Annotated in this window: 93 protein-coding genes and 3 pseudogenes (1 of these 96 running past the window's edge); 49 read left to right on the top strand and 47 right to left on the bottom strand. The window is 51.2% G+C overall.

What is annotated here, in order from left to right; all coding sequences use genetic code 11:
- On the top strand, nt 1–170 hold the end of the coding sequence (locus tag ACIOVB_RS01790; RefSeq protein ID WP_401264287.1) for a hypothetical protein. The gene continues 1339 nt to the left of window position 1, outside the view; only the last 170 of its 1509 coding nucleotides appear in the window; its start codon lies off the left edge, out of view; the stop codon is at nt 168–170.
- Nucleotides 171–595: 425 nt separating this feature from the next.
- Here ACIOVB_RS01790 and ACIOVB_RS01785 read toward each other — a convergent pair whose 3' ends face one another.
- Both ACIOVB_RS01785 and ACIOVB_RS01780 read right to left on the bottom strand, forming a co-directional pair.
- Nucleotides 596–919, bottom strand: coding sequence for an ImmA/IrrE family metallo-endopeptidase (locus tag ACIOVB_RS01785; protein WP_401264389.1), 324 nt, complete (start codon nt 917–919; stop codon nt 596–598).
- Nucleotides 920–1145: 226 nt separating this feature from the next.
- Nucleotides 1146–1601, bottom strand: coding sequence for a helix-turn-helix domain-containing protein (locus ACIOVB_RS01780; protein WP_401264285.1), 456 nt, complete (start codon nt 1599–1601; stop codon nt 1146–1148).
- Between the two features lie 172 nt (nt 1602–1773).
- Between ACIOVB_RS01780 and ACIOVB_RS01775 the strand changes: the two genes are divergently transcribed.
- From ACIOVB_RS01775 to ACIOVB_RS01755, 5 genes and pseudogenes are all read left to right on the top strand, one after another.
- Nucleotides 1774–2508, top strand: coding sequence for a metallophosphoesterase (locus ACIOVB_RS01775; RefSeq protein WP_401264283.1), 735 nt, complete (start codon nt 1774–1776; stop codon nt 2506–2508).
- A gap of 126 nt (nt 2509–2634) precedes the next feature.
- Nucleotides 2635–2943 (top strand): hypothetical protein, encoded by a 309-nt coding sequence (locus tag ACIOVB_RS01770; RefSeq protein ID WP_401264282.1) that lies wholly within the window; start codon nt 2635–2637, stop codon nt 2941–2943.
- A 110-nt stretch (nt 2944–3053) separates the two neighbouring features.
- A complete protein-coding gene (locus ACIOVB_RS01765; protein WP_401264281.1) occupies nt 3054–3497 on the top strand; it encodes a DUF6957 family protein in 444 nt (147 codons plus the stop codon).
- 124 nt (nt 3498–3621) lie between these two features.
- A pseudogene (locus ACIOVB_RS01760) lies at nt 3622–3853 on the top strand (glutathione binding-like protein); the annotation flags it as partial.
- Nucleotides 3780–3941: a hypothetical protein gene (locus tag ACIOVB_RS01755; protein ID WP_401264279.1), complete on the top strand. Its 162-nt coding sequence runs from the start codon at nt 3780–3782 to the stop codon at nt 3939–3941. The pseudogene ACIOVB_RS01760 and the gene ACIOVB_RS01755, both read left to right, overlap by 74 nt.
- A gap of 118 nt (nt 3942–4059) precedes the next feature.
- Here the strand turns inward: ACIOVB_RS01755 and ACIOVB_RS01750 are convergent, their stop codons facing one another.
- Both ACIOVB_RS01750 and ACIOVB_RS01745 read right to left on the bottom strand, forming a co-directional pair.
- Entirely contained in the window at nt 4060–5526 is a 1467-nt protein-coding gene (locus ACIOVB_RS01750; protein ID WP_401264277.1) for a DUF6602 domain-containing protein, read from the bottom strand.
- 358 nt (nt 5527–5884) lie between these two features.
- Nucleotides 5885–6518, bottom strand: a pseudogene (locus tag ACIOVB_RS01745) (efflux RND transporter permease subunit); the annotation flags it as partial.
- 729 nt (nt 6519–7247) lie between these two features.
- Between ACIOVB_RS01745 and ACIOVB_RS01740 the strand changes: the two are divergent.
- Nucleotides 7248–7595 carry a hypothetical protein gene (locus tag ACIOVB_RS01740; RefSeq protein ID WP_401264275.1) on the top strand — a complete coding sequence of 116 codons (348 nt, stop codon included), beginning with the start codon at nt 7248–7250 and terminating at the stop codon, nt 7593–7595.
- 916 nt (nt 7596–8511) lie between these two features.
- Here the strand turns inward: ACIOVB_RS01740 and ACIOVB_RS01735 are convergent.
- The 3 genes from ACIOVB_RS01735 to ACIOVB_RS01725 form a co-directional block, all read right to left on the bottom strand.
- Entirely contained in the window at nt 8512–8697 is a 186-nt protein-coding gene (locus ACIOVB_RS01735) for a hypothetical protein (protein ID WP_092280466.1), read from the bottom strand.
- Nucleotides 8698–9074: 377 nt separating this feature from the next.
- Complete coding sequence (locus ACIOVB_RS01730) at nt 9075–9599, bottom strand: DUF3833 domain-containing protein (RefSeq protein WP_401264273.1); 525 nt, start codon at nt 9597–9599, stop codon at nt 9075–9077.
- A 43-nt stretch (nt 9600–9642) separates the two neighbouring features.
- Entirely contained in the window at nt 9643–10200 is a 558-nt protein-coding gene (locus ACIOVB_RS01725; RefSeq protein WP_401264271.1) for a lipocalin family protein, read from the bottom strand.
- A gap of 566 nt (nt 10201–10766) precedes the next feature.
- Here ACIOVB_RS01725 and ACIOVB_RS01720 point away from each other — a divergent pair.
- The 6 genes from ACIOVB_RS01720 (at nt 10767) to ACIOVB_RS01695 (ending at nt 16591) form a co-directional block, all read left to right on the top strand.
- A complete protein-coding gene (locus ACIOVB_RS01720; protein ID WP_401264270.1) occupies nt 10767–12206 on the top strand; it encodes an ATPase domain-containing protein in 1440 nt (479 codons plus the stop codon).
- Nucleotides 12207–12229: 23 nt separating this feature from the next.
- Nucleotides 12230–12592 carry a response regulator gene (locus ACIOVB_RS01715; protein ID WP_401264269.1) on the top strand — a complete coding sequence of 121 codons (363 nt, stop codon included), beginning with the start codon at nt 12230–12232 and terminating at the stop codon, nt 12590–12592.
- 326 nt (nt 12593–12918) lie between these two features.
- A complete protein-coding gene (locus tag ACIOVB_RS01710; RefSeq protein WP_401264267.1) occupies nt 12919–13284 on the top strand; it encodes a histone-like nucleoid-structuring protein, MvaT/MvaU family in 366 nt (121 codons plus the stop codon).
- Between the two features lie 261 nt (nt 13285–13545).
- On the top strand, nt 13546–14277 hold the full coding sequence (locus ACIOVB_RS01705; protein ID WP_401264265.1) for a GntR family transcriptional regulator: 732 nt from the start codon (nt 13546–13548) through the stop codon (nt 14275–14277).
- Nucleotides 14278–14409: 132 nt separating this feature from the next.
- Nucleotides 14410–15699, top strand: coding sequence for an MFS transporter (locus ACIOVB_RS01700; protein WP_401264263.1), 1290 nt, complete (start codon nt 14410–14412; stop codon nt 15697–15699).
- Nucleotides 15700–15727: 28 nt separating this feature from the next.
- Entirely contained in the window at nt 15728–16591 is an 864-nt protein-coding gene (locus ACIOVB_RS01695; RefSeq protein WP_401264261.1) for an amidohydrolase family protein, read from the top strand.
- A gap of 308 nt (nt 16592–16899) precedes the next feature.
- On the opposite strand, the gene ACIOVB_RS01690 is transcribed toward ACIOVB_RS01695, so the two are convergent.
- Entirely contained in the window at nt 16900–17304 is a 405-nt protein-coding gene (locus ACIOVB_RS01690; RefSeq protein ID WP_401264260.1) for a hypothetical protein, read from the bottom strand.
- Nucleotides 17305–18102: 798 nt separating this feature from the next.
- Here ACIOVB_RS01690 and ACIOVB_RS01685 point away from each other — a divergent pair.
- Both ACIOVB_RS01685 and ACIOVB_RS01680 read left to right on the top strand, forming a co-directional pair.
- The gene (locus ACIOVB_RS01685) at nt 18103–19125 is read left to right on the top strand and encodes a fimbrial protein (protein ID WP_401264258.1); all 1023 of its coding nucleotides are present in this window, start codon (nt 18103–18105) and stop codon (nt 19123–19125) included.
- 97 nt (nt 19126–19222) lie between these two features.
- Nucleotides 19223–20209 (top strand): fimbrial protein, encoded by a 987-nt coding sequence (locus ACIOVB_RS01680; protein ID WP_401264257.1) that lies wholly within the window; start codon nt 19223–19225, stop codon nt 20207–20209.
- A 281-nt stretch (nt 20210–20490) separates the two neighbouring features.
- On the opposite strand, the gene ACIOVB_RS01675 is transcribed toward ACIOVB_RS01680, so the two are convergent.
- The 5 genes from ACIOVB_RS01675 to ACIOVB_RS01655 form a co-directional block, all read right to left on the bottom strand.
- A complete protein-coding gene (locus ACIOVB_RS01675; protein ID WP_401264255.1) occupies nt 20491–21582 on the bottom strand; it encodes a linear amide C-N hydrolase in 1092 nt (363 codons plus the stop codon).
- A gap of 69 nt (nt 21583–21651) precedes the next feature.
- The gene (locus tag ACIOVB_RS01670) at nt 21652–22590 is read right to left on the bottom strand and encodes a transporter (RefSeq protein WP_401264253.1); all 939 of its coding nucleotides are present in this window, start codon (nt 22588–22590) and stop codon (nt 21652–21654) included.
- 29 nt (nt 22591–22619) lie between these two features.
- On the bottom strand, nt 22620–23672 hold the full coding sequence (locus ACIOVB_RS01665; RefSeq protein WP_401264251.1) for a DUF1254 domain-containing protein: 1053 nt from the start codon (nt 23670–23672) through the stop codon (nt 22620–22622).
- 132 nt (nt 23673–23804) lie between these two features.
- Nucleotides 23805–24401: an NADPH-dependent FMN reductase gene (locus ACIOVB_RS01660; protein WP_401264249.1), complete on the bottom strand. Its 597-nt coding sequence runs from the start codon at nt 24399–24401 to the stop codon at nt 23805–23807.
- Complete coding sequence (locus ACIOVB_RS01655; RefSeq protein ID WP_401264247.1) at nt 24398–25252, bottom strand: sterol desaturase family protein; 855 nt, start codon at nt 25250–25252, stop codon at nt 24398–24400. Before ACIOVB_RS01655 ends, ACIOVB_RS01660 begins: the two co-directional genes overlap by 4 nt.
- Before the next feature lie 67 nt (nt 25253–25319).
- Between ACIOVB_RS01655 and ACIOVB_RS01650 the strand changes: the two genes are divergently transcribed.
- Nucleotides 25320–26285 (top strand): AraC family transcriptional regulator ligand-binding domain-containing protein, encoded by a 966-nt coding sequence (locus ACIOVB_RS01650; RefSeq protein WP_401264245.1) that lies wholly within the window; start codon nt 25320–25322, stop codon nt 26283–26285.
- Between the two features lie 61 nt (nt 26286–26346).
- On the opposite strand, the gene ACIOVB_RS01645 is transcribed toward ACIOVB_RS01650, so the two are convergent.
- The 4 genes from ACIOVB_RS01645 to ACIOVB_RS01630 all read right to left on the bottom strand — a co-directional run bounded on the left by ACIOVB_RS01645 (nt 26347) and on the right by ACIOVB_RS01630 (nt 32206).
- A complete protein-coding gene (locus ACIOVB_RS01645) occupies nt 26347–27423 on the bottom strand; it encodes an AraC family transcriptional regulator ligand-binding domain-containing protein (protein ID WP_401264243.1) in 1077 nt (358 codons plus the stop codon).
- A 119-nt stretch (nt 27424–27542) separates the two neighbouring features.
- Nucleotides 27543–28967, bottom strand: a complete 1425-nt coding sequence (locus ACIOVB_RS01640) for a DUF1254 domain-containing protein (RefSeq protein ID WP_401264242.1) — start codon at nt 28965–28967, stop codon at nt 27543–27545.
- Between the two features lie 72 nt (nt 28968–29039).
- Nucleotides 29040–30386 carry a DUF1329 domain-containing protein gene (locus ACIOVB_RS01635; RefSeq protein ID WP_401264241.1) on the bottom strand — a complete coding sequence of 449 codons (1347 nt, stop codon included), beginning with the start codon at nt 30384–30386 and terminating at the stop codon, nt 29040–29042.
- Nucleotides 30386–32206: a DUF1302 domain-containing protein gene (locus tag ACIOVB_RS01630; protein WP_401264240.1), complete on the bottom strand. Its 1821-nt coding sequence runs from the start codon at nt 32204–32206 to the stop codon at nt 30386–30388. Before ACIOVB_RS01630 ends, ACIOVB_RS01635 begins: the two co-directional genes overlap by 1 nt.
- A gap of 203 nt (nt 32207–32409) precedes the next feature.
- Here ACIOVB_RS01630 and ACIOVB_RS01625 point away from each other — a divergent pair, with 203 nt between their 5' ends.
- The 10 genes from ACIOVB_RS01625 to ACIOVB_RS01580 all read left to right on the top strand — a co-directional run bounded on the left by ACIOVB_RS01625 (nt 32410) and on the right by ACIOVB_RS01580 (nt 47948).
- On the top strand, nt 32410–33396 hold the full coding sequence (locus ACIOVB_RS01625; RefSeq protein WP_401264239.1) for an AraC family transcriptional regulator ligand-binding domain-containing protein: 987 nt from the start codon (nt 32410–32412) through the stop codon (nt 33394–33396).
- Between the two features lie 169 nt (nt 33397–33565).
- On the top strand, nt 33566–36373 hold the full coding sequence (locus ACIOVB_RS01620) for an ATP-binding protein (protein WP_401264237.1): 2808 nt from the start codon (nt 33566–33568) through the stop codon (nt 36371–36373).
- A gap of 8 nt (nt 36374–36381) precedes the next feature.
- Complete coding sequence (locus tag ACIOVB_RS01615; protein WP_401264236.1) at nt 36382–37563, top strand: EAL domain-containing protein; 1182 nt, start codon at nt 36382–36384, stop codon at nt 37561–37563.
- Nucleotides 37564–37611: 48 nt separating this feature from the next.
- Nucleotides 37612–40830, top strand: coding sequence for an ATP-binding protein (locus tag ACIOVB_RS01610; RefSeq protein ID WP_401264235.1), 3219 nt, complete (start codon nt 37612–37614; stop codon nt 40828–40830).
- A gap of 53 nt (nt 40831–40883) precedes the next feature.
- On the top strand, nt 40884–41531 hold the full coding sequence (locus tag ACIOVB_RS01605; protein ID WP_401264234.1) for a response regulator: 648 nt from the start codon (nt 40884–40886) through the stop codon (nt 41529–41531).
- Nucleotides 41532–41833: 302 nt separating this feature from the next.
- Entirely contained in the window at nt 41834–42376 is a 543-nt protein-coding gene (locus tag ACIOVB_RS01600; protein WP_401264232.1) for a fimbrial protein, read from the top strand.
- Nucleotides 42377–42428: 52 nt separating this feature from the next.
- The gene (locus ACIOVB_RS01595; protein WP_401264231.1) at nt 42429–43166 is read left to right on the top strand and encodes a molecular chaperone; all 738 of its coding nucleotides are present in this window, start codon (nt 42429–42431) and stop codon (nt 43164–43166) included.
- Between the two features lie 73 nt (nt 43167–43239).
- On the top strand, nt 43240–45831 hold the full coding sequence (locus ACIOVB_RS01590; protein WP_401264230.1) for a fimbria/pilus outer membrane usher protein: 2592 nt from the start codon (nt 43240–43242) through the stop codon (nt 45829–45831).
- A gap of 10 nt (nt 45832–45841) precedes the next feature.
- The gene (locus ACIOVB_RS01585; protein ID WP_401264228.1) at nt 45842–46864 is read left to right on the top strand and encodes a fimbrial protein; all 1023 of its coding nucleotides are present in this window, start codon (nt 45842–45844) and stop codon (nt 46862–46864) included.
- Between the two features lie 82 nt (nt 46865–46946).
- Nucleotides 46947–47948 carry a fimbrial protein gene (locus ACIOVB_RS01580; RefSeq protein WP_401264227.1) on the top strand — a complete coding sequence of 334 codons (1002 nt, stop codon included), beginning with the start codon at nt 46947–46949 and terminating at the stop codon, nt 47946–47948.
- Nucleotides 47949–48059: 111 nt separating this feature from the next.
- On the opposite strand, the gene ACIOVB_RS01575 is transcribed toward ACIOVB_RS01580, so the two are convergent.
- The 4 genes from ACIOVB_RS01575 to ACIOVB_RS01560 are packed head-to-tail and all read right to left on the bottom strand — an operon-like array spanning nt 48060 to nt 52654.
- A complete protein-coding gene (locus ACIOVB_RS01575) occupies nt 48060–48509 on the bottom strand; it encodes a response regulator (protein ID WP_401264225.1) in 450 nt (149 codons plus the stop codon).
- The gene (locus ACIOVB_RS01570; protein ID WP_401264223.1) at nt 48506–50824 is read right to left on the bottom strand and encodes an ATP-binding protein; all 2319 of its coding nucleotides are present in this window, start codon (nt 50822–50824) and stop codon (nt 48506–48508) included. Before ACIOVB_RS01570 ends, ACIOVB_RS01575 begins: the two co-directional genes overlap by 4 nt.
- A complete protein-coding gene (locus ACIOVB_RS01565) occupies nt 50821–51474 on the bottom strand; it encodes a response regulator (RefSeq protein ID WP_401264222.1) in 654 nt (217 codons plus the stop codon). Before ACIOVB_RS01565 ends, ACIOVB_RS01570 begins: the two co-directional genes overlap by 4 nt.
- Complete coding sequence (locus ACIOVB_RS01560) at nt 51467–52654, bottom strand: sensor histidine kinase (RefSeq protein WP_401264220.1); 1188 nt, start codon at nt 52652–52654, stop codon at nt 51467–51469. Before ACIOVB_RS01560 ends, ACIOVB_RS01565 begins: the two co-directional genes overlap by 8 nt.
- A 165-nt stretch (nt 52655–52819) precedes the next feature.
- Here ACIOVB_RS01560 and ACIOVB_RS01555 point away from each other — a divergent pair, with 165 nt between their 5' ends.
- A complete protein-coding gene (locus tag ACIOVB_RS01555; protein WP_401264218.1) occupies nt 52820–53338 on the top strand; it encodes an SgcJ/EcaC family oxidoreductase in 519 nt (172 codons plus the stop codon).
- A 261-nt stretch (nt 53339–53599) separates the two neighbouring features.
- On the opposite strand, the gene ACIOVB_RS01550 is transcribed toward ACIOVB_RS01555, so the two are convergent.
- The 4 genes from ACIOVB_RS01550 to ACIOVB_RS01535 form a co-directional block, all read right to left on the bottom strand.
- Complete coding sequence (locus ACIOVB_RS01550; RefSeq protein WP_401264216.1) at nt 53600–53731, bottom strand: DUF2256 domain-containing protein; 132 nt, start codon at nt 53729–53731, stop codon at nt 53600–53602.
- Nucleotides 53732–53837: 106 nt separating this feature from the next.
- Entirely contained in the window at nt 53838–54641 is an 804-nt protein-coding gene (locus tag ACIOVB_RS01545) for an ABC transporter ATP-binding protein (protein ID WP_401264214.1), read from the bottom strand.
- Nucleotides 54638–55735, bottom strand: coding sequence for a FecCD family ABC transporter permease (locus ACIOVB_RS01540; RefSeq protein ID WP_401264213.1), 1098 nt, complete (start codon nt 55733–55735; stop codon nt 54638–54640). Before ACIOVB_RS01540 ends, ACIOVB_RS01545 begins: the two co-directional genes overlap by 4 nt.
- A complete protein-coding gene (locus ACIOVB_RS01535) occupies nt 55728–56870 on the bottom strand; it encodes an ABC transporter substrate-binding protein (RefSeq protein ID WP_401264211.1) in 1143 nt (380 codons plus the stop codon). The genes ACIOVB_RS01540 and ACIOVB_RS01535 overlap by 8 nt, the downstream gene beginning before the upstream one ends.
- A gap of 345 nt (nt 56871–57215) precedes the next feature.
- Here ACIOVB_RS01535 and ACIOVB_RS01530 point away from each other — a divergent pair, with 345 nt between their 5' ends.
- On the top strand, nt 57216–59117 hold the full coding sequence (locus ACIOVB_RS01530; protein WP_401264210.1) for a potassium transporter Kup: 1902 nt from the start codon (nt 57216–57218) through the stop codon (nt 59115–59117).
- 44 nt (nt 59118–59161) lie between these two features.
- Here ACIOVB_RS01530 and ACIOVB_RS01525 read toward each other — a convergent pair whose 3' ends face one another.
- Complete coding sequence (locus tag ACIOVB_RS01525; RefSeq protein WP_401264208.1) at nt 59162–59860, bottom strand: multiprotein-bridging factor 1 family protein; 699 nt, start codon at nt 59858–59860, stop codon at nt 59162–59164.
- A gap of 323 nt (nt 59861–60183) precedes the next feature.
- Here ACIOVB_RS01525 and ACIOVB_RS01520 point away from each other — a divergent pair, with 323 nt between their 5' ends.
- Entirely contained in the window at nt 60184–60744 is a 561-nt protein-coding gene (locus tag ACIOVB_RS01520; RefSeq protein ID WP_401264206.1) for a hypothetical protein, read from the top strand.
- Nucleotides 60745–61550: 806 nt separating this feature from the next.
- Here the strand turns inward: ACIOVB_RS01520 and ACIOVB_RS01515 are convergent.
- Nucleotides 61551–61760: a hypothetical protein gene (locus tag ACIOVB_RS01515; protein ID WP_401264204.1), complete on the bottom strand. Its 210-nt coding sequence runs from the start codon at nt 61758–61760 to the stop codon at nt 61551–61553.
- 51 nt (nt 61761–61811) lie between these two features.
- Entirely contained in the window at nt 61812–62873 is a 1062-nt protein-coding gene (locus tag ACIOVB_RS01510; protein WP_401264202.1) for an SDR family oxidoreductase, read from the bottom strand.
- A gap of 444 nt (nt 62874–63317) precedes the next feature.
- Here ACIOVB_RS01510 and ACIOVB_RS01505 point away from each other — a divergent pair, with 444 nt between their 5' ends.
- Nucleotides 63318–64868 carry a TIGR04141 family sporadically distributed protein gene (locus ACIOVB_RS01505; protein ID WP_095181755.1) on the top strand — a complete coding sequence of 517 codons (1551 nt, stop codon included), beginning with the start codon at nt 63318–63320 and terminating at the stop codon, nt 64866–64868.
- Nucleotides 64869–64948: 80 nt separating this feature from the next.
- Here the strand turns inward: ACIOVB_RS01505 and ACIOVB_RS01500 are convergent, their stop codons facing one another.
- A complete protein-coding gene (locus ACIOVB_RS01500) occupies nt 64949–65305 on the bottom strand; it encodes a hypothetical protein (protein WP_095048481.1) in 357 nt (118 codons plus the stop codon).
- Between the two features lie 154 nt (nt 65306–65459).
- Between ACIOVB_RS01500 and ACIOVB_RS01495 the strand changes: the two genes are divergently transcribed.
- The 3 genes from ACIOVB_RS01495 to ACIOVB_RS01485 are packed head-to-tail and all read left to right on the top strand — an operon-like array spanning nt 65460 to nt 68793.
- Complete coding sequence (locus tag ACIOVB_RS01495; RefSeq protein ID WP_095048480.1) at nt 65460–66980, top strand: recombinase family protein; 1521 nt, start codon at nt 65460–65462, stop codon at nt 66978–66980.
- Between the two features lie 29 nt (nt 66981–67009).
- Nucleotides 67010–67888 (top strand): ParB/RepB/Spo0J family partition protein, encoded by an 879-nt coding sequence (locus ACIOVB_RS01490; protein WP_095048645.1) that lies wholly within the window; start codon nt 67010–67012, stop codon nt 67886–67888.
- Complete coding sequence (locus ACIOVB_RS01485; protein WP_065614949.1) at nt 67888–68793, top strand: plasmid partitioning protein RepB C-terminal domain-containing protein; 906 nt, start codon at nt 67888–67890, stop codon at nt 68791–68793. The genes ACIOVB_RS01490 and ACIOVB_RS01485 overlap by 1 nt, the downstream gene beginning before the upstream one ends.
- A 312-nt stretch (nt 68794–69105) precedes the next feature.
- Here ACIOVB_RS01485 and ACIOVB_RS01480 read toward each other — a convergent pair whose 3' ends face one another.
- From ACIOVB_RS01480 to ACIOVB_RS01470, 3 genes are all read right to left on the bottom strand, one after another.
- On the bottom strand, nt 69106–69285 hold the full coding sequence (locus ACIOVB_RS01480) for a hypothetical protein (protein ID WP_401264200.1): 180 nt from the start codon (nt 69283–69285) through the stop codon (nt 69106–69108).
- Nucleotides 69286–69309: 24 nt separating this feature from the next.
- Nucleotides 69310–69531 carry an antitoxin Xre/MbcA/ParS toxin-binding domain-containing protein gene (locus tag ACIOVB_RS01475; protein WP_401264198.1) on the bottom strand — a complete coding sequence of 74 codons (222 nt, stop codon included), beginning with the start codon at nt 69529–69531 and terminating at the stop codon, nt 69310–69312.
- A 394-nt stretch (nt 69532–69925) separates the two neighbouring features.
- The gene (locus ACIOVB_RS01470) at nt 69926–70444 is read right to left on the bottom strand and encodes a hypothetical protein (protein ID WP_401264196.1); all 519 of its coding nucleotides are present in this window, start codon (nt 70442–70444) and stop codon (nt 69926–69928) included.
- A 119-nt stretch (nt 70445–70563) separates the two neighbouring features.
- On the opposite strand from ACIOVB_RS01470, the gene ACIOVB_RS01465 reads away from it, so the two are divergent.
- Together ACIOVB_RS01465 and ACIOVB_RS01460 are read left to right on the top strand one after the other, a co-directional pair.
- A complete protein-coding gene (locus ACIOVB_RS01465) occupies nt 70564–70872 on the top strand; it encodes a helix-turn-helix domain-containing protein (protein ID WP_401264194.1) in 309 nt (102 codons plus the stop codon).
- A gap of 111 nt (nt 70873–70983) precedes the next feature.
- A complete protein-coding gene (locus tag ACIOVB_RS01460; protein WP_401264192.1) occupies nt 70984–71238 on the top strand; it encodes a hypothetical protein in 255 nt (84 codons plus the stop codon).
- A gap of 336 nt (nt 71239–71574) precedes the next feature.
- Here ACIOVB_RS01460 and ACIOVB_RS01455 read toward each other — a convergent pair whose 3' ends face one another.
- The 4 genes from ACIOVB_RS01455 to ACIOVB_RS01440 are packed head-to-tail and all read right to left on the bottom strand — an operon-like array spanning nt 71575 to nt 86478.
- Nucleotides 71575–73617 (bottom strand): hypothetical protein, encoded by a 2043-nt coding sequence (locus ACIOVB_RS01455; protein ID WP_401264191.1) that lies wholly within the window; start codon nt 73615–73617, stop codon nt 71575–71577.
- A 10-nt stretch (nt 73618–73627) separates the two neighbouring features.
- Complete coding sequence (locus ACIOVB_RS01450) at nt 73628–77188, bottom strand: helicase-related protein (RefSeq protein WP_401264189.1); 3561 nt, start codon at nt 77186–77188, stop codon at nt 73628–73630.
- Nucleotides 77189–77197: 9 nt separating this feature from the next.
- Nucleotides 77198–79975, bottom strand: a complete 2778-nt coding sequence (locus ACIOVB_RS01445) for a hypothetical protein (RefSeq protein WP_401264187.1) — start codon at nt 79973–79975, stop codon at nt 77198–77200.
- A gap of 2 nt (nt 79976–79977) precedes the next feature.
- Nucleotides 79978–86478 (bottom strand): hypothetical protein, encoded by a 6501-nt coding sequence (locus ACIOVB_RS01440; RefSeq protein WP_401264185.1) that lies wholly within the window; start codon nt 86476–86478, stop codon nt 79978–79980.
- Nucleotides 86479–87217: 739 nt separating this feature from the next.
- On the opposite strand from ACIOVB_RS01440, the gene ACIOVB_RS01435 reads away from it, so the two are divergent.
- From ACIOVB_RS01435 to ACIOVB_RS01420, 4 genes and pseudogenes are all read left to right on the top strand, one after another.
- Complete coding sequence (locus tag ACIOVB_RS01435) at nt 87218–91135, top strand: hypothetical protein (protein ID WP_401264183.1); 3918 nt, start codon at nt 87218–87220, stop codon at nt 91133–91135.
- Nucleotides 91132–93210, top strand: a complete 2079-nt coding sequence (locus ACIOVB_RS01430; protein WP_401264181.1) for a hypothetical protein — start codon at nt 91132–91134, stop codon at nt 93208–93210. Before ACIOVB_RS01435 ends, ACIOVB_RS01430 begins: the two co-directional genes overlap by 4 nt.
- 224 nt (nt 93211–93434) lie before the next feature.
- The gene (locus ACIOVB_RS01425; RefSeq protein ID WP_401264179.1) at nt 93435–94418 is read left to right on the top strand and encodes a 5'-nucleotidase; all 984 of its coding nucleotides are present in this window, start codon (nt 93435–93437) and stop codon (nt 94416–94418) included.
- Nucleotides 94419–94642: 224 nt separating this feature from the next.
- Nucleotides 94643–94765 (top strand): annotated as a pseudogene (locus ACIOVB_RS01420) (DUF3223 domain-containing protein); the annotation flags it as partial.
- Between the two features lie 28 nt (nt 94766–94793).
- On the opposite strand, the gene ACIOVB_RS01415 reads toward ACIOVB_RS01420, so the two are convergent.
- Nucleotides 94794–95750 (bottom strand): tyrosine-type recombinase/integrase, encoded by a 957-nt coding sequence (locus ACIOVB_RS01415; protein WP_401264178.1) that lies wholly within the window; start codon nt 95748–95750, stop codon nt 94794–94796.
- 196 nt (nt 95751–95946) lie between these two features.
- Between ACIOVB_RS01415 and ACIOVB_RS01410 the strand changes: the two genes are divergently transcribed.
- The 4 genes from ACIOVB_RS01410 (at nt 95947) to ACIOVB_RS01395 (ending at nt 100798) form a co-directional block, all read left to right on the top strand.
- Nucleotides 95947–97017, top strand: coding sequence for a DNA-binding protein (locus tag ACIOVB_RS01410; RefSeq protein ID WP_401264176.1), 1071 nt, complete (start codon nt 95947–95949; stop codon nt 97015–97017).
- A gap of 240 nt (nt 97018–97257) precedes the next feature.
- Complete coding sequence (locus tag ACIOVB_RS01405; protein WP_401264174.1) at nt 97258–97950, top strand: hypothetical protein; 693 nt, start codon at nt 97258–97260, stop codon at nt 97948–97950.
- A gap of 436 nt (nt 97951–98386) precedes the next feature.
- Complete coding sequence (locus ACIOVB_RS01400) at nt 98387–98896, top strand: hypothetical protein (RefSeq protein ID WP_401264172.1); 510 nt, start codon at nt 98387–98389, stop codon at nt 98894–98896.
- Nucleotides 98897–99169: 273 nt separating this feature from the next.
- Complete coding sequence (locus ACIOVB_RS01395; protein WP_401264170.1) at nt 99170–100798, top strand: RNA repair transcriptional activator RtcR family protein; 1629 nt, start codon at nt 99170–99172, stop codon at nt 100796–100798.
- 114 nt (nt 100799–100912) lie between these two features.
- On the opposite strand, the gene ACIOVB_RS01390 is transcribed toward ACIOVB_RS01395, so the two are convergent.
- From ACIOVB_RS01390 to ACIOVB_RS01370, 5 genes are all read right to left on the bottom strand, one after another.
- Nucleotides 100913–102001 carry a hypothetical protein gene (locus ACIOVB_RS01390; RefSeq protein WP_401264168.1) on the bottom strand — a complete coding sequence of 363 codons (1089 nt, stop codon included), beginning with the start codon at nt 101999–102001 and terminating at the stop codon, nt 100913–100915.
- A 1141-nt stretch (nt 102002–103142) separates the two neighbouring features.
- Complete coding sequence (locus ACIOVB_RS01385) at nt 103143–104432, bottom strand: diguanylate cyclase (protein ID WP_401264167.1); 1290 nt, start codon at nt 104430–104432, stop codon at nt 103143–103145.
- Entirely contained in the window at nt 104429–104797 is a 369-nt protein-coding gene (locus ACIOVB_RS01380; protein ID WP_187680572.1) for a phosphonate transporter, read from the bottom strand. The genes ACIOVB_RS01385 and ACIOVB_RS01380 overlap by 4 nt, the downstream gene beginning before the upstream one ends.
- Before the next feature lie 205 nt (nt 104798–105002).
- Entirely contained in the window at nt 105003–105332 is a 330-nt protein-coding gene (locus ACIOVB_RS01375) for an NAD(P)-binding domain-containing protein (RefSeq protein WP_401264165.1), read from the bottom strand.
- Between the two features lie 4 nt (nt 105333–105336).
- Nucleotides 105337–106248 carry an SDR family NAD(P)-dependent oxidoreductase gene (locus ACIOVB_RS01370; RefSeq protein ID WP_401264164.1) on the bottom strand — a complete coding sequence of 304 codons (912 nt, stop codon included), beginning with the start codon at nt 106246–106248 and terminating at the stop codon, nt 105337–105339.
- A gap of 160 nt (nt 106249–106408) precedes the next feature.
- Here ACIOVB_RS01370 and ACIOVB_RS01365 point away from each other — a divergent pair, with 160 nt between their 5' ends.
- The 5 genes from ACIOVB_RS01365 to grxC all read left to right on the top strand — a co-directional run bounded on the left by ACIOVB_RS01365 (nt 106409) and on the right by grxC (nt 109394).
- Nucleotides 106409–107329 (top strand): LysR family transcriptional regulator, encoded by a 921-nt coding sequence (locus ACIOVB_RS01365; RefSeq protein ID WP_401264162.1) that lies wholly within the window; start codon nt 106409–106411, stop codon nt 107327–107329.
- A gap of 256 nt (nt 107330–107585) precedes the next feature.
- Nucleotides 107586–108053 (top strand): cyanase, encoded by a 468-nt coding sequence (cynS, locus tag ACIOVB_RS01360; RefSeq protein ID WP_187680568.1) that lies wholly within the window; start codon nt 107586–107588, stop codon nt 108051–108053.
- 101 nt (nt 108054–108154) lie between these two features.
- Entirely contained in the window at nt 108155–108403 is a 249-nt protein-coding gene (locus tag ACIOVB_RS01355) for a DUF2790 domain-containing protein (RefSeq protein ID WP_401264160.1), read from the top strand.
- A gap of 38 nt (nt 108404–108441) precedes the next feature.
- On the top strand, nt 108442–109104 hold the full coding sequence (locus ACIOVB_RS01350) for a carbonic anhydrase (protein WP_401264158.1): 663 nt from the start codon (nt 108442–108444) through the stop codon (nt 109102–109104).
- A gap of 26 nt (nt 109105–109130) precedes the next feature.
- Nucleotides 109131–109394, top strand: coding sequence for a glutaredoxin 3 (gene grxC / locus ACIOVB_RS01345; RefSeq protein WP_401264157.1), 264 nt, complete (start codon nt 109131–109133; stop codon nt 109392–109394).
- Between the two features lie 21 nt (nt 109395–109415).
- On the opposite strand, the gene ACIOVB_RS01340 is transcribed toward grxC, so the two are convergent.
- The 3 genes from ACIOVB_RS01340 to ACIOVB_RS01330 all read right to left on the bottom strand — a co-directional run bounded on the left by ACIOVB_RS01340 (nt 109416) and on the right by ACIOVB_RS01330 (nt 112418).
- The gene (locus tag ACIOVB_RS01340) at nt 109416–111488 is read right to left on the bottom strand and encodes a pyridoxamine 5'-phosphate oxidase family protein (RefSeq protein WP_401264156.1); all 2073 of its coding nucleotides are present in this window, start codon (nt 111486–111488) and stop codon (nt 109416–109418) included.
- Between the two features lie 67 nt (nt 111489–111555).
- A complete protein-coding gene (locus ACIOVB_RS01335; protein ID WP_401264154.1) occupies nt 111556–111753 on the bottom strand; it encodes a hypothetical protein in 198 nt (65 codons plus the stop codon).
- Nucleotides 111754–111794: 41 nt separating this feature from the next.
- On the bottom strand, nt 111795–112418 hold the full coding sequence (locus tag ACIOVB_RS01330) for a DJ-1/PfpI family protein (protein ID WP_187680561.1): 624 nt from the start codon (nt 112416–112418) through the stop codon (nt 111795–111797).
- A gap of 264 nt (nt 112419–112682) precedes the next feature.
- Between ACIOVB_RS01330 and ACIOVB_RS01325 the strand changes: the two genes are divergently transcribed.
- Entirely contained in the window at nt 112683–113459 is a 777-nt protein-coding gene (locus tag ACIOVB_RS01325; RefSeq protein WP_401264152.1) for an alpha/beta fold hydrolase, read from the top strand.
- A gap of 37 nt (nt 113460–113496) precedes the next feature.
- On the opposite strand, the gene ACIOVB_RS01320 is transcribed toward ACIOVB_RS01325, so the two are convergent.
- Together ACIOVB_RS01320 and ACIOVB_RS01315 are read right to left on the bottom strand one after the other, a co-directional pair.
- Nucleotides 113497–114408 carry a LysR family transcriptional regulator gene (locus ACIOVB_RS01320; RefSeq protein ID WP_401264150.1) on the bottom strand — a complete coding sequence of 304 codons (912 nt, stop codon included), beginning with the start codon at nt 114406–114408 and terminating at the stop codon, nt 113497–113499.
- Nucleotides 114408–115328 carry a LysR family transcriptional regulator gene (locus ACIOVB_RS01315; RefSeq protein WP_187680558.1) on the bottom strand — a complete coding sequence of 307 codons (921 nt, stop codon included), beginning with the start codon at nt 115326–115328 and terminating at the stop codon, nt 114408–114410. The genes ACIOVB_RS01320 and ACIOVB_RS01315 overlap by 1 nt, the downstream gene beginning before the upstream one ends.
- Between the last annotated feature and the right edge of the window lie 15 nt (nt 115329–115343).

Here is a 115343-nt window from a genome sequence, read left to right as displayed (position 1 = left end):
CCCAGCTTAAAGCCCAGTCGCAAGAGCGATGCTCATTAAGAAAAAACTCAAGTTCAAAATTTGTTGCCGTTCTCGATCGAAATATATTTGTTCCAAGTGCACATGGCATCATGAGGTTCGTTGACGGCCTATGCGACTTTCACAACTCGCTTGTCATTAGGATCTGGTGATCACATGTGTCAGGGCTAGAGGTCACGTGAAGCGGGAAGTGAGCTGGATTTATGCCCTAATAGACCCCTCTGATTGTTACTAGCAAACCTAATTAGATGCTCCCGGCGTTCTTCCGGGCCTCAATGCCTATGCGGCGTAATGAAGATTGATCCCCTCATTTATAGGAGCGAATGCAAGATTGCTGGGTGTTGAGCTGGTCAGTTCCTCTATATAAGCCTAGCGTCTGCTACAAGGCTTGATGATAGTCAGCTCGAGAGGGGCTTTCAACTGTCACAACGGTAATAAAGCTTCGCGAGCGTGGACTGCTCGCGCCTACCGAGCAACTTGCAGCGAGACTATTGCAAGCGCCTTCGGCTGACAATCCGGCTGATGGGTGGAACTCGCATACTCGTTGAGGTGGCGTCTACAAGAAGCCCCAGGCTCATCAAGCGCAAACGTACGGCTTTCTTCGACACATTGAAGTTTCGCTCAAATCGTGCGACACGTGCTGGACGAGCTGATAGTTCACTGACTGGTTATCGAGGTAGAGGAATCCATGTCCGCGGTTGCGGATGTTGTGAATTACTGCAAGCCGTGCGAGCCGATCAAAAAACGCCTGCTTTGGCATGAGTAGGTAAGCGGCGAAAGCGTTCGCTTGCCATTCCAGACGCTCCACATCTCCAGTGGGCATACGGGTGTTTTGGTGGGGTTCGAGATCCCGGGCCTGAAGCAATTCGCGTTGCCCGTGATCCAGATAGAAATGCCCCAGCTCTTGGCCAAGGTGAACCTAGCCATGTGCTCATTCTTGTCGTCGGCGAAGATCTGGATATGTGGTGGGCTGGACGACATGCCTCCAAGGGCTGATCTGGATGTCGCGCCGAATACGACTTCCAACCCGCTGCACGTTCGTTCTTGATCAGTGAACAGGCCCAGATTCACCCGCCCACTCGTGTAGTCGATGCTTTGCAGTAGCCAACAAAAAGCAGTAAAAATACTCAGCCCGAACGATTCCAATGGCGGTGAACGGTGGTCTTTGCCATCCCCAGCTTCATAGCAACTTCAGCCCGCGAAAGACCTTGCTCCTTGAGCACCCGGATGGCCTCTCGCGCTTGGGCTGCTGCCGTAATCCGTGGGTGAACGGGTTGTTCAATTTCCACAGGGATCAAGCCCCTCAACAGCTTTAGCGATTTTAGATCCCTCTCAGCATTCTTCAGCATATCGTCGGCGCTCAGTTCGTCCTGCACCCCACATACGATTGCCATCAGCGCAACAGGGCTGATCTCCAATGCGTCGGCGAGCTCGAAGATGGCTTCCAAGCTAGGGGAGGTCTTTTCATTTTCGATGCGGCTCACATGCGATTGATCGACCTTTTTGCTTAACTCTTGCTGCGTGAGGCCACGCTTTGCTCGCAATAGCTTCAGCGTTACGGCAAATGCGGTGCGTACAGACATTTTTCCGTTCCGTAAAAACAGATCTGTATGCCGCGATTGCCATGATCCACTCAAATGTATATATTCATATCTATGGATCGCGGTCGGTGCGGTGTTGGGCTAAAACCCTTCGCGAACTCGGTCTGACCCTTTATTCGCTCTTTCAATTTAGCTGTAAACCGAGATCAGGCCATTGCTTAAACTTCTCGTGCTGTCAGACCTGCACAACGAGTTCGCGTCCTATCAGCCCCTATCCAATGGCTATGACCTGGTGATCCTGGCCGGTGACATAGACTTGAAAGGACGGGGAGTGGAGTGGGCGAATGAGACGTTTGATTGCCCTGTGATTTACGTGTGTGGAAATCATGAGTTTTATAAAGGACACATCGATTACACCCTCAACAAGATGAAGGTCGCCGCCTTACCGCACGTGCACGTCCTGGAAAACGAGACCTTTATTTGGAATCAAACGCGGTTCCTTTGCACCACTGGCTGGACTGATTTTTCCTCGACTGAAAACGTAGCTGCGGCTACGCAAATAGCATGGGATTGGATGAATGATTTTCGTGTTATTCGCACTGGAGAAAACTATCGCCGGCTGCGCCCGTCCGACCTCATCAGCAGGAATCACGATTCCTTCGCTTGGCTGTCCAAGGAGCTCGGTGAGCCCTTCGATGGCAACACTGTGGTCGTGACGCACCACGCACCTATACCCGAAGTCATGGGTGATAAACACGAGGGTCATTTGAGTGCTGCCTACTCAAACCGTTGGCACGCGCTTCTGGATAAAGCGGATCTATGGATTTTTGGGCATACACACCGCGCAGTCGATATCGCGATGGGTAGCTGTCGTGTGGTCTCGAACCCTAGAGGTTATCCAGGTGAGCGGACGGGCTTTAATCACGGCTTTGTGATTGATCTTCCCTGAGAGCGCTCACCCCTCTGGGGGTTATGGCGTCTGGCGCAGCTATGTTGATCGTTTAGGAGGACTGAAAGATGTGTGGAGTGGAGAACGAAACACGATCCCTGGCTGGCAGTTCAAGCGAGCTACTTGATGACTGAGCGACAGCTCGCATCGTCTCTTCCGGCAGAGGTCGCGGTAGCGATGGAAAAGGATTTTGGTGTGAGCATCACGGCGTTCCTCTTCGCAGCCGTCGACAGTCCACCCGTCATCATGGGAACAATTTATGGCGATACCACGGGCCGTTTCCGAGAGGGTGCGAGTATGCGAACTTCTCGCATAACGGGCGTCACCTTCATTGACGGTTATGCATTATTCCAAACCGTGGCAGGTAGCAGATATGTGATCGTCAGTTGGGCGTTTGGCGGCGGCAATCTCTATATGAATCGCATCTATCACTGAGGGATCTGCAAACGCGGCGCAAAAGGCTTTCGGGCTATCTAGGTATTAACGGGGATAGGGCAAATAACTCCTGTCTGATACTCGCGGGAAGAGCAGGTTAAAGCGAGATTATGAATACAAGCGTTACCGATACAGACCTGCTAGGCGATTTACTTTTTGGGCCTGCGCAAATTCTTGGGGGTTCGAAGCTTGGCAACGATGAGTTGATCGAGCTGGCCGCTGAGACCTTTGTAGAAAAGCCATTTTGCATCGTCCGAGGTTGGATGTTGTTGGATGTCATGCTCCCGGAATTCCAAGAGCAGGACGTCAAAGCACAAGGGCTTGAGGCAACTGTCTTGTATGCCCAAGCGGTGGTGTTCGACAGCAGCAAACAGCTCAAGCCGGGCGATAGCGTCCTCAGCGATTTTCAGAGCGATTTTGAGGAATGCATTTTTGAAAGCAAAGGCGTGTTGTACATCTTGGCCGGCCGTGGCGCGCGCAAGCACGCGAGTGCACCTGCTCTTGATGCGTTACGTGCTTTTAAAAATGCTGACCTTGATGAACGAGTGGCGTGAGCAGCACCGCATGAAAATTTGCCAAGGCTCGCCTAGTCGGTTTGCGGGAGATTCGGAAAACTCCCTGTTTAGGCGGAATGCCTTGCGCGCCCTTGAATTGAATCAGGGGCGCTGATCGGGAAACTACGCGCAGGAACGCTACATGAAGGAAACTGCTCGGTTGTATAGCGTGTTGAATAAGCACTTGGTTGATGGTCGCGATTACATTGCGGGTGACTACAGCATCGCGGACATGGTCTGCTAACCATGGATTGTGCCTCAAACGCGGCAGCAACAAGACCCTTGCGGACTTTCCTCATCTGGCACGGTGGTCTGAGCGAATGGGTGATCTGCCTGCAACCAAGCGTGCTTATGCAACTGGCAGAACAGGTCAACACTGCGCCTGTGGTCGACGAGCAAACGCGCGAGCTGCTGTTCAATCAGGACGCGAATACGGTTCGATAGGGGGAAGGCTCCGCTAGTTATCGAAGTCTGTCGCTGACAATGCCGGCCCTGGGCCGGCATTTAGTTTTATTTGATTTGCTGTGCTGTGCGCCCGTTGATTGCACTGGTTACTAGCAACTCAGATTAATGAAAATTTTCTCGCTATTTCTTCTGAGATGAGCCAGCCACGGGCTGAATAGTCATCAATCTGGCGGTCAATTTTTTTTTGGAATCGCTCGGAGAGCTTGAGATCCGTTTTGCCGTTTTTGTACCTGAGGACAACATCTATGACAGGCTCTGGGTAGTAAAGCACGAAACGCTCCATTTTGGAGATCGACTGATCAATTATGGAGGTACCGTCGCTAGGGTTCGCTCTAAACGCAAAATCCACTTCAGCCATAAAACCTTCCAGATCTACAGGGATTCCTAATCTCTCGATTTCCCCAAGGGCTTGCAGACTTTCTATGTCGTTAAGAAAGGGAACGCGGCAGAAGAGACCACGCTCGCGAGCTAGCAAATTGAAGATATGCGACTGGATAATGTTAGTGGCGGCCGGGCCGATCTTTCCCGGCGGAGGAGTATTCTTCAACCGATAGGCTTCGTCCAAAAGGTTGTCTCCTTTGAAAAGTACACGCGCGAATCTGGCCGAAAACCTATCTATTACCTCAAGATTTACTATTGCCTTGAGGAAGGGACTGAATGAGTTTTCGGTGTAGATAGAGCCCCAGGATTTGCCGAATAGTCCAGTGGCTACCATGCGATTTACGATAATCATCAACATCAATTCCATAGGCAAGGAATTGGCTGACATAAAAAAAACCGAGGCTTCTTCCCCTTCTTTATAGAAAAATGGATTTCCGGTTGCCTTTACAACCGACAGTTTTCCCGACATCACTAAGGAAGGAATATAGGTAATCCATCTCTTCTTGATATCTTTATTATCCACGTATTTGGAGAATGCGTTTTGCAGTCCTCGCTCGGTTTTATAGCCATCGAACCCGTGGACAATATAGGGCGGCAATACCCACTCCAAATAAAAGCTCCAGAAGAGCAACTCTTCAGGCAGCGTTAAATTCGTTAGGTCAATTTTTCCTTTCTTTTTTTCAATAAGTAATGGGGCGCGTTTTAGAATGGATACAGCATTTTTTGCATGATCGACTGCTGCAAGATTTAAAGGGATAGTTCCTTTCGTGATTGCATCTATGTAACTGTCTTTTATCACGGTCAGGTGCTGCATTGAATCGGTGAATGCAGACTTATCGAGTGTCTTTTTTACCTCTATGATACACAGCACATCTTCAATGTTATGGATGAATGACGCCGTATTACCGTATTGTTCACCTGGTTTGCTGGACAATATAATGTCAATTTGCTGACCTGCCATCTCACCGGCTATTCTGACGAAACCCTCTGATAGGTAAACAGGTGCGTGGAGTTCCTCTTTTAGCGTTGTCTCAAGCGTAGTTTTTGAAATGGCTTCGTAACCGCTTCCCAATGTCGGCATATGAGGCATCGGCTGGAGCTCAAGCTTTGCGGCCATCTCACTAATTTTTTCCTCAATTAAAATAGCAATGTCTTTAAGGTAGGTGATTTTTTGTTCGAGCATGTTGAATTGGCCGCGTTGGAAGTCTGCGCGAAAGGTAACATCAGGGATCCGATAAATCAGCTGTGCGGTTAGGTGTACGTTCTGACCTTCTACAACTTTCCGTTTTCAAGGATCCTCGGGAGGTAAGAAGAGAGGAAACCCGGTATTGAAAAAAACGCCCTGCTGGGCTTTTTTACAAAGGCGAGTCAAAACGTTTGTAAGCGGTGCGGTACCGAAACCCTATGTTTTAGCCGCTCGATAGGTTCCGGATGCGAGGCTTTAACCCTGCATTGCAGGCGGTATTGAGCTTGATATCACTTCCCACAGCTACAAAAAAAGCCCGCCAATAGGCGGGCTAGATTTACTCACTACTCTTGGCTTAAGACGTTGAACCCACAACCACAGTAGTTGCGTTGCCCGGCGCATTTTTTTCTCTGCGCATCGCTATTCGACGAACGAGTGCATAAAAAACCGGTGTGAAAAGCAATCCTAACAATGTCACGTCAATCATCCCAAAGAACACCGATGTGCCCACGGCTTTACGCATTTCGGAGCCCGCACCTGGCGTGGTCACCAGCGGCAGCACACCGAGGATGAACGCAAGTGACGTCATCAAGATCGGTCGCAGGGGTAGCTTGGATGCTTGTAAGACGGTGTCGATTCGCTCCATACCTTCGCGTTCGAGTTGCACGGCGAACTCGACGATCAGAATGGCGTTCTTCGCCGCCAATCCGACCAACACCACGAAGCCGATCTGGGTCAGGATGTTCATATCCAAGCCCATGATTTTCAGGCCGGCAGAAGCTGCCAACAGGCACATCGGAACAATGAGCAGAATCGACAGTGGGATCGACCAGCTTCCGTATTGTGCGGCCAGCACCAGATAAACAAACAATACGCACAGCGGGAAGATCAGGAGACCCGGTGTTGCCCGCCGTGGTTTGTTGGTACGTCAGGTCTGTCCATTCATACGCGATGCCAGGTGGCAGCACTTTTTTCGCCAACTCCTCGATTATCATAAGCGCAGCAGCCCCATGAGGTTGTTCGAGGTCTTGTCGATCAATTTCATCGAGAATGCTTAGATGAGGTTTTGCGCGATCATCACCTGGTCGCAAGTCCTCCAGCCCCCACAAAGCGGCCCGCCTTGCGCGCTCTCGCTGCCACAGGCCTTTCAAATCGATCGCCATCAAGTTTTCCTTAATACATCCACGTTCTGTGCCGCGTCATCGGCTGGTGTGATTTCAACTGCTGCCACATCCTTCCTGGACGACCTGGGACGCTTCAACAGGGGACGTAATTGTACGCTGTTAGATGTGTTGATCTGAACGCACGCATTGCGCAATCTCCAAACGAAACGAGTGTGGAGGCCGTCGTGACTGCGTGAGGGTCGAGTCAAGAAAAATATATTTTCAGAAGGCCCCTTGAAAATTTTTTCGAGCGACGGATCTTTATATTTGAGGACAACAAAAAAGCAGCGATCTCAGCGCCCCACCTACCGGCGATCCTGCTGAGGAAACGGTGTGGTTTTTTTGCTTATTCAGTGCTTCTGCTTTTGGCCTTTTCTTGCAATTTATCCTGCTGACGCTGATGCGTGACCGCCCTGTGGGCATAGCGAAGTCGGCACTTAGCGGCGTAAGCCGCTGCTATCCAGTTTGATTTCAAACAACGAGTCATTTTTTTAAAAAATACCCGTGTCGGACAACTTCGTGCGAGTCAGTCCGCAGATCAACTGGAGAGAGCAGATGGAAGACGAGATTGAGTTTAAGGTTTGGCGCTCGGCGCAGCAGGCATGTAGCAAGGTGTCGTTTGCGCGACTGCTTGAAGAGGCGCTCGCCAGTTTCAAGAGAATCCCTGGGCTTGATCCGATCGTGCGCCTGCACGCGTCAGGGATCGGTGCTGAGAGCATCAGAGTGCTACGTGATGCTCTGAAAAGTCATGATATCGATGCGGGCCCATTTGCGTCTCACGTAGAGCTTAGGTCTCGTCTGAGAATGCATTTACGTGATCATCTGCAATCGCACCTGATGAAGATCGGCTTTGCTTCTGACACGATGAAAGCGGATCAGTTGGAACGGGATATGGGGCTGTAGGGCGGGTGTAGATCCCATCAGCAGAGCCTTAATCAGCTTCCGACAACTGGGATTCCGAAAGTGTGGTAAACGGCAAAGGGCTGTTAGTGCCTCAGTCTGATTGTTCGCAAAAAAAGGCCGTTAACTGATGTTTGAGTCGCCTAACGGTATCGATTTCGTGGCTCATGGTTGCGTGAGTCAGCTGCCGGTGGCAGCGTCTAGAGATAGCCAAAACTGGCTGCTTGATGCCAGAAGTGGACGCTTGTTCAGTTAATTCCAAACCCCCATCGATAGTGCGCCGCAGTACATAGCGGTGGTGCACACGATAACTTGGGCAATCATGAAACCGAAGCCGGCTCCCAGAAACGCAAAGCCCGCGACAATCCATGGCAACCTCGCATTTACACGGAACCTCAACAACCAAGCCGAAACACTTGTACCGACGACCATCCCCGGGACAGAAAATAAATGCCCCAGCCCAACTAGACCGCCTTCACGACCCGAGCTGGATACGATCGCCATGTAGACCAAAAGAGTGGCAACCGCGGCAGCTGTTGTGCCAGATAGAAACAGGGCCCGAGAACGTAGAATCAAGCCAGGAAGCAACATTACCACTGGCACTCCAATGAGATACCAGAAACCTAAGTAAAGCGTGTTGCCACCAGTGGATGCGTAAACAAGAACGAGAATAATCAAAACCATTGAACAGCTTAGATCATCCCTAAACCCCATTTTCATTCCCTTGCCTCGCTTTCAACGTCGTTATTGCTGAAATAGATTAGCTGACGGCGAGGTCTTCGTTCCGTTGCCGCAAGGGGTCGTAAGCTGCCGCTCCCGGACGTCTGCCGCTGGCCGTTAACGGTACCCGTGAGCGGCAGCAATCGGCCAAAAGCTACCGTTCGAGAAATGCAGCTTCTGACCCATTACAGACATCAATTCACGGGCCACTGGTATAGATGAGCACAGCTATGAATGCTGCGAATGGAGATAGCAGAATCAGTCCACCGACGACAACCGCCCAGCCCCAGGCGAAACCACTCTCACCCTTGAAACGGCCGCCACTCAGCAAGCCCAACACAAACACGCCAATTCGATGAGCTATCAAATCGATAATGAAGTCCATTGGCCCTATCTCATTGCCTGTTTTCCATGAGCCGTCAGAACGTCCGCCTCTAGGCGATTGCGTCGCAAGAGGCAGAAAACGATCCAAAGCGGTCGTTCAATAGTGACTCAGATTGGGCCGTCTGGCCGCTGCGTTGATCTCACGTCTTGCAAATGTTGAGGCGGCACGCAGTGCGCTTTATCAAGTTGCTCCAGTGAGGAAAAGAACTTTTACATTATGCGGGCGATGGCGAACATCGCACGGGTTCTTCAGTGAGAGCTATGGTCGCTCATGGTGTTTAAGGCCCGTCGCGACAGTCAGAAAACGGCCATGACCGGTTCAGCGAAACGTCTACAGAGTCATCCATGGCAGTACCATCATGAACAGTCCCCGCGCCCTTAAGGCTGCTTGCGGAAGAACAAGGTGATCTGGCCGACCTCCACACCGAACTTGGTCATGAACGAGCGATTTATCAGGGTGTTCCTGTCCATCAAGTACATCCAGTCGTCTAGATCAACCTCGTACTCCTTGCCATCCACCGGAAGGTTCAGCACATATTTCCAGCGCAGTGCGTTGCCTGCCACCTCACCAAGCGCCTCGCCCACCACGTCGCCAGCCGTTCCGCGCCATTGGCCAGGGCCAGCAGGGGTTAGCGTCCACACCCGTTTTTGGGTAGTACCGTCACTGTAGGTAAACGACTCGTCGAGGATCAGTCTGCGACCTTCGGAGTGGCCATTTATGACCACATGAAAGCGCTTCGTGACCTCGCCTGAGCGCTTTTGAAACATACCCCAAGCTTCGACCCGGCCCTCGAAGAATTCGCGCAACTCAAGCGTGGGCTTCTCCTGGCTGTAGGTCTGCACATCCACCTGGCTGCAACTCGCAAGGCCAATGCATAGAAGCAGTATCCATCTCTTGAGCATGCGCATTTCCTCAACGGTCTCAGGGCTTAGATAGCCCTGCTGACTAAGGCTTGGTCGGATCTGCCGGACGCCAGATCAGTTTGCTCGTGTCATACCCCTGTTGCTGAGCAATCTTCAGCAGCTGTTCGCGGTTGACGCCGCTAATTTCAGAGGCGCGTGAAAGCACCCAGAGATATTCCCGGTTCGGGTGGCCGACCAGTGCGAACTGGTAGGCGGGGTCGTGGTAAAGCACCCAATACTCACCTTTGGTTATTCCAGGTGCAATCCGGCTGAACCAGTTATCAAATTGCACCCACAGTTTGTCTGTCTTACCAGGCTGCTGCGATTCGGCAATTCCGCGTACCTCTTTCCATTCGCCATCCTGTTCCCTGCAACGATTGGTGACGTCAATGCGACCATCATCACGCAGACCATAATGAGCTTCCGACTGCTGGCAATTTCGCTGAAAGAACATCGGTAACCTGGCCTGTTCGTACCAGGTGCCCTGGTATTTTTGCAGGTCGACTTGCATGGTGGTGGGAGGGGGCTCCTGGCGTGAGCCAGCGCACCCTGCGAGTGCCACACCCAGACAAGAAAGCAGAACCATCTTGCGTATCAACATAGAGACCTCCAAATTGTCAGGACAAACGCACATGTCATTGGAGGTAGGTGAGGGTGAAAAGTGCTATCGATTTCTTGACGGCGGCGTTCACTGTTGGCACTGGCCGATTGCTGCCTTTCGCGATGGGCATTATCAGCCCAAAGCTGACATTCGGGTCGGGGTTTTCAATCGCGTCGAATGCTTTGCTTAATTGCAGAAGCGTTCGGCGCAGGGAAATTCTTCGATGCCGTTTCTTCGAGGAAAAAATTGTCCACCGTAAGTAGTCGGTACGATGGCCCGCTCATGTAGGCTGCCGTCCATTTTAACGACCTCTTACCTAGCCTTTACCGTCCTCAACTGATCAACTCTCGTCATATAGTTCTAACTCATCAATTCTCGGCGCATCGCCCAACTAGGTGCGACAGACACACTGGCAACTGAGAGCCCCTTTTTCCCAGCGTCCATTGATCTAGTCCAGAGCACTCATACCCGCCGATGCTCTAGACGGAATAGCTCCAAAGCGAAAATGGCGTTAGCATTCCGTCCACTCGGCTTAAACAGCCTGTTTTTCAGATCAGGGTCGCATTTTGGAAAAGCTAAAACGCCTCGAAAGTGGAATCGAAGGGCTTGACGCTCTGCTCAAGGGCGGTCTGGTCGCAGGCTCTTCATACATAATCCAAGGGCGACCAGGGTCTGGAAAAACGATCCTGGCCAACCAGCTTGGGTTCCATCACGCGGAAAGTGGGGGCCGTGTTCTAGTCGCTACGCTGCTGGCTGAGTCACATGACCGCCTTTTTCAATTTCTTTCGACTCTTAGTTTTTTCGACGCTTCCAAGGTCGGGGCTGAAATCCAGTTTGTCAGCGCGTTTGATACCTTGGAAAACGAAGGTCTGGATGAGGTAGTGAAACTGCTCCGGCGCGAGATAAGCCGCCAAAAAGCCACAGTGATGGTGGTAGACGGCTTGCTCAATGCGCGCTCAAAAGCTGATTCGCACATCGACACCAAGAAATTCATTTCAGAGCTGCAAGGTCATGCAGCTTTCGCTGGTTGCACGGTGCTGTTTCTTACCAGTTCTCGCCTCGACGATGGCAGTCCTGAGCACACCATGGTTGATGGCGTGATTGAGATGGGCGAGGAGCTCTATGGCACTCGTTCGGTGCGTCGAATTCAGCTACGTAAAACTCGCGGCAGCGGAGCAATGACCGGTCTTCACGAGTGTGAAATTACCGACAATGGCTTGGTTGTTTATCCACGGCTCGAAAGTCTCTACAGCCATCCGTCCTCTCCCGACAGCGCAGACATGACGCGTATCGCCAGTGGCATTGAATCACTGGACGACATCTTAGGCGGAGGCCTGCACAGCTCCAGTGTTTCGCTGGTCATCGGCCCCTCCGGTATTGGTAAAACAACTCTCGGCCTCAAATTTTTGGCCGAGTCGACAGTGGAAGCTCCTGGCCTGCATTTTGGTTTCTACGAAAGTCCGCAACGGTTGCGACTCAAAGGCCAATCACTGGGTATCGATATCAAAGGCATGGAAGACTGCGGCGCCCTCAGCATCGCCTGGCAGCCTACAACTGAAGGCCTGCTGGATGGTCTAGGGGCACGACTTCTGAAGATCGTCGAGGAGAAGGGCATCAAGCGCCTTTTCATCGATAGCTTGAGCGGTATGACGCGAGTCTCGACAAATCCGGCGCGAATTACTGACTTCTTCAGTGCCCTGATGAACGAGTTGCGATCCAGGGGCGTCACTGTATTTGCATCCTGGGAAATGCGCGATCTATTTGGCTCCGAGGTCAGCGCACCAAACTCTGACCTGTCCAGCATCGTCGACAACCTGATGCTGATGCGATTCTCTGAGAATCATTCTGAACTAAGCAGGACGCTTTCCATTCTTAAAGTACGAGACAGCTCCTACGATCCTTCGCGATTTGAGGTCGTGATCCGTGATCAAGACGTTTTCCTGAAAAAGGCTTCAAGACATGAACCTTCAGTCCCCACTGAGACCTCGCCCGGTTCAAAATCTTAAGCCTTTGTGCGGGTTGAATTAACATGACTACCATCCTGGTCGTCGACGACGAGTATTTGATCGCTGACATTCTCAGCTTCGCGCTGGAGGATGAAGGGTTCATGGTAGTGACTGCTGGAAATGGTCGGAAAGGACTGGAGGTGCTCGATAGAGAACGGCCAGCTTTGATCATTACCGACTTTATGATGCCGGTGATGGACGGCCTGGAATTTGCCACAGCCGTCCGAGCTCTTCCGTCCGCTAATCATTTGCCAATCATTTTGGTGAGCGGTGCTCAGGCACACATCGGTATGCAGAGATCGGATCTGTTTGATGCGGTGTTGGCAAAGCCATTCGACATTGACTTGATCATTGCCGAAGTTAAAAAGCTCTTGGCAGCTGATTAGTGCAAGGCTTAACTACAGACAACGGTTTATCTCAAGCTTGCCTCTGCTCAAGCTGCGTAGTGAGTTTTCGAATGGCATTACCTGTTATGGGTTTTTAGTTAAGGTGTGCAGCAATCTGCCTAGTAGGTGGAAATCTGCTCCGACTTACCCTGCCACGTAGCACCAACGCGCCTGAAGTGATTGGCACATTTCAGTACAAGCAGCACACCATCAAATATTTGATCTTCGTTCAGCGAACGAAGCTAAAATCTGAAACGCTAACTTGAAGTGCGGCCCGTGATTTATGGTGTAACCTTCTGGTATCACACACACATCGAGAATTTTTTATGTCGAAACTTGCGGAATTTCGCCAACTCGAAAAACACCTCGCCGAGCAGCTCCAGGCCCTCGAAGCCTTAAAGGGCGATGCTGGCCTCAAGAAAGAAATCGAATTCGAAACCAAACTGCGCGATTTGCTCGCAAAATACGGCTACAGCCTCAAGGACGTGATCAACCTGCTAGATCCACAAGCAGGTCGTCGCGCTCCAGCTGTCGAGTCCAAAGCAGGCAGCCGCAAGCCTCGTCAGTTGAAAGTCTACAAGAACCCTCACACTGGCGAAGTCGTCGAAACCAAGGGTGGCAATCACAAAACCCTGAAAGAGTGGAAATCAGAGCACGGCGCTGCGACCGTCGAGTCCTGGCTGACCAAATGATTTTGGTTTGAACGCAAAGAGGGCTCGAAAGGGCCCTTTTTATTGCCTAATTATTGGGAAACGAACGCGAATCTATTTGGGGAATTTTTGCGGGCTTAGGAAGTGCAGTGTGAAGAGTTCTGGGGAGCTCGACACGTTTTCCTAGGCTTGGCCTCCGTTCGTCTGCAAGCCGCCTCGACCCTTCTTGACAGCAGAGACGTCTGGCGAAATACTCGACGCAAGATTCATATAGATGACTATATAACAAGGTGAATAAAGTCGATGAGTAGCCTCCCCAGTGACACTCGCCTGCCACTCTACCAGCGTCTGCGTGATCAACTGGCTGAACAGATAGCCAAAAATCGCTGGCGCCCTGGCGAAGCGATTCCTACCGAAGCTGTGCTTTCAGCGGAGTATCAACTGTCTACCGGCACGGTACGCAAAGCGATTGATGCGCTGGTCATTGAGGGCATCCTGGAGCGTCAGCAGGGGCGTGGGACGTTCATTCGTCGCCCCCAGTTTCAATCTTCTCTGTTTCGCTTCTTTCGTTTCCAGACTCCTTCTGGTGAGCGCCAGGTGCCCGAAAGTCGCATCCTGTCGATCGAGCCAGTGCCTGCTCCTTCGGCCGTTGCGCAAGCGCTGGGGTTACCTGTCGATGCGCCGGTGATTCGCATTGTTCGTTTGCGTTTGCTGGAAGTTCAGCCAGTGCTTGCGGAAGAAATCTGGTTGCCGCGTAGCCGCTTCCAACCCTTGCTTGAGACCGATCTAAGTATGAAAGGGCCATTGTTGTACCCGATCTACGAAGACCTCTGCGGCCAAGTTGTTGCCTCCGCAGAGGAGACCCTCACTGCGGAGTCGGTGACTGACGTGCACGCGCGTTTATTGCAGGTGCCGATTAACAGCCCGGTGGTGGTGATCGAGCGGCTCGCTCGTGATTACGCCGGCACACCGCTGGAATGGCGTCGCTCTCGTGGGCACGCAGAACACTTCCGCTACAGCGTGGATATCCGCTAGCGCCTGCCCCATAGCGAATTGCTCAGCGGCGTCCAAGTCGTCGCTGAGTTCCTCATTGTTTGCCAAAACTGGCCCTGTAGCGGTGCGGTTCGCTCTCGGCCGCCTTACGTTTCACCTATAAGGATAAGAACCATGTTTAGCTGGTATCGCAAAGTCACTCCTCGGGAGCGCAAAACGTTTTGGGCTTGCTTCGGCGGATGGTCGCTCGACGCACTGGAAGTACAAATGTTCGGCCTGGCGATTCCGGCGTTGATCGCCGCCTTCGCCTTGACGAAGGGAGATGCAGGGCTTATCAGCGGCGTCACTTTGGTCACTTCGGCCATTGGTGGCTGGGTAGGGGGGACGTTGTCCGACCGCTATGGCCGGGTGCGAACGCTGCAGTGGATGATTTTGTGGTTCTCGTTCTTTACCTTTTTATCAGCCTTCGTCACTGGCTTTCACCAACTGCTTATCGTCAAGGCATTGCAAGGCTTCGGTATAGGCGGGGAGTGGGCGGCCGGGGCGGTACTGATGGCCGAAACCATCAATCCGAAGTATCGCGGCAAGGTCATGGGTACAGTCCAGAGTGCCTGGGCGGTGGGTTGGGGGCTAGCGGTCGGAATCTTTGCGCTGATTTATTCCTTCGTGCCGCAAGACATGGCCTGGCGTGTGATGTTCATCATTGGCTTGCTGCCCTCGTTCCTTATCATCTGGGTACGGCGCAACGTTGAAGAACCCGACAGCTTCCAGCGCCTACAAAAAGAACAGGTAATTCCACAAAGCTTCTTCAAATCCTTGGCTGGGATATTCCGTCCGGAACTGATTCGCGTGACCTTGTTCGGCGGCCTGTTGGGGTTGGGCGCGCACGGTGGTTATCACGCGGTGATGACGTGGCTGCCAACGTTCCTTAAGACCGAGCGTAACTTGTCGGTGCTGAACTCGGGCGGCTATTTGGCGGTGATCATCTTCGCCTTCTGGTGTGGGTGTGTAGTCAGCGGATTTCTGATTGACCGAATTGGCCGTCGTAAAAATATCGTGTTGTTCGCGCTGGCTTGCGTTGTCACCGTGCAGTGCTATGTGTTCCTGCCACTGAGCAATACCCAGATGCTGTTCTTGGGATTCCCGCTCGGATTCTTCGCTGCGGGTATTCCTGCGAGCCTCGGGGCGCTATTCAATGAGCTGTACCCTGCAGATGTGCGCGGTGCTGGGGTGGGGTTCTGTTACAACTTTGGCCGTGTGCTCTCTGCGGTGTTCCCGTTCCTGGTCGGTCACATGAGCGACTCCATGTCCTTGGGTTCGGCGATTGGCATCGACGCCGGGATTGCCTATGGCGTAGCAGTGATCGCGGCACTTTGCTTGCCGGAAACCCGTGGCCGCAGTCTCGAAGCCACCGCCCCTGCCGTGTCGGCCAGCATCAACGGCAACGAGAGCGCCCGTGCCTGATAGCCATTATTTCTCATAGATGAATCCCATGCCTGATACCCGTTTTACGCCGGTCACCGGAATTGATTCCCATGCGCATGTGTTCAGTCGCAAGTTGAACTTGGTGACAGCGCGGCGCTACACCCCTGGCTACGATGCCACGCTCCTGGAGTACCTGGAACATCTGCGAGTTCATAATCTGAGCCATGGCGTACTGGTGCAACCAAGCTTTCTTGGCACTGACAACAGCTACCTGTTAGAGGCGTTGCAGCAAGCGCCACAGCATTTGCGCGGGGTTGTGGTGGTGGAGCGTGATGTCAGTCGTGACACGTTGAACGACATGGCCCGTTTGGGTGTGGTCGGCGTGCGTTTGAATCTGATGGGTAAGGCATTGCCTGACTTTCGTGAAGCGGACTGGACAGACTTTTTCAACCACATCGCTGAACTGGACTGGCATGTCGAGCTGCACCGCCAAGTGGAGGACTTACCGGGACTGCTGCACCAACTGATGCCATTCGGCATAAAACTTGTGATCGATCACTTCGGTCGTCCTGATGCACGTTTGAACGTTGACCAACCAGGCTTTCGCGAGATGCTAAAGCTAGGGGGAAGCGGGCAGATATGGATGAAGGCATCTGGGATCTATCGATTGGCAGGGACGGATCAACAGAATCTAAAATTTGCACGGAGTGCATTGTCAATGCTGGAGCAGAGTTTCGGTCTTCACCGTCTCGTGTGGGGCAGCGACTGGCCACACACCCAGCATGAAGACAGAATTGGTTTTTGTACGGTTGTAGAGCAACTTCAAGCGCTGGGGTGTTCGAGTCAGCTTATGCGGTCTTTGCTAGTGGATGCGCCTGGAAAGTTATTCGGATTTCATTCTGGCTGTGAACTATCAACTCCCGGCGTTTAAGGAACGGGCTGGTAAGGTTAGACGTTGATAGCATCCCAAGCGATGGGGTAAAGATCGATTTCTCTGTGGTTCATGCGACAAACACACTGCCTGGGCCAGCCGGGCGGTGGTTGATAGAACGGATAAAAATCAGCCCGACCGGCTAGTGTTCTTCATTATGTTCCAAGCGTGACTGCAAGTACTGGAGAACCGGTATCAGCTCCAGAACCTAACGTAAATGCCTTATCAGCAAGTGCTAAGCATTGGGCCTTGCATGTGAATGCGATTACCACATAGAAAAGCCCGCACAGCGCGCATCCTCATAACAGTTACCCTTCCGGCAAGCAGGGTGTAAGGCTTTCCAAATCGGTATCGCTTCCTGGACTTCTATCGACAGCACCATCTGGCCCAATGTAAATGTGAGTCCTTGGCCATTTGGGATTGACGCTAAAACAGTGGTTCTGGCCAGCATACGACCAGTCGAACTGCATGAAAAAATCATCGTCAGGGAACATATGGCCATGCCGGCCAGTTACCCCACCAGGTTTGATTTCTCTCCTGTAGATTTCGTCCTGTGTGCTTATCACGAAATCTAATGAGCCTTGGCCTTCATTTGAAAACTGGATGCTGACCCAAGGAGTTGCTAAATCCCAGAAAAAAAACGGTAGAAGTGCGGCAAACAAAATCTCCGTTGTCGGAAGCCTAAATTTTCTAATGTCTACATTTATGGACATGAGTTTCGCCCAATCACGGTGAAGAAATCACGCCTCTTCCTAATTTTCGCGAAAAAAAAACCTCCACGAGTGGAGGTAAGGATGAGGAGCGCCAGTGAATTTAACGAAAGCAGGGAGGTTCGTCACTAGGGAAAATCTGAATTTGTATCGGCTAGTGAGCGTTCTCGTGCTGCGTCTATCAGGTAGGCCGATTTGAAGTGATCTATTGAAAGCGGATATCTAATTGGCGGAGATTTTGGTGTTAATGCTTCAAGAGCGATCAAGGTTATTCTGTTAAAGAACCGAATCTAAATAAAATCAAAACGAAAATCCTACCGATACAGATGAAGATGTGTGATTGTTCAAATTCAATCACCACGTTACCTGTGGTCGCTCCCTGTTCTGTTAATAGCATGCATTGTTCGCTACGTTTTTTCTTATTTGAATCAGTTATTACCATTCGTCCGTTTCTTCGCAAACTCAGGTGCTTTTTAGGGTTTCTCCGATTTTCCATGCGTCTGTCGATCCATAAGGTTTACCAAGTCGAACGCCATCGGCTTACGTGGGCAAACATTCCGCCGAGAGGCTACGACAAAGAATTGTGCTAGTGGATGAAGTCTAGGATGAGCGGAAAAGTGCATTTGCACTAGCTGATCAATGTCGTCGCGCAAAAAAAAAGCGCATTAGTCCCTGTACTTTTGTACGAGATAAAGGATGAAAGGTTTTTCGCATTTACCTAGTTTCGGAAAGTGGAGAGAAATCGATATCATGGCCAAAGCCAACTCTATATGCTTTCCTCATGTTTCCTGAGAGAATATGATGAAAAAGTTGCACTGTTATTTGCTGTCTAGTTTTTTGATTCTACTGGCGCCGTTCGTCAGAGCAAACTGTGAGTTTGAACGATATAGCAAGATTTCAGAAACCACTATTAGTTTGCCTGCCTCATTGACTGTGCCCAGAGATCTACCTGTTGGTTCTGAGCTTTGGAACAGTGGTTGGGTGAAGGCGCCGAGTACTGCTGTTCGATGTAGCATTGGAGGTCTGGGTTTCATACAGGGCTTTTTCGCAAGTGGGATAGGTAGTGCTGTTCCCGGATTTTCAAGTGGCGGGTTCAGCTCTGTATATGAAACAAATGTCCCGGGTATAGGGATTTCTATTTATCTTTGCAATAATTTGCCTGCACGCTGTGAGACTGATTTTGAGTCGCTTGTAGTGCTCGGTAACTTATTGGTTCCTATTGAAGATGATTATTTTCCTTTGATAGGTGGCTGGCTGGTGCGTTTGATTAAAACCGGCCCAGTATCTGGTTCTTTTCCTCTGCAAGTTCCTGGAGTCAACTCGAGTTGGGTTCATGCTTTAGAAACAGGAGTTTTGACGCTGACGGGCCAAACAAAAATTAATACTCTAGGTTGTGAGATTTTACCTCAAAGTAGGAATTTAACGGTTTCTATGCCATCTGTAATACTTGCGGATTTTCGTGATGATACGACGGTATTAGATGAGCGATCAAAATCTAAAGCATTTGAGATCGCCTTGACGTGTGATGCAGGAACAAGACTCAGCTACCAGGTTGATGGTGTTGCGGCTTCTTTACAAAATCACGTACTTGCGAATTCGTCAGGCAATGGTATGGCAATAGGTGTAGGTGTTAAGTTGTTTCGTGGGGAGGATGGTGGAGAGCCGCTACCCCTAGGGGTAAGATTATTTCATGCAAGTGTTGATAGCAGTTCTAGAGTGATAATTCCTATAGTGGCGCGCTACTATAAAACAGTAGCGCGAATGAGCGAAATGCAAGCGGGTAAGTTATCTGTTGCGGCTACTTTTACGTTGAGTTATGAGTAGCTGAAATGGAGCAGTGGTTAAATTTTGATGCTGATCTAATTTTTCATAGCTTAAGTTTTTGTGTTCGGTTGGCTGAGGATGTATTATGAGGCTTTTCGTGAGCTTATTTGTAGGGTGGCTTTTCTTAGTGCCATCAGTCCAGGCCACCTGTTTTTTTACAGACAATACTCAGCAATCTCAGCTGACGATAAATCTACCGTCTACGCTAAATGTAACTCGTGATCTGCCAATTGGCGCAGAGCTTTGGAGTAGCGGCTGGATTGAGGCTCCGTCCAACGTCTTGCGTTGCTCTCTTAGAGGAAACGTTAGCGGGGTGCTCGCCGCCGGTATAGGTACTGCTGTCCCTGGTTTTTCTAGTAACGGATCTAATTCTGTATTCAGGACTAATGTTGCTGGAATCGGTATCTCAGTTTTTTGGTGCGCTGACTCTTCCTGCGATCCGAATTATGCCAACGCTACGCCAATCTCCGGGTTAAGCGGGGCGGCCAATTCCGCTTCTTATAACCTAAAACATAAATGGTGGGTACGGCTCGTAAAAGTAAGCGAAGATTTGTCCTCAGAACCACTCACAATAAGTGGAGTTAATCAGGTTAAGTATCATGATGGTACAGTTGCGATAATGACTATTGCAGGTCAGACTGTGGTGCATAGTAGTGCGTGCGAGGTGGATCCGCAAAGCACTAACATTTCTATTTCTTTACCTGCTGTGATGCTTTCTGATTTTAGTGACTCTACGACGGTTCTGGAGAACACGGCGAAGGCACGGTCATTCGAAATTAGTATGTTATGTGATCCTGGTGTTAATGTTCGATATCAAATTGACGGTGCTGCAAATGGGAACGTACTTGAAAATATAAAGAATTCCGGTATGGCTTCTGGAATCGGCGTAATGCTTTTTCGTGGAGATCAAGGCAGCCGTACGATGCTTCCCCTGGGTGAGAAAATTACGCATGTAAAAACGACGGGGCAGTCTTCTGTGAAAATCCCAATTACCGCTAAGTATTATAAAACCGTGGCTACTACTCGCGAAATGACAGGAGGGGATGTATCTGTAACTGCCGTATTTACATTGTTCTATGAGTAATCTGTTTGGAGTTTTAGATTGAACGCCAATAAGAATATCAAGCTGCCGCGAAGTCATCACCCGAGTGATATAGGAGTTTTAGTAGCCTGCATAAAAATGACTGATACTTTTACGAGAGCTTAAATGTAAGATGCTGGCTATTTTCAGAGAGAAGTGGGTTCGATCTTATATCGGCAGCAGATGCGTAATTTGAAGTCAAACACGCAATGTGGATGGAGTGGTTCCATACTGAGGACTAGGCTCGATCCCTCGAGCCCTTCTGAAGAAGTACCTGGCTCTCCTTACTCAGCGCTCGCCGCGAGGAAAGCGAATGGCTTAGCGGTTTTGAACTGCGCGGCCGCTTCTCCGGAATAAACCTCACCGTTCGATAGATTCAGCTTCAGTACCGGAGCTCCTTTTTTGAGATCAATTTTTTCCAGCGATATCCAAAATGTATTTGGACGAGTAGCCGAGTCGAAGTAGATGACCTTATGCGTCTGGTCGGACACCGTCCTCCACAGGGTTGAGGCGATGTTAGGTTCATTTGGAGTAGTAATGCCTAACGGCACGCTGACGGAACGTATCACTCCTAGTACGCTGGCTACTGCCTGGTAGGTGAACGATTGCCTAGGAACAGCGCTGATGTAGGTTTTCGACTCGGATTTTGGAACTGAATCAATTAAAAAAGAGGCACGTGCATATCTGTCAGCAGCCCGATTCGTTCCGGGTAGGAAGGTCAGCCCACCTATCTTTTGCCAATACTCATTGAGGGCGATTTGTTTATCGTACGTAGGGGAATTGGTCATGACTTTGTAAGCTTTGCCGTGATGGATCACGAGCTTACCGGCTACATATTCCAGAACGGCGGAATCACCTGAAGGATCGGAAAGTGCAAGATGAACTTGTGCGCCCGATCCGTTGGGTAGGGTAGGGGCAATGATCTGAAACGGTTCGGACTTGAGTGCTTCAACGGCTTGGGCGACCGAGGCGTAGTTATCCAGTACATACTGTCCCCAAGTGGAGATTGACAGGTGAGGCCGTGATGGGTCTACCTTTCCGTAGTCCGATTCATCAAGATACAGGACGTTTGCTACGAGTCCTTCGGAGTTCATTCCTTCAGTGCTGCCAATGTCATAGGCAGTAGCAATGACGCTTCCGTATTTCGATACCCACTTAGGCGTGTTTTTTCCGGCGGCGCCATCGCGTTCCATGCCGGCTGGGAATGCCCACAGGTTTGTGTGCATATCTTCCGACCAGTCCATAGAGCGCCCGTTGAGCACGAGTCCGTCATCTCCCACAAAAAGAGCGCGGGTGCAGGCATCTGCGGCGGATGCGAACCCGATGGTCAGGGCGAGCGACAACGCGATGGTTTTGAATGGGGCTGATTGCTTCATAATGTCCTCACTGCATCATTTGTAATAAAATCTGATGATCGTGGCTTTGATTGTGTAGTAACTAAATTTCTAAAATTTGAAACTTATGCTGACAACTGCTTCATCCCCCTCAGTAGTGTTAGCTGCTCCAAACTCTTTGTAGTATTTTCCCGTAACCGACACTGGCGTGTTCCCAACTGGGAAAGTCAGTGTGGCCGCTGGGCCAAATCCATAGACACGCGCTTTTAGGTCTCCTAGAGTGGCGCCTTCGCCGGAGTCACCTGTAATTTGTTGAAGTGCGTAACCGACTACGCCTATCTTGAATGACTTGTTTAGACTTCTACCAGCAGCGAAGTCAAAGTGTAAAACATCACCGGAGTGATAATTGGTTGCGCTGTTTTCAAAGTTTAAAAGGTAGACTCCTGTCGCGGAAAAATCCCAGCCAGTGGTGGGGTTCAGGTAAGTAACACCAACTTGAGGTGATAGTGACCAGTAGTTTTTTCCGGTGTTTAAAACTCGACCATCTTTATACGAGCCTGTTGGAACCCAGATAGATAAGTTCGAGTTGAAGTGCCAGTTCCCGTTATGCCATCCCAGCAGTACAGGCGTAAGAATAGCGTCTCCCAAGCCATCTTGATGTTCTTCTCTTTCATTCGTGCCCTTAGGTCTTACGAGTGTCCCTGTTAGTTTTGCATCGACCAGTGGGAGCGTGAACCCAAATGCATATGTTCCGCCAAACAATTCCCAAGGTGTAACAAAGGTTGGGCGAATCAGGTTTACCAGCAAGCGCGCCTCAATTTTACCCTGAACCTTACCCGACAGAAGAGTACGGTCTACTGAGCCGTCATAGTAAGCAATATCATTGCGCATATAGACGCCTGGTTCTACAGGTACAATCCCTCCGAGGAAGTCTCTGGATCCTTTTAGATACGAACTCGTTCCGCCTTCAAGCGCAACAGCAGTGTTCGCCGCGAGTGCAGTTAACGCAAAGCCACTAGCATACCTTAATGTCCGGGTAAGCATTTTCATTTGACAACTCCTCATCAGCTAGCCCGAGATCATTTTTGTTGAGTGGCCGGCTGGACTTCTGGAAACTCCCATCGCCCATCCGTGATTTCCTGTCTTGGACGATAAAGTCTTACCGTATAATTCCAGTCTTTCATTATAGGCAAACAGTTCGGGGTTGATGATTTGCAATCACCAAATTGAATGTTGACTGATTTATCTGATTCTCGTTTTGCGGTGACGCTGTTTAATGAGTATTTGTTGAGAGGGTTCTTTTTGAAAAAACCTTCTCCGTCGTAAACGCTAATCGACCAAAAGCCATCCACTGGGACATCTTTGATGTTCAGCTTATATACGGTCTTACCGTCATTTAACTTTGGATACACTGAACGATAAATTGCAGCTTCGGCAGGGTTTCCTCCCCAGCCGATCGAAGTGCCTATCAGGTGCGCAACAGGATCTACGTGAGCTTTATCGCCGAACATCTTGCTACTCCCCGAACCCAGCGACATGGCCAGCGTTGCCAGCGCTTTTCTTACCTTGGCTTGAGATTGCGCTTCCCACTTTGGGATTTCAAAACTACCGATTTCAGACTGTTCAACTTTTATTGATTTCTGAAGATCATTTGCAGATTTTATGTCTGATGCAGATTCAGGGTTGGCGAATGTTCGAATGACCAGCATTACATAACGAGTGCCGACCTTGTCTTTGCTGTAGGTATAAGTGCCTGGCGCGTAGACAACCTCATTTGTGTAGTGATCCTCTGAAAGAACTTGCATGGACATAAAGCGAGTGCCAGTGTCTGGCAGCGTAACTGAGACCGGGCCCGCATCGAGGTCGAAGACACCCGAAGAGTAAAGAGTGTCGCGGTTGAGACGGACAACGTCCTGGGCTTCGATGCTCGCCATCTCGGTGCGATGAACGAGCTTGCCGAATGCTCCGCTTTTCACCGCCTTCTGGAAGTAAGTGTCTGTTTCTGCACGTATGAAGTTCTCAATATTGACCGTGGTGGGTTTCTCGGACGCGAAACCTGGCACCGGAAGAACTGTTTGTAATGTCATAACGCTTATGAGAGCGAAAGAGGCACGAGGAAGGGAATAGTGCATAGGCACTCCTTGTTTTAGTCGAGATTATCGATCTGCCACCGAGAAACGATAGCAGAGAATGAGCAAGGGCAATGCGTGAACGCATTGCCCTTTTCATGACCTGTCATTTATTATGAAGAGTAAATTTTTGAACTACATTCCAGTTGAATGGTCGCCGTTGAACATATCGATTTCAGAGCGAATACTGTTTAAAGCCCTGTCATAACTACTCAGCATTCGCAGAACCCAATCAGAGCGCGTTCGCAGGCGTATGTCGTTATCGCTTGCAGGCATATCCTCGTTAAATACATGGTCGACATTCCGAACAATCAGGTGTTCAGGGAGGTACATGATTCGACTGTTTTTATAGCTGGACGCACGCAACTCGGCTATTGGATATGCTCCTCCAGATCCTGCCGAAACGCCGACCAGTAAGGCAGGTTTATGGCCGAGTTCTGCTAAACCCGCATAAAGAAAGAAGTTCTTCAATGCAGGGCACGCCATACCGTTCCACTCTGGACTCACAACAACAAGCGCTGTTGCATTTTGTAGCAACTGCTGTTGTTTTCTCCAAACTTCATCTTGATCTTTTTCAGGCCAGAGTGGGAGCCTAATGGAGGCCAAGTCGATTAGGTCAGTCGCATCACATAGCTGTAACCGTTCTAAACGTTCTTGTAAAAATCTGGCGACCTTAAGCGACTGGCTCTGAGGTCGACTCGAGCCGGAGAGCAAAGCGATACGGCTTTTCATTGTGTAGCCTTCTGTTTCGTATTCACAGTGGGGGCGGTGCGACGGGAGCGAACCAGCGGCCAAAATAGTTCTTCTTTCCAACTTATCGGTGAGAGATGCTCAATTCCATAGGAAGGAGGGCGGCGGCGCGTGATTTTTGCGGTGCCAAAGACCACATCCCACAGGAAAAGCAGGTTCCCAAAGTTGCCTTTGTAGTGCGTAACGCCATCGTCAGCGGTTAAACCATGATGAGCAGAGTGAGTGGATGGCGTAGAGATCGTGCGTTCCAGAATCCAGACCAGAGGACGCAACGCAGGAATGCTGTAAAGCTTATCGTCCCAGGCAACACTGCTATGTGCCGCGAAAATGACGGTCATTTTCAGGATCAAATAGACGTAGTAAATCGGTGCGAGGCCCAGATAGATAAGGGCGCCTGATAACCATATACCCGGCATCAACATGTAGTAGAAGCTGTTGTTCCGATAGACGATGCGAACACTCATATATGTTGCAGAGTGATGCGCTCGATGCAGTGCGTATAGAGCGGGTACCCGATGGGTCAGGCGATGCCACCAGTACTGCGTCATATCATCCAGCAGCAAGAACAGAACGAACCCTAAGATCCATGGAATACCCTGTAAGGCGTTCTTCATATTCGGAAGGAGCTGCTCTAAAATCGTCCCGCTCAGCCACATCACCAGAGGGAATGTGACGGTAACCAGTATTCCGGAACCGATCACTTCAATCAGGACATCACGCTTGGTGCCTGAAGGCTGGCGAAATGATGAACAAGCGATCTCCAGTAAAACGAAGGCAAGGAAAATTCCTGCCACGATCAAAGTTGGGTTGTTGCCGAGCATTGTTGTATTCATGGCACTCTCGATTTAGGCCCTTGCGGGCAATGCTCCGCCATTAGAAACCACCAGTAAGGCGTCCCCAATGCGTGAAAAGGACAGAATCAAGCTAGAACTGGCCATTCGCCCGAAGCAGCGTTTCCATCGAGGCAAGCTCGGTCAGGTACTGGAACGGTTTCTGAATAGCCAAACCTCTCGTTTAAGCGCGGACTACAGCTTGGCAGAGCTCGACCAATTGTGGCGTGAGGCGGCGCTGATTGAGCCTGCAATAGGACTGAAACTATTCGCCCAATTCACTCCTCAGGATTGGCACGTTTTAGCCTATCTATGCCTGTACAGCCCTGATGTGCGTTGTTCAATGGAGAACTGGGCGCGTTACGCACCGCTGGCCTCGGACACCGATAGTGTCAGGCTGGTAAATGACGAAAATGGTTTTGGAGTTGAGTTGTTTGTCGACGCGCCGACTGACCTTTGCCGGTACGTCACTGAGCATTACGGGGTTATGTCCATTGCTCTATTGCAGCGTGGTACGGGTTCAGAAGTTCGGCCTGTGCGAGCTAAATTCACTCATCCGCGCCCCTCCTATTACAAGCAGTATGCTCAATGGTTTGGTGATTGCATTGAGTTCAGCTGTGCTGCGAATTGCTTCTATTTTGATGCGCACAGTTTAGATCTGCCGATGCAAACCAGGCATCACGGAATGTTAGAGCTGTTGACCCAGGAGTTGGATCGACGCATAGCGGTGCACCGAAACTTTACAGGTTGGGCCGCGAAGGTAGCTGCCGGTGCCCGCCGTGCTCTGTCCCTTGGAGAAACACCGAATCTGGACGATTTGGCTCAGGCACTGCACCAAACACCACGCACCTTGCGTCGGCGATTGGAAGAGCAGGGTACGACATTCAGAGGGTTGCTTGACCAGGTTCGCGCCGAACTGGAATTGCACCTTGAGTTACAAGGCGCTTCCCGTAGTGAGATTGCCAGCCAACTGGGCTACAGCGATTTGACGGCTTATTTCCACGCTCGTAGTCGATGGCGTGGAAACAGTGGATAGCGCTTCATCCGCCGCCGCTTCGGATTCAAATGTTTGGCTATGCGCTGATGTCCAGGCGGTTCTAGAGTGGATCGTGAGTTCTTGTCATTTGATTGCGGTAGCTCAGGGGCGTGATAGCGCGCCAGCGCCGAAAGGCACGATTGAATCCGCTTGGTTTGCTGAATCCTGTTCGATTGGCTATTTGCTCAAGCGTCAGTGTTGGGTCAAGTAGTAAGTGCAGCGCTTGAGCTTCACGTGCTTGATCCAGCAGTTTCGCGAAGGAGAGCTTCTGGTAGCGCAATGAGGCTCGCAGTTGGGCTGGCGCAAGACCAATGGCGTCTGCAAGCGTCTCAAGATTCGGTGAGTAAGCCAGCATGTCCGCCAATCGCCTGCGAAGAGCGCAGGCGGGCAACGGTAAGCCTAATCGTATCAACTGATGAAGAATTGGCTGTTCAACCTGAGCAAGCAGGTGTTGGTTTGCACCTTTCAGATCCAGACCCCAAGCATCCGCCTTGAAAACAAAGGTGCCCAGCGGTTGGCCAAAAAAAACAGGAACGCCGAGTTCCTCCCATGGTGTCGGATCATGAGGGGCTGGGCGACGTAGCTCTAGACGTCGCAATAAGTGACAGAGAGGAAGACCGATTTGACGTTGGAAAATTCTTAGGTGCAGTGCGACAAAATAATCGCGGGCTACTTCCGGGGGCACATGTGGGCCATGGATATGAACCTGCAGCAGATGATCGCCATTGGGCGCAGTATGTAGCGTGGGCATCGCAACGGTGCTGAGCACCCGAACGAACTCTACATGCCGCCTAATGGACTCACCGAACGTCTGACTTGCATATAAGGCTAGATCGATGCCGTATAGGTTAACCGCGCCTGTATGTGCGGCGACTCTCAATCCGAATGCCTCATCACCACTTAATTCAGCACAGCGTTGCCACAAAATGCTTAACGTCGTGACGGGCAAGCGCAGCTCATTGCCATTGATGTGATCGAATTCGATTCCGATACGCTGAAATATGGGCAGCGGGTCAATGCCGTACTGCACGTCAAGCGTCTTTGCGATCGCGCGCACGACGGTTGCCAATGTCGTCTGAGCAAGATAGTCATTCTGCGATGCGGTAAGTTTTTCGGATGTGGGCTGATTCAACTGCATTTTTTTTAGCGCTATTAAAGGACTAACGCATTCTTGCAAAATAAAAACGGTCTTGCATGTGAAACCAAGACCGGTTTTTAGCTAGGTTGTTTTACACATTATGCATCGTGTCGATAGGTTCAGAGCACCGGTTGTACAGGTGGAGGCGCCCATAGTCCTCGCTGGATGGCGACGCCCGGGACGTACGCGCGAAAAACGGTAAAAAAACGGTCGCGTGGAATCGGAAGCCAGTTGGAGCGCTTGGCCTCACCTGGATCATCAGCCTGAAGATAAATAGTCAGCCCACCGTCGGCATCCTTTTTCAGTCCTTCTGTTCGATCACCAATCGAAAATCGGTTAATCGCATTGGGGCTGAAATTAAAGGTCATGTCATAGATGCCCATTGACCAAAACGCTTTGACGTCGGGTTTATCTTCCGGAGCGAAATGCAGGGTGTAGTTTCTGTTGCGCCCATCCAGCGGCTGATTGTCAGCGTCTTTTCGAGCGCCAATGTAGGAGGCTTCCTCCATGTCGTTCGCCGCAATCCCTGTCATCGACTGAAGGGCTGCCCGAGTGAGCCATTGGTTATGCAGGCCAAGTCTGCCGAAGTTCTCAGGGGTGATGGCCCAGCCGTTTTTAAAGGTACGACCAAAGCCCGAGACTGCTGCTTCCTGCACCAGTTTACGGCCCTCCAACGCAGCGCGGGACAGTCCACGTAGGGTCGCATCATCCATGGCATCGATGTTCTGCCCAGGGCCAACGCCTATATCAGCAAACTGAGAAACCAATGGTGCATTACGCGCTTCAGGTGGATTTTCAGTGAGGGCTCTATTGATGGTACGCCACTCGTTCAGAGGATCGCTTTTGCGGTCAAAAGGTTTCCATGCCTCTTCTTGATTAACCACTGGAAGCGTTGACTTCCCCCATGCACTGAGTGGTGTGAGCCGGTATTGATCCTGTAGCTTCTGAACATTGATCTGATCCGCAGCGCCATCCACAAGCGTGCGCCCGAGGATCATTGCCACATCTGTCCGAGAGGGAGGTAGCCTTTTGACCCCCTCTGGTGTCTTACCTTGCCAACCTGGCCCCGTGATCAGGTAGCTTCCCGCGTCTGGGCCAGTCGTTCGTGAGCCTACATAGGCAAAATTATCTGAGTCCATTGAAGCCATCTGCATCACGTAATAACGGTTCCCTACATCGGGAACAGAAAGGATCAGCGGCTCTTTTTTGAGATTGAGCCAGGCGACGGAATAGAGGGTGTCGTTGTTCGGGGTGCCACCATTTCGGTAGTCAGATCCGGTTAGTGTGCGTGCGTGCCAAAACTGATTTTGCGGTGCGTAGGGAATATTGGCTGGGTCAATTGATTGGGTTGTCCACTGCCAACGCAGTTCAGAGTTATAGCTCCAGGGAAAGGCAAAAATGTAGGCTTGTATCCCCAGGCTGTAGGCGTAGTTTTCACGCCAGTTAGCAGCTGGTGTGTTCGATTCGTCCGCGCGTGTGGAAAGTGTGTAAATCAAAAGTAATGAAAGAACGAGAATGCTGCTGAGGATTCGGAGTGACCTCATGAGTGATGTTCCTTTATTTATTATTTAAGGTCTGTCGTCGACTGCAAGATTTCTGGTGAAATTTACGGTTAACTATTTTCCTTGGCGCTTGAGTTCCGCTGGTGTGTAGTCTGCTTTGCGTCCTGAGGCACCGAACTGCATTTTCTTACTGACTTCATTCGTCATGAAGTTTGCTGAGTAGTTTCCAGAGATGAGGTCGTAGGTTGTCTCTAGTGCCGTTAGCGGTAACTCAATATCATGAAGGAATGTCAGGTGAGACTCGTAGTTGCGCCACAGTTCACCGCGACTGTCATACATGTCTGAAGCCATGATTTGCCAAGTATCTTCGTCAACATAGAAACGACGTTTGCTGTAGATATGTCGCGCATTGGGTTTAAGTGTAGCCTCAACCACCCAGACACGGTGCTTCTCATAGCGAGTAAGGTCAGGGTTTGCAAAGTTTGGCTGCAGTATGTCGCTATATTTTATGTCTTTGCTCCCCAGCTTGAATGCGTTATACCCAATCAACATCTCTTTCCTTCCGATCAACTTCCAATCGTAGCGATCCGGTGCTCCATTGAACCCGTCGATGCTGTCGGACACGACTTGACCAAAGCTATAGCGAGCACTGCTGTCGTAGGCGACGGTGGGAGCGCGCCGGACTCTTCTCTGGCCTGGCATGTATTGCCAAGCCGAACGCTGTTCCTCTACCTGGTCGAGTGGTTCGTAAACAAGCGTTGCTTCGCCGGCATAACGCGAAGGACTGAGCGTTTTGACGAGCGTGTATTGAAGGATATTTTCTTCAGGCGCCAGATCAGTGACGGTTTCTCGCCAGTTGATCCTCTGCTCGTATGTCACCAGCGTGTAATCGCTTTTTCCCTGCACAGTCGCGGAGGCAAATTCACGATTGACTGAACCTCCGCGAAAACGAGTCAAGTGGTTCCACATCACCTCCAGCGCTTCGGTTGGCTCGGGAAATGGGATGCCAAAGTTGTAGTTTTTTAGGCCATTACCCGCTTGGGCAAGCTCCACCTTGGTGACATTGGTACGACTTTCGTCTATGTATTTCTGAGGGAGTCGTGCGCTTCGGTGACTTGGATAAACATTCATTCGGTACTCAGGAAAACGCTTAAACATTGCTTGTTGACCGGGGCTGAGCAGATCTTTGTGCTGTGAGAAATTAGCGCTATTGATGATGTAAACAGGCTTCTCTTGAGCGAAGGGGTCAGCATAATTACCGATGTTACTGATGGCTGCAGCTCCGGGTTTCAAACCGCCTTCCCAAGGGGGAATGCTACCGTCTGTATTGCCAGCGCGTATGCCCCCAAAAGGATTCAATGCACCAGTAAGTTTGGCAGTGTCAGTTTCCTTGGCATCAGCCAAGTTAAATAATGCGACCATCGTAAATGCTAACGGAAAGGCGAGCAGGGCAGGGTTCATCAGAAACTTACCTTTAGGGTTGCTGACGCGAAATCTCGATCGTCAATGGTGGAAAATTTGTTTGTTCCAAAGAAGTCGTTATAAGAGAGTTCAAACGAGTAGTTGTTGCGATAGTCAAACGTCAGGGAAACTCCTGCGGCCATCTGACCTTCCTGAAAATTCGGGCCATACCCTTCGACGTCATGACGGAAGTTAATGGACGGCGTTACCACAGTGGACGGAAGAAGACTTTCATAGCTGAGACCAGCGCGAATGCGATACCCCCACGAAAGACCGGTATAGAACCCATGCGTATTGCAAAAGTCTTTGTTCTTTTCTGCAGCTTGGGCGGCACTTAGTCCGTTGGTTGAGGGTAGGAAGCACGCCGACCCAGTATCCTGCACTCGTCCGAATGCACTGGCACGGCCGTAGCGCTCTTTATGTACATCGAGGTCGTCGATCCAATTCGCGCCAGCCTCTGCAGCCCAGGTAAGTTTTTGCGAACCGAGGACGTTGTTGACGGTATCTGTAGCTCCAAGGCTGTATTGCCAAACCTGTTTGCGCTTGTAGCCTTCAGCCGTGCTTCCTAGTGCAGGCGATACTCCGTCAAAAATCGGTGTACTGGCTCCTGCTCCTGCTAGTACGGCGATGAAGTCCGAACCGTTGAAGGTTAGTGGTTGATTAGGTCGATAACTCAGCTCGCTGAATACGGCAGTGGTGCCAATGATCCCGCTGAGGCTGGCACCAAACATTCGTATGCTCTCGGGGTACACGGTGTAGTAGGTGGCTGTTGGGAGTGATCCCATGGTGAGGCTGTTTCTGACTGAGCCGTCGAGCGTGGCGGTACGACTGTGATAGGTGGCGTAGTACAACCCGAGTTCGGCTTCATTGAGAGAAGACAGTGTCTTGCGCAAAGCAAATCCAAATTGTCCGCCGTCCCTTGGCATGTCGGTAGGGCCACGGCTTTCGTACCCGGCGGATGTGATCAGTTGCTGAGTGGATAGGTTGCCTGCCGGATTGACCAGCATTTTGTTGTTTTGACAACCTTCCTGGATGTTGTCACTGACAGAGAAGAACGTTCCGCAACCGTCCAACACTGTGGGGCGGAAGTTGTATTGGTAGAAACCCTCAAGGCTCAAGTCATCCGTCAGATCAAAGCTGAAACTGAGCATTTCTACAGGAAGCTGTCCTTCCTTTAGCTCCACACCTGGCCGGTTAAAGGCGGAGGCGTCTACGGGGTTTATGGCGTTAATGCCATTCTGCAAAAATAATGCTTCTCCCCAAGATAACACCTGCTTCCCAAATTTCAGGTTGAGCTGCTGCTCCCCCACATGGAAGTTTTTCCAAACGTAGAAATCAAGGGTCTTGAAACCCTGAAATCTGGCGAGATCCTGCCAGTCGCTGTCGTCGAACCGGCTGTATTCACCGTTACGGGTCTCATAGGCGTGGTCGTACCAGTACTTGAAGCGAATGAAAGCCCCTTGATTACCGCTGTTAAGGTCAAACTCTGTTAATCCCTTGAGAGTTTGAGATATCGGAGAATGTTTTTTGAAGTTCAGCTTTCCATCATCTGCGTTGTAGTTAACGCCTGTACCGCGCTCACCTATCGATCGAGCGTCTGCAACCGTTAATTGGCTAGGATCAGGGTTGCGCAGGGCCCAACTCGCACCTAGGGAGACGGTAGTATTAGTGGACAGCACCCAGTCGTCAGAGAAAGACCAGGTTGCTGAGCAGGCGAAAGGCGTATACAGCGTGCTAATAAAAATTGCAGACGGTGATACCTTTTCCAGAAGGCACCGCGCGAGCGCGCAGTACGCTTTGCGTCTCGTAGATCGCTGCATATGAAAGTCACCTGTTTTTGTTTTAATGGTGAGTTGGTTTTCTCAGTAGATGTCACACGCTCCCAAGCGCATTTTGGGGAGGTGCAAGAGCCAAGCATCAATCGTGTCGACTGAGCTGCAACGATGGGAGCCGTAGGGTGGAAGTTATTAGTCATTTGCAGACAAAAAGTTTCCCTGCTCACAGACATAGATCGTCCTTATCATTGCCCATCATCAATGCCGGGGTTCAGGTGCTGTTGTCTCTAGGGGTTGATAAAGAGCAGCTGCAAAAAGATTGGGGGGTAAGACTCAGCTCTCTACGCGATCCTTACCGACGTCTGCCTTCCTTTCTGGCGCGTCGATTTTGGGAGGTGGCAAGAGCGTTGAGCGGTGATCCGGCAATTGGTCTACACGCTGCGCAGCAAGCCGATCCAAGCCTGATGTTAGGCGTAGCGTATTTGATGGAGCTCATGCCCGACCGGCTGTCTGCATTGAGAGTCATGGCGAGCTATTGGCCATTGATTGCGGGTCATTTGGATCTGGATTGGAAGCAGGAGGGGCGCAAGTTACGTTTGACGTTGATCCCAAACCAGCCATTAAGCGCTGCGCATGAGGAAGTAGATTATTGGTGCATGAGGCAAGCTCTGCATCTCAAGGCGAGGCCTGGCGCTCCAGTAGCATTGCTGGAGGTTCACATGCGGCGATCTCCGCCTTTTGATCCTTCGCCCTGGAGAGAAAAGATTGGATGCAATGTACATTTTGGTGCCTCGCGCGATGAGTTGGTGCTGGATATAGATGCCTTACTGGTGCCTCGCCCGGCAGGTAGTCCAGCTGTTTGCGCATCGCTTGAAAAGGCGCTTGAAGGGTACGCGCTGAAAACAGAGAAACCATCAACGCTGGAGTCTGTGGCCGCTGCTGTAATGCTGAGTATCCGTGATGAACGAAGCTTTGACATGATTGCTGCGCAGCATCACGCCACGACTCGCACGCTCCGACGAGAGCTGATTCGTGAGGGATGGTGCTATTTTGATATTGTTGATATTCAGCGACGCTTACTCGCAAATGATCTGCTACTTCTCAGTAAGCTTTCTATTAGTGAAGTCGCTGACAGTGTGGGCTACGATGAAGTCTCTAATTTTCTACGTGCTTTCCGCCGTTGGTATGGTGAAACCCCTCGGGAATTTCGTCAGCGCCATGTTATTGGGGTATGATTTTTAAAGTCGTGAAGTAAATATCAATAACGACAAGCGGAAGTGGTTGTGCTTCATATTTGAGATTACGAACGGAAACAGGCGTTGAGGCTCGCCGGTTCCTGTCAATAATTGATTTTCGGGTTTGTCCGATAGCCATTGTAATGGCGGAAATATTAAGATTTTCGCCATGAAATACATACATTTTTTTAAATCCGTTAACCAAGGCTTTTCCTCGCCAAAGGCAGTTCAAAAGCTGCTAAATCTCTTGGCGGTGATCTTGTGTGTCTGTCTTTTTCTCGGGGGCGGCTTCTACCTGATATCGCGTTTTGATGACGAAGTTTCAAGTCGAAAAAGTGATCTGAACGAGGAGATGTTTCATGTTCAAAAGAAACTATTCAAAAGAGAAGCTCTATTGCTGCATCTCAGTCGTTCTGTAACAAGCAATGTCTCAGATTCTACTAGGGCTGCTAGAGCGGAGCAGGGTGCGATTAATACTCAGTCACACGATAAGTTTGTTAGATTCAATGTAAATATGAATCCCTTAAGTCTGAGAATTTCTTCGAGAGACGTATCTGAACTAAAAACGTTTGACGCCGGGCTTATACATGTTTCTGATGATCAGAGCCCGACGGTGACTAGGCTCTATGCTTGGAGTAATGAATACGCTGCGGTACCTAGGTATGTGCTGGAAAAATTGAGATCGCAAAATAATGCTGAGATGCCCCGATTTATCTGGTTGAGCGATCCCTTTGACCCTGAGAGTCGAGTTTATATATTTAAAAGGATTTCAAACTATCTCGGAAGTGGATGGTTAGGGCTGGAGAGCAGTGGTGTAGCACTGAGCGCCATGCTGAATGCTGAAAAGGTAGATGGATATCTTCTTCTCGATGACGGTCTCAATCGAGTATTAAGTAGCTCAGGATTTACCGAGTCAGAGAGAAATATTCCGCGTCCCATGACTTTAGAGGGATTTAACTTTGCCGGACAAGGCTTTTTGCCCGGTTGTCTGACCCTGAACAAAGGGGTAGGGGACTCGGAGTGGACATTGGTCTATTTTGTGTCTTCGGAAAGTATCCTGGGCGGCATAAAATGGAGCTTTGTTTCTGTCCTGACGTTCTGCTGTGTTATGGGAATGTTGATTTGTATTCTGATTAGAAGAATAAATTCTCGACTTGTTAACCCGGCTTTGAATCGTTACGAGGCTCTCATAGAAAGTGAAGCTTTCAGTAGGGCAATTATAGAAACCGCGCCTGTAGCTCTATGTGTGATAAGACGAGCGGACGGAAAAGTTGTACTTGAGAATCGACTCTGTGCTGAGTGGTTCGGTGGGCAAGAGCAACATGCTAGATTGTGTGAATACTGGATTTGGAGGGCATATGAAGATGATTTGTCAATCAACGAGGAGTGCCAAACAGAGGATGGTCGCTACTTATATTTAAGCTCGACCTTAACCCGATACAAAAGCGAAGATGTCCTTTTTTGTGCATTTAGTGATATAACAAGTCATAAGCAAGTGGAGTTGGAGCTGGTTCGTGCTAAGCAATGCGCTGACGCAACCAATGATGCGAAAAATATCTTCTTGGCATCCATAGGGCGCGAGGTTAGAGCACCAATTTATAGCGTCATGAATGCCTTGGAGTTGTTCGGTTCGACAAATTTGGATTCCCGTCAAACTCGCTACCTTGAGCTGATGCGCAATTCGGCGAAGGATCTGGATCACCAGGTTAGTAATGTTGTAGAACTTACGAAACTAGAGGCAGGGCGTTTAAAGCTAGATTTGGAGGAGTTTAACCCTTGTGATTTAGTGAGCAGTATAGCGCAAGAATTCTCGATTGCAGCTAAGCGTAAAGGACTAACGTTGCTTTCTTTTTGCGATCCCGGATTGCCTGACTTTGTATATGGTGATGTTGCCCGCATACGTCAGATAGTCACGAACTTGTTGAGTAATGCAATTAATTTCACGGACTCGGGGCGTGTTGTGTTGCGAGTACGTATCGAGAGTCGCGATTGTGAAAGATTGAATTTGCTCTGGCAGGTGTCAGACACAGGTTGCGGTGTTCCCATGGCCCAACAGAAGCATTTGTTCGATGCCTTCTATAGAGCTCAAGACAGCGGGGGGCTGCCGAGTGGTACAGGCTTGGGGTTGACTATCAGTCAGCGTCTTGCCGATTTAATGAATGGATACATTCGTTTAGTTAGCGAGCCGGGTTTGGGGAGCAGTTTTACCCTCCATCTTCCATTAGTTGCAAATATTGGCGTTTCGGGTGAGAGCCATGATTTTAAGCTTCAGGAAAAACCTGTCTATATAAAATCGAATATAGGCGAGGCTGTCGAGAATCTTAGTGGTTGGCTACGGCGGTGGGGAGCATCACCCCATGTCTTAAAAGGAGGGGAGCTAAAGTACTCGCCTGGAGTGACACTTGTCGAGCTTTTACCAGAAAGCAGTCATCTCCACTCTCAAAGTTTGCCGGATAACTCACGCGTAATTGCAAGCTTGGATCCGTTGAAGCATCCAGTTCTAGAGGATTCAGTATGGAAAGTATGCGTGCATGATATTCAAGCAATCGGGCGAGCCATACAGGCTGCGCAAACCGGAAGTGAGATCACTGAACCTATCGAGTGTGAGCAATCAAGAAATCTTAGCAAAAGCATTTTAATGGTTGGTGAGGAATGTAATGATCGACTTGTGCTGAAAGAGCAACTTGAATTTCTTGGATGTGAAGTGACTCTTGCCTGCGATAACAAAGAAGCAATCATGCAATGGAGTTGCGGGAATTTTGACGTGATTATGATTGAGGTTTGTAATGTCGGGCCAGATGATATAAATATTGTAAAAGAATTACGAAAATTAGGATGTAAAAAACCGATAGTAGGGGTGTCGGAAAGCTTAGTGAGCGAGGTGGGGGGGCACTCTATGCTTGCTGAGGTGGATCTAAATTTAATTAAACCTTTTTATCTCTCCTCGGTTTTCAGGGGGTTGAGCGAGTTGAAGTAGGGGTGGGTATGTGTTCATTGAGCGTGCTGATCGTAGAGGATCATATTTTTCAACGTGAGTATCTGAAGAGTTTATTTAAAGAGCAGGGTGTTAATCAAGTTGAGCTTGCCTCGGACGGTCAAGAGGCACTGCAATGGTTGGATAAGAAAGAGTTCGATTTGATTCTCAGCGATCTAATGATGCCAGGTGTAGATGGTGTTCAGTTTATACAGCGGTTAGCACTTTTCAAAAAACCGCCTCGCTTAGCTCTTATGAGTTCCCATTCAATGCGTATCTTGGGTGGTGTTAGCACTGTTGCAGAGATACTTGGGATTACTGTTGTTGATAGGATATCAAAGCCAGCCCTGCCAGAGTCCATTAAAGCATTGGTCGACAAATGCGCTATACCGCAGGCTGAATCTGTAAATGAGTTTAGATCGATCGTAGCTTTCGAAGGCGATGTACTTCGAGAGGCGTTGGAGCTAGAGCAATTTCAGGCTTGGTTTCAGCCAAAAATTAATTTAGCGACAGGGTGTATAGGTGCAGCAGAAGCCCTCGTGCGGTGGGAACACCCCACATTGGGCACGCTGCTACCAGGGCAGTTTTTGGAAGGAATTTTTAACGAGGGTATGGATGAGGCTCTTTTGTTCAGCATGACCAGACAAACAATTGCCTCCCAAGCCATTTGGCGTGAGTCCGGATTTAAAATTCCTGTATCCATTAATTTGCCGACGCATCTTTTATGCGATTGTACGTTGCCCGATCGTCTGTATGATCACGTATTGAAGTGTGGCGGTACACCGTCAAGCTTAGTATTTGAGTTGACTGAATGCAGTATGACCGATTGTCTCAGTAACTACATCGCGGGCGTATGCAGGCTGCGGATGAAAGGCTTTGGTTTAGCGCAAGACGATTTTGGACAAGGATTCAGTTCATTTTACAATATGGTAAAAACTCCCTTTACCGAGTTAAAGATTGATCGGAGCTTGATAACCAATTGCGAGTCAGAAAGCAGCTCTGCCGCAGCCCTGAAAAGTATCATCGCATTAGGTCGCGAGCTCGGTTTGAATGTTGTAGCTGAGGGAGTGGAAAACAGGGATCAGCTTGCGCTTTTACGAGAATTCGGCTGTGATATGGCTCAAGGGTTTCTGATTTCGAAGGCGGTGCCTGCAAAATCGTTCCAATCGCTGTTACTGAACGATGGGCGTTAGTCTGAGAGGGCATAATCGGGGAACATCATTCGTCAATTGGAACGAGCTATGGCACCTGACAACTCGATAAAAAAATTTGCTCGTACTTCGTTACGGTTAAACCGTTTGCTGATCGTGAGCTTTTCGTTGTTGTTTGTATTGATAGGTATCACCTACTGGGTCGGGGAGCGTTTAGTTCAAGAGCAGTTGTATAAGGTTCAATTGCACTTTGATCGGCTTGTTGGTGGTATTCATGAGCAGGAAACGTTTCTTCAACGAATTGCACGACCAACTGATGAGGCAACGCAAAGGCAAAATAGGGCTAACGTTCCCATTCAATTGCAAAAGCTAAAAGAAGATCACGGGTATGCCTTTTATGAGGGCAAAGAGTTTTCTTTCTCGATGCCTTTTATGCTGACGATTCCAAGTAGTCCTGAAGATCCTGGCGGAAAGTTTAATATCGGTAAACTGGGGGTATTGATCTCCAATTTTTACGGATCTTACTGGAGTACCTCATCATACTCTGCTCCTCAAACTTATATTTTAGATCTTGATAGCAAAACCAGTATAGCAGTGCCTGCTGCTGACTTTGCAGTACCTCGCGGTCGTGCAGGGAAAGCAATTTATGCTAATCAAAGTGAAGCGCTGAAAGAAAAGATCTTGAGAGTTGATAGTTCTGGTGTGGATGGTTCAACTAAATGGGCTTCTGTTGCGACTGGCAATAGTGCGACTGACGTTGAATTAATCGTTTATATGCATACCCGAGTCCCAAAGGATCTATGGCTAACTGGGAGGGAGGAGCAGCGAGTCGTCGTAGCCTCCGTTCTGGATTTTTCTTCTATTCGCGAGTTTTTTCGGCTAGGCGATTGGGCTGTTTTTGACTCGGTAGGATTGATCACCCCTGATGGATTATTATTGACGGGCAGTGACCAATTTTCCCCTGAGAGAGCAGATGGGCTTAGTTTTGATAAGAACGGATTTCTTGTAAAGGTAACCAGCGCCGATGGTTGGAAAGGATTCTATTATCTAAGTTATCGGGCGTTTGCCCTATATGCTAAATGGCAGCTTTTTATGCTGCTATCTATATGCGTGGTGCTTGTCGCAGCGGGATATTTAATCTTTCGCTGGTATGCTTTTAAGGTTGTTGCACCTGCACGAAACGCACATGACCTGGTCGTTGAAAGTGACAAGTTTGGTCGCGCAATTATCCAAGGTGCGCCAGTCGGGCTATGTATATTGGGACGTAAAACTCGCAAAGTTGTGATGGAAAACGAATTGGCTTTGCAATGGGTTGGTGATACCACCGCCATCAGTCGGTTAAGCAGATCATGGGACTTCGATAATGATGTAAAAGAAGGAGGAAGTCCCAGGAATTTGACTATTGTTTTAAATGGTCGGCAGTTAGAGGTCATGTTCTCGAATACGCGTTATAAAGGTGAGGATGTAGTCCTCTGTGCATTCACTGACATAACGACCTACAAGTTAGCCGAGAAAGCCTTGGCGGAAGCAAAGCAATCCGCAGATGCTTCGAATGAAGCTAAATCAATTTTTCTCGCTACGATGAGCCATGAAATTCGCACTCCACTGTACGGTGTGCTAGGCACGCTGGAGTTACTGATGCGCTCTCAGCTCAACTCCCAACAGCGCTCTCAAGTGCTAACAATGCAGCGCTCCTCCTCCATTTTACTGCAAGTCATCAGTGATATACTTGATGTTTCAAAAATAGAGGCTGGCCAGCTTGCAATTGAGTATCTCGAATTTAATTTATTGGAAATGATTGAGGATGTCGTTCAGTCGTACTCCGCTGCGGCTCGCTCAAAGAATTTGACATTCTACGCATGTATTGACTCGCATATACCGACGACTCTGCAAGGCGATCCTTCCAGGATACGCCAGGTGCTCAATAACTTGATCAGTAATGCAATCAAGTTTACCGATGTCGGAAGAATTGCACTGCGAGTCAAATGTGAAAATGGTATCGGCGTTTCTAATTTGTCGTTTCAGGTTGCGGATAGTGGTTCAGGCATACCGCAGGAGCTTCAGTCGCGTCTTTTTGAACCGTTTTATCAAATTCATAATCATCACCAGATTTCTAGTGGCACGGGGCTCGGGCTATCAATTTGCTCCCGCCTAACCAAGTTGATGGGCGGTACATTAGATGTTGTGAGTGAATATGGACACGGTAGTAGTTTTACTTTGCGGCTCTCGCTAAAATCCATGTGTGTTGATGATCCGGCCTCCATAGATATAAAATTTTCAAAAAAAATAGTTGTTGTGCGCTCACCAGTTAATGAGCTTTCAAATAATCTCTGCGAATGGCTGGTTCGTTATGGCGCTAATGCGGTTGTCGCGCGCCATTCTCAAGCTAATGTGAGCTCTAATGTCATGCTTGTGGATGTTGCTTTTGATGACGCCGATCTTGCAGATTGGAATGGGGAGCACGTTGTATGTACTCCAGGTGCTCCAATTGAGCCAGCACGTGCTTACAATGGCTATACAGTTAGTATGTACAGTTTCAAAGGGATTCTGCGTGCTATAGCCCTAGCTCAAGGCGATTCAGCATACGTTGCTGAATTAAAAGAATCTCCAAATAGATGGAGCAGACTCAGTTTAAATGTACTGGTAGCTGAAGATAATCCGATTAACCAAACGCTTCTCAAAGAGCAGCTAGAGGAGCTCGGCTGTACTGCGGTTGTCGCCCACAATGGGCTAGAAGCTATGCAGCTATGGGAACAAGATGCGTTCGATATAGTGCTTACCGACGTTAATATGCCTGAGATGAATGGCTATGAGTTTACTGCTGCTCTACGCAAAACCGATGAGCTGACTCCAATCGTTGGCGTGACTGCTAATGCGATGCGTGAGGAAGGTGAGCGTTGCGTCGCTGTAGGTATGAACGCTTGTGTCGTAAAGCCAATTTCGTTGCAAACACTTCACGACGTATTATTAAAGCTGTGCGGACACCTGGACGGCGCAGTAATGTCAGCAGAGATCTCCCTACCAAAAAGTCAGATGCAGGTATCTGATTCATTGCGTAGTGTTTTTATCACCACTCTTTCTGAGGATGTTAGCCATATAAGGCAGTCCCTGCTCGGAAAGGATGCTGAGTCTGTTGGCTCTATGCTGCATCGCGTGCGTGGCGGACTTGTGGTAGTGCAGGCTCAGGATCTGCAGATGCGCTGTGAATCACTGGAAAAGCAGCTACGATCAGAAGGGTGGAGTGATGAGACCGGATTGGAAGTGGAAAACCTTCTCGAAGAAATTCTTGGGGAAATGAACAAGATATGACCGTACGCATATTCGCATCGATCAATATAAAACCTTCTTGAGGGATATCTAGCGTGAATCAAGTCAAAGTGGTTTTAGCTGATGATCATCCCATCGTTCTTGCGGGGGTGAAAGAAATAGTGCAGTCCGATCCAAATTATAGGGTCGTTGGAGTTGCTCGCACGTCAAGCGAATTGATCGCTGCAATAAGTCAGCATAAGCCACAAATTGTTATCACCGACTACTACATGCCTGGTGATGAGAATTATGGCGACGGCATGCGCTTGATAACTCATATGGTTCGTAAGTTTCCAGATGTGAAATTTTTGGTGTTAACCATGTTGAATAATCGATCCATTTTGGGGGGGCTATATGATTCCGGTGTGTCAGGCGTGCTTCAGAAGAGCATTAATTTGGATGAGATAACTGATGCGCTTCGTACTATCTCTCTAGGCCGGATTTACAAGGGTGGTTTTGCGTTAGAGGAAGATAACGTGATGCCGTCAAATTCATCCGTTAAAGAACGTATTGCTAGTATTTCCAAAAAAGAAGCTGAGGTCTTGCGGTTGTTTCTCGGGGGTATGCGCATAAAAGATATTGCTACCAATCTCAATCGTAGCACTAAGACAGTTAGTACACAAAAAACCACAGTTATGCGGAAGTTGAGTGTACATTCCGACCAAGAGCTTTTTGCTTTTTGTCAGGAACATAGAGTGGTCTGAGATATTATTTTATCAGCTGGCTGATGACGTTAATCAGGTTTAAGATCAACCTGCAGTAAATTTATTCCTTTCCCGCAGGGTTGGGGATGGTTGTTAGTCGTTTTTGTTATTAGGTGTTTGTCCATCTCGTTCGGCATAGCCCGATGATTTTTAGGGTTTCTCCGATTTCCCCGGCTTCTGCCTATCCATAAAATTTACCAAGTCGATTCCCGCTACCAGCTCAATACGGTAATGGGGCTCGATTGGTAGGGGCTTCTTACGGTTCCAGTAGAAGCTTCATATGGATCTAACAGAGTCTGATCATGAAAAAGAAATTGTTCGTCGTAACCCCATTCCTGGCAGCGTTCATGGCCTCATTGAGTGCTCATGCTGCCCCACAGACTGGTGCCATCAACATCAGCGGTAGTGTCATCGACAGTACCTGCTACGTTGATATCGGCTCCAGCAACGTCAGCGTGACGCTGCCTAACGTTGATAAGACCATGCTTCAACTCCCAGACAGCAGTGCGGGTGTTACACCTTTTACGTTAAAGGTTTCTGGTTGCTCCGAGGGTGCTGGTGTTCAGAAGGTATCCGTCGCATTCATCCCTGACAGTAATGTGGATATGAACGGCAACCTGGCGAATACGGGCACTGCTCAGAATATCGCAGTTCAAATTTTGGATAAAGACCAGAATCCGATCGATATCCGTAACGACACGTTTTCTGCGCAAATGGCCCGTGGTGCTGCCACTGATTCTGCTGACATCGACTTGCGTTACTTTGCGAAGTATCACTCGGTTGCCGGTAGTGCTGGCGCAGGCGACGTTAGTGCTGTTGCGAACTTCCAGCTGGTTTACAACTAATCGTTTTCTCCAGGGGAGGGTACTCCTCCCCTGGTGTTAAGAGGTGAAGCTCATGTTTTCCATAACAGTTCCTAATCTAAGGAGGCTCTCGGCTGGCTTACTGTTTTTATCGCTGGCCCCTCACGCAATAGCAGGCGTCGTAATTGAAGGTACGCGTGTAATTTACTCTGAGAAAGAACGCGCAGTAACCGTCAAGATGACAAACAAGGGTAAGGAGCCTGTTTTAATGGAAGTTTGGGCGGATGGAGGAGATATTAAGTCCAAGCCACAAACTGCTGATGCGCCATTTTTAATTACTCCACCGATCTTTCGCCTAGATCCTCAGAAAGGGCAGAGTGTCCGCTTGGTATTTACCGGCGAAAATTTACCTAAAAATCGTGAGTCCCTGTTCTGGTTTAATGCTTTGGAGATTCCTTCAATGCCCAAAGCAGCAGATAGTAATTTTATGCAAATTGCGGTGCGCTCTCGGTTGAAGCTGTTCTATCGCCCGGCGGGTCTTTCTGGAAGTCTCGATAAGGCAGTTGAGCAAGTAAAATGGGAAGTGATTGATAAAGGATCCGAGGTTTTTCTGAAAGGAGAGAATCCCAGTCCTTATCACGTAACTTATAGCAGTCTTGAATTAGTGCAGGGTGGGAAATCATATCCGGCCGCTAATGGAATGATTGCTCCATTTAGTACAGAGCTTTTCAAGCTAGGTGACGTAAAAGTTAATTTTAACAATCCCCAGCTTCGGTATCGCTGGATGAGTGATTATGGGTCGGGGGTTGAGCGCGAAGTGCGTTTGCAGTAAATCTTTGATATCGATAACTGCTGGCTCGGTTGTTTTGCGAATTCTTTTTGGCGTGCTTTAGAGAGGAGGCGTTGTGAAGCAGTATGTTTTTTGTTGTGAGACTAAAACGCTTCCAAGAAACTTCAAGTTTGCATTGAATCTATCGTTCGTAATGCTCACATCTGGCATTTTTTTCGCCGCAAAGGGGTTTGCTGACGAGCACGCATCTTTTAATCGAGCTTTCACTGAAGGGCGTGGTGGACATCCTGTTGATCTGAGCCGATTCGAACGTGGTAACCCAGTAACCCCAGGAAATTACCAACTGGATGTTTACGTCAATCAGATATGGGTGGCACGCGATGAGGTTAGAATCATGGCCAGCAGCCGGTCTGAAGCAGCGACTTTCTGCTTCAGGCGTGAACAACTGAGCGCTTTTGGCTTGGATGTTGCCAAAATTTCTGTTCAGAAGCCCGCAAATCAATCATCTGCTGATTCGAATTGCATTAACGTTGAAAAAGATTTTCCTAAGTCACGTATTGATTTTAACCTTGGTGATCTTCGCGTGGATCTTAGCGTTCCGCAGGCTTTTCTCAAGCGGGTGGTGCGCGGCTACGTAGAGCCTGAAAGCTGGGAAAGCGGTGTTACTGCGGGCTTCATTGATTACAATGCCAATACGTACCGAACCTCTCAGCGAGGAGAGCTCAGTACCCAGACATATATTGGAGTCAACTCCGGATTGAATATCGGTGACTGGCGCATTCGTCATAGTGGTAATTACACTCAATCTTCAGGTGACGGCCAAGGTTCGAAAGGGAACTATCAGGTTGGTAGCAGTTACGTTCAGCGTGATCTTACGTCACTCAAGTCTCAGCTGACGATTGGCGAGTATTATACTCCCTCCGAGTTGTTTGACAGCGTTCCATATACCGGAATACAGCTAAGCTCTGACGATCGAATGTTGCCAGACTCTCAGAGGGGGTTTGCACCAGAGATTCGTGGCACCGCAGAAAGTAATGCGAAGGTTGTCGTCAGGCAGGGCAATAATATTCTCTATGAAACGAACGTCGCGCCTGGCCCCTTTGTTATCAATGATCTTTATAATTCTGGTTACGCGGGCGATCTGGACGTTACAGTAACTGAGGCTGATGGACGGGCACGGAGCTTTACTGTTCCTTTTGCTTCAGTGGCTCAGCTTTTGCGTCCTGGTACATCTAGGTACAGCGTAGTCGCGGGCACTTACCGTGATGATCAATTGGCCTATAAGCCCAATTTTATTCAAGGAACCTACCAGCGAGGCCTTTCAAATTCTTGGACTGGCTATACCGGAAGCATCATTTCTGATCAATATCTAGCGGTGCAAGGAGGGCTTGCTTTAAGCACGTCGTTTGGTGCGTTAGCCTTTGATGTCACCCATTCCAATGCATCCGATCTTCCGGTAAACAGTGGAATGAAGAGCAGCTCTAGTGGTCAGAGTTATAGGCTGGCATACAGTAAAGTTTTAGAGTCGACTAAAACAAACTTTGCTGTGGCTGCGTATCGTTTTTCCAGTGATGGGTACTTGGGCTTTTCCGACTACGCCAGTACACGATCCCTTGAGGGCGATCTGAACGGACATGTACCACATCGTCAGCGTAACAGGTTTCAAGTCAACGTAAATCAACCGCTTCCGGGAAAGTTGGGAAGTTTCTATCTAAGTGGCTCCGCCCAGAATTATTGGAATACCGAATCAGGGAGTGACACTAGCTACCAGGCAGGGTATTCAAACAACTTTAACTGGGGGAGCATGAGTTTGTCTGCGAGTCGAACACAGACTCCTTATGGCGAGGACGATACACGCTACATGCTGAGCGTTTCTATGCCACTCGGTCGATCAGCACGAGCACCCTATCTAAGCGCAAGCAGTACATATTCTCAATCTGGTGATATTAACAATCAGCTTAGTGTGTCCGGTTCACTTGGAGAGTTTAATCAAACTCATTACGGTGTTTATGGATCCCAGAGTATCAGCGACGGTACCCGTTCTCAATCCAGTGGTGCTAATCTGCAGCACCGTGCGTCTTTGGCAAACTTGCAAGCAGGACTTAGTAATGGCGAAAATTATCGTCAGGCCAACTTTGGCATAAGTGGCAGCGTCGTGGCTCATCCTGGAGGCATTAACTTTACCCAGTCTCAAGGAGAAACCAGGGCTATAGTCGAGGCCAAAGGCGCCGAGGGAGCAGCACTTCTGAACAGTAGCGGAGCTCGGGTTGGAAGCAACGGATACGGAGTAGTGTCGAGTCTAAGCCCTTATCGTAACAATCAAGTCTCTCTTGATTCACGTAATATCTCAGACGATGTAGAACTGCAGACTACTTCTCAGAACGTTGCGCCAAGGTATGGCGCAGTCGTTCAGTTAAAATACAAAACACAAACCGGTAAGCCGTTATTGTTACATCTCACCGACAAGGAAGGGCAAAGTCTACCGGTTGGCGCTGAAGTTCAGGATGATCAGGGTAATAGTCTCACGCTGGTTGGCCAAGGCAGTCGAGTATTTGTTCGCACCGAAAAAGATCAGGGCAAAATCATCGTGCTTTGGGGGGATCGAGTAGATCAAAGCTGTGAAGCAAATTACTTAGCTCCGGAGACCACGGACAAGTCTGCATCAATACTGAAAGTTCAGGCCATCTGCTCGCCGCGTGTATCTTGAGGGAGAAGTGATGAGAAGATCGCTTTGCTGTTTTTTGACATTTGCAATGTTGTGTGTACTTGCTCCGCTTGCAGAAGCAGCTTGCTCCTTCGATAAGTACAGTGCGCTTTCCGAGACGACCATTAATCTTCCAGCTTCGTTGAGCGCTTCTAGAGATTTACCGATTGGAGCGGAGGTGTGGAGCAGCGGTTGGGTGAAGTCGCCTAGCACACTTATTCGGTGTACTGGCAGCGGTTTTATACAGGGCGCTTTAGCCAGCGGGATAGGCGCTGCCGTTCCCGGATATACAGGTGGCGGATTCAGCTCTGTATTTGAAACTAACGTTCCCGGATTAGGTATTTCAGTTTATCTTTGCAGCAACGTTCCAACGGGCTGTGGTACAGATTTTTCTTCGTTGGTTGCACTCGCTAATCTAAATACGCCATTGACAGACACGTACGTCCCACTGGTCGGCAGTTGGCTAGTTCGCTTGATTAAGGTTGGGCCAATATCTAGTTCCGTTCCTTTGCAGATTCCTGGGGTTAGTTCAGGTTACGCTCACGGTTTGGAGACCGGTCGGTTGATGCTGTCTGGGCAAATGCAAATTAACACCATAGGCTGTGAGATCACATCTCAAAGCAGGAATATAACGGTCTCTTTGCCATCTGTAATGATGGCGGACTTTGGTGATGATACGACAATCTTGAATAACAGATCAAAATCGCAAGCGTTTGAAATCAGTTTGATGTGCGACGCAGGAACTAGGCTCAGATACCAAATTGATGGAACGGAATCATCATCGGCATATCATGTGCTTGCTAATGCGCAGGGGTCTGGAATGGCTGCAGGAATAGGTGTTCAGCTGTTTCGAGGAGAGTTCGGTGATGATGATGTAGTCCCCTTGGGAATAAGCTTGTTTCATACAGACGTTCAAAGTAGTTCAAGAGTGGTTATTCCTTTGATGGCACGCTACTACAAAACGGCAGCCCGTGTGAGTGAAATGAGAGCGGGACAGGTCTCCATCGCCGCTACCTTTACTTTGAGTTACGAGTAGGTTCGCTCAGCAGTGTTTAATATATGGTCATCAATCTAGGGTTCAATTTTTTGATCTAGATCGAACTCTTTGAAGGTGTACTATGAAGTTCTTAGTCTCTGTATTCTTAGGTTGGCTTTCATTGGTGTCCTCTGTTGAGGCTGTCTGTTACTTTGATAATGCTGTGCAGTCTCAGTTTTCGATAAGTATGCCTTCCACATTAAATATAGCTCGTGATGCACCGGTTGGGGCGGAACTTTGGAGTAGTGGTTGGGTTGAAGGCCCCTCTACTAATATTCGTTGCCTTTCTACCGGTAACGTTAGTGGTCTGCTTGCGAGCGGGATAGGGGCTGCGGTACCTGGATTCTCTAGTAATGGATACAATTCTGTTTTCAAAACAAATGTTGAGGGTGTAGGTGTTTCAGTTTATTGGTGCAATAACTACGCAAGCTCATGTAACACCAACTATAACAATGTCACGCCAATCGCTAGTTTGTCGTGGTCTGTAAATCCCTATGCGTATTCACTAAAAATCAGTTGGTGGGTGCGGCTCGTTAAAACTGGATCAATTGCTCCAGTGAATTCGTTGGCGCTAAGTGGTGTTAATCAGATTAGGTATCATGATTTAGTAGTTGCAAATTTAAGTATGGTTGGTCAGGTGGGTATCAATGTCAGTGCGTGCGAAGTTAGTCCGCAAAGCTCTAATATCACTGTTGCTTTACCTAATGTATTGCGCTCCGACTTTAACAATTCTATGTCGGTTTTAGACGATTCGGTCAAGGCCAAGTCTTTTGAGATAAGTATGCTCTGTGAGGGAGGGATAAATGTTCACTATCAGGTTGATGGTGCGGCCAGTGGAGATGCGCTTAGAAATATAGAGGGCCCCGGCATGGCTACTGGGGTGGGAATCATGCTTTTTCGTGGAGATCAGGGCAGCCAAATTGTTCTTCCTCTAGGTCAGAAGATTTTTCATGGCGCGACCTCTGGGAAATCTATCGTCAAAATTCCGTTGACTGCTAAGTATTATAAGACTGCGGCTACTAATCGTGAAATTACTGGCGGTGATGTATCTGTGGTGGCGGTATTTACCCTGTTTTACGAATGAGTTTCAAGAGTTAACGACCCCTGACAATTCATAGTATTGATCACCGATTACCGGGATTGAATCGCGTATCTCCCAAGCATCAATGGAATGTTAGCGCCTTTCAAAGATGGTTCAATCGTGCCGGCGAAGAAGTTCTATTCTTTCCTTTGGTAATAGTGTGCTTAGAGCCCTATAGAGAGCTCGTGTTTCCAGCAGGTTCCATACACGCAACATTGTTTCGAGTACATCCAGCGGCTTACTGATGAAATCTCTCGCACCTAATGAGAGTGCGCGCAAACGTGTATCGCGAGTTGCATCAGCTGTCAGCACCAAAATCGGCAGGTACTCTCCGCTTGGAATACGTCTGTTGAGCTGTTCCAGAACCGCAAACCCATCGAACTCCGGCATGTGCAGGTCGAGAATCACCAAATCCGGCTCGAAACTATTAAACAAATCCAGCGTGCGTAGAGGGTCAGTAGTGCTCAAGACATTGCTCAAACCCTCGCGAGCAAGTAACTGCTCTACCAATTCCAGATTGGGTCGTTGATCGTCCACGACCAAGATTCGCAAGTCGTTAATCATTTAGGCTCCGGTAAATGTCTGTCTAGGTGCGCAAAGAGCGTCGGTACATGGATAGGCTTGGTGAGTATTGCGGTCGCGCCGGCTTCACTCAGAGAGTCTCGTGTAATTTCACTCGCATCGGCTGTGATCATCAGCACTGGAATGCGGGACGTTTCGGCTCGTTGCCGTAGACGTCTCAAAACCTGTAGGCCATCTATGTCCGGTAGGGTCATGTCGAGCAGAATTAATTGGGGGGAATGTTGCGTTGCCAGCTCGACCCCTATCTGTCCTTGCATGCTGGACAATAGTTTCACCCCGGGACGTCGTTCCAGTAATGTTTCGATTAGGGCCAAGCTGGAAAGATTGTCCTCAATGCAGAGCACTTTTCCTTCATATTTTATGGATGGACGTCTCGGATCTTGCGGGGCTATGCCGACAGCCAGCCTTGGATCCGGAGAGACATTTGTGGAGGGAAGTTCAAAGGTAAAGCAAGAACCTTTATTCTCTGTGCTCTGTACCTTGAGGCTTCCACCCATCATTTCCAGGAGACTTTTGCTAAGCGCTAATCCAAGACCTGTACCCTCTACATTCGGGTCGGTTTCCAACCGTTCGAATGGCTTGAATAATTGATTCAGGCGTTCAGCGGGAATGCCTTTACCGGTGTCGCTGACCGTAACAAAAACACGCTCTTGGTTCACCTTGACACTGATCCGCACCTGTCCGTCAGGTCGATTATATTTGATCGCGTTAGAGAGTAGATTGAGAAGCACCTGAATCAAGCGTTGCCGGTCTGCCACGACTCCCTGTTGTGGAGGGATTGCCTCTAGGTCAGCCAGGCGAATGCCAGCAGCATTGGCCATAGGGGACACCAGTGTGACGGCCTCTTGTAATGCCGCTCCCAATGGAACAGGTTCTACGTTTAGTGCAAGTCGGCCAGCTTCTATCTTTGCGATGTCTAGCACCTCGTTGATCAGCGTCAGCAAGTGCTGGCCAGCGCGCAAAATGTGCTCGACTTGAGGTTTATGTGACTGGGGTGAGTCCATCTCCAACAATTGAGCAAAGCCAAGTATTGAGTTGAGAGGCGTGCGCAGCTCATGGCTCATGCGCGACAAAAACTCACTTTTCGCACGGCTTGCTCGTTCTGCTTCTTCCTGTGCCGTACGCAACTCGATTTCTGCGGTGCGACGATCAGTAATGTCTCGGGTTATCTTGGAGAAGCCGCGCAAGGCACCGCCGGCATCGTACTGCGCAGTAATCACAACACTTGCCCAGAAACGGCTGCCGTCCTTTCGGCAGCGCCACGCTTCCTCCATGTAATGTCCGTTTTTCTTGGCTTCGTCCAAGGCAAATTCGGGGTGTTGAGGGCATTCATCCGGCAGATAAAATAGTGAGAAATGGCGACCGATAATTTCCTGCTCAGTGTATCCCTTGATTCGTTCGGCGCCGGCGTTCCAGCTAGTGACATGCCCATCTGTATCGAGGGCGAAGATACCGTAGTCCTTCACCCCATCGATGATTAGTCGCAGTCGCTCTTCGTTGTCGCGCAAAGCACGCTCTCGCTCCGCCAGAAGCGATCCGGCTTCAATCAGGCGAGTGCCTAGCTGGCCAATTTCGTCGTGCTCTGGTGGTTGAGGTAGGAGGGGTTGTCCAAGCGCCAGGCGCTGAGCGTTCCCTTGGACTTGTTGGACTCTTGCGACTATACCTTTTGAGAGAAAGAGTACTGCAACAACGGCACCAAAAAGTCCGCAGACAGCCGCTAGCCAAGTCGACAGCAACAGACGTTCGCGTTTGGACGCGGCCGAAGCAGTGCGCTCAGCGAGCAGGGTATCTTCCAGTGCCCCCATGGTAATGATCCGCTCGCGCAGTTCGTCGAGGATGTGTTTGTTGTTGAGAAGGATACTGGTGACAGTTTCCGGATGTGTGTTACGCACATCCAGCAAATTCACGAGCCCCTCAACTTTTTTGTCGATCAAGGGGGTGATCGCTTGAAGTTGCTCCCGCACACGAGAGTCCCGAACATTGTTGTCCAGTCGTTTTAGGGCTGCATCGATCAGTGGTTTAGCATTCAAGTAACCTGGTAGAAAGTCTTCTCGACCGGTGAGTAAGTAGCCCCTTACGCTGGCAGCTGCTTCGGCAAGCAGTGTCTGCACAGTTTGAATATCGCCCTGCACAAGCAGCACCCGGCGTACGTCCTCCTCTGCGCGTGCAGTCTGGCGCTCCGTGGTATAGATCAACACTAGAGACAGCAACAGAATCACTAGCGGAAGGGAAATCACAAACAGTGCTTTGCCTCGCAGCGGTAAATTTGCCCAACTCTGGGCGGCTCTCACTTTCATGGTTGTGCCACTAAACCCAAGGCGATTCCTTTGACGGCTGCCTGGGTTCGATCGGCAGCCCCTAGCTTGGCGATGACACGCTCGACATGCGCTTTTGCTGTACCGGTGGTGATGCCAAGTTGCTCTCCTATTAGCCGGTTGCTGAAACCATTGGCAACCAGCGCGAGCACTTGACGCTCCCTCGCGGTCAATTGCTCGGAATGAATTGCTCCGTTAGCAGTTCTTTCAGTCATTCTTCGCAGTAGACGAGCGCTCACTGCGCTATTGAGTATTTCCTCTCCGGCTGCAATTCGTTGCAGGGCGTCGATTACTTCGTCGCGGCTCGCATCTTTCAGCAGGTAACCCACAGCGCCTGCATTCATCGCCGCTTCTAAGTGCTCGGGACTGTCGTCCATGGTGAAGATGACCACTTTTATCGCAGGCAGGCGTTCTCTAAGAGTTCTCGCCGCCGCTAGCCCATTGAGTACGGGCATGCGAATGTCGAGAATCACGATGTCGGGAGACATGAGATCGCACAATTCGATGGCTTCTTTTCCATCACGGGCTTGGCCGACTACAGCGAAGTGTGGATGACTGGCAAGCAGCGCAACAAAACCGGTGCGGGTAACTTCGTGGTCGTCTGCCAGCACCAGTCGCAAAACTTCACTCATACGCAGAGCCATCCAGTGCAAACGGTACGACGACGTGCAACTTTGTTCCCGATCCTGGTTGGCTGTCGCATTTAAAGCTCCCGTCTAGAAAGTTTGCCCGTTCCCTCATAGCCGCCATTCCCAAGCGTCGATCGCCTTCAGTATCGAGGGATCGCCCCATGACAAAACCTTCGCCGTCGTCATCTATTCGCAGTGAGGCCTGTCCTTTTGCTGCCTCCAACGCGAATGTCACACGGGATGCGCGGGAGTGTTTGAGAATGTTATTGATGGCTTCTTGGGCAATTCTGAATAGCGCTATTTCCACGGAGTTTGGCAGGCGTGCATCAGTATCGGCGTTCCAATGTACGTCGACTCCAGCTTCGCGAAGTCGATCGGCCTCTTTGTTGACAGCAGGCTGCAGACCAAAGTCATCGAGTACCGTAGGGCGTAAGCCAGAGATTAGTTGTCTCCCTTCGCCAACGCAGTGCTGAGCGAGCGCAAGAATTGCCTTCAAGTCTGCGTCCAGTGCTTCGGGCATTCGCGGACAGCTTCCGGCGAAACCTTGCAGGCGTTGATGTAGGCCCGCTAGTTTCTGCGCTAATCCGTCATGCAGGTCATACGCCATACGCTTGCGCTCGTCTTCTTGTGCGCTGAACAAGCGATGAACGAGATCTGACATCGTTTGCTCTCGTGCCCGTAAAGTCATCAGCAGGCGATCGTTCTCAAGATGAGCAGCCAATAGCGTCGCAAGCAACTGCAAGGATTCGACATCTTCAACGTCCGGGGCAGGAATGTTGACTGTATTTGCAAGGAACAGCAGGCCGAAGGGCGCTCCATCGCTACCTACCAATTGCACCTGCAATGATGTGGGCGATGCCGCCATTGCATGCTTCAGCCAAGCGTGGACATCGATGCCCCCGGCTGCAAAAAAATTGAGATCCTTGAGTTTCCCGGCGCTGCCTTGACTGGAGGCTATCTTTACCTGCGCTTCGGCATCCCATTCGATCAGAACGCCATGATCCATTGCTAGAAAAGCGCAAGCACGCTCTAGAACCCGGGCACGCATGGCTACTGGATCCAGGCGAGTCAGCTCTTGCCCAGTATCTACGAGCAGTCGCAACCGTGCTGCGCGACTTTGTGCCTGACGATACTCGGCACGAATGGCGAGAGCGCTGCCAAGATCCTCAGTTTGATTGTGCATTCTTAACTCCGGCGCTCGCGCGCTCGTACTCGCGGGTGCGTCATTAGATCCTGTGTTCACTATCTCGGGCATCTGCCGAATGGCATACGCAACTGGTTCCAGTCAGCCGATGGAGGCGAGCATACGGGTAGGCAAAGTGTGTCTATCAATCACAGGAGTTTAGATATGCTGCTGAAAAAAACGACGCTTGCCTTGTTACTAGCCTTGTCTGTGCCCACTGTTTTTGCAGCTTCAAATGCACCCTATGTTTACAACTCGGTCGCTGCCCAACCAGTCAACGCAATGGATCGGGAAATTGCGGGCCTTTTTGATCGTTGGAACGGTGCTCTGCAGACGGGGAAAGCGCAGACTGTGGTCGATCTCTATGCGCCAAACGCAGTGCTTCAGCCCACCGTTTCCAACCAGGTGCGTACCACCCCGGCGGAGATAAAGGACTACTTTGACCACTTCCTCGCGATGAACCCGGTGGGCCAGATCAACTATCGTGAGATCCGCCAACTGGGCGATAACGTGGCGATGGACAGCGGTGTTTATACCTTTACCCTTAAGCCTGCTAACGGTAAGGCTCAACAGGTACAAGCGCGTTATACGTTCGTTTATGAGCGCCTGGGTGGCCAGTGGAAGATTCTCAATCACCACTCCTCGGCGATGCCTGAGACACAGGCACGCCACGCCGCACACTAAATATCTCCCCCTACCGCGAGCGTCTATACCGTCGGGGCGTAGGCGCTTTTGAGTCGTTGGTTTTTTCAGTGACCCACGCCTTTTTCAAAACAACTTCAGTGCAAAACGGCCGGTCTTGCCAGACATGGCATTTGATTCGAAGCATCCACTCAACGTCTACAGCGATTGTAGGTGGGGCACATTCGATCTATCCCCATTTGAAGGAAAATGTTCACTACCTGACTTGCTCCTGTATCAATGATTTATCAGGCCGTATTGGGTTCAGCTTTTACGCCGCCGGCAACGCTCAGAGCAGTAGCGCACCTCATTCCAGCAGCGTGCCCACTTCTTCCTCCATATGAAGGGAAGGCCGCAAATCACGCAAGTTTTGACTGGGAGCTCACTCTTTTTCAAAATGACTCATCTTCACCTTGATGGGGCCGACAGTGCGCGGCATGCTTCATGGCAATAATATTAGCCCGCTTAGTTAGCGCCGTGACGTCACATAAAACGTAAAAATTTATCTGCCGCCAGCCTGACTCCTAGGCGCAATCACCGACACTGGGTAGATCGCCGTGAATGCGCCGGCATCGACGCTCAGCGCTCTGCAATCAACGCCATACACCTGCGCGAGATTTTCTGGGGTTAATGTGGTTCTCGTTGGGCCGCAGCAATGCACGATGCCCTGATCAAGCATGAGCGTGTCGTCGGCGTATCGACTGGCCAGATTCATGTCATGGAAGATCGCCAGCGTGACAATGCTGTGCTTGCGTGTGTATTCGCTCACGGCATCAAGAATTTGCAATTGATTGGCCAGATCCAACGCTGAGGTGGGCTCATCCAGCAGCAACAACTGCGGTGAGCGGACAAGCGCCAGGGCTAGGGAAATCATCTGTCGTTCGCCACCGGAGAGTCGACCTGGCTGGCTTTCAGCGAAGCGTTGCAATCCAAGTAATTCAAGCAGTTCAGCGGCCTTGAATCGCGCCTCTGCGCTGGTCTTCCAACTGCGCGCACTGCCTTGCTGAGCGAGCAGCAAGAGCTCGTAGGTGGACAGTCGTACGTCGAGATGCGCGAGATCTTGCGCGACGTACCCAATCATCCTCGCGCGGGTGGCAGGAGACATCCCCAGTAATGCCGTGCCGTTGATGCTGGCGAAACCGAAAGCAGGCACCAGTCCGCACAATCCTTTCATGAAGGTCGACTTTCCCGCGCCGTTGGCACCCAGCAAAGCCAGTGTGTGGCCGGCGGCAACGTGCACGTTCAATCCTTTGAGAATGGGCTTGCCGCGCAAAGTCACCCGGTAGTCGGAGGTAGAGAAACTCATCGGGACGTCAGCCTCCGGTCGCGCAGGATAAGAATTATGAAGAACGGCAAACCGATCAGTGAGGTGACCATGCCGATGGGTAACACGGCACCGGGGACGATCAATTTGCTTGCCAGAGAGGCCAGGGTCACGAAGATGACCCCGCAGGCAATGGTCACGCCGATGGTGAAGCGCTGATCCTCGCCCACCAGCAGTCTGGCCACGTGCGGCGCGACAAGGCCCACAAAGCCGATCACACCCACCACCGATGTGACAGCGCCCGCCAGCAGCGCCGCCAGTACCAACATTGTCGTACGCAGTCGGCGCACCGGAATGCCGAAAACCACCGCCTGTTCGCCAAAACTTCGCAGGGCGGTTAACGCCCACGCTTGTAGTAGCACGACCGGAATGGCGATGGCTGCGATCACCGCACACAACGTAACTTTGTTCCAAGTGGCATGCAGCAGCGAGCCCATCAACCAGAAAACGATGCTTTGCAATTGATCGGTGCTCGCCACGTATTGAGCCATCCCCAGCAGTGAGCTGAAGACAAAGTGCATCGCGATTCCCAGCAGCGTGATGGCCTGAAGGCCCACCTGTCCGCGTGTCAGCAGCAGGATGATTCCAACGGTCATTAACGAGAACAAGAACGCGTTGGCGGTGACGATCAGATCGGCACTCAGTCCTGGTAACGCATGGCTGAAGGATAGGTTGAAGGCTAGGGCCAGTGACGCACCGAAACCGGCGGCTGACGAGATACCCAGCGTAAAGGGCTCTGCGAGCGGGTTGTCGAGGACAGACTGCATAATCAATCCCGAGAGCGACAAGCACGTGCCGGCCAGCACCGCCATGAGTGTCATCGGCATGCGCAGTTCCCAAAGGATCACGCGGGTACTGGAATCGACACTGTCGGGACGTAGCAACCCGGTTATTGCTTCACCCAGCGTGAGCGTCCCGGAGCCGACGATAAGGTCAGCAATGAATGCTGCAAATGCCAACACCAACAATAGGGTCAGCAACGCGCTACGTCGCCAAACGGTATGAGCGTAGTGGGCCTGAGGGGAGGGCGAGACCAAAGTAACCGGCATCGGCACGGCTGCTGGTAATTCATTCATTGGCAGGCGCAGGCGAGTAGAGAACGGCAGGGACGGCTTTCAATCCAGTGAAACTGAAAAGCGTAGCGAGGCTTTTGGCAGTATCCAGGCGCTGGGCGGTGTCGGGATAGAACGCTTGATTGAGGTATTCGAGCGCGAGAATGTTCCAGGAGCTCGCGTAAAACTGGTGATAGATTCCGTACACCCGAGCGTTCTGGCTGGCTTTCAATTGGGCAAAACCCGGACGCTCCTGCAACAGGCTCAATGAGCGATCTATCATCGGCTGTTGCACGCTTTCACCAAAGCCATATGCCGGCGCGACGGAGTTCGAACCAGGGAACTGAGAGCCCGTCATCACATAAACATCGGGCTGTTTACCGAGCACCGTTTCCAGTGTCACGTCACCGGTCGCGCCGGGCAGCAAGCTAGACCCTAAGTTCTGCCCTCCGGCGGCTTGCACGAGTTTCCCCCAATACACGTCACCATGAGTGAAACAGCATGCAGAGGCACCGCCCTGGCCGGCTTTTGCCTCGACGAACACCAAAGGTTTTTGCGTGTGTTGCATGATGTTCTGATCCACCTTCGCGAGTTGGCTCTGATAGAAATCAAGGTATGCCTTGGCTTCTGCTTCGCGATTGAGCACTTTGCCTAACAGAGCAACGGTTTTCTGGCTGTTGACCACGGGATCAATGTCGCTGTCGACAAATACCACCGGGATTTTGAGTGCCGCGAGCTTTTGCGCGACACCAGCACTCTCCAAGGAGGCGCGGGCGCGGGTCTGGAAAACCAGCAAGTCAGGGTGCGCCGACACTATCGCTTCCAGATTGAGATCGCCCTCATCGCCAAACTTCATGTCCGTCGCACGGTCAGCCGATTGCGGCCACTGCTGCTCGAACACCTTCCAGGTATTGGGATCTGCGCGCTTGACGATATTGTTCCAAGCAACGATGCGCTTAAAAGGATCCTGGCGGTCAAGCAGGGCCAAAGTGAAGAGGTCACGACCGTCTTGAAGGACGATGCGCTTAGGCTCGTGCGCGATCTCTACTTGGCGATCGGCAACATCTGTAACGGTCACGGGATAGGTCGTCGCATTTGCCATCGACTGACCTGCAACTAGCAAAACGATGCTTGCGATGAGATTTTTCAAATGTTGCATGAAGATATCCGTAGCCGCTGAGAAGGGCGCGTTTATCAAGAGCGTCCTTAGTAAATCGGCTCAAAAACGCGGGCATAGGCTATGGGAATAACTCTCATTCGTCTTTTAAAGATAATTTCATGTTAATGCGGTTGCAATCGCAAAAGGCGGCTTGGCAAGAAGGTGTTGTCGGGAATATTTGCTGCGAGTTTTTACGGTTTCTTTACGGTAGATTTTGTTGCTCACCACGATACTGGCCGCGATTTTTTAGATCGTCCATGTGCCTTGCTCTGCAGTTGGCTCTGGAAAAACGTATTGTCCAAGGATGGCATGCAGTTACTCCCCGCTGATTGAGAGGGCGCCACCTTGAGTGAGACCGCGACCGTTACACACGTAGACTCCCCGTCCAAAACATCAGGGGTGGGCTTGCTCGTCGCCGCTGTAGGTGTGGTTTACGGAGACATTGGCACTAGCCCCCTCTACACATTGAAAGAGGTCTTTTCCGGGCATTACGGTGTTCAGGTGAATCACGATGGTGTGCTTGGCATTCTGTCGTTGATCTTTTGGTCACTGATCTGGGTAGTCTCGATCAAGTACGTACTGTTCATTTTGCGTGCTGACAACCAGGGTGAAGGCGGCATCATGGCCTTGACTGCATTAGCCCGCCGCGCAGCAGCACCTTACCCGCACATGAGCAAGATACTTGTTCTGCTCGGTCTGTTCGGTGCGGCACTTTTTTACGGGGACAGCATGATCACCCCGGCTATTTCGGTACTCTCGGCGGTAGAAGGACTTCAGCTGGCATTTGACGGAATAGAGCACTGGGTAGTGCCTATTTCAGTGGTGGTGCTCGTTGCGCTGTTCCTGATACAGAAACATGGCACAGCCCGAATTGGTATCTTGTTTGGCCCTGTCATGGTGCTGTGGTTTGTGGTACTGGGCGCCCTCGGCATCCACGGCATTTTGCAGCGGCCCGAAGTGCTGCAAGCGCTAAACCCTGTTTGGGCGGTGCAGTTCTTTGTTGCTCATCCAGGTATAGGTGTAGCGATTTTAGGCGCCGTCGTATTGGCATTGACCGGTGCTGAAGCACTGTATGCCGACATGGGCCATTTTGGCCGCAAGCCGATTTCTCGGGCATGGTTCATGTTGGTGTTGCCGGGGCTGGCACTTAATTATTTTGGCCAAGGCGCCTTGATACTGGAAAATCCAGAAGCTGTGCGCAACCCGTTCTATTTGCTTGCGCCGAACTGGGCACTGCTGCCTATGGTCGCGCTATCCACACTGGCGACCATCATCGCCTCTCAAGCCGTAATCTCCGGTGCTTTTTCCCTGACGCGCCAGGCCATCCAGCTAGGATACGTCCCTCGGATGTTCATCCAGCACACCTCCAGCCAAGAGCAGGGGCAGATCTACATCGGCACGGTCAACTGGGCGTTAATGGTCGGTGTAGTGCTGCTGGTGATTGGCTTCGAGTCGTCCAGTGCTTTGGCTGCTGCCTACGGGGTCGCTGTGACGGGCACTATGCTGATCACCACCATCTTGTCCTCGGCTGTAGTGCTTCTCCTCTGGAAAACACCGCGTTGGCTGGCCATCCCATTGCTGCTCGGCTTTCTGTTGGTAGACAGCCTTTACTTCGCAGCTAATGCTCCGAAGATTTTTCAAGGCGGTGCGTTCCCCGTGATCGCAGGCATCGGTCTGTTTATCTTGATGACCACCTGGAAGCGGGGTCGTAAGATCATTGTCGAGCGCTTGGACGAAACTGCACTTCCTCTGCCGTTGTTCATCAGCAGCATCCGTTCGCAGCCACCGCATAGGGTACAAGGTACGGCAGTGTTTTTGACGGCCAAAGCTGATGCTGTCCCCCATGCGCTCTTGCACAACCTGTTGCATAACCAGGTTCTGCACGAACAGGTGGTGTTGCTCACAGTGGTGTCTGAAGACAGCCCGCGTGTGACTGCTGATCGGAGGTTCGAGGTCGAGGCTTACGGTGAGGGATTTTTCCGAGTTAGCGTTCATTTTGGCTTCATCGAGGAGCCTGACGTACCCGCTGCGTTGAGTCTCTGTCACTTGAATGAGCTGGACTTCAGCCCAATGCGTACCACTTACTTTCTTAGCCGCGAGACGGTTATCCCGACCAAGCGTATCGGGATGGCTCGGTGGCGAGAAAGCCTGTTCGCCTTTCTACTCAAGAACGCCAACAGCAACCTTAAATACTTCAATTTGCCGCTGAATCGAGTGATCGAATTGGGCACGCAGGTTGAGATGTAGAGGAGCGCAGTTAAGGGAAAGCGTCCTTGCTCTCGCGGTGCTGATCAGAATGGGAAATCCAGTTTTTTCTGCACAGCAAATTCGCCTGGCGCTTTGCCTCGTTCGAAAGCAATTAAATACGACATCTGTACGGTCAAAGGCTTCGCTTCTGACTGCTCGCCAGAAACCTTCAGATGTACTTTGCGAGTCGCATATTGAATTGAAACCTCAAGCCCTTGCAGCTCATTGATCAGCTCCTGCATCTCGTCGTATACGGCAAATTTGGCGCTTTCTGAATAATCGCTGGCGCAGTCCCTGTAGTCGCGAAAATAGTCCACGAGTGATGCAAACACCTCGTGGGCGTCACGCTGCATTTCAAAGCCGGGTTGAGAAATATCTATTGTGGAGCTTTCTGCAAGCTGCGCGAGCTGGTGTCCAGTCGACAGGGGCATCGCCGGTAGGGTGATATAGTCGCGCTCAATACGGGCTTTCTCTACTCTCAACTCCTCTTCTGAGGGGATGTCGAAGGGCTTGTTGAAGGCATCGATATCTTCGATCTCGAAAGCAACTGCGAGCGCACGTCGAGTAACAGTGCTTGCCGACTTGGCATTCTCAACGCGTTGTACAGTCCGTACGTTCAAGCCTGCAAGCTCGGCCAAAGTCTCCTGTGACCATTGAAAAATCTCCCGCATTTTGCGGATGAGTGCGGCAAATTCTTCGAGGCTCAATACGCGAGGCTGGCTAGACGAGGTGTTTGTATTCATTTTCAAGCTCCATGAGATAGTCGGTATGGCTCATGATGAAGAAGCTGCTGATGACACAACACGACAGGAGCCCGACAGAGAAGCGACAAGTCTGAGGCTCTGTTGAGGTAACGATGAATTGAAGCAAGCGTGCAGACACGTGCACCTCTCCGCTCAGCGTAGGCGTGATAATGTCTTCCGAGCCCATGATTCTAGTGCAGGCAGGGGAATGACCTTTCTAATCGCCGCCAGAGGCTTATTTTCCAATTTAAATCTGAAGCAGTGGTTGGTCAGAACGAATCCGAATGACTAGCAAGGTCGAATAAATACTCAAGGGATCCTTTGTGCCTTCAACTTTAGTAAACATTATTATTCGCGACCGTGGCGCGGAGGCCTATTCCGAGTACGCAGAGTTCCAAATTACCGATCCCGATGTAATCGTTAGCGCAGCTCGGCAAACTCTCGATTCGATCCCTCCATCATTTGGTTCTTGCGTCATGGTCAGTGCTGGTTTCACTGCCATTCTCAAATCTCAAGGGATACCCGCAGTTGTCGTCCTCGGAGACCTATTGATTAACGGCCAGTACGCTTTCGAATGCAGGGGTAACATTCCAGGGGCAACCTACGAGGGAGAGTTTGTGGAAGCCAAGTGGGACGGCCACGCTTGGGTAATGCTCGCCGGTGTGCTCTGCGACCTGTCGATCTTCCGAAGCGCCTACGCCACTAAAACGCCAAGCAACCTCAAAACCTTCATCAGCCAGCAGTTCGGTGAGAACAAGGGAGCACTGATGTGTCCCCACGACCGTTTGCCGGTCGGCATGGAGTTTGTGCCCAAATTTGCTCTCAATGACGCTCAGATTCTGGGGATTCTGGACGGTTTGTCCAGGCAAGCACTTGAGAGCTAAGTGATGAAGTTCGAGGTGGAATTCACGGCTGAGCTGGGAGCTGAGTACGGCTAGAAAATAAGGGCGGCGCTGACTTCACTGCGAGCTTACCGACCATGTCAGCTAGCTATTCAACTCCACTGCAAGCATTGCTCGCTCTTTGCTTAATGGCTGAAGAACTCCCGGTGATCCTCTCGTATGAAGATAGAGAAAGTATTCGTCGTTATGGTTATGAATTATCCGGTACACCTCACCAGGCGAGAGCCTACTAGGAAAGACAGTCCTGTCTAAGAGCAGCTCGAAGTGAGAGATGTGTAGTGATCTCAATGCAGTCATAAACGCTTCCTGCTCCTGGCGATGCCACCGCCGCAACATTAGGTGGCGAAGGAAGAAAACCAGACAAGCGATTGCAGCCAAGCCTATAGCAACCAACGATTTCATATCAGGTTCCATGTAGCACCTCCCTGTGCTTCGTGCAAACCAACCGATGCCTAAGCTCACACTGACGTCACTGCGAGCTTAGCCAAACCTCCATTTTCTGCAGCCAGCCTATTTCGAGAAAAACTTCGGTTTCCCTAAATCTGGAAACCAATCAGCCACTTCAATGCTGCAGTGTCCGGCCTTGCGCAGTGCCCACCCTAAAATCAGATCCGCTGATGCTCGATATTGATCTGCCATGAAGAGCCCTCAAGCCTGCAAACTAAACATCTTACTCAAAGCAACATTGCGGACAAAAAAAAGCCCGCGATGGGGAGAGCGGGCTGTGAATCATGTAAGGAGCTGACTTCAATGTACTCCGATGGATGTGAAAAAATTGTAAGGCGTAGTCATGGATACTTTTTGAGGCGCGCCAAACCTTGTTTGATGTGGCCAGCGTTCTCACCAATTGTGTAAAGCGCTCCTCGGACATTGTCTCCGACGTCTGCGTGGCCTTGAGCTTCAGCGCGCAACGTCAATTCCATTAATGCCGCTTCTAGAGCGAGCTGATTCTGATACATCCTTTCCAGCACATCTGATAACGAGTATTCGCCTGCCATATTCTTTCTCCCCTCCTTGGAATCATCTGAGCATATTCGTTGCGGCACGACCTAGGGTATCAGGCGCATCTCGCGTAGTTTGTTGAACACGTCGAAAAATGCCTGACCGCTCGCCTGGTAGGCAGTGAAGCCCATGGTGCGACTTTTCGACATATCCGTCACCACTTCGATGGGGCGACCGAGATCTGCATCGGTGTGCCATGGGGATATCAAGCGCCCGATATCCGACTCTTTCAAACCGTGTTCCGCAACCATTTGCCTCCACACGGTTTGGTCGTCAGCCATCTGCTTCTCAAGTGGGGAGAGTGAAGCGGGATAATCGGCAGCAGGCAAGTCGAAGTAGTCGGCAATGCGGCTCCACATCCATTTCCAACGAAATACATCGCCATTGGTGACGTTGAATGCCTGGTTAGCTGCAGCCGGCGTGGTGGCCGCCCACAGTTGTTGTTTCGCCAACTGCCGGGCATCCGTCATATCGGTAAGGCTCTCCCACTGCACTCTTGATCCTGGAAACACAAAAGGGCGATTGGTTTGTTTGCAAATGGACGCATAGACGGCGAGGGTGGTTGCCATGTTCATCGCGTTACCTACAGCAACCCCGGTGACGGTATGCGGGCGATGAACGCTCCAAGTGAAGCCGTCCTTTTCAGCAGCGGCGAAGAGCTCATCCTCTTGGGCGTAATAGAAATTCTCGACATCCATTCGACCCTGCTCTTCGCGAAACGGTGTTTGCGGAAGGCTGCCTTTTCCATAGGATTCGAACGGGCCGAGGTAGTGTTTGAGGCCGGTAACCAGTGCGACGTGCTCAACGCTCTTGGCTGGGCGAATGGCGGCGAGCGCGTTGCGTACCATGGCGGCATTAACACGAATGTTTTCGGCTTCTGTGGCTTGCCGTGACCATGTGGTAATGAACACATGAGTGGGTTTCAAATCCGCCAGCGCCTGTTGCAGCGAAGCAGGATCCTGAAGGTCTGCCGCGACAGAGATCGCGCCTTGCACTTGTGACGGATGCCTCGACAGCGCGGCGACCCGCCACTTGTTGTCGATGAGTAACTGAGTGATGGCGCTGCCGACGATGCCGCTGGCGCCCACGACCAAAGCTGTCTGGGTCATACGTTTCTCCTGGATTTAGGTTTGGGAGTCCTCCGAAGCGATGGAGGTTCAACCTAGCCGGATCTTCATTGGCGTACCTTGTATGCCAAGCGTTTCACTCGCATCGAATCCGTTTGGTCATCTACCTTCGCATCTTGGATGATTACTTGGTTTTTCATTTTTTCTTAAACCGGCGAGAACCTTGAAAAAGTGAGATCAGGCGCACACTCGCCAGCGCATCCCTTTGTTGTCTTCTCGGGTGACAATGGCAAGGTTCATCCTCAATGTTTTTCTCCATCACGGTGATTCAATGACGCGGAAATTGAGCCTTTTTAAATATATGTGACTAAACTGCGTGCAGTTGTTATAGAAGACGGCTATACATTCAAAACCTAGCATATACGGACTTAACCTGCGGCATCTGGACGATAGGTTGAGTTTGAGGCGAAAGGTCAAGGAGGGCGTATGAAGCTAACCATTAATGTCTTTCTCCTTAAGGCAGGTCGTAGCCTTCGCGACGCGCTCTCTGATGAAGTTAGACTAGACCCCATTCCATTCTCACTACCCGGAGTGGAGTGCCTTTTCTATCACCAAACAAACGCATCCCATCCCAAGTGGACGCAGCTTTTCAATGATATTGAACAAGTTGCGGAGCTAGACCTCCACGGTCGGTCGCTCAAGGCGCTGATGGTGATGGCTGTACGTGATCGCATTTTTTGTTTCACATTTGGGCATGCGCGGCACCTTATCGACGGTGCCGGGATTGAGCGCTATTTCGGCCTTCGCACCGCACTAAGTCTTACAGATCCGCTGTTAATAAAGTCTGTGGAGAAGTCAAATATTGATCGGACACCTCTGCGCTCGAAAGCCCAATCTTCGAAACATATGACGATATCGGAGTTCGACTTCAAATTTGACTCGGAAATTTTAAAGTCGCTCACGGGAGTCATTGAAGGTGAGAACGATGAAAGCGAATACGTGAGCGGTTCGGATTCGTTGGCCTTGCATTCGGATGTCAGACTGGAACAATTTCCGGACATTGCCTCAAGATTACTGGTTGCCTATGAGGACGAGCGCTGCAAGGAAAAATATCCCTGGATGGACTATATAGTTCCGGTACGAGACGCAGCCCTTACGTCTCAGCTTGATGGGTTGTTGGTTGATGCCATTAACGCAGAGGATTTCGATCGGGTTCGTGCCGCTGCGCCCATGCTTTTAACAGATGACGTTAGCGGTTTCGGCTACGTTCGACATGGAGCGCGCTCCAAAAATGGGCCCGCGCTAAGCTTTGACTTGGATCTTCGACAAGCACTCGTTTCCAAACACATTTTAGGCGCTGTAACGCTACAGTCGCTGCATTCGGAGCGTATCTACCTCTACGGTGGGGATGAACAGCGACGCGAGTGTTGGCCTTTATACATATGCATTGAAGGTGAAATTGGGTTTCAGGAGAAGGTGTATCTATTAAGCGAAGGGGATTGGTACCAAATTGATCGTGAGTACACTGATCAGGTCAATCGGTATTTTGCAGCAGCTACTCCATCCGAACTGCATTTCCCTCCCTATCACACTGATCTTGAGGGGCCCTACCTGAGGCGAATTGCAGACAACATCAATTTCCATCTGCTTGATCAGAAACTGGTGCGACTGAACGGGGCCTCAAGCCCCTTTGAATTCTGTGACTTGGTTACCCCAGATCACCACATCATCCATGTGAAAAAGTACTCATCATCAAGCGTACTCAGTCATCTGTTTTCTCAAGCTTATGTGTCCGCCGAAGCGTTGATTAACTCTCCAGACGTTGCGGTTCAGGTGAATGCACATCTTGCGCTGGACGGTGACTTTCGCTTTGTCTTTGATCCGTCTACCCAGCCACGTAACCGCATTGTTTTCGCCATCATGCAGCCCCATGACGTCTTGCACATGCCATTTTTTTCTAAGGTTAACTTCCGACAGTTTTCACAGAGGCTGACTGCCATGGGGTACCAGGTGCAGGTGTGCCGGATACCCAGTTGATTGACTCACCCTGGTCTTGCCGTGGTGTGCAGCTACGATCACATCGAATTGTCGGAAATGAAAAAGAGAGTGTGATTTGCTTAAGGTGAGGGAAGTCCGTCCCGGCAGTCACACGAGTCAATACTATCTATTGCAGATTGGAGTTTCTGTCTAAGCTGAGGCAGCTGCGATGCAGTCAGGGCGTGAGGCCTTTTCGCCATGCTTAGGAAGGCTGCTAGAGCAAAATCGGAATGCTTAACCAAGGCAACCAAATGTTCACCCCTTGGGCCGTTACTCCCAGACATCCAGTTTTTCACAGTCCTCTCATCCGCATTCGTCCAGCGCATCAAAGTCTTTGTCGCCTGATGAGTTTCACCAAGCTCTCTATGCAAGGCCAGGGCAATCTCAGCGGCATATTGTTTTTGGGGCAGAAAAGTATTGCCTGTTTTAGTGAACATATTTCGCTCCTCGGTCTTCTACCTTCTTAAGGGCTATTTCGAAGAAACGCGTTGACCGTTCGCGGCATGTGACGAGTCAGGTCGGCCGTAAATCAGGACGAGGGTAACGCCCGTGCGGACGCTAATTGAGAGTGCGGATGGCATTGACTCGCCTATGGCCTTGGCTGCGGCGTATGTGCGCATGTCCACGGAGCACCAGCAATACTCAACAGAAAACCAGCTCGATACCATCCGACTATACGCGGTAACGCATGGGTTAGAGATCACCAAGGTTTATACCGATGCCGGCAAAAGCGGCCTGCGTCTGGAAGGTCGGGATGCACTCAAGCAGTTATTTTCCGACGTGGAGAGCGGGCTTGCTCAATACACAACGGTGTTGGTCTACGACGTAAGCCGGTGGGGGCGATTCCAAGATCCTGATGTCAGCGCAAGTTATGAAGTGAGATGTCGCCAAGCTGGCGTATCAGTCCAATATTGCGCTGAGCAATTCACCAACGATGGCTCGCCAGTGTCGAATATCGTCAAAAGCGTCAAGCGCATGATGGCAGGAGAATACAGTCGAGAATTGTCGGTCAAGGTCTTTGCCGGGCAATCACGTTTGATCGAAATGGGCTTTCGGCAGGGTGGGCCCGCCGGATTTGGACTTAGGCGTCAATTGGTGGACGCAAGTGGACAGCCCAAAAATGAACTGAGTATTGGAGAGCACAAAAGCATTCAAACTGATCGGGTCATTCTAATACCTGGCCCTGCCAGTGAAATCGCGATAGTCCAACGCGTTTACCAGCTGTTTGTAGAAGAGGGTAGAAGTGAACGGGAAATCGCTGACTGGCTCAATTCGAGTGGTGTAGTCAACGACCGGGGCTCAGCATGGTCACGCGGCACCGTTCACCAGATACTGATCAATGAAAAGTACATAGGAAACAACGTTTGGAACCACAGCTCCTTCAAATTGAAGCAGACGCGTGAGCGCAATCGTCCAGAAAATTGGATAAGGGCCAACGGAGTCTTCCGGCCAATTATCAGTGTGATCCTTTTTCAAGCCGCTCAAGCCGTCATCCAGACGCGCTCATACCGTATGCCTGATGATGAGATGCTTTGCGTGCTCAAGGCTATCTACGAACAGAAGGGATATCTGTCGGGACTGGTGATTGATGAGTCAGAAGGGTGTCCGTCCAGTAGCGCCTATCAACACCGATTTGGGAGCTTGCTCCGGTGTTATTCATTGATCGGTTACACGCCTGAAAGGGACTATCAATACATAGAAGCCAATAGGCGCCTTCGACATTTGCACCCGGTCTTGCTGGGGAAAACCACAGACAGAATCTCGGAGGTGGGCGGGCAGGTAATCATCGATCCCAACACAGACCTTATGCTGGTTAACCAGGAATTAGTTATATCGCTGGTGCTCTGCCGCTGCCAAATATCGATCACCGGCTATAAGCGTTGGAAAATTCGATTCGACGTTGGTCTGAATCCAGACATCACCGTCGCCGTGCGTATGAAAGAGCAAGAAGAAGCCGCGCTGGACTATTACATCTTGCCGACCGTGGAAATGGAAGCACCCTCATTGCGTCTGGCCGAGAGTAATCAGTCCAATCTCGAAATCTACAGGTTCGACTCATTGGATATCCTTGCGCAGCTGTCTCGGCGGTCTGCTCATCGGAGGGTGGCATGACGGCAATTCAAAACCATCGTAAAGCGTTGATGCATGTCGCAGAAGAATCATTGATTCGGCTCATTCCGTTGGATGATATTCGCGTGCTCAACCCTAGAATGCGTAACCGCCAGATTTTTGCGAAGTTGGTGGAGAATATCTCTGCATTGGGTTTAAAACGTCCAATCACTGTTACCCCTACCGCCATTGGCGCCGAGACATTTGAAATCGTTTGTGGGCAGGGTCGCTTTGAAGCCTACCAAGCTTTGGGGGAGAAAAAGATTCCGTGCATCGTAGTGAGCGCCAGCGAAACTGACCGTTATCTCATCAGTCTTGTCGAGAATTTGGCCCGCCGCAAACACTCGAATAAAGAACTGCTGTTATCGATTCAAATCCTCTCTGATCGAGGCTATACGCCTCAACAGATTGCCAGTAAAACGTGCCTGGATGTGACTTACATACACGGAATTCTCCTGCTTCTGCGGCAAGGAGAGGAGCGGTTGATCGCCGCCGTAGAAAAGGGGTGGGTTTCAATCTCCATGGCGACGGAAATTGCGCGCTCCGATGATGGAGAAGTCCAGCATGCCATGATGGAGGCATACGAGACCGGTGTGTTGAAGGGCGAGCAACTTATGAAGGTGCGACGCCTGGTTGAAAGGCGTAAAGCGTTGGGCAAGCGTTACGGGCAGCAGCCTCACAGTGATAAACCGACAACTCCGCAAAAGCTTTTGAACGTTTATCAAGCGGAGGTGCGTCGTCAAAGAGTGATGATCAAAAAAGCGGATATCAGCGAGCAGCGTCTGCTTATTATCGTTACGACAATGCGTCGGCTGCTATCAGACGAGTACTTCGTCACTTTGTTGCGCACTGAGGAGATCTCGGACATGCCTAAGCCATTGGCAGATCGGGTATTCGGGGAGACTCAATAATGGCCGAGATAAAACAGGCTTTCGAGCAGCGCATCATTGCCATTCCAATTGAACGGATTCTCCCTACTCGCAAGATCGAAAAAATTATTCAGGGTAGTAAAAAATACGCCAGCATTCTCAGTTCGATCAAGGAACTAGGAATAATCGAGCCCTTGGCCGTGCACCCCAAACCAGTGGTGAGTGGTGGGGTGTCAATGTATATGCTCTTGGACGGGCATCTTCGCTTGGAGGCACTGAAGACATTAGGTGGTACGGAAGCTCTGTGCTTGATTTCTACTGATGATGAAGGGTTTACCTACAACCGGCAGATCAACCGGCTGACACCGATCCAAGAGCATAAGATGATTATTGCGGCCCTGAAGAAAGGAATTGAGGCCACCCGCATTGCCCAAGTGCTGGGGATCAACGTGGATCGAATCCATGAGAGAGAGAACCTGCTCAACGGCATCGCGCCTGAAGTGGTGGAGATGCTCAAGGTTCGAATGGTCGCTCAGGACGTTTTCCGCGCTCTTAGACAGATGAAGCCCATTCGGCAGATCGAGACTGTGGAAATGATGATCTCGGCTAACTGCTTTACTCAAAATTATGCTCGGATGGTGTTGGCCGCTACTCGCCCAGAGATGCTCGTGGAGAAGAAGAAAAAACAGGGGGCGGATGTCAGCTCTGTGGATATTGCTCGCATGGAGCGTGAAATGGAAAACCTGCAGCATGATTACAAGCAAGTTGAGGACACGTTGGGTGAAACGATGCTGGTCTTGGTCGTCGCAAAAGGCTACTTGGCACGCCTGCTTCGCGATGAAGCCATTTCCGCTTACCTGAAGCGGCATTACGCAGAACTGCTTGAAGAACTGCAATCCATCATGGACGCAGTCACTTCAGATGCCCGTCATCTTGAAAGAGAATGACGGTACTTCACCATCACACCGCCAGATCTAGTTGCAGTCTCCATTCAAGCAAATCCTTGGGCCATCGCTCTGCAGGAATCGTCTGAATGACCCCCTTCAACAGGTGGGGATAATGTCCGTTCACAAGAGCAACTTTCGTCGGGTCTGCTTAAAACAGTACTGACGTTTTACCTGCAAGATGCTGCCCTTCACGTAGACACTCTAAAGCGTCAGCGCCCAATCATTCCGGGCGCAAGAACCCGACACTGTCATTGGCGCCTGGCCTTCTGGCTGACGGCTTCATTGCAAAGGCAGTTTTTACAAATGGTCAGGCTAAGAGCGGGTTTTGTCATCTACCTGCTCCTTCAAGTGCAATAAAAGGGCGTCTCTCAGATCGAGCAGTGCCTCGCGCAGTCGCCGATCTTCACGAGCATCGCCCGAATCCGGTTCGAATGTTTGCGCATGTTGAAGCAAAGCCTCGGCGTCGTTTGTGTTGAGATCAAACGTGATCATGTCGATCCTCGACGAAGGAGTGCATTAACTGGCGAACCCATGGTTGAGCCTATCAAGTTCTGCTTTCACGACTTCATATCCCATCTGACTGTGAGCCAGTTGCAACCGCGAGCAATCACCGGTTTCAACTGTCGGCTGGCTCAGCCAATGATCGGCTTTCGCTTTGTTGCCAAAGACCTGCTCAGCTAGGCGACGGATCAGTTCTGGCGTCGTTGCGTCTTGGCCGTGATTTTGTTGAGAGTCCATGAAAGGCACCTCCATCAAAGCATTCGCTTCAGACTTTGAAAAACCTCAGCCACCAGGCCAATAATCTTGGTCATTTTTAGAGGCATTGAGAGGGTGATGGGTATGCGGTCAGCGCATTATAATGCGCCAAGCCCCCTCATTTCTTGGCTTCTAGCGCAATATAATGCGCTGAGGTATAACCAAAGTACTCACTCCAAGCGTTCGCTGATGGGCCTAGCAGGACACCTGCCTCCACTCAGCCCGAATCTGAAAATCTCCTGAACCCGCGAGAAAGCCTACGTCATTGGTTACCTCGGCTTTCGCTTTGCTACCAAATATGAATTCAGCTTGCTGTTTGATCAGCTCGATATACTTCATTTCTGGCTCTCTGAGGGGCATTTGCATCTGCTCGGTTTTAGCTACCCGTCGAGGTTGACACTGACGTCTTTGCGCAATACTTGCCAAACGCCTTGATGCCACGCTGGATAATCAGCATAGGTTTGATCATGAACTTGTAGCTGAAGAACAGATTCAATGCGATCCACGACAGCTGGTAAATCGAACCTTGGAAATGCCCTCGGTTTGCACTGTTTTCCCAGAGCAAATGCGCTACGAAGAGAGTAAAAATGCCGACCATCAGGGGGGCGAGACTCAAACGCGCTAACGACAATGCAATAAAGGGAATATTCACAACCGAACGAACAGGCTCTCCCTCAACCTGGATGGCCCAGATTCTGCTGACCTTGTCTCTGCCGTACTGGGATGTCGCTCGAACTCGATCACCCGCCTTCACATGCGCATCCAGCACATCCGGGATTTCCAGAGTTTCGAGCTTCTTGCCGTCAATTTTCCAGTAGTGGTAGCTGATCATGTCGTCTCCAAAGCCACGTGATTTTTCGTCGAGCCGCCCATCTACGATCTGCATTTCCTTCATTTTGATCCCTGTCCTTGCATTTGAGTGATGGCAAAAGGATATTTCTGCCAAATACTAAGGAATACTTAGTATCTCATCAACACGAATCTAAGAATCTCTTAGCCTTTCGGCGATGAGAAATGACGACGTTCAGCAAGCGCTTGAAAGAGGCGCGCAAGGTAAGAGGGATATCCCAAGAGCGCTTGGGAATAGATGCCGGGATTGAGCCAGCGTCGGCGTCGGCAAGGATGAATCAGTACGAGAAGGGGGTTCATCAGCCAAGTGAAAGCATCGTGAAGCAGATTGCTGCTGTCCTGAATTTGCCGGTGCCGTATTTCTACTGCGAAGACGATGAGACGGCGCATCTGCTGCAGTGCTTTCATTTGTTGAAAGCAAAGGATCGCAAGGATGTCGTTCATCTGGTTGAGAGCCTCGCTTTCAAACACTGATGTCGGGATCGGATAGAGGTTCTGTTTCGCTTTGCGCGACGCTGTGAGCAAGCAGAACGCCTTGCTTTCGGTCTACCATCTTCGGCACTTATGCTGCCGCCGGCTTGGTTTATGATCTGCGCCTATCCTTTGACTGGAGTAACACCGTTGAATCGAAAAAAGGCGGTGTCACTGGCTGAACGTGAGGGGCTGAAATCTGTGATTGATAACGCGCGAAAGCATGCCGAAGCGGGTTATCCAGACTTTACGGAGACTGATCCTGCTGCGTTTGACGCGGATTTTGTTATCAATAAAGAGCGACAGGGGATGAGTGTCGCTCAGGCGCTTGAAGCTTTGGTCGCATACAAGCGCAGCCCCAAATCTTGAGCCTTACTTGCTGCTAACTTTAGGTGAAGGTGTCTTGGTCGCTGCCAGACACTTAATTGCTTCACTAGTAATGCACCTTTATAACTATTCAAGCAGTATGACCGTTGCGTATCTCGACCGTTGCCACAGACACCGGCACACTTGGTCTTTTGCATTCGGCAGCGAACTATGATCACCTGCTAATGATGGGCAAGATTGTACTCCTGCTCGCCACATGCCACGCGCCCCTTGTATCGCCGAGCCCAAAAAGAATACAAAATGCCTATAAGACCTGCAGTATTTGCCATAGTTGGGGGGGGGGCAGTTTCTCATGTACTGGGCTTGTTCAGGGGGCTGCTACAACCTATCCCAAAAGCCTTTTTTTACAATCAACGAGCACTCTCGATTGGCCGGCCCGCCATGAATGTACGCTCGGGACAATCCTTGGTTGAAGGTTTCACAGCCTATCTCAATCTGCACGCAGCCACTGCACGAGTTGCCGACATCCGTGCATATGGGGTCGAACGCGCAGTTGAAGGAGAACATGCTGGCATCATCAAACCAAGGCAGAAGATAGTGCTGGAATAACGTCAGCAACCCGCCGGCGGTATAATTCTGAACGGACGATACATACAGGATGACCGACAAATCCATGGGTATCAGGTACTCCTGAATGCTCTTGGAGTCGTAGCCCGTATGGCGGCGCGCGGTGAGCATGAGCGCATGGCTGATCGAATGCAGCAGGTTGAAAGGGGCACCATCTTCGGGATTGCGCGCCGGGATTTCCCTCGCTGCTCTGCCAGGATGCATAGCCAGGACGTGGTAGTGGCTCAGCAGGTACGCATGACTGCGGGCTTTGTCATTGAGTACCTCTTCATTAGGCGATTCGAGATATGCCGAATCGATACACCATCGAAGCACCCTGCGAGGATCCAGTCGGATCCATAAAGCCTCTGTTTTCGCCGACATTGCGTAGATGGACGTTTTGCCTTTCATGCCCTCGTCGACGCGATCAGCAAAGGCGTTGAGCATTACAGGCGGAGCGTCAGGGTTGGTCGAAGGGGCGCTTCTTTCCCGTGTGTACCCCAAAGTGGCCAAGACAACTCGAAGGTCAGGGATGTGCGTGATCGAATCGACCCCATAGCGCTCCTGCACACTCTTCCACTGACCGGTAAGTACGTCCTTTTGCGCGATATCTGAGGTTTCTTCGATCTCCTGCTCAATCGTTCTGCCTTGGACATCGTGGGGCAAGAAAACGGCTTCGAGCGTGCGCCGATTGCTGACCAGTTCGATCAGGGTGCTGAGTTCTGGAATCAAATCGCGTACGGCACTAAAACAGCCGGTTGACGTCGCGAGCTTTGCCTCGATGGTGGCGACCTCTTTTCGCGTGGAGTCAAGCATCTGGGCCAAATCTTCGTCATCCTCGGCCAATCCCTCATATTTCGTGATGCTGAGCCTTTTTCTCTCCAACTGCATGCGCAGGGCGGCCTGTTCATTTGCATCGCCAATATTTGCCGAGAGCAACATGGAAAGTTTTTGCTCCAGCTCACGGCCAGACATCTTTTTCAGCAAGGCGAGCGCTACACCTTCGGCAACGTCTTGGGCCATGCCCTCGGCGCTTTCGTTTGAGCCTTGCAAGCACTGCAAGAGGATGGCAATGAGCTTACCTCTGTCTTCGCTCAGCGCGATGTACTGGGTACTCTGGGCGTAGAATGACTCACCGCTAGTGAGTGGAGTTCCACGCTTTTGGATTTCGGCACCAAACAAAGCACTGCACGCGGGGCACTCGTCCTGATATGAACCCGACAGCTTATCGCCAGTTTCCACATCAAAAAACGATGAGTGGAAGAACGAACCGGAATCTCTGTAGCCGATGCTGGTGGATCGACGAGCGGGGTGCGGGATGTGGACGGGGCTTGCGTAACCGCACCGATGTACCGAAACGTAGGGAAGCTGGATCATTTCTCCTGAGCAACTTCTGCGCTTGCAAGGAATGAAGCTCCTGCCATTGTGCTCTCTGATCCGGGACTGCATTTTGGAAAGCGTCCGGTCATCTGGTTCGCGGGCGTCGTAAAAATCAAGCACTTTGCAACGCCTGCAGGTGAGAATCAGTGGTGCAGGGGAGACAAAAATTTCAGATGGGGATTGGATTTCCAGACGCTTCTTTTCTGCGGCGGTCAAAAAGGTTGGGTCGACCTCGCCACCGGCGCTTTCCCAGTCATGTACAAATGTCAGGACAGCTTCGCGCAACTGTTGCTTATCAACCCCTTCCAGCGCTGACCCACTATTGTTGAGAATACCCATAACGCGACCGTACGCTTGGTTGCGAAGGCGCATATAGGCTCCAGGGAGGAAGGCTTCTCTGAAAAGGCGGCTGCGACTCACATATTCCTTGTCCATTTTTCCTTCCTCACCTGGCTATTGCCATGAATACTTGATCAGCAGCGCTGTTGACTGGCTTGATCACAATCTGGTTTTCGATGTCGCGAAACGAGCGGAATGGGGCATACCCGAAGATGTCACCCAGTGCTTCGCTCAAAGTCTGTTCGTTCTTGCTTCCCGGCCATCGCTCTAATTCAAAAAACGCGTTGTCGACACGGGTCATCAATGCGGTGTCAAAGCCGGCGATCACTCGCGAGTCGAACTTATTGCTCAGCACTGCCGGGATGCGCAGCGCATTGATCACGACAGTTTTGATTTCTGCTGCGGCAGCCTTTCCCATGTCGCTTCGCAGTAGCGTGACGAGGTCGGTCACTCTGTGGCTCAGGTCGCCTCCCCATCTTTGCTGTGGGGCCCAATTGAGCAGTATTGCCGACATGACCCCGGGCAGCGTGCGGTCGATGATGTTGGGAGCGAATCTGTTGATCGGCACCGAGTCAACCAGACGATCAAGGAACGTGTGGTAGTCTCCAAAATTCATGAAAACACCAGACTCAAATAGCTGATGCGATGAGAGCACGCACAGCACGATGCCCGGATGAACGCGCCCGCTTCGAGCGGAGGCCTGGATGTATTCCGCCGTCGATTTCGGCCAACCTGCAACGATCATGAAGTTTAATTCCGCGATGTCGACACCATGGGACACAACGCTGGTGGCAATGATGTGTCGGCAGGTGTCATCAGCATCCTTGGTTTCGACATGGCGAATTGCGTCGAGGATCATGTCCAGGCGTGTCTCGCCATCCAGCAACCGAGCTTTACGCTCCACATTGGTCTTGCTATTGACCTCTTCCATGTAACGCATGATTTCGTTGATGCTGCGTTTGCTGTTGGCATACACCAGGTCGGTGTTCAGGTTCTTCTCGATGTAGCGAAGAGCATCCTGACTCTGGCCATTGGTTATGCCGATAGCTTTGAGCAGTTGTGCGTCACCATTTGCAAGCTTGCCTCGCCAGTCATCTACCTGATCCAGGAAGCGAGAACTGGCTTCCGCCACCGCTTTCATGGCGACACGACCACGACCGATAGGGAGAATTCCCGCAAACCAGCGACGAATCAGTTGTGAGCCTGTCTCGTCATCTTTCGCTTTACGGGCATAGAACGACTCTCCCTGGTTGACGCCTGGGGCAGGGAAACGAACGGCGTTGCGCAGGTACAGATGATGGATATGGTCTTCGAAATCCTTGATGGTGGCTGTTGCCGAGAGCACTTTGGGCGCCCGACCGCCATGACTGATCTGCAGGGTGCTGAGCAATGTCTCGTAATGAGCATCAAAGTTGCCCAGAGACTCGCGAAGCAAGTGCAGCTCATCCTGAACCAGCAGTGAGAAACCTGGGTCTTTCATGGGGGAGGTGGGCACCACTCTGACAACGCTAGTGCGGGTATTGTTGCCGCAGTCGAGGGCCTCCCATTTCTCGCTTCGTTGCTCAATGCGACGATGTTCGCATTTTGATCTCTGAGAGAAGCCGTGTTCAGGGCAGAAGTAACGCGCCCCACCAAAGAAGTTCACAAAACGATGGTTGTGGCCTATGACGGCGAGTTTGTCCACCGTGCCTACCAGTACAGAAGGCAGATACCGGTAGCATTCTTCATCCGAGACATAGATACCAATCTCCCCCTGAATGCCCTGTCCATGCTCTCCTATATCGGCTTCGCAGTTTGACCAGCATTCAGCGTTTTTACAGACATGCTTGATGCGTGCGCGAGCCATATCGGTCGCAATACTGATGGAACCTGCCGTGCCGCAATAAGGGCAATCAGAGATGAACTGGTAGGACTGAAGGCGTTCGTTGCTGAAAGATGGCAAGAAGCCTTTCTGAAAATCTTCGCCATAGGTGCTGCTAACTCGGTTTGGCGTACCTTCACCGGTGTAATAGCCAATTGTGAATGGCCATCCGCCAAGACGCTCACGATGACGCAGTATGTTGGTCTGGGCGAGCACGAAGGAAAGCCGTTGGAATTGCTGAACGGACAACATCCGCAATGGAAATCTGAGCCAGGCAGTCGTGCCGTAATCGCGTCCATTAAGCCGGCCATAGAGCAACGCCATGCTGATAATGCCGAGGTATGCCTCAGTTTTACCGCCGCCCGTGGCGAACCAGAGTACGTCTGCTGTTTCCATGCTGCCTCGGAGTTCAGCCGAGGTGGCATGCCGCTCGTAGATCGATCGTATCTGCGAGAGAATAAAGCCGAGCTGGAATAGGTGCCATCCGGTAAAACTTTTTCCCTGAATCTTGATGGCGGCGCCCATTGCTTCGTTCATCCACTGGAAGCATTGACGCAGGTCGTCATGTTTGCGCAGAAGCTCTACACCGTCGCGGATCCGGGTAGTTTCCTCCTGAAAGGCATTGCGGTCAGCAATAGCAATATCCTTATCCGCCATCAGCCCTGCTGATTCCAATGTACTGATACGAATTGCCCACTCATCGAGGTAGCGCTCTTGTGTTTTCAGGAAGCTGTCGCAAATCAGGATTGGATCGCGTGCGAGCATTTCATAGCTCGGAGCTGAGTCCATTCCCACTTCGGCAGGCAATGGAGCATCAACCCGGGGCTGAGCGTAGGTGGGCATCCCATCCGTCATGAACACCTTTTTTTCTACCTCAACGACCGCGCAGCTAATGCCGTAGCCAGGAAGGCCGTCATTGTCGCGGTAGCGATATTCTTCCGGCTGCAGGCGATGGGGCACCTTATAGTTCTCGCCGGCGACAAGTTTGGTAACCAGACGGGCATCCAACAAGTATGGGGAGTCGACGCCAAAGATTCGGGCATGATCGGTGGTCGTCTGGTTTTCCAGAAATACTTCTAGCAGGAAGCTGCCTTGGGCGCTCGTACCGAATGCTGATGGGGTAGGGCGAAGGCGTGCACGCAGGTTTATAGCATAGTTGAGGAGCGTATTTTGGTCGCTGACGATCTGCTCATGAACGGTGCGGTTCAGGCTCGTCTGATCGACCAGAGCTGTGTCGCTCCAGTTGTAACCGAATTTCGCGTTGCCATTCGCATTCGTGTGACAGCGCCGCATGACCCTAGGGTCGCTAATCCATCGTTGTTGTTCTGCCTTCAGCACAGCTTCGATCGCAGCTTTCCCTGAGACCCACTCGTTGGGCTTATGGGGGGCAAGATCAAGCATGATTGATGAGAAACACACTGTGTAGCGCTTGAATGCTAAGGGCAGGGTTTGGCCCCTTTTCGGCGAGCCGGCATCAAGCACCAGATTTTCTTTCACGGTGGGTAAATCAGGAATGTAGCGATGCACGACATCGAATTGACCACTTAGCTCACATTTGATGCAACCTTCCTCATCGGGAGAGACCAAGAGCACGATGCCGATCGAGTTAGGGGGTTGTGGGCCTGTGTAGGCGGCATCGGGCGCTGCGCCCAGGCAGCCAACCAGGCTGGTGCGGTTGGGTTCGATACCGTCATACAGTTTGCCGTCTTCTGGCAATACATCTGCGTCCTTGTCACTAAGTCGCAGGCGCATCTCGTCAAGAAATGCAGCCGTCAGGCCCATTTCCTCTCGGTAGTTGAGAGCCATCGTTCGTCCTTAAGATTGTGTGGTTTCCAGATGTTTGCCGGCGTGATGGATGACGAGTAACTTGTCATCTGCGTCCCAATCGAAGTGAATACGCAATGTGCGCGACGGATCGCGGGCGTTCCCAAGGCAGAAGTGTCTGTTCATGTTCGCGGGCTTACCCTTGTACTTGCGGTTGTCCGCGTACATACCCATCGTCACTGGGGACATTTTGGGTTCGAAGTCGATGCTCTCCAGCTTAAAATGCTCAAGCACATCATGAAGTCGACCCGTTTTCTCACTGTAGTGGTCGTAGAGCTTTGTGGCCATCAGTGACAGGCAAGCCCGGAATTTCCCATGATCACGGTAAACCGAGTCGCGCAGGGACTTGAGAGCCGGGTTGGTCATGTGAATACGCCCAGGATGTGTGTCCGCAACCCCATTTGCTATGTCGATCAAGCCTTCCTCTTTCGGCGAGACTACCTGCTTAGGGGTCATCCGGATCGAGTTCACTACCGATATTTCGATCATGTCGTCGAAGGCCCAACCGTCTAGCGTCAACTGCCCGATCTCGACGGTGGTAGCACCTGCTGCTCTTTCCAGAATGGCTTTGCGAAGCTGATTGCCAATCTGCTGATGAGCGATTCGTACCTGCTCGATGGCATTGGCTACATAGAGTGCCGCTCTCTCGGGATTTTTGGAACCGGAAAGGCGGGCAAACACGGTGACCGCCGCTCGGTCACGGGGGCCATATACTTTGTGACGATACCAGTTGCCCACCGTTGCATCGCACACACTCACCTTTTCCTTGCGCAACTGGGTTTGCACCTGGGCAACTGTCATATGTGCGGAGACGGTATCGACCATTGCTCTCCAGCGGTTGGCGGCTCTGAGGAACTGCTGCATGCCTTCTGAAAGAGCCACCATCTCGAAGAGCTTTTCTTGAGTCGCGATACGCTCATCGGTGTGCCGGAGCAGGATGATCTGATCACCTGCAGTCAGCTCATCGGCAGGCGTCGGGTGAATTTCTTCCTCTCGCAGCACGAGCACCGGACGGGTCTTGCTCCAAGGCAACTCTGCCTTCGCCTCTTCGAGGCAGATCCAGACAAGATCCTGAACTAAGGCCTCGCCGCTTTGCACGGAGGCCATAGGTTCTGCGGGCTGCTCCATCAGCAGATCCAGCCAATTATTGAACTCCGCTGCCAACGGAATAGAGACAACACGTTCTTTCGCCGGATACAGACTGCAATCAGGATGGGTGAACGTTTCCAGAGCTAAGGACGACAGAAGTGTATCGACATCGTCGCATCGACGATCATTCCAGCAGAGCTGCCAGTGAGTCAGCTTGTCGCCATCGACACGACTTTGAACACCATGCTTAGACCACCATAAATGGAGCATGCGCTCTACGAAGGGCTTTTCGTATTCGTAGGCTGGAATAGTAAGACGGCGACATGGCGTTGCTAACCAGTGCTGCCGATTAGGCCAAAGCATTCCCACAATGACGACTTCGTCGACTACCCCAGAGAACTGTCGATAGGCTTTCACGCCATCCATTGCAGTGATTTGAATGGTCTCGTTCCAACCTTCGGTTAGCTCATTGTCGAACCAGTGCTCCAGGGCTGCTACTTCATAGGGGCTGCCACACAGTACCAACGTATCAGTTTTGTTCGTGCATGAGTCCTTAAGGTGTTTGAGCAGCCATCCCGCTTTGCCAGTTATGGATTGCATGAGTAATTGATGCCAGTCCCTCAACTGCTGGATCAAATTACGCGAAGCCACATCTGACTCACCGAACAAACAGCTTCCTTTGTCGGCAATTTGCAACCATCGTTCAAGGCAACGAATAGGGAAAAGACCCGGGCGTGTCGCTGCCTGTAATGTCGTCTCCAGATAGGGAAGGGGGAGAGACAATTCGTTGAGGCTGCGAAAGACCTTGCCAATGATTGCCAAGCGTTCCCTCAGCACGAAATCTCTTCGATCCAGTTCGCGTCGTAAACCGAAGAAGCGGTCAGCGATCAGTCCCAGCTCAAGATTGGCCCTGCGATCCTGGATTACCGTTAGCTTGAACGGAGAGTCGGATCCTTCAGGTGAAGTCAGTGCAACTATATCGCCGAGTCGCATCACCCATAAATGGCTCCGAGTTCCGTTTGAGCGGATCCTGTCCAGAGATTCGCTATCACCCAGCGAGAGCAACGTGATTCTAGGCACCTCAGGAAAGCTCTCTGACAGTGCGCTGTCCACGGCAGCGAAGTTTTCATTTCCTCCAAGCGTACCATCTATGACCAGAACGAAAGGCTTGCTTGCCCTGCTGATCGCTTCAACCAGCTCCATCACGTCCGAGGAGCCATCCACAACAAGCGTTTGGGAGGCGGACGTTTTGTTGCGTTTGAGGTCAGATGCTCGCAGCACACGAGCACGCAAGGCCTTCACACGCGAAAGATCATGGAAGCCATTACGTGGGCGGGAGATGAATACGATATCCGGACACTGCTCCATTTTGCTCGGGTTTAGCCATGGCGAACGTATCCCGCCCTGCAGTGAGTCCAGCCGGATTCGTTGCAGATATACCATCATTCGAGTAATGCCTTCCCCGCCCATCAAAGGCAGTGCAATCGCCACTGACTGACCGTACTTCAGGGCCCGTCCCGCCACCGCAAAACTCGCGCATTCGGCTGCATCCGGAGCGGTCAAGTTGATCGATGACCACGCTGCTGAGTTGGGGTGAAGCAGTTCGCTAGCGGGAACTGCACCCCACGCATCTTGCATCACGCGCATCCAGCTTAACTGGCTTGTTGTTTGCTGGGACATGATCAGGCCTTGGTCTCTTGGGACGCCTTACTGAGCAGGGCAGCTTTAATACTTTCAGAAACGCGATACGAGCTTTTCTTCCCTGCTCTGCAAGGAACGATCAAGCGTAGGCGGGTCAGCCAACGAAGCGCCTGCTGTGGGTCGACATCCCCAAAATCATCCATGAGTTGCAGCTCAATATCTTCTTCATCAAAGCGCTCCTGCTCGCAGAGCGCACTCAGTACTTGGCGCCCCCAACTCACAGCGGTCAACCCAGTCTTGCCGAGAAACTCTTCCATGCTCTTAGGCTTGGCTTGAAGCACTGAAGTGTAGGCCGCACCGAAGCCGCTCACCTTGACCACTTCGGATTTCTTATTCTTGGCAGCCAACAACCTGTCCAAGGAGAAATACCACCCCTGGCTATAGCTTTCCAAGGTGTTGGTCGATGTGGAGGTGTTTTCCAGGTTGAGCCTATTCAGCAGATGAGCCAGTGCGGTCTTTTTCCAGACGTCCAGGGCGATGAAGGGCTGCATGGTTTCTCGACCTTGGGTGAGCTGTGGGTTCGACTCCCACTGCCACAGGGCACGCGGCGACATGAGGAAGATGACCCGAACTCGGTTGCGTTTGGCGTTGGTGTTCAGTCGTGCTTCATGCGCAACGTCGAGTAGATCCAGCGTCGTACTGATCGGTTGTTCACCTGTGATCTCAACGAAGAACATGATGTTTTTGCGAAGCGACTGGACACCAATGACACTGTCGACCAGCAATTTCTTGAACTCACTGGCGGAGCCAAGATCGGTATCTCTTTTGTGAGCCGGCACGTAGCGGCCCGAGTACTGGTTGGTGGTCAGGGCAGGCTCTTCTTCCCCAATCGCCAGGAGAGACTCAAGCATCCACTGAGGATCCAGCCCCAAGGCCTCAGACCCTGTAATGATGCCTACGGAGTAGTTCGATGACCGCGCCTCAATGGCGCCAAACGTAGGCTTTTCACGCACTTCTTCGCTAATAAGCAATTTCTCGTCTCGCAATGTGAGCGGGGAAGGGCGCGGTGCGTTAACCGGGTAGGCGTGTGCGGACAACGGGTCGTTCTCATTGATCGCATCCACCGCAGCCAACAGTTTGTCTTCAATGTTTTGTTGGCCACCAACCAAGTTCAAGATGTTGGCGTTGCGCAGTGCGTATTCCTTACCGCCCTCGATGCGTCGCATGTATTGAAGTACGCCGAGGCCGCACAACTCATCGAGGAACGCTTCAAACTGCGCATCGGTCATCGGCTCGAAGATATGCGGAGCCCATTCCTGGACAATCAGTTTCGCGCGGCTTGGAGAAAAGCTACTGGTGCTTTGCGAGATCAAGCTGTAGGCAATCAGCTTGTAACGCAGGTCGAGGTTCAGCGTGATGTCAAAGCGATCACAGATGAGCTGACGAATGTTCGGATCCTTTCGGATCTGTTCAATGTCTTCAGCGGTGATGGTGACCGAACCCACGCGCCGGTTGTGACGCGCGTTGAGGGTCTGGATCAGTTCATGGCAGACAATGTGAATCAGGCCGGGATGGCGATTTGTCTCGACGAGAATCCTGTTCATAAGCAAGGGCGATTCGAACTCATAACCCAAATGCCCCAGTGGCTCGCGAATGAGCTGAAGCGCCTCTGCCGGGCTCATGATTGAGACCTGGATTGCGCTGCCGAGCTGATGCAGTGGATAGTTCGCGGCGTCAGCGAATCGGCGTACGTTTTCCAGACCTGCAATTACGACCTTAAAACGACCATTGCTGTTATTCACCAAGCCACTGAGCTCACGGAAAATGCGGAAGCCGTTTGCAGCATCGAGTCCCAGAATGGGATCGATTTCGTCGAGGCAAACCATGAGCGCGTCTGGGTTGTCTTTGGAGAAATAGTCTCGTAGCTCATCGACCATCCCGTCAGCGTCTGAGGGGTACGAGTTTTTGACCAAGCCGCTTGTGACAGCAGCGTGGTGAATCATCTGCCAAACCCGATTCCGGTGTTTTTCCAGCTCATTGCCAGAGAGGTTAGCGCGATCCAGGTCTCCATCCATTTGGTACAAGAAGGCATGGTGGCGTTGCTCAGGGTTGTGGAACCACCGCTGTGTTTCTTTGAGCAATGTCGTTTTACCCAGCTGCCGGCCACCAAAAATCATAGCTGCGCCGTTACGCATGGTAGTCAGCGACTTAATGTCGTTTTGGCGTCCATAGCGCATCTCCGGCGGCGCCGGCTGCATCTGGTTGCCGGTGTACGGATTGCTGAACGTCCATGGCAAGCTCAGTTGCAAGAAGGTCTTCAGCCGTTGGTGATCCGAAACAGCGAGACCAGCCAGCATTGTCATGAGGACGGGATCGACATGGAGCAGCGCATGCTTGAGCTGTTTTGAGAACTTTGCCAACTCATTGCGTTCATCGTTCGAAAGCTCTTTCGCAGATATCAGCACCGTCCGGTCATGCAGAAACTGGGTCTGCTCGGTCAGCAATGTGCGAAGCTCAGTGAGCGTCCATTCGCCGTTGGCAATCAATACGTTGATGGCCTGCTCTTCTGATTTTTGGCTGAAGAACACGATCCCTCGTCCCGTGTCACGCCGTTTCACGTTCAGGGTAAGGTGGGAAATATGGCTTCTTGACGAGAAGGCTGTGCGCTGTGAAGTCACATTACTGAATATAGGGGGCACTGCCTCAAGCCCTAGGGCGAACAGAATGCGCACCAGCTCTTCGTAGGTCGCCTTGTCCAATGACTTAACGCGGCGGCGCAGGCTGATCAAATCCTCGATGGCCAGTTTGAAGTAGGTAGGCAAGGTGTCCAAAGACAAACCGTTCAAGCTTGCGCTAGAAAGATGGCGGATCACTTCACGAGGATTGCGGTTCTGACTCAGTATTGTATGAAGCTGAGGTTCAAGCAGAAGAAAGCGCTTGAGCAGTTCAGTGCCGGATTCGGTATCGTTTTGCAGTGTCTCGCCTTTGTCCAGCGAATGTTTGAGATGTTCAAGCATTTCCTCAGCGACAGTCGTGTCATGTGTATTGAGCGCCGAACGGATCTGCTCCATCCACGTAGCGGGTACCCAATCCACCCCGCGATCAACCAAAGCTTGATTGACCAGTGCATCCAGTGATGCTTCAAGCTCCTGCTTCTTGGTCGTGAACTTGGTTACGATACTCGATTCAAGAGCATCCAAGCTGTGGTAGATCTCACCTATATCATCCAGCGCCTTGAGGCTTTTGAGCTGATCCTGAAGGTGCTCAAGCTCGCCACGCAGTTGGTAATGTCGTTCATCATCGATCAGCGAGGCAATGTTCGCGTTATCCAGCAGCCCCCTTATCTGGTCGCTTCGCAGGTTGCATTGGCGAATTTCTTCCAAGAACAAGCGCTTGATCGCCTCGATGTTCTCCGCCATCGACACCTTGGAGACATCTTCATGGTTGAGGGTCAGAAGCAGCGCGTGACGGAAGTTATTGCGTTCCAGCGCTTGGTCGGCAAGCTCCAGGTCGCTCATACCCTTTTCAAGCTGGTTCGTTAGGAGGGCCAATTGATGATGAGGATCATCGTCTGATGATGTGGCGAGCCATTCTGAAGGCCACTGAAGCCAGCCATTAATTCGGGAAATCTCCCAAATCGTTTCCTCATGCCGCTCGGCCACTTTGTTGATGCGTTGGAGCACACTGATGGCGAGCAGTAAGCCAGCTAGCTGTTCTGGATCTTCGGTGTTCTGGAGTCGCTGCTCTAGGTGCACGGAAGCTGCCGTGAGCATGGTGAGGAAACGGGGGGCGAACTTACTGATTTCGCTTGTGCGTTGACCCAGTAGGCTGTGGCCTTCGACCCACCGATCGGCTACGTCTACGATCTCGTCGATTGACCGTAGGAACCAATTTTTAGCATTGCCTTCGATCTGAGGAGCGGAGGTACTTTCGTTCATCATCCTGTGAATTTCAGCCGTCATCAGCCGAGACTGCTCATCCTTGTCTCGATACAAATCGGCAAACGCACGCACCTCATCTATCCGCGAAGCATCGTCTTTGATGATGCTCTCGTAGGTGAGGTCAAAGTCTTCGCGTGCCAAGCATTCTTTCATCGCTTTGCGAGCAGGAGCCCAGCCGGTCTGCTTGTTCAGGATGCGGTCTTGCCACTCAACAAGACGGGCGGCAAGTTTGTCGCGTGCTTCTTTGTCGTTGCTTGTGGGTTGCTCACGCAGAGTGTCTACATCCAGTCGAGTATTGTGGCTGGAGAAACTGATCACTTCTTCGATCAACCGGGAGACCGGGCCATCGAAGTTGCCGAGGACAGAGGCGAGCAAGCGTGGCGCGTTGGTCATCATTCCGAAGAACAACGTAGGTTGAAGTGTGGCGGCGAACACCAGGTAGGGAACAACACGTCCGCCTGGACGTCGATAAATCCAGCTTTCAATGATCTCCGAGGACAATTGATGCAGGTTCTGCTGAACCCGGGTTACGGTCGCAGAGTCACCACGCCAAACGTGCATGCCATGGTATGCCGCCTGAACCAGTGGCAGCGACAACAGCTCGCCCCCAAGGCCCATTCGGCCTGCAATTTCCAGCGTCTTGCTGGCTAGTGGAAGCTGCCCGCGTTTCAACCAAAGCAATGCGATGTTTTCTACGGCAATCGCGGGAACGACATTCATCGTCTGCTGACAATGCTCCAACCGTTCGCGGGCTTCTTTCGGCGTGTTGAGGAATCGAGATACGTTGACTTGATCTTCCGCCGTTTCTTGTATGACTAACTCATCAGCTAGAGTCTCGACACCCAGAACAGAAGTAGTGTTTTGCTCTTCGGCTAGATCAACAGTGATAAGAGCAGGCTGAAGCGCTACTTTGATTGCAGCTTCAGGGAGAAGAACCGGCCCTGGATCAGGCTGGGTGCCGGCCACCTTTTTTGCCTCGTCAGAGACCACCGACTCTTCGTCGCTAGTATCAGATCCACGCGCATCAAATCTATACGCAGTGATCGCGGACATATCACTAGCGAGGGTTTTATTGTGTGCATCCAGCTCCTCGGAAGGCGGCGAGGTGGCCAGAACATCAGAAGATGTTCTTAACCAAGCGGTAATGGCAACCTTGGCTGAGGGATGATAAGCCCTCGGTGTCAGCTCGACTTCATGGCCGTCTACTGAAAGTGTGTCGAGCTGATAGCCGGAAGGCAGTAATAGGTCGCAGCCTTGCTGCTCCACCTGTTGATGCAGCCGATTGCTTTTGACGCGGGATTCTTCAGCTTCGGTAATGCTGATCCGTAGTTCGGCTTTTTCACGAAAGTTGGCAATCCTGAATCTTGCGTTGAAGTTCGCGAGATCGTTATCGATTTGATCACAGCGCGCTTGTGCTTGCTCAAGAAGGGTTTTGATTTCGATCGATTGTACTTCACGCTCGCCGGTCAGATCATCTAAGAAGGTTTCCGGCACCTCCTGCTGCAACCGTTTGTTGAGAAATTCCAGCCAGGCCGTTTTGAAGGCCAAGAGAAACTCTTCGTCATCAAAATTCTGCAGTGACAGAGTACGGCCAACCTTGATCAGGACGTCGACGCACTCTTCAAGTATTTTGCGAACCGCATCATCGCTGAGTGAGTATTCCTCTTTCAAACGAGGAAGGTTTGAGGAGATCAGCGCCTCGATTTGCTCGGCATAGCGGAGGTTGCCTGAATCCGTTTTTGCCTTCTCAGCTAAGTTAAACAATTCTGCATAGAGGTCATACAGGCTATAGGGGGCGGCAGGAGAATCTACTACTGACTGTGGCGCGACGGATGTCGGTATCTGACATGCCTGATCTACCGAGTCCGTCGCGCGAATTTGTCTAGCTTTCCTCTCGTCCTCCAACATTGTCGAATAATACTCAACCAGCTCCGGTTGGCGCGTCAGGAAAATGCCCAGAAGCTCGTTGCCGAAGGGAGTGGCCATGGCGTACACACCATTTGCCAAAGCCCGCCGCCTGTCATTGTCGACTCCCTCCCAGCCCGCCAATTGATCTAGCAGGACGCCCACCATCCCTCCCAGCTGAATGACGAACTTGCGATTTTTAATAAAGTCCTTGAGTTCGGGCTCCATGTTTTTCACGCTATCAACCCAATCAAGCCGTTTTTCAAGCATTGCGCTCAAAGCGTCCTGATCTTCCTGCGTAAGCTCAGCGAAACGTTGGGCAACTTCGCCTTTGATTTCATGCCATGTCGGGTCTATGTCGTTCAAAACGACTCGTTCCCAGCTGCGGTAGCCACCAGCTTTTTTTTCTGATTTTTTGAGCAAGCGCTGGTGGGTGTTGAACAGATCCTTAAGTAGAAGCTTCAAACGACCTATAGAAGTCTTCTGGAAGTCCATCACTCGAAAACCGGGCCTCACTTTCGCCTGTTCAAGTCGGCGAAGAGCCCTAGACATGCCGATCATCCTTTCCAACACGGAGGCGTCGAGTTCACCTGTTTCGGGATTGAGCATGGTTTGGTCTGGAAAACCGATCCCATCGGCAGAAAACTGCTCAATGAGTGACTGATCGACGACTTCGGTGCAAATCAGATTTGGCATTTGATATCCATATCAGACTAGGTGGGGGAAACTCGCCGAGCAACACCTCATCGGGAGGAGTCATTCCAAGGTGCAAACGGAGCAGTTTAGATGGCGAATTGTAGTAGCCCAAAGCTACTACACTAGCGGTTCTCCGGCTAGTAAGACCGTCGGTCATTCGTCCGTGAGTTCTGAGACCCGCTCAAGGAGTTAGATACAGGTGGGAAGGTAATGAGGCAGGTAAAAAAATCCTTAACCGTGAACCCTGACTCAAGTGTCTGCATGATCTTGGAGTTGGGCGCATGAACGGCCCCGTGCATCCAGCAGTGTTCTATCCGCCAGCCTTTTAGGTCTTACGTCCCGGCAAACCTCTACCTACGAATGCTCCTCTATTTATTCGTGCTTTCGCATCCGCCTTGAAAAGGACTTAAAGCAATTGCAAATCAAGTTGGAAGAGGAGTCGTGTGGCAATGGCGCCTCAGCCAGACACCAGACCAGGGCACAGAAAAGCCTGACCATTCGATCCATCACAAGCCCTTTTAGAAGCCAAGATTTTGGGGTAAGGCATTCGCAGAGACGCTAGCAGGTATATTTGCTCGTGCTGACAGCCCGAAAAGCTGGTGATCCAAGTCTCTTATAAGCCTTTCACTTATCAAAAGCATCGACATACGCCCCATGATCCCACTTGCAAACAAGTCTGTTTGGAAGCAACCTCAACTGACTTGACATGCACTAAGTTGCCATCATGCTAAGGACGCCAATGAACAGTAAGGACGGTAGCATCTGTGCTGCGCTCAGCGACGAGATCAACTCACATCGGGCGCGGCTGGCGCCGTTCTTCAACGGGAATGGCAAACCTAACCCATCAGTAAGTTTTGCCAACGATGGCACTGGTTTCGGTAAGTCGTACAACGTGTTCGATCAGTTCGTCGAACACTCAGCAATACGTAGTGAACTTGGTGGCCACCGCAACCTATTCTTCATCACTCCGCACAAAGCGCAGATAGACGTTTCCAAGGTCACCCAGGAGAAGGCCGCTGAGCGGGGCGTTAGCATTCTGAGCTTCCTGGCCGAGCAGGACTTGTCCGATCTGAGTTTCGTCGGTTGGGTATCGAAGGCGCGCAATGAAGACCTGTACGTCGCTTGGACTAAGGCTCTCAACTCCGACTATTACCGTGAATCGGTCAGCGAGTTGGGAAACGCAATCAGTGGACTCAGAGCAACGCAGGCTGAACAGGCACGCTATCTGAAGCTGGGGAGTACCGACTACCTGCTCGAAGCGGAGCTCGCACGTCGGATTGATGCCGCAAAACAACGCCTGCTCCATGCGTTACAGGATTTGGCCAAGGCCGTGATTCGTGAGAAAGTCGATTTTGAGTTCGTGTCCACCCAGCAGCGCTTTCAGAGCGCCAGCGATGATCGAGAACGGTCAAAAATCCAAGTCATCGATCATGTTTTACCTTTCGAACGAGCCAAGGTGGGGCCAACCATCTTCATTGCCACCACTGCCCGATTTCTGAAGCGCGCATACATTGTGTATCTCGACAGGAAGCGTGAGCCGAACCTCAAGAAGCTGAGCTTTGAAGAAATTTTGGGAGCCAAGCGTCCGCCAACGGATGCTGAAGAGGAGAGTATCGCCCCTATCGGAGCTGCATGCAGCCTCTCCCATGATGAACAAGTTACCTACCTGAAAGAAAATTTCTTCGTCTCTGACGAATCCAACTATTTCCAAGCACATGGGATCACCTTCAACCTCGTCGTCGACGAAGAGCACGACAGCTACGACCGAATTTTTGAAGAGAGCAAGAAAAAGCTGGTCAGCGAAAACGTCAAGCCACCTCATGTCATTGCCGGTCTGCACCGCCTGATGGAGATGATCTCGGCTGAGTATGGCCCTGATGATGAGGAGCCCATCGCGTTCGACGAAGCGGTGGAGCTGATGAAAAACCTACGCCGACACTACGAAGAAGATTGCGAAACGAGCGTAAGCCTCGACGCCATCTTGCAGATGTGTTCAGGGAATGTCGGCCATATCACGATCAATAACCGCGACGTAGAACAGATCTTGGCGCTGTCACGGAACATCTTCAGCCTGACACCCAGGCGCTTCTACAACGAGGAAGCCCTGAAGCGAATTCGGATGCGATCTGTCTGCGGGAAAAGTGAGATCCGTCTGTCCTTCGATGACGGCGCTCCATCCACAGACCCAACCCTGCATGATTTCCTGCAGGTTATGCTGTGCGCTCTGTACGCATGCTCCACAATTCCTCAACAGAGCCCGTTGCGGCAGCTCTTGGAGCTTGGCGAGAACGCCAGTCAGAACGCGCCACTGTCTGAGTTCATCAAGAAGTCTCGCCAGCATCGTTCGTACGTAGCCTCTGTGTTCGACCGTGCCAAGGATGCGGAAATTTTCGTCGATGCATTTTTCACCTTTTTCGCTCCGAAAATTGTGTTTTCACTGGTCAAGGTAGATACGATCCCCTTTGGCGGGGAGGTGGTGAAGAACCGGGTATTCGTTGATTTCCACCTTGACTTGATTCTGGAACTACCCGAGGTCAAGCTACTTCGCATCCTGCACGGAACCCAGAACAGCGCAATGTGCCTCAGCGCCACGACTGGCTTCCAAAACTCCTACTCCGGAAACTTCTCCAGGAAAATGCTCACCCGTTACGGGGAAGCCTCACCCACAAGCCTTGACGTCCGCGTGGTTCAGCGTTGCGCAGTTGACGTGGGCGCAATGGCAGATCTACGGGCTGCACGCTCCAAAGCTAGGACAATGGAAGTCAGGCCTTTCCATAAGACATCCACCGACGACATCAGCGGCTTGCGCAGCGACCCCGCCTTCAAGAGTGCCTACAGCTTCTGGTCAAAGTCGCTCCTTCCGCCTGGTTTCCAAGAGAACAAGTATCGGATGTCTGCGTACCGCCGGCAGATCGAGGCGATGCTCATGGCCGCTTGGGACGGGAAGAACACCTTCGTTCTCTCTTTGAACAATCGGTTTGCCGATCTCTTCAGAGCGTTGTTTGCGCAAGGTATTGATGGACGCTTGAGGGGCATGCGGCGCCTGTACCTCGACAAGATCTTCGAATTGAATCCCTTTGAGGGCAAAACCAAGATCAGGGTCATTCTCTTCAACTCTCAGCTGGCAAGAGAGGTCGACATTGATGATTACCTCAAGGTGGATGCCGATACCCGCATCTGCTTGATCTCCGCCTACGGAAGCGCCGGTACCGGACTCAACCTGTTCGTTGAGAGGGCCGAGGACAACTTCCAACAAGACTTTGACCGACTGGTGCTGGTCAATACTCCCTTCTACAGCGCGATTCGTGAGAAAGACACCGGTCTCAACACCGTCAAAAACCATATTCTCTTGCTCAAACACATCTCATCCGGGGAGAGTGAGGGGGTTCGCTTGTCTCAGTTCGACTCAAACCTGATGCAGCCCAAGAACCGCCGCATCTTGAACCAGGAACATGACCTGGCAGTGCTGAAAGCCATCATCCAGGCCGTGGGACGCGTGGAACGGCGGGACACCCATCTCCACACCGAAATTTTTCTGCCAAGTGACGTAATCGACGACCTGGTGGTGCGCTATAGCCGACTTCGCAGAGAAGGTAACGATCTACTCATCAACAGCCTTTCGCTGCTCAATCACAGACTCATGCGGTTCTGCCTGAAACAAGCAGAACGCAGATGCTTCGCGAATGAGGCAGCGCGTGAGGAGTTCACCACCACTGTGGCTGCCTGCGCCAGCGACATCGAAAATTTCTTCAGCGGAGCATTCCGAAACAAGATTCTCAGAAGTGCGCGTGAGGGTAATCGGGATGCCATGGCGCTCAACGAGCTGCTCCGATCGCCGGAGAGCATCACTGCTCCGGAAAAATACGTACGCAAGCTGCTGGCATCCCCATTGGTAAAGACCTCCAGTTACTACCAGGAGGTCATCAGTGCCTTCTACCTGCCAAGGGAAATTACAGATGAGGTTACCGTTTGCACGACCTCGGAGAGCTTCCATCACCTCAGCGACCTGCTGCATGGGTACTCTGTCTATCAGCCGGGCAAATGGCTTGTACCGGATTACGTGCGGACGGATGGCAAAGTCCATGACTCGGCGCCAGGCATCATAAACTTGGCCTGCAACATGGCCATTGACGGGATAGACGTGCACCTGCCAAATCCTGCGCTCATTCCACTGCTGAAAGGGAACGTGGGGGAATTCATTTTTTCGCAGGTGCTCTCCGCGCTTGGTATCACGCCACTGAGTCTCGATGAGTTGATCGATCTCCTAGGTGCAGCGGTGTATGAGCGCTACGACACCTACATACGAGATGGAGACACTATCATCTGCATTGACGTGAAGCGTTGGTCGGGCAGCCTGGATAATCAAGAGCTGTCCCTCAAAACCCTTCGCCGGGCGGAGAAGAAACGCCAGGACATGTATGAGCTGTGCGGTTGCCTGAAACTGAAACCGCGCTTCCTCTACGTGAACACACAACCGGACGACAACGATCTCAATGCCGAGCGCGAATTTAATTTCGGTGAGTCGATCCACTTCCTCAACGCATTCAAGATGATCGCCAAGTACGTCCCTCTCACGGATACGACCCGCATCCACAGTGTGGATGACCGCCTGATGATCAACCCCACTTTGGTACAGCTGCTAAGGAACGCGCAATGACCCTCTTCAACGTATTGGAAACAGGAGCAGCGGCCAAGGCCCGCACGAACATGCTGAAGCTGCCCGGTGACTTGGAAGGTATTCTGGATCGCTTGTCGAATCCCGGCGAAGGGGTAGGGCACATTCAGGCTGCCGTTGTGGAGGTCACCAGAAACCCTGGCGAAAAACCCGAAGAATACTTCCAGCGGGTCGACTCAACCATCAAGGACTTCATTCGCAAAAAGCTCGGCCTCTCGGCCTCCACCGGGGTGCACTACTGCAAATTCAGCGGTAGAAAGGGCGTGTTTGGCTTTCTCTATTTGAGCAATCAGTCGCCCATATTAGGCCAGGTACGTGGCATCGTTACTGAGCACTCACTCAATCCCCACTATGCGATCCAGGCGCTGCTGGATTTGAGGCTTAAGCTTTCATTCCTTACAGACGTCGAAAAGCATTACGACATAGCCCCAGTCGAATTCAATGCCGACCTGTACATTGGGCTGGTGCTGAGCCGAGTCTCTAGAAACGGTAGCCATATCTTCGACGCCTTGAAATACGACCTGTACTTTTCCAAGGAGCAGGAGCTCGCGATCAGCCTCAAAAGGGTGACGATGCTGTGCTCGTTAGCGCAGGACTCCGTCAGCTTGCCAGTGGCCGAGACTGGGTTACTCATGTTCGATTGGGCCGGAAAACGCTTCCAGCGCACCCGTCGGCTCAACGCTACAACGGACAGTGATCGTAACTACATGGCGTTCGCCACAAACAACGTAAATTCCAAGGCGTGCGACCAGTACCACAACAGTATCAACTACCATCAAACCGATTGCCTAAATCGCATTGATCGCTTACTGAAGCACTCCGGCATTGAATTCAGCCCCGTTGTGTACGAGGCGACCCACCAGGTCAAAACGTTCTTAGAGGGGCTTCCGACGATCTCAAACCCGCTCTGGCTGCTCGATACAGCAGCGAACCCATCGAGTGACGAGGCTTGGCATAGCAGCATCGCCCACCTTGCACATAAATTCGGCGCATCCCGAGTGTTGACTGCTGATAGCCTTCCAGCACCCCATGAGCTGCAAGTCGGTAAAACGAACTATTTGGTCGTCAGCGAGAAGGTCAAGTCTCCTGGGGGAAGCAAAAACGGCTCCAGCATTTTCGATGCCACCTCCGACGAGTCCTTCAATACATTCTGGCAGGCGCTGGCGGCCAAGCGGCGCAAACCGTCAGCCGAGTTCGACTACTACACGTCGATAAAACTGCATCGCTTCACTGAGGCGGTCGATAGCATTTGCCAAGGATTCAACGTACTTCCCAGCAAGGCCCCATCTGCCGCATCAATAGAAAAAAGCTTGCAAGAGCTGGCGCTGAAAGAGTCAATCTTCCGGGACAAGGCCGTGACCATCAAGGGGGCGACCCTGCCACCTCTTCAACTGCAGCTGATGAGTTGCCGAAGGGATTGGGGTGAAAACGTCTACATTCAGGTTCTCGATGTGACCGTTGGTGGTGAGACCATCAAAATCGAGAATTCACGCCGATTCGACGACACTTCCAAAGGTGAGTTCAACCATGAATTCAAGAAGCTCGCCACGATTTTCGGAAAGGAAGACAAGAAACCTTACGATTCTATCTGGGATGGTGCCTTCCTGATTCGTGACAAGGGCTCCAACGCCTGGTTGAAGGCCTACAACACGGGCCGCATCCCGGCCATTATCGGCAATACGCTTTTCGACAATCAGGAACGCCAAGACAGTGGCCTCTCACCATCGCGCGAGGTAGGTATTCAAGCGGCAGCCCTCCCGTACTATCTGACGCCGACCCGGCAGAAGCAACGCCATAGCGTGTTCATTCAAGACAATGGCGTCGAAGGCGCATGGTTCTTTGTGGCGTCCAATAAATCTGCCAACAACACCATCCCGAAGCAAAGCCTGGTTTACAACGCCGTAATCACAGGTGAATGCGGAACTCAGTTTCCCGTGCTGAGTCACCCGCTAGGCGAGCTTTTCTTCTCCAGCTTCACCTTCGATATCGTGAAGCTCCGTGAGTCAGCCAAGACCTCAATCCTGCAGAAAATTGTTGAAGTGTGTTTGCATAATTAGGAAAACACATGGCGTTCGGGGCGCCGATGACTAGTTGCCCTGCGTTCTGATCCTGGCATGCGTGCGCTGCCAATGGAGGAGGGCTTCACACGCAGGCGATGTGATGCCCGCTGAGCTTACTAGCATGAGGCCCCTGACTCGCAATTCGCACTGTGCCAAAAGCGTCGATCGACACGTTCAGTGCCCGTCAAAATTTGCGTTCAAAAGCATCTAGAGAGATTCCAATGCCTTACGAATTAGAAAACCGATTGGTGATCGGCGTGGCTTCGAGCGCTGTGTTCGATCTTGTGGCATCTGACGCGGTGTTTCAGAGTCAGGGAGAGGAGGAGTACCGCAAATTTCAGCAAGAGCACCTCCATGACCCGCTACCAAAGGGGATAGCGTTCCCCTTCATCAAACGATTACTGTCTGTGAATGACCTGAGCGCCGATCCTGAGGATCCGCTAGTAGAGGTGATCCTTCTTTCGCGGAATGATCCTGACACTGGACTGCGTGTACTGAAGACAATCGAGCACTATGGACTTGGGATGACACGGGCGATATTCATGCAAGGGAAATCCCCGTATGAGTACATCCCTGCACTGAATATTGCGTTGTTTTTGTCTGGTGAAAAAAAAGACGTGGAGGGTGCGATTAAGGCGGGGTATCCGGCAGGGCAAGTGCTCGAATCAAAGTTCGAAGACGACGAGACTGACAAAACCCTGCGCATCGCATTCGACTTTGACGGCGTGCTCGCCGGCGATGAATCTGAGTCGATCATGCAGTCCTCTGGGCTAACAGAGTTCCATGCCCATGAAGTGAAGAACGTCATGCAGCCTCATAACCCAGGGCCGCTGAAGGAGTTCATGGTGCGGATATCCAAGATCCAATCGGTCGAGGAGAAGCACAAAAAGCAGAACCCGCAGTACGAAAACCGCATCCGCGTTTCGATCGTCACGGCCCGCAATGCTCCGTCCCATGAGCGAGCGATGAATACGCTTAAAAGCTGGGGCGTCATGGCCAATGACGCATTTTTTCTGGGTGGCATCGACAAAGGCAAAATTCTGGGAGTGTTGAAACCGCACATTTTCTTCGACGACCAATCCGGGCATCTCAAATCGACCAGCGCCGTTGCTCCATCTGTGCACATTCCTTTTGGCATCACGAACAATGTGCCAGCGGAGGTTGAGGTTACGCCTGAGGCTGGACAGGTTGATCCGGTGGTTTAAGAGGATTACTTGAGGATTACTGGTTGCCGCAAAACTTCTGAGACGACGAGCAACCAAAGTCTCGCGATGGCGACTCTGGTTTGCAGGTGAGGTAGGGAGACTTCTGAATATTCTGGTTGGGGCCGTTTGAGTACAAATCCAAAAAAGAGCTGCTGGATCGACTCAAAGACTACCTGCGTAGCGCACCAACAGGCGTAATCACCAACAAGCTCGCAGTCAAAAAAATGCACCTACTCATAGCAATGCATTCTGAGGCGAGCAGAAAAATTGGTGTCGGCATTGACCACTTCAAGATCGTGAGAAATGTTTTGGGAGCGGGTAGGGGGATCAAACTTGTTCGCACCGATGGTGGAGAAACGCAGCTGAATAGGATGATCATCCTAGCCGTCGTTTCTCAGTGGCCTTCCTCGCTGATGACACCGAAAGCCCACCGAACGACACGCTGGAATCGACGTAGCGCAACGCGGATTTCATGTCCTTCCAGCCCACATAGCTCATCAAGTTCTTGATATCCCACCCGTTGGCCGAGGCCCAGGTTGCAAAGCCTCGCCGCATCGAGTGGCTGCTATACAACTCCGCTGGCAATCCTGCCTCTTTGAAAATGCGGCGCAGCACGGGGATCAAGCTATGCGGTTGCATGGCTTTTCCTGAAAGATTGCCCCAGCGATCAATCCGCTGGAACACCGGGCCTTTCGCGATCCCAGCAACTGTAATCCAGTTGATGTAGGCCTCCACGGGGCACAGCATGATGAGCGCCGGCGTCTGGAACGTAGATCCTTCATGTTGGCGGTCACCCTTGGTATAGGGCAGGAAAAAGGTAATTCCTTCACCGCTTATGGCTTGGGTGTCCTCCACCGTAAGCCTGGCCAACTCGTCACCACGAAAGCCACGCCAAAACCCAATTAAGATAATTGCAACCGAGCGATGATGACGCACTAGCGATTTGTAATCTTCCCGTTCAATCGCAGCTGCAGCTTCCCCTTCAAGCCATGTAACCGCCTGCTCTAGGTGCTTGAGCAGCAGCGGGGCGGCCTGTTTCACCTTTGCGGGGTGCACGACCTTGATGCCCTTGATCATCTGGCGAACATCAGGCGTTTTGGTTGGATCAGGGAAGCCCTGGGTGATGTGCCATTGCGCAAGGGCCGCCAAGCGCTGCTTCAGAGTGTTGATGGAGAGCTTGTCGGCGTACTCCGCCAAGTAGCGAACGACGCCCGCGCCGGTCGTGGGGAGGTACCCGCCCCAAGTTACTTCGAAGTGCTCGATCGCCGCCCGATAACTCTTTCGTGTGTTCTCCCGGGTACCGGCGCTGAGGTACCGATCTGCCTTTTCCATCGTATTTTGCCTTCAAAATCGGAGCGTTTTGCTTTCCCAGCGCCACTAGGAGGTTTTCTGGGCGCCAGAAAGTATCAAGAAGCCATAAAGCACTATTATAGCTTTTTATTAATTGGATATTACATTCACGAAATTGGTGATAGCGTGTCACGTAATTACATGACACGTAACACAGGACGAAATCGTAGGAGTTCATATGGCTCGTGGCGGCGTAAACAAGGCGGTAGTGCAAAAAGCGAGGCAGTCTCTGCTCGCGAGGGGTACGTACCCCAGCATCGATGCCGTGCGTGTGGAACTGGGGAATACCGGGTCGAAAACAACCATTGCCCGGTATCTCAAGGAGATCGAATCCTATGATCCACGCCCACCATCGTCCCGCGAACGCATGGGTGAAGAACTTTCGGCAACGGTTGAAAGCCTTCTGGATCGACTCATGGATGAGGGTAACGAGTCGATCGAACAGTCCCGATCAGCCTTTGATATAGAGCGTGTAGAGCACCAGGCGCAGCTTGCCAGCCTGCAAACTGAACTGATCGCAGCGCGTAGGCAACTGGACACTCAGCAAGCGTCCATTGAGGCTCAAACTGCTGACCTTAAAACCACGCAGTCCTCGCTCCAGGCAGAAATGACACGTAATGCCGGACTTAATCAACGGTGTACTGACCTGGAAGCCTTGGTCAGCGACAGGGATAAACAGATCCATTCCCTAGAGGAGAAGCATGTTCATGCGCGCGGTGCTTTGGAGCACTACCGGCAGTCCGTCAAAGAGCAGCGGGATCAGGATCAACGTCGGCATGAATCCCAACTCCACGAGGCTCAAGTGGAGAAGCGCAAACTCCAGGAAACCCTAGTGCTGAAGCAGGATGACCTAACTCGTTTAAACCGTGACAACGAGCGGTTGCTTGGAGAGTCCCGTCAGCAGACCAAATCGCTACATGCCCTTGAAGCGCGCATCCAGGTTCTGACTGGTGAGATCCAAAGTTTGCAGCTATCTGAAGCTAAGTCTGTAGGCGTGGTCGAACACCTGATGTTGCAAGTCTCCGCTCTTCGCTTGGAAGCTAAAGAGAATCAGCAGTCTGCTGTCGTGGCTGATTTGCGTCAGCAAGAGACACTGTCGCTGCTGACGAGTATTCAGCAAGAAAATGACCAATTGCGCCAACTGCAAAGCGGTACTCCTGATGCAGCAGCGCTTCAAGTTGTCGAGGCGGAGCAATCTGCTGCGGCACATCTCAAACTAGCGAAACCTCCCAAGTCACCCAGGAAATGAGTCATGGCCCAGATAAAGGCGAAGCTACCTACCCAAAGCGGTGAAACATCAGCTCTAAGATCTGCTCATCAGCGTCTCGCCCAAATACTGATTTGTGCCGATGCGCACTCTGAGCCTCTGGCGCGACTTTTTCGGACGTCCCCGTACCAGGTTAAGTCTCAGTGACTAAGCGGAAGCATATTCACTATTTACTGGCTGATGACGATCGAACATAAACTAATAGTGGAGATAGTTTAAATTATGGCAGCCAATATTGAATCATCAAGCCGCTTAGATCTACTTTGGTCGGAGCTACTCTCTAAGAAAATAGGATTTTCTGGCGGCCCAAATTTTGAACGGGGTCGAACCTATGACAAAAATATTCATGGGGCTGAAGAGTTAGTCCTTTCGACCGACGAAATTACCGCGTTAAGTCTAGATCTCTTGTCACTAGCAAAAATTGATCCTGCGAAGCTAGCTATCAAGCTAAAAGGCGATGAAAATGCCTCGATTTTCTATGCAGCGGTTGCTATCAGGTCTATTTTTGAAACAGAAAAGATATATGTTGAAATTCCGAACGCATGCAGCTCTTTTAATGTCCCCAAAAGCTTTGTATTGCTCGTGCTGGCAGCTTTGACTGGAATAGCAGCACAGAAGGCTTCTGACTGGGGTGGTATAGCTACCGGGATATCAGCAGGCATCAGTAGCTTGTTGATTAATATTATTTCCTCAAGGTACAACTCCTCGGGTATTCCCGAAACAGACTGGATAGAAGAAACGCTCCTCGGGCTCGTGCAAGCAGAAGGACAGCTTTCGGCAACTGAAATTGAACAGCGAACCAACTTCCATTCCGGCTTAGTAGCTTCGACCATCAAAATACTGCTATCAAAGAATCTTTTGGTCGAGATCGTGGACTGGGCCGACAACAAAAAAATACGCTATAAGCTGAAATAAGATTTTTGAGCTGCTGCGACTCTTCAATGCAGCCTCGACCTATCCCTTTTGGCCTTCGTGAGAATGCACTTTTTGCTAATCAGGGCGATGTATTGCTTACATCACCTCATCAAGCCCATTTACTTTTAGCACACCTCACCGCGAAGAAAATGGCAGGAGATCAGAAGCAAGCAGGGTATAGGAGGACAGCCAAAGCGTCACCGCTATAGACGACCTGGTTACTCCCTCAGCGCTGCCGGCATCGGTGCCGGAGGCCAGTGATATTAGACTCTCACATTAAACAATATACCCCTAAACTGGGCCGGGCTTTACTACATCCCCTTGTGGCGCGCTCCAGTCACCACCCGATGACGCGCAACTCTATTCGTTGTACGTTATGCTCCTCGGAGCGCAACCCAAGCAAACCAGTGCGATATGAATTGTTGAGGTCTAAATCATGGCTGACGATGACAAAGACACAGATGCCGCAAAGCCCAGCGGTACGGCGAACCTGCTGCATCACTACTCCCAGTACACCGCTATTGAACGCGAATACGACTCTGAGGTGGCCTCTGGCTTGATGCGCAAAGCATTGGAGCGCAAGGGAGTGGAAGAGACTGTTGGTGGAGTTAAAAGCTGGGCCGCCATAAGTCACGCGATCGTCTCCCAGAATGTCGATCTTGACCACGAATTAGAGCAGGCTCAAGCTAAAGCGGACTCTTTGGTAGAAGGGCTATTCTCTCCGGATCCATTTGCTTCTTCGCTTGAGGCTGATTCGGGTTCTGATGCGCGTGATCTGGATGATTCCGATCAAGAGGGGCCAGAGGCTGAATATGATGATTTTGATGACGATGATACCTATGACGAGCGTTCATCCCTTGTTGAAATTTACAACTGTGAGAGCGAAGAGGACGCTGAGGATGAAGCGTATGACGATATGCTGAAGCTGATGGAAAAAGCTGACTGAAATGTGATCCATTTCGTAGCGGGGCTCCCTATCAGCCCCCGTCCTAATCGACACTGAAAGTGCCTCCTACGAGCCAGAGGGGGGCTTGATCCCGGTTAGGCAATTCACATCCATAAGGAGGAAAGGGCGCCCTCAACGTGCACGACGTGGCATCACACGGATGATTGCCAGGATTGAAAGCCTTGAGAGGTTGGGCTGAGCAGCAAAAGAAAGCCTAAGGCAACGTCTTTGGGATGGTCTGGCGGAATTCCTCAGGGAAAATCAGGGCGGTATATGTCCAAGTCGATCATGATTTCGTTTCTCAGCACCTCTCTGGACGGTGGTAGCACCGACAAGCGCCGAACCAAGTGGCGCCCCAACGCCGGGATAGCACTGACAAGCGAACCACAGATCAATCGACTGTTCCTCCTCCACGAAAAAGCGGACGAAGCCTTGGCGACCCTCGTTAGTGAGGATGCGAAGCGTATGCGCAACGGTTTTGACGTCCAGTTGATGGAGATAGGCCCAAACTCTTCAAACCTGAGCTCGACCTATATGAACGTGCTCCGCTTAGGTGATGCTCTCCAATTCGACCCTGCAGATCAGTACTACCTGAACATAACCACCTGCACGCCAATCCAGCTGATTTGCTTTTACACCATTGCCGAATCTCACCGATGGCCAGTGAAGCTCGTGCAATGCCTGGACGCAAAGACTGATGATCTGGCTTCCACGGTGCAAATCATCGATCTGGATCTCTCACGTTATGACGTCATTCTCAACCAGTATCCAATGGGTAGCGCCGGGGGAATCGACCTTCTCAAGGACAACATTGCCACACGCAACATCGTCTATAACAAGATGATCGAGGAAATCCAGAGCACCGTACTGCGGTCGCGTCGCCCAATCTTATTGAGGGGCCCTGCAGGTACCGGAAAAACCGCCATGGCGCGCCGGTTGCAGCAGTTGAAGGGACGCACGACCTTACTAACCGGCCGCTTCGTCGAAGTGAACTGCACCGCCTTGAAGGATATATCCGCGATGTCCGCGCTCTTTGGGCATAAAGACGGAGCGCTGCTTGGCGTCACGGGCGCCCAGAAAGACAAACTTCAAAATCCGTATGAGGGGACGGTGTTCCTCGACAACATCGATGAACTCGGATTGCCTGAGCAGACGATGCTGCTGCAAGCAATGGAAGATAAGCTCTTCACACCGCTGGGTTCCAGAACACCCGTGAAGTGCGACTTCCAGCTGATTGCTGCGAGCAATAAGAATCTTGAGGAGATGGTCAAAAAGGGGCAGTTCCGAGCAGACCTTCTGGCCCGGCTCTCAACCTGGGAATTCAGGCTGCCGTCTCTGTGTGAGCGCTTGGAGGATATTGAGCCCAACCTTGAGTACGAGCTGAAAAAGTCAACGAACCCACTGCCTTATCTCCAGAGGTTTTCAGCAAAGGCCCTGAGTAAGTACGTGAAGTTCGCAACGTCAAACGAAGCTGCTTGGATGGCAAATTTCCGAGACCTTTCGGCCTCTGTAGAACGGATGATTACGCGCTCCGTTAGCGGAATCATCTCTGAAGAGGTTGTCAGTGCAGAAATCACAACGCTTCGAGCTAAATGGTCTTCGCTGGGGTTCAGTGGTGACGTGAACCTTGGACGGAAGGGATCGCCGAGATCAGGTGCTGGCGCTCCGGGTGATTACGTTAGCATACTCATCCCTGGGCACACCCTTAACCTGTTCGAGCACAACCAACTGGACTACGTAATCCGCGTGGCCTTGAAATGCCCAAGCTACGCAGAGCTCTCCTGGCGGCTCTATGGGGACGATGTCGGCACCAACCCGGCGCAGAGATCGCGCGACTTTCTGATTCGCTATGGATTAAGCCTGGACATGATCAGGGAAACACTCCGATCCGTAAGCGACTAAACCGTTGGCAATACACCTGGTGGCGCGCGAGGGCTAAAAGCAGAGCGTGATGAGCGAGGAGGGTTTGCGAGTAGGGCGGTGAATCGAGCAAGGCTAGTGGCGGAGAACATCCTCTCAGCTTTCCGAGAGACCGCCCAGAACTCTGGCCTGATCTTTCGCACTTCGTATCGCCATCACGGTTCCAACTATACAATACTTAGTGCCAATCCAGCCGGCCCGGCTAACCAATAGAATGCTAGCCAACCTACTTTGATGACAAAGCCAAGTGGATCGTGCCAACTTCGATGTGGCCTCCCTTAAGTCAAATACGAAGCTGATTTCGACTCTCCTAAATTCGCACGTGCTCCGAACAAGTTGTTGGTCAGTTTTTCCGGATGGGTAGTCATTGAAAACATGCTCCCCATGAACACAAACCAAATCTCCCTCATGTACGGTTCCGATCACTGACGGTTGCCGATCTGTTGAATATATGTTTCTCAGGGAACGCAATCCCAAAAGCTCGAATAAAATCTCGAACATGTATGAGTACAGGGCCAAGCCTCCGGCGCCCTGATAGGGGGAGGGGGCTCCATCGGCCCAGTCGAGAAAACCTTCGCTGTCACATAAACCTTTCGTAAACACAGAGTGGAAGCTTGGCAGTTGCTGTAGGTCAACACTAGGTTTCACGGCCTCACACAGGCCCGTCAGGTTGAAATACCACCAATTGACCTGGCCATATTTGCTCTCAGTCTGCTTGATGGAGATCAAATCCGGTTCGTCGTAGCACGCTTCCCAAGCTTTTTTGGCAGTGACCAGCCAGCTAGGTGGAGGGGCGCTTACACAGGCGTTTGTGAAAGATCGCGTGCTCTGAGCCTCGATCTGATGATACTTGCAGAGAATCGCAAGGTTTTGTGCAGAATGAGGTTCGCCGGCGGCCAGCGAGTTAATGGTATGAGCGACGATCGGTTGATTTGGAAATCTACACATGCAGCACATGTTGCGGTTGGCATCCAAAACTTCCATCAGCATCTCAACGGGGATTGCTGGGGGCTGGCTATCTTGAAGGGACTGTCTTATTACGGGGCTGAGATCCAGGTGCATCAGCTCCCAATCACTTCGTTGGCGTAGTTTGTGAGGCGTCCAGCCGTCAGCTTGAAGAGTCTCAGCCAGCGTAGAATCCATTCCAAAAGCGAAAAGCTCGAGCACGGCGAGTGTTCTTTTCATGGCATTGGTCGCTGGCTACGCAGAATTCAGATGAGTATGCATCATCAATGCACGATGGACACAAACCGATAGGGCCTGATGGATACGAGCCTGCTGAGACGCAGCCTTGAAGATGGTCAAGCGCTCAGAATCGGGCGGAGTTTCCGGTACGGCTGTCTTTTAAGACTATCTTTTGGAAGAGAGTGCTTTAGTCGTTCGAGTTGCAACTGATCGCTCCCAATCCTGATATTTGACTAATTTAGACCGACGAAGGGTAGGACATCTGGTTTGGGAGGAGGTCACTGAGAACCAAATTATACTTAACTCAACTAAATCGTTCTTTAGTTGAATTAAGCGTTGAAGTATCCATTCAATTAAAGCCAAGCAGGGCGGGCAATAGTTAGCAGCGACTTCGGCTATTTTAACGAGAAACGTCATCTTGCCGCGCCCAAAGCTGACAATACCTGTGTCATCGTAGCAACGGATGGCACGGGTCAAACGCATTCTGAAGAGAAAAACAGCTTTTATTGAGCAGGTTGAGCCAACGCCAGCATTCCTGGACTTCTAGGCGAGGATTCACTGGCCCCACGTCGAACGCCAGTTTTCAGAAAACTCGTGACGTGCCGCGAGCTGGAAGTAAATGGCAAAAATTGAAGGAAAGCTTGAATTGCGTAAGTGAAGATTAGAAATGGAGAACAACGCCTCGAAGCGCTTCAATATCGAGCGCTAACGTCAGGTTCTATAAGATTTTTTCTGGTTCGGTCAGCAAAGATTAGAAATGGAGGAAAAACCTCAGATCATGTCAGTAAAGATTAAAAATGGCTCAGGAAGCGGGATTTCGAGCGGTTACTTTCGATTTTATATGAATCTTTACTTCCGAGTACTCGTAAGAGGCAGTGCCTGCCTTCAAATCTGACCACCAGAGCCCCCCAGAGCTCTATAGGACGGTTCGCATAATGTATATTATGTTAAATCAGATGCTATGTCAGATATGTTCATGAGGCTCATAAGATACTGATTCGACCAGTATTTAGGATTTCGTGTAAACGTCCCTCGCTTTACACCAACCTGCACCATACAAAAGCCGCTTCGTCACCAATCCACCGCGCTCGAACAGGCAATTTACTCACCTGCCTAACGCCTGCCCTCCGGGCGACATTAATTAGAGATCGTCAATATCTACTATGCAGTTTCTACCCTTGGATTTTGCATTATAGAGTGCACTGTCTGCGGAGACTAACAACTGCTTGAGAGTGGATCTCGATTCATTCATTGAAGCGCAGCCAATACTCACTGTAATTTTTATTTCCTCACCATCGGCACCTACACTAGACGCCTCAATGCTGCTACGAAGTCGCTCCGCAATAACTGACGCCTCGACACTATTGATCTTAGGCAGCATAACGACAAACTCTTCACCCCCAAACCTCGCTATAGTATCTCCGGGACGAAGAACTCCCTCGGCAATTTTCACTATAGACTTAAGAACTTCGTCGCCAATTGGATGCCCCCAGCTATCGTTAACATGCTTGAAGTGATCGGCGTCTAGCATGATTATAGATATTGAGTGCTGATATCGATTTGCCCGAGCAAACTCTTTTTCTGCCAAGTTAAAAAAGTGAGCGCGATTAACTGCGCCAGTGAGGTGGTCTTTAGTTAGTAAATTAGCCAGATTATCACTCGATACCTTTCGCTCGGTGATATCTCGAAATACCACGGTATAGCCAGAAAACTCGTCATCTTCGTCGCGTAGCACGGCGATCATTGTTTGAGCAAAAAAATTGTGTCCTGATTTGTGTTGGCAAAGATAGTCTCGTGAGTGCCAACCTTCTTCACGGGCGAATGTGAGTTGTTCATCCAAAATATCAACTTCCAAGGCAGACAAATTACAGAAGCGACCCAATTTCTCACCAATAGCCTCGGATTCTGTGTAACCTGTTAAACGCTCTGCCGAAGGACTCCAGCTATTGATTATCCCCTGCTTTGTCAAACCGAGAACTGCGAAGTCGTTAACAATCGTATAGATGGCGTCTAGCCACGAGTCAGTCTGCCTTAATCTCCTTTCTGTTGCGACTTGGCAAGAGACATCAGTCAAAACCGTTATCAGGACATCTTCGTTGACCTTTACGATTGTACATGCGAGGACAATACCCCCGTCGGCTGCTGACGACACGTGAACTCTATGGTTTACACATATTGATCCGCACGACTCTCTAAAGCTCGTTACGAGGTTACGTAATTCAGGGGCGACAGAAGAAAGCGTCTCAAATAAGTTTTCAAGCCCTAGAGACTTAACTAGCGGCATCAACAATTGAGTTGCCATCGGATTAAGCATATCAATCTTGCCGCTTGGATCGATTCTTACCAATCCTACAGGCGATAGATACATAAATGACAGCAGCGCTTCGTACTCTGACTCAATTGAATCATCATCCTGATCATCACTAATCATTTTGAAGTCGCCCGATCAACCAATAGAAAACGAGTGCTAGTATCACTTTCTTTCAGCAATCTTAACCTAACGGGTATTGGTCGCATTCTAAGTGCGAGGACATAAGAAATGATAACATCCAACTCAGACTCATTGTCAAATCTTTGAGCGACCATAGAGTTATTCAAGCAGGGAGCAATTTCCAGAAATAAATTCTTACCTAAAACGCGCGCCTGCCTTAAGGCCGCACTTGAGGCCTCATAAGCGTTGTACACTACCACTTCTGAGCTGCCATTAAAGCCAATAACGCCGAAGTCTAGAGTGTCCAGCCGGTCAGGTTCGGCCAACAATGCCTGGATCGATGCTTCTTCGAATGTAAGATTCATTTCCCTGCTCACTCGCGAATTAGAATATTAGTTTGAACACGTCCCAGCCTGGCTATTTCCGCCTAACCGGATTGTAATAAGCAGTAACCGAAAATTATTTCGGAGAGCGGATGGCTGTTTGCCAATTTAAACTTGAGAGCCTGTTTTACTGGCTCGCATCTCAAGCGCCTCTCTTCGGTACTCTGCAGTCCAGTGTAGTATCAAATCAAGAATAGCTCCTCATTGCCATCTGGCCGGTGCCTGAAGGTCTTAATAACGAGACTTTCCGGGAAAAAGTCTCGAAGACCGCACGCACTCGGGAGAAAGCCTGCGACTCGCCACCCACCATAGTGGTTAACGTACGAGCCAACGCGCCTTGTCTTCCACCGCTCACAGGGGCATCAAGGTACGTGATTCCCAGCTGTTGAAGTAAAGATTGGTGACGACGAGCCCAAACGTGCAGTTCAAATCCAGACTCGGCGATTGCGTGAGCCATCGGCCCCCCTTGATCACCGAGCCCAATGAAGCCTACCTTCAAGATTGTTGTTTTGGACATGACCTCACCCAATCATCCGCATGGCAACTTTCCACAAGCGCTGCGCGTTATCAGGGTCAACAGCGTAAGGTGCAACGCCCGTGTAATCGGCAGGCCGTTTGGTGACAACCGGCGCCTCGTTACAGTCCTCGAAATAACGACCACCAATGCCTTCCAACAGCGGAGACGCCGCAAGCAACACCGATGTCGCGGCACCCTGTTGCACGTTCTTCTGACGTTCAATTGGCGTCTTAAGCCCACCGGTGTGCTTCTGAAGTTTGGTTGCGATTGCCCCAGGGTTCAAAGCGTTAGCGAAAATACCTCGCTCTGCCCAGCGGCGCGTTATCTCTACTGCGATGAGCGCGCATGCCGACTTGGCCTGGGCATATGACGCGAAAGCATCGTATGGGCGGAAGTCGAAATTGATGTCATCGAAAACCACTGGCCCCAAAAGATTAGCGTTTGAACTCAGCGAAACAATTCGGGCTCCCTCGGCTTTGGTCAAGGCGTCCTGCAACCCAAGCACGAGCGCAAAATGGCCGAGAAAGTTGGTTGCAAACTGCATTTCCCAACCCTGCGCTGTCAACTCGCGCTCAGGAACTGCCATGATCCCTGCGTTATTGACCAGAATATCAAGTGGCTCGGACCAAGCCTCAGCAAACGATTTCACAGAGGACAGATCCGCCAGATCGATTGAACGGATATCAACATTCCCCCTGCCCTCCGAGCGCAGTTCGGCGGCTATCGATTCCGCCGCCTCCGGACGCCGCACTGCAAGCGTCACGTTTGCGCCGGCGCTGACCAATGCGCGCGCTGTCTCAATGCCGATACCAGAGGCCCCTCCCGTTACGATCGCCCGTTTACCAGTGAGGTCGACCCCTTCAATGACCTCTTGTGCGGTTGAGTGAAACCCGAACGGTGTAGTGATACGCGTCATGAATTAGTCCTCGCATGTGTAATGGCTGCTGGGCGCCTGGGATGTCACCATTCCCGCTATAGGGGCCCGATCCAGTTAAGTTGCTGCGATCAAGATAGGCCTCAGCACTGTCGCAAACAATCAGGCTAATATCGTATGAACTGATGCAGGAATTAGCACAATGCAGAAATCCGGGCTCCTCGAACTTAACGCTGTGGTCGCCGTTTCCACTCATCGCAGCTTTCGTCGTGCGGCAGTGGAATTGGGAATGTCGCCATCAGCACTCAGTCATGCGATCGCCGCCCTGGAGAAACGCCTTGGCGTGAGGTTGTTCCACAGGACCACGCGCAGTGTTTCGCTGTCTGAAGCAGGCGAGCAATTTCTGGTTCGAGTGCAGCCCGCTCTGCGTGATATATCCGCGGCCATGGAGGCGGTTAGCGAGTTCCGCGATACACCGGCGGGAACCCTGCGGCTGAACACCTCCGAAGGTGCCGCGCAAATGGTGCTAACCCCGGTGGTACTGGAGTATTTGAGGCGTTATCCAGACATGCGGGTGGACATCGTCACCGATAGAAGCCTGGTAGACATCGTCGCTGGTGGATTCGACGCCGGCATACGGTTGGCGGAAAGCGTTCCGCAGGACATGATCGCCATTGCGATCACTCCACCGCTCCGTTTTGCGGTGGTTGCTTCTCCTCAGTACTTCGCGAAATGCAAAAAACCAAAAGTTCCGGCAGACCTGCTCGCACACAACTGCATACGCGTGCGCTTCCCCAGCGGCACGATCTACAAATGGGAATTCGAGAAGCGCGGTGAAGAGCAATCAGTCGATGTCAGAGGATCGCTGACCCTCGATAGCCACCACTTGATGTTAGAGGCTGCTTTGCAAGGTGCCGGCATAGCCTGGACCAATGATTTCGCCGCTTCAGCCCATATTGCGTCCGGAAGTCTCATCCGCGTACTGGAGGACTGGACACCTCCGTATCCGGGACTGCGTCTCTACTATCCCGCGAATCGTCATATGCCTGCGGGGCTTCGGGCTTTCGTCAACGTTGTCCGTGAGATTGTGTCGGAGAATCTGATCAGTAAAAAGAAAGGCTGAGCTTCTGTGCCTGGTTCAGCCAACACTGCGATTTCTCGGGAGCCGCGTTCAACTGCACCAAGCCAAACCAAGTAACCGCCAGTAATCAGCAATATCGCTTCCGAGTTTTAAACGTTCATGAACTCTCCCGATTCGAATCTATAGGTAGAGCTTATGCGAAGCATTGTCTATCGGTCTTGGACGCTATCAAGCAAACGGCAGAACATAGCTTCACACCAAGCCGCACTAACCCAAGCATTCCGATAGGAGAAACACCATGCAACAGTCCCACGCTTACAACGACACCAGTCTTGAACTGACCGCTAAAATTCTGGACGCCAAAGCCCGCAAAAACCTGTCTTTCGAAGACATGGCAGAAGGCACTGGCCTCGGTCTGGCCTACGTGACCGCCGCCCTCCTCGGCCAGCACCCACTTCCAGAAACTGCCGCGAAAGTGATCGGTAAAAAACTGGACCTGGACGCCGACTCGATAGCGCGCCTGCAAATCATCCCACTGCGTGGAAGCCTTTCGGGGGTCCCTACAGACCCGACCATCTACCGCTTCTACGAAATGATCCAAATCTACGGCACTACTTTGAAAGCCTTGGTTCACGAACAGTTCGGCGACGGCATCATCAGCGCGATTAACTTCAAGCTCGATATGAAAAAAGTTGAGGATCCTGAAGGCGGCCACCGCGCGTTGATCACCCTCGACGGCAAGTTCCTGCCACTGCGTCCTTTCTAAGAAAGCGACTGGAAATGTAATTCGGCCCGCACTCCAAGCGGGCCAGCCCCAACACATTTACCCATTTCACCGACTCACCAAATCTAAATGGAGGATTCGTCATGAAAAAATTTCTGTTTCTCGCCCTGTCCCTGTCAGCTTCGTTGTCGGCCTATGCACAGGAAGTTTCAGTTGCGCCAAAAGCCACTCCGTATGTCTACGGCATGCACTTGGATATTGCCAAGGTCATCAACATCACTGAAGCAGCAGACATCTGCGGTCCAGTGCCAGTGCAAATGACCTACAAAGATTCGCACGGTGACACTCATGCTCTTGAATACAGCGGGATAGGTCGCGGCTGTACTAACTGAATGTCACCCAACTTAACTACCTGCTAAAGGCCAATCCCATGAAAGCGCTCATTGAAGGTTTTTTGAAGTTTCAGAAAGAAGCATTTCCGCAACGGACAGACCTGTTCAAACACCTGGCCACCACACAGCATCCAGGCACGTTGTTCATCACGTGTTCCGATAGCCGCGTAGTACCGGAACTGTTAACGCAACAAGAACCTGGCGAGCTGTTCGTGATCCGGAACGCGGGGAATATCGTGCCGTCGTATAGCCCCCACCCCGGAGGTGTGTCGGCAACGGTCGAATACGCCGTGGCGGTGCTCGGGGTGACCGACATCGTGATCTGTGGCCATTCGGATTGCGGTGCAATGACGGCTGTCGCCAAGTGCAAATGCATGGATCACCTTCCTGCCGTCGCCGGTTGGCTGCAGCATGCAGAGTCCGCAAAAGTAATCAACGAGTCTCGCGCTCACGTCAATGACGCGGCAAAAGTAAGCTCGATGGTTCGAGAAAACGTGATTGCCCAACTCGCCAACATCCAGACTCACCCGAGCGTGCGCATCGCTCAGGAAAAAGGCTTGTTGAATTTGCATGGATGGGTTTACGACATCGAAACCGGATCGGTTGACGCTCTTGACTCTGATAACCGCAGCTTCAAATCGTTGGCACAGTACCCTGATACCTGCGCCGTACTCGCTCGCGTAGAAAAAGCCGCAGCCTGACATTGTCTAAACGAAGAGGACTCTTCATGCCTGAAATCATTATGTACACCACTAGCACCTGCCCTTACTGCCGTGGTGCTAAGCAGCTGCTTGACTCTAAAGGTATTTCTTTTACCGAAATCGACGTTCAGTCAGCTGATCAGAAGATCGAAATGATAAATCGCAGCGGCCGTCGCACGGTTCCGCAAATTTTCATCGGCGACTGGCATGTGGGTGGATTTGACGACCTCGCTCAACTCGACCGTGAAGGCGGTTTGGCTCTATCGCTCAACCCGCGTCTCGCGGGATGAGCGATAGAGAAGGCGTTCATGTCACAGATCCAAAATCAGGGGGGCGTCGCCCTCCTTGCTTTGCGCTGGTACTGCGCAGCAAATCAAGACCTCTCCCTGCGCCGGCATTTCAGCGGGCAAGTTCAAATAGTGCACTTCGCCACTGATCAATTTTGTACGACAAGTCCCACATGACCCGCCGCGGCAACTGAAGTCCGGATTCAGACCACGACTTTCAGCCAGCTCCAACAGGCTGCCGTTTCCTGGTTCCCAACGGGCCTCTTTCGCAGAACTCGCGAACAGCACTTTAACCGGTCCACTGGCTGGCGGAACTTGCTCTACCGCCGGGGTCAACTGATCGCGTAATCGAACCAGAGTCGAAGGCCCGAATGTTTCGGCGTGAATGCGATCATCGCCAATGCGTAGTTCTCGTAGCCCATCGTATAGAGCCTGGGTGAAGGCGCCCGGACCGCACAAGTAAAAGTCATAATCATCCAAGGGCAACAGCGCTTTGAGTAAAGCTACGTCCACACGTCCAGCTAATTCGAAGTCTTCGCCCTCGCGAGCATGTTGCTCCGGCTGACTTAGAAGTCGCAATGCGCGAATCTTGTCTTTTGCACGGGTCGCCAGTTCAAACAGTTCATCGCGAAATGCCAGTTCCGCCAGACTACGCGCGCTTTGAATGAACCAGGTCGGCCGAGTGCGACGGATTCGTTCTCCTTCATAGATGACTTCGCGCAGCATCGACAGCAACGGCGTGACCCCAACGCCAGCGGCCAATAGAACCAATGGCCGATGCTCATCGGCGTGCACTGTGAAACGACCTTGGGGGGCACGAGCTTCAATGAGATCCCCCACCCGAATCTGGTTGTGCAGGTGCGACGAAACCAAGCCGTCACGCTTGACACTGATCCGGAAGAAAGTGTCAGAGGGTGCGCTCGACACACTGTAAGTTCGGACCAAGGGTGGCTGTCCTTCAGCCAGGTGAAACCGTACGGGTAAATGTTGGCCAGCCTCAAAGCGCGGCAATCCCGCCCCATCGTCAGGTTCCAGATAAAAAGAACTGATGGTGCTGCTCTCTTCAACGATACGGGTCACGCGCAGATGCCGCCATTGGTCGCGTAGTGCATCGGCCTTTAAGCGGCCTTCTGCTTTTTCCCAACTGCCGGTCATCAGACTATTAGGCGAGAAACCTTCAAGCGCCCAGCGCAGGGCCAGTACGCCTCGCCTTCTAACGACATGCTCTACCGTTAGAGTCCAGAGTCTTTCCGCCCCTTGGAATGCTGCGACTTCCGGCCCCTCAAGAATAATCTCAGTGCGCCCTGCCACCTGAAGCACATCACCTGACGAGAAATCGACAAAGACCAATCCAGCCTTAGGATTGAGCAACAAGTTGCCCAATGTATTGAAATGCAGATTGCCAGCGAAATCGGGAATCGTCAGAACATTGCCTTGGACCCTGACAAAGCCGGGGTTACCTCCGCGGTGCGAGACGTCCACCGAGCGTCTGGATGAATCTCCTTCGAGGTCGATGTAGCTGGCGAGGAAGAAGGTATCGGCCTTGCGGATCATCTCTCTTGCGGCCTCGTCCAATTCGCTTAAGCATTCCGCTGCAACATTGGATGAGGGCCGACCAACGCTGACCGGTTCTACGCTCCGCAACTGGATGTATTGCGGACAGTTGCCGAAAGCGTGCACGACAGAAACGGCAATACCGCCAGATAAGGCGGTACTGATGTTGCCATTCATTCGATTGCGCCTTCGGGTCTTCAAATCGATGCCGAGCAGCCCGACTGCGGCACCCGTTACCAAAGCTGCTTTGACTGGGTCACCCTCTGCGGGGAGGCGGTCGAGTTGCAAAATGCGTGGATCGGGTGAGTGAACGAACCCTGGAGGGCCTTCTATCAACGTCGCCCAAGGAATGCCTTTTTCGTCAACCGCACCCAACACTAGATAAGGAAGCTGGCTGTAGAACGAGCGATGCTGATCCGGCATGTAGTCTCGAACAACCTTTCGCCCAAATTGCTCCATCTGCTGCGCCACGCCGACACTTTCTTGCAACTGCCGCTCACCAGCATGCCAGGGTGAGGCCCTTTGCTCATCAGTATTATTCATGATCACCTCTACGTATTCTTAAACAGGTGAATCGACCGGGTGGGCTGTATAAAGTCGACCAGATTCTTCAAGAAAAATCGCCACCTTTTGCCCGTTCGGTGTTGGCCAGTAGTAGTAGTCCAATACTTCGGATGGTTTTGACATCGGTATAACCTCTGAACACATCGACGGGAAAACCAGGACAGATATTCGAATTGAGTTCCCATTTTCCACCGGAAAAAAAGTCGTTCTGAATACCAACGAGGATGAGTGCGGTGTCAGCCATACAATTGCCTCCAGAAAGTCGATACAGAATACTCAGTGGGGCTAGGCTACTTGCGGCGCGTCGTACCAATCACGATCGGGTGTAGCGAAACGCATTTTCTGACGGATATAAGTCGCGTTTTCTGAACTGGTTAGTTTTTCCAGCAGCAAAAAAGCGACTTCTGTGGCGGTACCAGGACCGCTGGAAGTAATGATGTTGTCGTGAACAACGACTGGTCGATCTACGAAGAGAGCGCCGCTTTCCACTAACTGGTTTTTCCTTTTTCCTCCCTCTTGGTGATAGGTGGTTGCATGCTTGCCACGTAACACGCCTGCCACTCCCAAACACACCGATGACACGCAGACGCTGGCGACGGGTTTGCCGGCTTCAACGAATTGTCGAATGGTTTCAAGAAAAGGCTCACTAAGAGCTTCCTCATAGAATCCTGCAGGTTCAAAACCACCCGGCAAAGCCAGTGCATCAAAGCTACTCACGTCTAGATCACGGAGCAGAAAGCTCGGATTAAGCGCGAGACCAAATGTGGTGATGATTTTTTTGCGAAGGCCTGCATTCACTAACTCAAGAGGACAATCACCGAGCAAATCGGCCCAACCGAGCACGTCAGTGAAGGCCGCCATTTCCATTGGTTCTACACCGTTGGCTAACAGCATGAGTACTCGTTTCATTGTTGTCTCCGCGGTCAGGCGTTTAATAAAGTGCTTGAAACGCATGCTCCGCTTTAATCGCTTTGGTGAGAACGAACACAAAACACAATCCAATGTTTCGCCTGCTGAAATGCTGGGGGACGTTTGTATCGGTTTGTAGCAAAGGCCGTATCAGACACGTTTCCATGCATAGCACTGGAAAACCGGACACATACGGGACACAGCTAGCGTTCTAAATATTCCTGTCGCTCCACCACCCATCTCCCGTTTGCACAGGAACATCAGATGAAAAAGATATTCGCAGGTCTGGCCTTGGCAGCCGCGATGGTTACAGCCACCGCAGCGATGGCCGCGCCGGTCAAACCGACTGTCGTGCTCGTACACGGAGCTTTCGCCGATTCGAGCAGTTGGAATGGCGTCGTCAAAATCCTGGAAAAAGATGGCTATCCAGTGATCGCAGCCTCGAACCCGCTGCGCTCACTCAAAGGTGACGCGCAGTCGGTCGCCGACATGCTCGCCAGCATTAAAACGCCGGTCGTGCTGGTTGGGCACTCCTATGGTGGCCCGGTCATCAGCGAAGCGGCTTACGGCAATGCCAATGTCAAAGCACTGGTATACGTCGCCGCTATTGCACCCGAAGCAGGTGAATCCACCGCAGAGTTATCTGGACGTTTCCCGGGTGGCACGCTGGGCCCTACCCTCGCCCCCCCCGTAGCCTTGGCTGACGGCGGTAAGGATCTGTATATCCAACAAGACAAATTCCACGACCAGTTCGCAGCCGACGTTTCCAACGCAGACGCCAAATTGATGGCTGCGACTCAACGTCCCGTAACGGTTGCAGCACTCAATGAAGCATCCACAGAGCCGGCCTGGAAAACTATTCCTTCCTGGTTTGTCTACGGTGACGCTGATAAGAACATCCCAGCACAAGCCCAAGCCTTTATGGCTGAACGAGCACACTCCAAGCAGACCGTCGTAGTTAAAGGCGCGTCGCACGTTGTGATGGTGTCCAATCCGAAAGTCGTCGCCAGCCTGATCGAAAAGGCAGCGAACGCCAAATGAAGCTCGTCGGCGACCTCAGTCCGCGATCGCCGCACGCTCAATGAACATCCGGCAACATTGCCGGATGTTCGCGCAGGCCCTCGACAATGTGGTCGACAAAACTGCGCACTCTCATTGAAGCTCTACGCCCTTCTCGGTAAACGACATGAACTGGAAGCGCTGGCAGCTCGAAAGGTTGCAACACCCTGCGTAACCGACCGCCATTTAAATAATCGTAGGCGGGATAACTGAGGCAGCGCGTAAGCCCCGCGCCATGAGCCGCCGCATCGATGGCAGATTGAACGGTGGTGCAGCTGACGCGTGATCGGGCCTTAATGGTGGATTGAAAGCCTTGGTTGGAAAAATCCCAGTTGATCTTCTCCCGATAAGCTTGAATGCCAATAAGCCGGTGACTTTTAAGATCCTCAGGCTCGGCGGGCACACCATGGGCTTCGAGATAGGCAGGACTGCCACAAACGATCGTACGAACGAAGCCAACAGGCCTGGCGATCAACGATGAACTGGGCAAATTCCCCACCAGCACGGCCACGTCAAGCCCCTCCTCGTTCATGTTCGGAAAACGATCATGATAATGGGCGAATACTCTGACTTCGGGATAAAACTCCATGTAATTCGCAAGCAAAGGCGTCATTACATAGCGGCTGAAAAGGAGTGGAAGCAATACAGTCAGATTACCCTGAGCCTGAACATGAAGGCCTTTAGCTGATGCTTCTGCGTCTTCGATTTCTTTGAGGATGCGGGAGCAATCAGCCATAAATGCAGCACCCGACTCAGTCAACGAAACTCCACGAGTGCTTCGTTGCAATAGCGGCACCCCTAGGCGCGCCTCCAATCGGGCAATCGCGCGAACGACTGTCGGGCCAGAAACGTTCAAACGGCGCGCAGCTGCCGCCAGGCTTGGCCGCTCTGAGAGCGCTTCAAACATAAGCATTTCATGAAAGCGGTCCATTAGAGCGCGCTTTTCATAGTAGGTCGAAGCGCGGTATCACGTCCCAGACGTTCCGTGAGGAAATCCACGAACGTACGTATCTTCGCTGGTACGCGGTTACTCTTGAGGTAAACGACCTGGATGGGTAAAGCGGGCGGTTCAAAATCTTGGAGTACTACCTCCAGTTCACCGGCGGCTACTTGACTAGCCACCTGGTAGGACAACACGCGTGTCACACCCCAGCCCAGACAAGCAATATTGATGGCAGCTTGATTTGCGGTAACGACTAGCCGCGGATCGAAACGAAAGCTTAGTGCATTTCCTTCATTTTCAAATTGCCAATCGCTCAACAAATGGCTCGCGGAAGACATAACGATTTTGGCAGAACCTAATTCTCCAGGATGGCGGGGTCTGCCGAATTCCTCGAAATACTTGGGGGCGCCACAAATTACCTGGCGCACCTCGCCAACTTTGATACCGTGCTGATTATTCTCGTGCAGATGGCCAATACGGATCGCCACATCGATACCTTCATCAACCATGCTTGTCACGCGGTCAACCAGTAACGCGTTGAGATGTACAGAAGGAAATTGATCCAAGTACTCAGCCAGCAAAGGCGCAATGTACAGCTCACCGAAAAGCACGGGAGCTGTCACCGTCAGGTGCCCACACGGAATTGAGTAGCTGCCGGCAGCAGCTTCCTCCGCTTCATTGACCTCACCGAGTATTCGCCGACAATCATCAAGATACCGTTGCCCTGCCTCAGTCAAGTGCAAGCTACGAGTTGTGCGTGAGAGCAACTGAGTGCCGATGCGTTCCTCCATAGCAGCAATGGCACGGGTAACGCTGGGGGGAGAAATATTCAAACGACGGGCGGCGGCCGCAAAACCTTCTTCTTCGGCCACCGTCATGAATATCTGCATTTCCTGAAAGCGATCCATAGGCGACTCAGCCGT

This window comes from Pseudomonas sp. NPDC087639 (assembly GCF_044743385.1).
Classification (GTDB): domain Bacteria; phylum Pseudomonadota; class Gammaproteobacteria; order Pseudomonadales; family Pseudomonadaceae; genus Aquipseudomonas.
This window is presented reverse-complemented; position numbering and strand designations above follow the sequence as displayed.

Bases quoted from the DNA above. Each gene is read 5' to 3' on its own strand.
- ACIOVB_RS01780 (WP_401264285.1), bottom strand. From the start codon at position 1,601: ATGTCTGTACGCACCGCATTTGCCGTAACGCTGAAGCTATTGCGAGCA.
- ACIOVB_RS01770 (WP_401264282.1), top strand. From the start codon at position 2,635: ATGACTGAGCGACAGCTCGCATCGTCTCTTCCGGCAGAGGTCGCGGTA.
- ACIOVB_RS01765 (WP_401264281.1), top strand. From the start codon at position 3,054: ATGAATACAAGCGTTACCGATACAGACCTGCTAGGCGATTTACTTTTT.
- ACIOVB_RS01750 (WP_401264277.1), bottom strand. From the start codon at position 5,526: ATGCTCGAACAAAAAATCACCTACCTTAAAGACATTGCTATTTTAATT.
- ACIOVB_RS01740 (WP_401264275.1), top strand. From the start codon at position 7,248: ATGGAAGACGAGATTGAGTTTAAGGTTTGGCGCTCGGCGCAGCAGGCA.
- ACIOVB_RS01735 (WP_092280466.1), bottom strand. From the start codon at position 8,697: ATGGACTTCATTATCGATTTGATAGCTCATCGAATTGGCGTGTTTGTG.
- ACIOVB_RS01730 (WP_401264273.1), bottom strand. From the start codon at position 9,599: ATGCTCAAGAGATGGATACTGCTTCTATGCATTGGCCTTGCGAGTTGC.
- ACIOVB_RS01725 (WP_401264271.1), bottom strand. From the start codon at position 10,200: ATGTTGATACGCAAGATGGTTCTGCTTTCTTGTCTGGGTGTGGCACTC.
- ACIOVB_RS01715 (WP_401264269.1), top strand. From the start codon at position 12,230: ATGACTACCATCCTGGTCGTCGACGACGAGTATTTGATCGCTGACATT.
- ACIOVB_RS01710 (WP_401264267.1), top strand. From the start codon at position 12,919: ATGTCGAAACTTGCGGAATTTCGCCAACTCGAAAAACACCTCGCCGAG.
- ACIOVB_RS01705 (WP_401264265.1), top strand. From the start codon at position 13,546: ATGAGTAGCCTCCCCAGTGACACTCGCCTGCCACTCTACCAGCGTCTG.
- ACIOVB_RS01700 (WP_401264263.1), top strand. From the start codon at position 14,410: ATGTTTAGCTGGTATCGCAAAGTCACTCCTCGGGAGCGCAAAACGTTT.
- ACIOVB_RS01695 (WP_401264261.1), top strand. From the start codon at position 15,728: ATGCCTGATACCCGTTTTACGCCGGTCACCGGAATTGATTCCCATGCG.
- ACIOVB_RS01690 (WP_401264260.1), bottom strand. From the start codon at position 17,304: ATGTCCATAAATGTAGACATTAGAAAATTTAGGCTTCCGACAACGGAG.
- ACIOVB_RS01685 (WP_401264258.1), top strand. From the start codon at position 18,103: ATGAAAAAGTTGCACTGTTATTTGCTGTCTAGTTTTTTGATTCTACTG.
- ACIOVB_RS01675 (WP_401264255.1), bottom strand. From the start codon at position 21,582: ATGAAGCAATCAGCCCCATTCAAAACCATCGCGTTGTCGCTCGCCCTG.
- ACIOVB_RS01670 (WP_401264253.1), bottom strand. From the start codon at position 22,590: ATGAAAATGCTTACCCGGACATTAAGGTATGCTAGTGGCTTTGCGTTA.
- ACIOVB_RS01665 (WP_401264251.1), bottom strand. From the start codon at position 23,672: ATGCACTATTCCCTTCCTCGTGCCTCTTTCGCTCTCATAAGCGTTATG.
- ACIOVB_RS01660 (WP_401264249.1), bottom strand. From the start codon at position 24,401: ATGAAAAGCCGTATCGCTTTGCTCTCCGGCTCGAGTCGACCTCAGAGC.
- ACIOVB_RS01655 (WP_401264247.1), bottom strand. From the start codon at position 25,252: ATGAATACAACAATGCTCGGCAACAACCCAACTTTGATCGTGGCAGGA.
- ACIOVB_RS01650 (WP_401264245.1), top strand. From the start codon at position 25,320: ATGCGTGAAAAGGACAGAATCAAGCTAGAACTGGCCATTCGCCCGAAG.
- ACIOVB_RS01645 (WP_401264243.1), bottom strand. From the start codon at position 27,423: ATGCAGTTGAATCAGCCCACATCCGAAAAACTTACCGCATCGCAGAAT.
- ACIOVB_RS01640 (WP_401264242.1), bottom strand. From the start codon at position 28,967: ATGAGGTCACTCCGAATCCTCAGCAGCATTCTCGTTCTTTCATTACTT.
- ACIOVB_RS01635 (WP_401264241.1), bottom strand. From the start codon at position 30,386: ATGAACCCTGCCCTGCTCGCCTTTCCGTTAGCATTTACGATGGTCGCA.
- ACIOVB_RS01630 (WP_401264240.1), bottom strand. From the start codon at position 32,206: ATGCAGCGATCTACGAGACGCAAAGCGTACTGCGCGCTCGCGCGGTGC.
- ACIOVB_RS01620 (WP_401264237.1), top strand. From the start codon at position 33,566: ATGAAATACATACATTTTTTTAAATCCGTTAACCAAGGCTTTTCCTCG.
- ACIOVB_RS01615 (WP_401264236.1), top strand. From the start codon at position 36,382: ATGTGTTCATTGAGCGTGCTGATCGTAGAGGATCATATTTTTCAACGT.
- ACIOVB_RS01610 (WP_401264235.1), top strand. From the start codon at position 37,612: ATGGCACCTGACAACTCGATAAAAAAATTTGCTCGTACTTCGTTACGG.
- ACIOVB_RS01600 (WP_401264232.1), top strand. From the start codon at position 41,834: ATGAAAAAGAAATTGTTCGTCGTAACCCCATTCCTGGCAGCGTTCATG.
- ACIOVB_RS01595 (WP_401264231.1), top strand. From the start codon at position 42,429: ATGTTTTCCATAACAGTTCCTAATCTAAGGAGGCTCTCGGCTGGCTTA.
- ACIOVB_RS01585 (WP_401264228.1), top strand. From the start codon at position 45,842: ATGAGAAGATCGCTTTGCTGTTTTTTGACATTTGCAATGTTGTGTGTA.
- ACIOVB_RS01580 (WP_401264227.1), top strand. From the start codon at position 46,947: ATGAAGTTCTTAGTCTCTGTATTCTTAGGTTGGCTTTCATTGGTGTCC.
- ACIOVB_RS01575 (WP_401264225.1), bottom strand. From the start codon at position 48,509: ATGATTAACGACTTGCGAATCTTGGTCGTGGACGATCAACGACCCAAT.
- ACIOVB_RS01570 (WP_401264223.1), bottom strand. From the start codon at position 50,824: ATGAAAGTGAGAGCCGCCCAGAGTTGGGCAAATTTACCGCTGCGAGGC.
- ACIOVB_RS01565 (WP_401264222.1), bottom strand. From the start codon at position 51,474: ATGAGTGAAGTTTTGCGACTGGTGCTGGCAGACGACCACGAAGTTACC.
- ACIOVB_RS01560 (WP_401264220.1), bottom strand. From the start codon at position 52,654: ATGCACAATCAAACTGAGGATCTTGGCAGCGCTCTCGCCATTCGTGCC.
- ACIOVB_RS01555 (WP_401264218.1), top strand. From the start codon at position 52,820: ATGCTGCTGAAAAAAACGACGCTTGCCTTGTTACTAGCCTTGTCTGTG.
- ACIOVB_RS01545 (WP_401264214.1), bottom strand. From the start codon at position 54,641: ATGAGTTTCTCTACCTCCGACTACCGGGTGACTTTGCGCGGCAAGCCC.
- ACIOVB_RS01540 (WP_401264213.1), bottom strand. From the start codon at position 55,735: ATGAATGAATTACCAGCAGCCGTGCCGATGCCGGTTACTTTGGTCTCG.
- ACIOVB_RS01535 (WP_401264211.1), bottom strand. From the start codon at position 56,870: ATGCAACATTTGAAAAATCTCATCGCAAGCATCGTTTTGCTAGTTGCA.
- ACIOVB_RS01525 (WP_401264208.1), bottom strand. From the start codon at position 59,860: ATGAATACAAACACCTCGTCTAGCCAGCCTCGCGTATTGAGCCTCGAA.
- ACIOVB_RS01515 (WP_401264204.1), bottom strand. From the start codon at position 61,760: ATGGCAGGCGAATACTCGTTATCAGATGTGCTGGAAAGGATGTATCAG.
- ACIOVB_RS01510 (WP_401264202.1), bottom strand. From the start codon at position 62,873: ATGACCCAGACAGCTTTGGTCGTGGGCGCCAGCGGCATCGTCGGCAGC.
- ACIOVB_RS01505 (WP_095181755.1), top strand. From the start codon at position 63,318: ATGAAGCTAACCATTAATGTCTTTCTCCTTAAGGCAGGTCGTAGCCTT.
- ACIOVB_RS01500 (WP_095048481.1), bottom strand. From the start codon at position 65,305: ATGTTCACTAAAACAGGCAATACTTTTCTGCCCCAAAAACAATATGCC.
- ACIOVB_RS01495 (WP_095048480.1), top strand. From the start codon at position 65,460: ATGGCCTTGGCTGCGGCGTATGTGCGCATGTCCACGGAGCACCAGCAA.
- ACIOVB_RS01490 (WP_095048645.1), top strand. From the start codon at position 67,010: ATGCATGTCGCAGAAGAATCATTGATTCGGCTCATTCCGTTGGATGAT.
- ACIOVB_RS01485 (WP_065614949.1), top strand. From the start codon at position 67,888: ATGGCCGAGATAAAACAGGCTTTCGAGCAGCGCATCATTGCCATTCCA.
- ACIOVB_RS01480 (WP_401264200.1), bottom strand. From the start codon at position 69,285: ATGATCACGTTTGATCTCAACACAAACGACGCCGAGGCTTTGCTTCAA.
- ACIOVB_RS01475 (WP_401264198.1), bottom strand. From the start codon at position 69,531: ATGGACTCTCAACAAAATCACGGCCAAGACGCAACGACGCCAGAACTG.
- ACIOVB_RS01470 (WP_401264196.1), bottom strand. From the start codon at position 70,444: ATGAAGGAAATGCAGATCGTAGATGGGCGGCTCGACGAAAAATCACGT.
- ACIOVB_RS01465 (WP_401264194.1), top strand. From the start codon at position 70,564: ATGACGACGTTCAGCAAGCGCTTGAAAGAGGCGCGCAAGGTAAGAGGG.
- ACIOVB_RS01460 (WP_401264192.1), top strand. From the start codon at position 70,984: ATGATCTGCGCCTATCCTTTGACTGGAGTAACACCGTTGAATCGAAAA.
- ACIOVB_RS01455 (WP_401264191.1), bottom strand. From the start codon at position 73,617: ATGGACAAGGAATATGTGAGTCGCAGCCGCCTTTTCAGAGAAGCCTTC.
- ACIOVB_RS01450 (WP_401264189.1), bottom strand. From the start codon at position 77,188: ATGGCTCTCAACTACCGAGAGGAAATGGGCCTGACGGCTGCATTTCTT.
- ACIOVB_RS01445 (WP_401264187.1), bottom strand. From the start codon at position 79,975: ATGTCCCAGCAAACAACAAGCCAGTTAAGCTGGATGCGCGTGATGCAA.
- ACIOVB_RS01440 (WP_401264185.1), bottom strand. From the start codon at position 86,478: ATGCCAAATCTGATTTGCACCGAAGTCGTCGATCAGTCACTCATTGAG.
- ACIOVB_RS01435 (WP_401264183.1), top strand. From the start codon at position 87,218: ATGAACAGTAAGGACGGTAGCATCTGTGCTGCGCTCAGCGACGAGATC.
- ACIOVB_RS01430 (WP_401264181.1), top strand. From the start codon at position 91,132: ATGACCCTCTTCAACGTATTGGAAACAGGAGCAGCGGCCAAGGCCCGC.
- ACIOVB_RS01425 (WP_401264179.1), top strand. From the start codon at position 93,435: ATGCCTTACGAATTAGAAAACCGATTGGTGATCGGCGTGGCTTCGAGC.
- ACIOVB_RS01415 (WP_401264178.1), bottom strand. From the start codon at position 95,750: ATGGAAAAGGCAGATCGGTACCTCAGCGCCGGTACCCGGGAGAACACA.
- ACIOVB_RS01410 (WP_401264176.1), top strand. From the start codon at position 95,947: ATGGCTCGTGGCGGCGTAAACAAGGCGGTAGTGCAAAAAGCGAGGCAG.
- ACIOVB_RS01405 (WP_401264174.1), top strand. From the start codon at position 97,258: ATGGCAGCCAATATTGAATCATCAAGCCGCTTAGATCTACTTTGGTCG.
- ACIOVB_RS01400 (WP_401264172.1), top strand. From the start codon at position 98,387: ATGGCTGACGATGACAAAGACACAGATGCCGCAAAGCCCAGCGGTACG.
- ACIOVB_RS01395 (WP_401264170.1), top strand. From the start codon at position 99,170: ATGTCCAAGTCGATCATGATTTCGTTTCTCAGCACCTCTCTGGACGGT.
- ACIOVB_RS01390 (WP_401264168.1), bottom strand. From the start codon at position 102,001: ATGAAAAGAACACTCGCCGTGCTCGAGCTTTTCGCTTTTGGAATGGAT.
- ACIOVB_RS01385 (WP_401264167.1), bottom strand. From the start codon at position 104,432: ATGATTAGTGATGATCAGGATGATGATTCAATTGAGTCAGAGTACGAA.
- ACIOVB_RS01380 (WP_187680572.1), bottom strand. From the start codon at position 104,797: ATGAATCTTACATTCGAAGAAGCATCGATCCAGGCATTGTTGGCCGAA.
- ACIOVB_RS01375 (WP_401264165.1), bottom strand. From the start codon at position 105,332: ATGTCCAAAACAACAATCTTGAAGGTAGGCTTCATTGGGCTCGGTGAT.
- ACIOVB_RS01370 (WP_401264164.1), bottom strand. From the start codon at position 106,248: ATGACGCGTATCACTACACCGTTCGGGTTTCACTCAACCGCACAAGAG.
- ACIOVB_RS01365 (WP_401264162.1), top strand. From the start codon at position 106,409: ATGCAGAAATCCGGGCTCCTCGAACTTAACGCTGTGGTCGCCGTTTCC.
- cynS (WP_187680568.1), top strand. From the start codon at position 107,586: ATGCAACAGTCCCACGCTTACAACGACACCAGTCTTGAACTGACCGCT.
- ACIOVB_RS01355 (WP_401264160.1), top strand. From the start codon at position 108,155: ATGAAAAAATTTCTGTTTCTCGCCCTGTCCCTGTCAGCTTCGTTGTCG.
- ACIOVB_RS01350 (WP_401264158.1), top strand. From the start codon at position 108,442: ATGAAAGCGCTCATTGAAGGTTTTTTGAAGTTTCAGAAAGAAGCATTT.
- grxC (WP_401264157.1), top strand. From the start codon at position 109,131: ATGCCTGAAATCATTATGTACACCACTAGCACCTGCCCTTACTGCCGT.
- ACIOVB_RS01340 (WP_401264156.1), bottom strand. From the start codon at position 111,488: ATGAATAATACTGATGAGCAAAGGGCCTCACCCTGGCATGCTGGTGAG.
- ACIOVB_RS01335 (WP_401264154.1), bottom strand. From the start codon at position 111,753: ATGGCTGACACCGCACTCATCCTCGTTGGTATTCAGAACGACTTTTTT.
- ACIOVB_RS01330 (WP_187680561.1), bottom strand. From the start codon at position 112,418: ATGAAACGAGTACTCATGCTGTTAGCCAACGGTGTAGAACCAATGGAA.
- ACIOVB_RS01325 (WP_401264152.1), top strand. From the start codon at position 112,683: ATGAAAAAGATATTCGCAGGTCTGGCCTTGGCAGCCGCGATGGTTACA.
- ACIOVB_RS01320 (WP_401264150.1), bottom strand. From the start codon at position 114,408: ATGGACCGCTTTCATGAAATGCTTATGTTTGAAGCGCTCTCAGAGCGG.
- ACIOVB_RS01315 (WP_187680558.1), bottom strand. From the start codon at position 115,328: ATGGATCGCTTTCAGGAAATGCAGATATTCATGACGGTGGCCGAAGAA.